Genomic DNA, 99,470 nt, shown 5'->3' on the forward strand with positions numbered 1-99,470 from the left:
TTCCGCTTTCGTGCCACAATACACGCCGGGGTGGCGGAACTGGCAGACGCACAGGACTTAAAATCCTGCGGTGAGTGATCACCGTACCGGTTCGATTCCGGTCCTCGGCATTGCATACATTGCGCCCATAGCTCAACTGGATAGAGTGTTTGACTACGGATCAAAAGGTTAGGGGTTCGACTCCTCTTGGGCGCGTTAATGAGTTAATAACGGGAAGTAGCTCAGCTTGGTAGAGCACTTGGTTTGGGACCAAGGGGTCGCAGGTTCGAATCCTGTCTTCCCGATAAAAAAGAAACACGGGGCCTTAGCTCAGCTGGGAGAGCGCCTGCTTTGCACGCAGGAGGTCAGCGGTTCGATCCCGCTAGGCTCCATATCGTTTGTATTAATAGCGATAAACTATTTTCGCGGCGTAGCTCAGCTGGCTAGAGCGTCCGGTTCATACCCGGGAGGTCGGGGGTTCGATCCCCTCTGCCGCGATTGTTTTTTTTAAGAGCCTGGACCTTTAGCTCAGTTGGTTAGAGCAGACGGCTCATAACCGTCCGGTCGTAGGTTCGAGTCCTACAAGGTCCATTAATGGCATTGTAGTCTTGTGGAGGATTACCCAAGTCCGGCTGAAGGGAACGGTCTTGAAAACCGTCAGGCGGGTAAAACCGTGCAAGGGTTCGAATCCCTTATCCTCCTTTTCTGATCTTTCTTGTGTTACTATGAAAGTATCGGCAATTCGTAAGCGAAAGCAAACGAAATAATATTATTATCGCGGGATGGAGCAGTCTGGTAGCTCGTCGGGCTCATAACCCGAAGGTCGTAGGTTCAAATCCTGCTCCCGCAATTCTAACAAGATTTTCTTGTTAGCTTAATAAAAACATATTCTGGTTTGGTAGTTCAGTTGGTTAGAATGCCTGCCTGTCACGCAGGAGGTCGCGGGTTCGAGTCCCGTCCAGACCGCCATGCGGGTGTAGTTTAGTGGTAAAACCACAGCCTTCCAAGCTGTTGTCGCGAGTTCGATTCTCGTCACCCGCTTGTTTTTATTAAGGGCCTATAGCTCAGCTGGTTAGAGCGCACGCCTGATAAGCGTGAGGTCGATGGTTCGAGTCCATTTAGGCCCATTTAAAATCAGAATAACTCATTTTTGGTTTTTGGGGAAGTACTCAAGTGGCTGAAGAGGCGCCCCTGCTAAGGGTGTAGGTCGGGAAACCGGCGCGAGGGTTCAAATCCCTCCTTCTCCGTTTTAGCATGGTCCGTTGGTCAAGCGGTTAAGACACCGCCCTTTCACGGCGGTAACACGGGTTCGATTCCCGTACGGATCATTACTATTTTTTGGAGGATTACCCAAGTTCGGCTGAAGGGAACGGTCTTGAAAACCGTCAGGCGGGTAAAACCGTGCAAGGGTTCGAATCCCTTATCCTCCTTTTCTGATCTTTCTTGTGTTACTATGAAAGTATCGGTCAATTCGCAAACGTATGTGAGCGAAATAATACTATTATCGCGGGATGGAGCAGTCTGGTAGCTCGTCGGGCTCATAACCCGAAGGTCGTAGGTTCAAATCCTGCTCCCGCAATTCTAGCAAGATATTTTTGCTAGCGTAATAAAAACGTATTTGGTTTGGTAGTTCAGCTGGTTAGAATGCCTGCCTGTCACGCAGGAGGTCGCGGGTTCGAGTCCCGTCCAGACCGTTTTTGGCTCGGTAGCTCAGTTGGTAGAGCAATGGATTGAAGCTCCATGTGTCGGCAGTTCGATTCTGTCCCGCGCCATTAATAGCTTGTTTGCGGGTGTAGTTTAGTGGTAAAACCACAGCCTTCCAAGCTGTTGTCGCGAGTTCGATTCTCGTCACCCGCTTTTGTTTTTATTATGGGCCTATAGCTCAGCTGGTTAGAGCGCACGCCTGATAAGCGTGAGGTCGATGGTTCGAGTCCATTTAGGCCCATTATTAGTAATAAAATATTTTTTATTGGTCCGTTGGTCAAGCGGTTAAGACACCGCCCTTTCACGGCGGTAACACGGGTTCGATTCCCGTACGGATCATGCACTTAAAGATACTGATTGGTATCTTTTTTTATTTACCCAAATTTCTTGGGAAACTTTCTATTAAAACGAGCAAATCGGGGAAAAATCTGCTATACTTGCTTACGTTGCAAGTTCCCGAAAGGATTCGTCTGTACGAAGATGCCTTGTAACCGATAATTTATTAGGGGGAATCACCATGTTAGAAAGAGAAAGACATTTATTTACTTCGGAATCAGTTTCAGAAGGACATCCGGATAAAGTTGCGGATCAAATCAGTGATGCAATTTTGGATGCATTATTGGAAAAAGATCCAATGGCCCGTGTTGCCTGTGAAACGTCTGTTACAACTGGTTTAGTTTTGGTTTTTGGCGAAATTTCAACGTCTGCGTATGTGGATATTCAAAAAATCGTGCGAAAAACAATCAAAGATATTGGCTATACCCGAGCAAAATTCGGCTTTGATGGAGACACGGTAGCTGTTCTGGTGGCAATCGATGAACAATCACCGGATATTGCACAAGGGGTAGATACAGCAATGGAAGCCCGGGAAGAAAAAAAGGATCTGTTAGATGAAATCGGAGCAGGAGACCAAGGATTGATGTTTGGGTTTGCGGTGGACGAAACACCGGAATTAATGCCATTACCGATTGCATTGAGTCACCGTTTAGTTCGTCGTTTGGCAGAGTTGCGTAAATCAAAGGAATTGCCTTATTTGCGGCCTGATGCAAAATCACAAGTCACCGTTGAATACAACGATCAAGAAGAGCCTGAGCGCATTGATACCGTGGTTATCAGTACCCAGCATGATGCAGCAGTGGCTAATGAAACGATTCATCGGGATGTCATTGAAAAAGTAATCAAAGAAGTGATACCTGCTGAATTATTAGATGATAAAACGAAATATTATATCAATCCTACTGGACGTTTTGTAATTGGCGGACCACAAGGAGATGCTGGTTTGACTGGTCGTAAGATCATCGTTGATACGTATGGCGGTTATGCACGTCATGGAGGCGGTGCTTTTTCTGGAAAAGATGCCACGAAAGTCGATCGTTCAGCAAGCTACGCTGCTCGCTATATTGCCAAAAATATTGTTGCGGCCAAATTGGCGAAAAAAGTTGAAGTTCAATTAGCCTATGCAATTGGAGTGGCTCAACCAGTGTCAATTTCCATTAATACGTTTGGCACGAGTCAGGTAGCAGAAGAAAAATTGATTGAAGCAGTGCGGAAGAATTTTGATTTACGTCCTGCTGGAATCATTGAAATGCTGGATTTGCGTCGTCCAATTTACCGACAAACGGCAGCATACGGACATTTTGGTCGTACAGATATCGATTTGCCATGGGAACACACGGATAAAGTGGACGCCTTACTGGCAAGTGTGAAGGACTAACGAGGCGACCTCTATTGACAAACGTCGATAGAGGTCCTTTTTTTATGGATCAAAAACAGTTGATTCATTCAAGGCATTCAGCGGAGCGTGGGAAAGAAGGCAACTGGATTTTTTGAAAGGAGACAAAGAATGGAGAAAAAAACAAATGTGACATTGGTAACGGTGGCGGTTTTTGTTGCGACTTTTATGACAGCTATTGAGGGAACGATTGTAACGACTGCAATGCCGACGATTGTTGGTTCCTTGCATGGGATTGAAATTATGAACTGGGTTTTTTCAATTTATTTATTAACGAATGCCATGTTGACTCCCATCTATGGGAAGCTGGCAGATAAAATAGGTCGTCGTCCGATTTTTATTTTTGGCACCCTGCTGTTTATCATTGGTTCTGCTTTATGCGGATTTTCCAATGATATGTTGACGTTGATCATTTCTCGTGGGATTCAGGGAATGGGAGCCGGGGCAATGATGCCGGTGGCCTTAACGATCATTGCCGATATGTATACGATGGAGAGACGGGCAAAAATATTAGGGTTAAATAGTACAGCTTGGGGAATTGCCAGCGTGGTGGGTCCTTTGGCTGGTGGATTGATTGTTGATACGATTGGCTGGCATTGGATTTTTTTCATCAATGTACCGATCGGGTTAGTGCTGATTGGAATGATCTGGTTTTATTTGGTGGAGCCAAAGCACAAGGTTCAGGCAAAAAAAATGGATGTCGCTGGCAGTTTTTGTTTGATGGTCGTGTTGTTGACCTTACTTCTAGCTTTCCAACTATTGAGTGATCACGGGGGAACGTGGTTGGTGGCGGGTTTATTCTTGCTTTCCATTGTAAGTTTGGGCTTCTTTTTAGTTGTCGAAAAAAACGCCGAAGATCCGGTAATTTCTTTGTCATTGTTTAAGAGTCATTTATTTATAGTGGTCAATAGTGTGGCAGCGTTGGTCAGCGGATTTTTGATGGGAATTGATGTCTACATTCCCATGTGGATGCAAGGCGTCCTGGGATTGAACGCCGGCATTGGTGGACTTGTACTGGCTCCTTTATCATTGCTGTGGTTGGTGGGCTCCTTTTTAGCTAGTCGCTGGATGACACGTTACTCCATCAAAAAAACGCTATTGTTTGGGCTGACCATCACTTTAATCGGTGCGATTTGGCAATTTTTGATTCCAATAGATAGCAGCTGGCTTTGGTTCTTTGGAATTTCTTCTATAATAGGGATTGGTCTTGGAGCAACAACAGTTACTTGTACGGTTAGTGCTCAAAGCAGTGTTTCTCATGAAATGCTGGGTGTTGCTACCTCCTTCAACACGTTGGTACGAACGATTGGTCAGACAATCATGGTTTCCGTTTTTGGTATTTTACTGAATACGATTTCCACCAATGAATTACAGCAAACCCAGCTTTCCACTGATCCGGATATTATGAATAAATTGGTCAATCCACAAACGGCAAAATTATTGTCGGAAGATTTGCTGCAACCGTTACGAAAGATTTTATACGATGGTTTGCATGGGGTTTTCGGTACGGGACTGCTGCTGGTAGTTCTTGCCTTTGTTTTGACTATTCTTGTGAAGGAAAAATCTGTTACAATAGAACAAAAAGGATAAGGTGATGGGAAATGGCCTTTTTACAAGTTAGTATTTATTCAAATGTTTTGGAAATGGAAGTTGGATTAAACGTAATTTTACCTCAACGAACAGAGAAAATGATTGGCACCAGTACGGAGGGCAACCTTGAAGATCTGCCGGTATTGTATTTGCTGCACGGTATGGGGGGCAATCAGAGTGTGTGGGGGCGGCGGACGTCTATCGAGCGCTATGTTGAAAATCTTGGATTGGCGGTCATCATGCCTTCAACAGATTTGGCTTGGTACACGAACACGCAATATGGAATGGATTATTGGACGTTTGTTGCTGATGAACTACCGGCGATTTGCCATGTGCTATTTCCTCAGCTTACATGGAAAAGAGCCAAAACTTTTGCGGCGGGATTGTCGATGGGGGGATATGGTGCAGTCAAATTAGGGTTGAAAAGACCACACCAATTTGCCGCCATTGCCTCCCTTTCTGGAGCAGTTGCTTTGGCAGAGGAACCGGAAAGTTTATTAAGCACTCGCAACAAAGCGTATTGGGAAGGGGTTTTTGGCCCGTTGGATCAATTAAAGGGTTCAGAAAATGATCCGATACAAATGTTGGTGGATTGTCCCGCTGAAGAGGCGCCAAAATTCTTTTTAGCTTGTGGAACAGAGGACTTTTTGTATACTTCCAATCAATATTTTGTCAAGCAAGCACGAGGCAAAGATTTGGATGTTACCTATGAGGAAGGTCCCGGTGAACACAACTGGATTTTTTGGGACCAATGGATCCAACGGGTCTTGACTTGGCTGCCGTTAGAAAATTAATTCTGTTTGTTACTAAAGAAGAGCCGACAAATCTGCTAGATTTGTCAGCTCTTTATTTTTTTTCGATACAAAAAAGAATCGGTGGTTGATTTTTTTGATTGATAAATTGATAACGTAAAACAGAGTAGTCTTCTTGAGGCAACTGCTGACAATACTCGTCAACCGCTGTCAGTTCCTCTTGTCCTCCAGCATGTCCGTAATAAGCAACGATAATCAGTCGACCATGAGGCAGTAAGAACCGCAGCAGTTGGTCAAAGGCTGATTTGGTGGTATCTGGTAGGGTGATGACTGACTTGTCGCTGTTTGGCAAATAGCCAAGATTAAAAATAGCGGCCTTGATGGGGGTGGCAAGGTATTTTTCTACATGCTGATGGCCGTCTAAAATCAATTCTGTTCGGGAAGTCAACTGGTTGTCAGCCAGCTTTTTTTTGGTTGCAATCACAGCTGCTTCTTGAATATCAAAAGCATAAACTTTTCCAGTTTCCCCCACCAGTTGGGCTAGAAAAAGGGTGTCATTGCCGTTGCCCATGGTGGCGTCTACTGCGTAATCCCCGGGCTGTAGAATTTCTTTTACTAATTGGTGACTAAAACGCAAGGCGCTTAACATGAAAGGACACCCTTTCTGACATCAAACTTACCTTGGAAGGAATCCCGCCGCAGCATTTCTTGATCGATGGCATTGAGAATTTCCCATTTTTTCAAGCTCCACATCGGACCAATCAACGAATCCCACGGTGCATCTCCAGTCAGTCGATGGATGATAATTTCTGGAGGAATCATTTCCAATTGATCACAAATGACCTGCACATAGTTTTCTCGCGTCATTAATTGTAAGCGACCTTCGTGGTAATCCCGCAGCATTCGAGTGTTACGCATCAGGTGAAGTAGGTGCAGTTTAATTCCTTGAATGTCAGAATCTAAAATCGTTCGGCGAACATTTTCCAGCATCATTTCCGAAGTTTCCCCGGGCAAGCCATTGATTAGATGGGTACAGACACGAATATTGTGAGCACGTAATTTTGCCACGCCATTTACATAAGTATCATAGTCGTGGGCGCGATTGATTGAGCGGCTGGTACTTTCGAAAGTTGTCTGCAAACCGAGCTCCACCCACAGATACAGCCGTTGATTTAATTCGGCTAAATACTCCACGACTTCTTCCGGCAAACAATCTGGACGTGTACCGACGGATAAGCCGACAACGCCCGGAAGATTGACCACTTGCTCAAACCGTTCACGAATCACTTCAATGGGAGCATGGGTATTGGTAAAATTTTGAAAATAGACAATGTATTGATCGACGTGCGGCCATTTTAAGTGCATCATGTCGATTTCTTTTTGAAATTGAAGGGGCAAGGGATCTTCCGGCGCAACAATCATATCTCCAGAACCGGAGACACTGCAAAAGGTACAGCCGCCATGAGCGACTGTTCCATCACGGTTGGGGCAATCAAACCCGCCGTCGATCGGCACCTTGAAAATTTTCCCGCCAAATTCCTGACGCAATGCGTAATTCCAAGAATGGTAACGTTTGTTTGGATCTTCTGTATAACTAAATGCTGACATGGTTGTCCTTCTTTCTCAGCGTTTTTTCTTAAAGGTTAAAATGACGCGGAATTTTTGGTACAGGGGATAGGTCAGAAAAAGCCAGCCTAGCCCAAGTGAATAGCCACCGATGATGTCACTAGGAAAATGAACCCCTAAATAGATGCGGCTGATCCCGATAGCCAAGATTATGAAACCTAAGAAGATGCGGGCGATCCAGCGGGCCGTTGTGCTAGTGAAAAGAGTAGGAACGAGAAAAATCAATGTACCGAATAAAACCATACTGCCGGTGGAGTGTCCGCTGGGAAAACTGTAGCTGTGTTCCGTGACCAAATGTAGCAACGTTGGACGTTCCCGAGTGAAAACCAATTTGATTAAAGGATTGAGAATTCCGGCGATTCCTAAGACACCGATTCCCAGCCACGCGGTTTCAGCGTAGTGTTTGCCGATGGCGAGAACAATCAGAAAAGCCAAAGTTAAAATGATTACGGTGCTGGGATTACCAAATTTAGTGATCCAGAGATAAAAATCATTCCAATGAGGATAGGGGCTGCGAACCAGATCTGTTAAGACTGAATCGAATCCTGATACCCATTGAGGATAAAATTTAACGACATAGCCTAAAAAAACGAAGAGTAGGAGAAAACAACTGCCGATAAATTGCGTATATACTTTATTTTTCATAGAGGACTCCTTTGATGAGAATGAGCTTATTATAGCATTGCTTTTCCCGACATAAAAGCGGGGGAAAGGAAACTTGTTGCTAGGGAAAAAGAAGGAGTACTAAAATCTCCTGCTTTTTTGTCATGAAATTGCAATAATCTTCCTTTTGTTAAATAACCGTTTTTTTCAGTGGTTCAGATAAAAAGCTGAAAATCACCCGTTTTCTTTTCAAAAGATAACGAAAAAAACGGAAGGTTACAGGCACTTTACAATTTACCAGAATGACCTTAAAAATCTTTTAATAAACCTTAAGAAACGGTATACTTAAACTAATAATACGAAATTTTTTTGGAGGAGTGACACAATGGAAAATATCTCAAGAAAAGAGCGGCGGAAAGCGGAACAAACAAGCGATATGTATCGCCACATGAAAAAAAGTGCAGCAATCGTAGGTACGACCCTGACAGCTTGTTCTGTTGTGACACCTTTTATGAGTCCGCTGCAAGCTGAGGCGACAGGAACGACAACAAACGCACAAATGGCAACCCGTAGTAATCCAAGTGCGTTCATTACAGAAATCGCTGCTCATGCACAACCAATTGCCAATGCAAATGATTTGTACGCTTCGGTGATGATTGCGCAGGCTATCATTGAAAGTGGTTGGGGAACCAGCACGTTATCACAAGCACCGAATTATAATCTGTTTGGAATCAAAGGCAGTTATAACGGCAACACAGTCTATATGAATACAATGGAATATTTAAATGGAAAATGGGTTACTATGAAGGAACCTTTCCGAAAATATCCTTCTTTTAAAGAATCTTTTGCTGATAATGCCTATACTTTGCGTAATGTTTATCTAGGCGGTGGTTATTACTATCGCGGTGCGTGGAAGAGCAATACTAAATCTTACCGGGATGCAACGGCATGGCTGACCGGACGATACGCAACTGCTCCTCACTATGCAAGCTCATTAAATAGTGTGATTGAAACGTATAATTTGACTCGATTTGATACACCAGCTAGCGGCAGTGCCGGGGGTGGTTCAAGTGCCGGTTCTAGCAATTCTGGTAATTCTGGTTCCTCCAGCTCTTCTGGTTCGTCAAGCAGTAACAATTCCAGCAGTTCAACGACCTATACAGTAAAATCTGGTGATTCAGTGTGGTTGATTGCTAATAAATACGGTATTACTATGAATCAATTGATTCAATGGAACAATATCAAGAACAACTTTATCTATCCAGGACAACGGCTAGTGGTGAAAAACGGTGGTTCTAGCAGTTCAAATACCGGCACAGGTTCTAGCAATTCTGGTTCTTCCAGTTCGTCAGGTGCATCAAACAACAACAATTCCAGCAGTTCAACGACCTATACAGTAAAATCTGGTGATTCAGTGTGGTTGATTGCTAATAAATACGGTATTACTATGAATCAATTGATTCAATGGAACAATATCAAGAACAACTTTATCTATCCAGGACAACGGCTAGTGGTGAAAAACGGTGGTTCTAGCAGTTCAAATACCGGCACAGGTTCTAGCAATTCCGGTTCTTCCAGTTCGTCAGGTACGTCAAACAGCAACAATTCCAGCAGTTCAACGACCTATACGGTAAAATCTGGTGATTCAGTGTGGTTGATTGCTAATAAATACGGTATTACTATGAATCAATTGATTCAATGGAACAATATCAAGAACAACTTTATCTATCCAGGGCAACGGCTAGTGGTGAAAAACGGTGGAACCAACAATTCCAGTACAACTACGGGTTCTAGCAGTTCAAGTTCATCCAGTTCCTCCGCCAGCTCCAGTGCTTCAACCGGCGGAACTTACACGGTGAAATCCGGCGATTCCGTCTGGTCGATTGCCAATAAACACGGCATTTCGATGGATCAATTCCGTCAATGGAACAATATCAAAAATGACTTCGTTTATCCGGGGCAAAAAGTAACCGTGAAAAAAGGGGCAACCGCCTCTGCTGCCAGCACGTCCGGCAGCACCTACAAAGTCAAAAGCGGCGACAGTCTATGGACGATTGCACAAAAATACCGATTGACCATCAATCAGCTAAAAAGTTTGAATCAACTGTCTTCCGATACGATTCTGATTGGACAGACTTTAAAGGTAAAATAATATTTGAATTTCCATGCAATCTTTGATAGTATAGCTATCAATAGCAACACGTTAAAAAGGAATAGTAAAAAGTCATTCGGTAAAGAGAGCACATGGTTGGTGGAAATGTGTACGAAACCTTTTGAACTCGCCTTTTAGTGACAACTGCTGAAAAAAGTAGGCAGCTGCGGCGGCGGTCGTTATCCCGCAAGAGGCTTGCATTCGCAAGTAAAAATAGGTGGTACCACGTAGATTACGTCCTATAAAAAGCAACGGCTTTTTATAGGACTTTTTTTATTATTCTTTAGGAGGCATCGGAATGAATTACGATCACAAAGCAATCGAAAAAAAATGGCAAAAGTTTTGGGCAAAAAACAATGTCTTCAATACCCACGATGACAGCAGCAAGCCAAAGTTCTACGCACTCGATATGTTTCCCTATCCGTCTGGACAAGGGCTGCATGTAGGGCATCCAGAAGGGTATACGGCAACAGATATTTTATCACGGATGAAACGCAGCCAAGGCTTCAGTGTACTGCATCCAATGGGGTGGGATGCCTTTGGTCTGCCAGCAGAACAATATGCGCTGGATACCGGCAATGATCCGGCTGAATTCACGAAAAAAAATATCGAGACCTTCCGTCGTCAAATCAATTCATTAGGCTTTAGCTATGACTGGAATCGAGAAATCAATACTACCGATCCGGAATACTATAAATGGACCCAATGGATCTTTACAAAATTGTACGAAAAAGGATTGGCTTATGAAGCAGAGGTCGCAGTCAACTGGGTGCCAGAATTGGGAACCGTTATTTCCAATGAAGAAGTTATCGATGGCAAAAGTGAACGTGGCGGCTACGATGTGGTTCGAAAACCGATGCGTCAATGGATGCTGAAAATCACCGCCTATGCAGATCGTTTGTTGGATGATCTTGAATTGGTGGATTGGCCTGAAAGCATCAAAGAAATGCAGCGCAATTGGATTGGTCGTTCGGTGGGAGCAAATGTAACCTTTAAAGTTGCCGGCAGTGAAACAGATTTCACTGTATTTACCACCCGTCCGGATACATTGTTTGGTGCAACTTATGCCGTATTGGCACCAGAACTTGAATTGGTGCAAAAAATCACGACAGCCGAACAACGGCCGGCGGTAGAAGCATATATCGCAGAAGCTGCAAAAAAATCTGAATTGAATCGAACGGATTTGGCGAAAGAAAAAACTGGGGTCTTTACCGGTGCCTATGCAGTTAATCCAGTCAATGGCAAAGAAATTCCTATCTGGATTGCCGATTACGTTTTGTCTTCTTACGGAACTGGTGCAATCATGGCGGTTCCTGCTCACGATGAACGGGATTATGAATTTGCGAAAACATTTGGCTTGGAAATTTTGCCTGTGTTGGCTGGTGGTGATGTGGCTCATGCGCCTTATACTGAAGATGGTCTGCACATCAATTCCGGCTTCTTGGATGGCATGAACAAAGAAGAAGCCATTGCGGCTATGACGACTTGGTTGGAAGAAAAAGGCGTTGGGAAAAAAGAAATCAGTTACCGGTTGCGGGACTGGTTGTTTTCACGTCAACGGTATTGGGGAGAACCAATCCCAATCATCCATTGGGAAGACGGCACCACAACGACGGTGCCTGAAGAAGAGCTGCCATTGCGTTTGCCGATTACTAAAAACATCAAACCAAGCGGAACGGGCGAATCACCGTTAGCAAATATTGAAGAATGGATTAATGTCGTCGATCCGGTTACTGGCAAAAAAGGTCGTCGAGAAACCAATACGATGCCGCAATGGGCAGGCAGCTCTTGGTATCACTTGCGTTACATCGATCCTCATAATAAAAAAGAATTGGCAAACTTTGAAAAATTGGAACGCTGGCTACCGGTGGATATTTATATCGGCGGTGCGGAACATGCTGTGCTTCATTTGCTTTATGCCCGTTTCTGGCATAAGTTCTTGTATGATATCGGTGTAGTTCCAACCAAAGAACCGTATCAAAAATTATACAATCAAGGAATGATCCTTGGCGGAAACAACGAGAAAATGTCGAAATCCCGTGGCAATGTGGTCAATCCTGACGATGTTGTTGAAAAATATGGGGCAGATACCCTGCGCCTGTATGAAATGTTTATGGGACCATTGGATGCTTCGATTGCTTGGAGCGAAAATGGACTGGAAGGCAGTCGGAAATTCTTGGATCGGGTGTGGCGTCTGGTTGTTGATGAAGAAGGCAAGATGCGGGATCGGATCACTACCTTTAATGATGGCAAGCTGACGAAGGTTTATAATCAAACGGTGAAAAAAGTAACCGAAGATTATGAAAATCTGCATTTTAACACAGCAATTTCTCAATTGATGGTTTTTGTTAATGAAGCCTATAAAGTCGATGCCTTGCCATATGAATACATCGAAGGCTTCGTGCAATTGCTGGCACCGATTGCTCCCCATATCAGTGAAGAACTTTGGGCAGTCTTGGGCAACGAAGGCGGCATTTCTCATGTTGCTTGGCCAACCTACGATGAATCGGCGTTGGTAGAAGCAGAAATCGAAGTCGTTTTCCAAGTAAACGGCAAAGTACGGGCGAAAGTCAATGTTCCGGCAGATGCGACAAAAGAAGAATTGGAAGAATTGGCAAAAGCTGATTCGCTGGTTCAAGAACATATTGCAGGAAAAACGATCCGTAAAGTTATCGTTGTCCCAAATAAATTGGTAAATATTGTTGCAAATTAAGAAAAAATAAGTATGTTTTGAGACACCTCCTGTATTTTGGGAGGTGTTTTTGTCTTTTGGCAAATTTCTTTAGTTGACTGTTGTAAGTAGCTACGCCAACCATTTGAAAATTTCTTAAAAAGAGCGTATAATCCGTACCCTATCCTTCAAACAGTAAAGGGGAATGTGTGTATGGTCAACCACAAAGAACAAGAGTATTTAACGGTCGTTTATGGGGAGCTGCTGGAGAAAAAAGAGGTATTGCAAACCTATCTGGCACAGTCTAAGGATGAGGCATTGACGGCGTTGCAGGGGATGCAAGGAGATGTCAGTTTGAATTTTGATAGTGTGCTGGACAATCTCGATACTTTTTCACAGTTGGAAATGAAAAATCGAGAAATCGATCAAATGAATTTCAAAATGCAAACTGCAGATGTTGAATTGGCGCAGGTCAATCGTTCCTTGAATGTGCCGTATTTTGGCAAAGTAGTGGTCGATTTTATGGAGGAAGCACCGGAAGATTTTTATATTGGCATCAATGGCTTTCGAAATTTGGCGGGAGATACACGAATCTACGACTGGCGCTCACCGATTGCAGAATTATTTTACAACAATGAGTTGGGACCTTCCAGCTATCAAGTCAATGGGCAAAAGATAGCGGTGGAAATTGCCGGTCGCCGGCAGCTGATTATCGAAAGAGATCGTCTGCTGAATTCCTTTGATACTTCTGTGGCGATTCAAGATGATGTTTTATTGGAAGCCTTGGAGAATGATACCACTGGATTTATGAAGGACATCACGGCAACCATTCAAAAAGAGCAGAACAAAATCATTCGCGATAACACTAGCCGTCATTTATTGGTGAATGGCATCGCCGGCAGCGGAAAAACCTCGACAATCATGCAACGTATTGCATATTTGCTCTATTCATTGCGGCAGCAAATCACCGCAGATGATCTCTTGATCCTGTCACCCAATACGCAATTTATCGACTATATCTCTAATGTTTTACCCGCCTTGGGTGAACGCAATCCGCTTAATTTGACTTTGCCGCTATTTTTGCAAGAATTCAGTTCTCAAGAATTGGAGGACGAAACAGAATATTTTGAACGCTTAAATGCACCTGTTTCAAAAATGACTGCGATTCTTCGCAGCAAAGCATTTGTAGATTATCTCAAACAAGCGGACGAGCTTTTAGCAAGGATTGATTTGTTTCAACCGATTGTTTATAAAGGAAAAGTTCTGATTTCAGTAGAAACATTGCAGGGATTTTATCGAAAAACACCTAATTATCCCAAAATGATCGATAAGTTGCAGGCCATGAAAAAACAGCTTCTTAGCTATTGGGATCAGCGAATCATTCAGCAAGCTCACAGTGAACGGATTCAAAATCAAGTGCTTTCCTTGTCTGAAGAATTGCAGCAGCACTATTTTGGTGAATTAATCAGTGACGAATCAGAAGCCAGTATTTTTCGTTACAGCAAGAAATTATTGCAACGAAAATATCGGAAGGTAGCAAAGGCGTTGCGGCAAAATGAATGGATCAATGAAGAAGGCATGGTTGCGGCAATCTATCAACGTTTTACCGGACAAGAAATGCCAAAATTTGGTGGAACGATCGATGAATCAGTGATTCGGCTATTGGTTCGTCACACGTTTATTGAAAAAAGTGACGTACCAATGCTGCGTTTTATTTTGATTGATGAAATCCAAGATTACACGTATGCTCAAATCACCTTGCTAGCGGCTTTGTTCCCGAAAACCCATTTCACGATGGTGGGGGACGAAAATCAGGCAATTTTTAATTCTCAAATTGCTTTTTCAGAGGTACAAGCTATATTTGCTGAAAAACAACAGTCGGTGAAACGCTATGATTTACTGAATAGTTATCGTTCAAGCGGTGCAATCACGAAGCTGTTTCGAAAGTTGGTTACCACGCCAATGGAAATTTTGCCGGTGCGACCAGACGGATTGCCGGTGACTTTTCGTTCTTTTGCGGTGGTCGAGGAATTTGTTCAACTAGTGAAAGAAATGTCTACTAAGCAACAACTGACTATATTGACTAAAACGCAACAGCAGGCTGTTCAATTAACAGAAACCTTGCGTAAGGCTGGCGATCAAAGCCAGGTGCTGTCTATCAGCTTGGCAAAGGGCTTAGAATTTGATCATGTGATTTTGTATGATGTTTCAGCGAAAAATTATTTTTCAGAACAGGATCAAAAACGTCTGTACACCGCCATTTCCCGTGGCATGCAACAAGTAGTCGTGACTTATCAAGATGAACTGACACCATTGATCCATTAAAAAAACGTTCCTGATTTCTGCGGATAATGCAGAGAATCAGGAACGTTTTTAATCTAAGCTCATTGAATTATCTGTTCAGCAATCAGATAATCCCCGTCATAGGGGACATCTTCTCCATTGATTTTTTGGTATTGATCTTGTCCTTTGCCGGCAAGAATAATGGAATCCTTTGGCTCTGCCAAGGCGATGGCTTGGGCAATGGCTTGCGGACGATCCATTTCAAAATAAATTACCAACTCTGGATTAGTCACCGCTTGATTGATTTCTTCTGCGATGGCTTGTGGGTCTTCAAAGGCAGGATCGTCTGCAGTCAAAATGGCGATGTCGGCTTGTTGGGATAAAATTTTCCCGAAATCTTGTCGCCGGGAAATAGCTTTTCCACCAGGACTGCCAAGAACAACGATGACTCGACCGTCAGGATGCTGCGTTTTCGCAAAATGCAGCAACGTTTTTAAACTAAGATAATTATGGGCGTAATCGACGTAGATGGTTGCGCCATTCTTTGCTTGTAATTGTTCCATACGTCCGGGAACTCGCGCTTGTGCCAGACCGAGCTGTCCGTCTTTTGCGGAGGCGCCTGCCAGTGCGGCTGCCAACAACGCACTGGCGGCATTTTCTTGATTGAATCCACCAGCCAGTAATAGCGAATAGTGACCGTTCAAGGCAAACGGATCTTGGTCAGATTGTAATGAAAAAGCCAATCCTTCTTCGGAAACCACCAGATAATCGGCATCTTTTCGTCCGTAGGTGGTCAATGGAATTTTGTTCAGCTCACAGGTTTCTTTTAATAAATCAAAATAATCGCTGTCTCGATTGATAATCATGTGTTTGGCATGAAGCAGTAATTGTCGTTTGCAATAAAAATAGTCGTCAAAAGTCGGGTGCTCGATGGGGCTGATATGATCTGGAGAGATATTTAGAAAAATCCCAACATCGAAAAACAATCCAAACACGCGATGTGTTTTGTAAGCTTGTGAAGAGACCTCCATCACGAGATGAGTCATACCATTGGTGACTGCTTGTGCCATCATACGATACAAATCCAAAGATTCAGGAGTGGATAAATGAGATTTAAAATAAGTCGTTCCATCTAATGTAGTATTCATAGTGGAAAGCAGGGCTGTTTTTTTGTCGGTGGTGACATCTAAAGCCGCCTTGGTAAAATAAGCAGCAGTAGTTTTTCCTTTGGTTCCAGTAAAAGCAATCAACGTCAATTTGTCTTGAGGATAATCGTAAAAGGCCATCGCCAAAATCGCCATTGCTTTGCGGACATCTGTTACGATGATACCAAGCGCTGAAACAGCATAGGGTTCTTCTGCCACGTAGACTTCCAACCCATTTTCAATAGCGGAAATCAGGTAGTCCGCTTTAAAATTCAATCCTTTACAGAAAAAAAGTGTTTGGGAATCAACGGAACGGGAATCATAGGAAAGTGCAGAAAATTCCTTTTTGCTGTCAATTGTCAGATGCCAGCCCTCCGCTGAAACAAACTCTTTAAGCAGATTTTCTTTGAGTAACAAAGTGCGAATCGTTTCAAGGGAAAAGGTCATTGTGAAGCTCCTTTTTCAATTTTTAGTTTATTATAGCACAATTTTGAAAGTGGACTGAAAAAAATCAGGAGCCAGGAGAGCAGACTTTTCTTATTCCAAAAAAATAAACCGCCAATTTTTTTGGCGGTTTATTTTTGAAGAAGGATAAAAATTTAGTCGTTGACAGGAATCAGTTGAAACTTGGAAAAAGAAAATAATCCTTTATCGGTGATCTTCAATTCGGGAATCACCGATAGTGTCAAAAAGGAAAGGGTCAAGAAAGGATTGAAGGCACGGCTGGCACCTAGTTTTCGTGCCTGTTCCGTCAGTTGGATCAACTGCTGATTGACTGCCATGAAGGGTTCTTGAGACATCAACCCACCGATAGGCAACGGCAGACACGCCAATTCTTTATCTTGATGAACAACGACCATACCGCCGCCTTTTTTGATCAATTGATTAGCAGCAAAGCGCATTTCTTCGTCAGAAGTTCCCACTACCACGATGTTGTGGGAATCATGGGCCACCGTAGTAGCTAAGGCACCTGCCTTCAACTGAAAACCTTTCACGATGCCTAATCCGATATTTCCAGTGGCATGATGGCGTTCGATAACAGCGATTTTCAGCTGATCTTTTTTAATCGAAGGCTGGAACAAGCCCTTTACTGTTTGAACATCTTCTATTAAATCATTCGTCAACAAGCTGTTGGGGATGATCTCAATCACATGGGCTTTAGAAGCAGTCAGCGGTAAATCAAACGAGTGAGTATCTAACGGCTGTACACTGATTTTTGGTAATTCTTTTTCAAAAGCCAATGGAGCTGAAAAGCAGGATTCGTTTAAGTGACCAGATTGAACGACCGGGACCCCTTTGGCAAAGACGGTATGGATAGGTAAAGTTTTTAAATCATCTGTCAAAAAGAAGTCAGCTTGATACCCTGGAGCAATTGCTCCTAGAGTTGTTAAACCAAAACATTCGGCGGCATTTAATGAAGCCATTTGAATGGCTTGCAACGGTTCCATGCCTGCTTGGATCGCTTGCCGAACGATGTGATCGATGGACCCTTCTGCTACCAAATCATCAATCAATTTATCATCCGTCACAAATAAGCAACGGCGGGAATTTTCTGGTGTGATTGCCGGTAAAAGGGCGTCAAGATTTTTTGCGACGGTTCCTTCTCGAACCATCAGATACATGCCCAGTGCCAAGCGTTCTTTGGCTTCGGCGGCAGTGGTTGCCTCGTGGTCAGTTCGAATTCCTGCAGCGGGATACACATTCAGAGCTTCACCAGTGATGCCGGCAGCGTGGCCGTCGATTTTCTTTTTTTGTTGGTGCATGCGACTGATTTTATCTAAAATATCCGTTTCCGCAGTAGCAACGGCTTGGTAATTCATCACTTCCGCCAGTCCTAGAACATTAGGATCTTCAAGAAAAGGTGCCAAGGCTTTTCCATCTAAGACGGCGCCGCTGGTTTCAAATGGGGTTACCGGTACGCACGAAGGCAGCATGACAAAAATAGTCATGGGCGATTGCTTGCCATCTTCCAGCATAAACTGAAGTCCTTTGCTACCGGCAACATTTCCGATTTCATGGGGATCAGTTACCACCGTGGTCACACCATGAAGCAAGGAGATTTTGGCAAATTCTTGGGGAGATAAAAGCGAACTTTCAATATGTACGTGACCATCAATAAAGCCGGGAACCAAATACTGATTTTTACCGTCAATAGTGGTGAGTCCTTCATAATGACCGATTCCAACGATCTTTCCATCGCAAACTGCGACATCACCAACTGTGATTTCTTTGGTAAATACATTGACAATTTGAACCTGTTTGATGACCAGATCGGCAGGTTGTTTTTTACCAGCAGCTAAAATATGTTTTTTTAATAATGTTTCCACTTTTGCTCCTCCTTTATAGGTTTAGATGGGTAATACCTTGTTTTATTTTCAGCTCGCTTTAAAAAATAGAGAAAATCAAGGGCGTAAAATAAATTGTTACAAGTATACCATGAATTCGGATTTAGCCAATACTTTTGAGAAAATTCTCTAGAATTTTCATGAAAAACGAAAAAAAGACGGACGTTTTGAAAGTAGAAAAGATTTTTTTTCTAATTCACAGCTGAAAAAAGGAATTCCAATGAATTTCGTTAAATTTACCAAAAGTAATTGCTACATTGATAGTTTCCCTTTAAAATAGAGAATATGCCTTGATACATAGAAAGTTGGAGATTGTGGACAAATGGAAAACAAAACACGACCAGCAGAATTAACAAATGAAGAACGGATGGCCCGTGGTTCTGCATGGATGACCATCGGCAACATCGGCTCGCGTTTATTGGGAGCGATTTATATTTTACCTTGGTATGCTTGGATGGGAGAAAATGCCAAAGCTGCCAACGCCCTGTTTAATATGGGCTACAATATCTACGCTTTGTTTTTAATGATCTCGACGGCCGGCATCCCGGCTGCGATTGCTAAACAGACCGCACATTATAATTCATTGAATGAGTACAGTACCAGCCGTAAATTATTTATTCGTGCGTTACAGGTGATGGGAATTTTCGGCATTATTTCTGCCGGTATCATGTATTTGCTGGCTCCTTTTTTAGCGGAGGCATCTGGTGGTGGCGCAGAGTTGGTGCCAACGATGCGTTCCTTGAGTGTCGCAATTTTGGTCTTTCCTTGTATGAGTGTCATTCGAGGGTATTTCCAAGGTTTTAAAGACATGCGGCCCTTTGCGATTTCACAAATCGTCGAACAAATTGCCCGTGTGGCGTATATGTTGTTGGCGACTTTCATCATCATGAAAACATTGAATGGGGAATATACTGAAGCGGTGACGCAATCAACTTTTGCTGCGTTTATCGGGGTACTGGCAAGTTTTGCCGTATTGGGTTATTTTCTCAAAAAAGAAAAAGTTCGTATGGATACGTTGGTGGAGTATAGCGGACAGGAAGCAACGATTCATACAAAAGAATTGCTGATCGAAACTGTAAAAGAAGCCATTCCATTTATTATCATTGGTTCCGGAATCACATTGTTTAAATTAGTCGATCAATTTACTTTTATTCGCAGCATGCAACGATTTACCGAATATTCCAGTGACCAGTTGAAGGATCTTTTTTCAATTTTTAGTGCCAATCCAGATAAACTGACGATGGTGGTAATCGGTTTGGCAACGTCAATTTCTTCTACTGGGTTGCCCTTGATCACCGAAGCACGAACCGTGGGAGATCACCGGGGCCTGGCAAAACTAATCAGCAACAATCTGCAACTGTTCTCTTTCGTGATGTTGCCGGCTAGTTTTGGGATGATGCTGTTGGCCTATCCTTTAAATACGTTGTTTTATGAACCAGATGCTCTGGGCGCTAAAGTGTTGATTCAAGCCTGTATCGCTGGTTTATTCTTGGGCTTGTTCATGATGACTGCCAGCATGTTGCAGGGAATGTACGAAAATGGCGCAGCTATCAAATATTTTGCCTTGGGTTTAGTGGTTAAACTAATTTTGCAATACCCAATGATTCGTTTATTTGAAGTATACGGACCGATGATCGCGACCATGTTTGGTTTTGGTTTGACCTGTTACTTGAATATGCGGAAAATGCACAAGATTTCCCGCTTTAATTTTACACTGACCTTTCGGCGAACCGTTCTCATTTTTCTGATGACACTGATAATGTTGGTTTTGGCTGTTATCACTCGACAAATCAGTGATTTATTCTTAAATACTGAGAGCAAATTTCAATCCTTTATCATGGTCTTGCTGGTGGCTGGTGTCGGCGGCGGCAGTTACGTATATATGGCGCTGAAAATTCGTTTGGCAGATAAATTGCTGGGAGCAACAGCGAAGAAAATGCGAGGGAAATTGCACATAAAATAGCACAATGGCGGTATTGACTTTGGTTGATGCCGCATTTTTAATGGAGGGAACGACCATGCGTTTGGATAAATTTTTAGCGGACATGCAGATTGGCAGCCGCAAAGAAGTCAAAAAATATATCAAAGGTCGATTGGTTCGGGTTAATGGACAAGTAGTCACCTCAGATAAAACTCAAGTGACTGAAGAAGATCAAATTTTGTTTGATGGACAACCGGTGATCTACCAGAAATATTTTTATTACTTACTCCATAAGCCTCAGGGAGTGGTTTCAGCTACGACAGATCGACGAGACCCGACTGTATTGTCTTTGTTGAAGGAGGATGCCCGGGAAGATTTGTTCCCGGTGGGACGTTTGGATAAGGACACGGAAGGCTTACTGTTGATTACTAATGATGGCGAGCTTGCCCATCGGCTGCTTTCGCCAAAAAAACATGTAGAAAAAGAATATTTCGCAAAAATCGACGGCATCATGACAAAAGAGGATGTGGCTGCTTTTGCGCAGGGAGTAACCATCGATGGTGGAGAAGAAACGATGCCGGCAGAGTTAACGCTTTTAACGCGGGATGAAACCACGCAAACCTCCGAGATTCGCTTGATTCTACATGAAGGAAAATTCCATCAAGTTAAACGGATGGTCAAAGCGGTTGGAAAGAAAGTGACCTATTTGAAACGTCTTCGAATGGGTAGTCTGGTCTTGGAGGATAGTTTGAAACTAGGGACATATCGACCATTGACGGCAGATGAAATTGCTCAGCTACAAGTAACCAATGAAGAAAAAAGCTTAAGAAATAATCAAACAACTTAAAAAATAGTTTGTTCTTTTGTAATATATCCTAGATTTTGAAACTTTTTCGTAATAAAAAATGGTTTTGTTGCAATCTGATGAAGGGAGCGACAAGAAAACGTAACGGCATTGTTACCCATTTCATAAAAATCCATGCTAAATTATGCAAGGTAAAAAAAATATGAAAAGGGGTCTTTTATTGAAAATCAGAAAGACAATCGCTTTAGCCGCATTAGTAATGAGCATGGGAATTTCTTCCACCGCTTTTGCTTCAGAAACCACTGATCAACTCGCAGCAACCCAAAAAACATTGACTGCTAGTCAAAAAACAGTTGCTGCTTTACAACAACAATTAAAAGAATTAGCTTCAGAAAAAACAGAGATTGCTGCAGAAAAAGCAACGGCAGAAACCACGGCAGAAAAAACTGCTGCAGAATTGAATGACCTGCAGGCAGAACTTCAAGAAGTCACGACGGCTGAAAAAGAAAAACAAGCGCTTATGGAATCTATGGTGTACCATCCCGCTGTCCAATCGTCGACCGTCAACTATTCCTCACGAGTGATGGATGTCTACCGTGAATTGAATGAACTGACTGAAAAGAAAAAAACGGTCACTGCAGAACAATCCGATGTACATATTTCCTTCGCTACACTACAAGGAAAAATCGCCGCTTTCACTGATCAAACCACAGAGTTGGAGAATCAAGAGGCAGAAATAAACGCCCAGATTCAAACAACCAACGAAACGATCAAGAAACAGCAAACGGCGGTAACGAAATTGCAAAAAGCTCAAAAAGCAGAAGAAGAAAAAGCTAAGACTGCTGCTACCGGCTTTGCTTCGCCGTTAGCAACGAAACTATCTGTCAGCAGTGGTTTTGGCGGTAGAGAAGATCCTACAGGCGCTTCCGGCACTCAACATGATGGAATCGACTTTACCGGCTCTTACGGTCAAAATGTGATGGCAGCACGAGATGGTGTGGTGGAAATGGCAGGCACTGATCCTAGCGCCGGCAATTATGTGATCATCAAACATGATAACGGCTACTATTCTTATTACATGCATTTAAGTAAAATCAATGCGACAGTTGGTCAAAGTATCAAAGTTGGGCAATCCGTAGGTCAAATGGGCTCTACCGGAAATTCAACCGGTGTTCATTTGCATTTTGGTTTAAGCACATCTGTCTGGAGCGGTTTTGTTGATCCTTCTTCCTTTTTAGGACTTTGATGGAATACAGAAGAAACTAGTCAAAAAGCGTTGTTTAGGAATTTTCCTGAACAACGCTTTTTTTTCGAAATCTTCCTTCACCACAATCCCGGTTCAGCGGTGATCTGCAAGTGTTCCTTAGTAAAAGGATGAGTCAAAAACAGCTCATACGCATGCAGCTGCAGCCGCTCATCAGCTTTTCCATAGAGAGGATCACCGAGAATCGGATGACCGATACTTTTTAAATGGATGCGGATTTGATGAGTGCGCCCAGTTTCTAGCACACAAAAAATTCGACTTTGTTTTGCTGTTGCCTGCTGGCTTGAAACATGGGTGATAGCTGTTTGACCATTACGTTCGTCGATGACTCGCTTGCGGCGATCATGACGGTCCCGCCCGATTTTTTTGGTAATCGTCAAATCATGGTCGATTTTTCCTGAAACAACGGCTTGATAGCGGCGGTAGATTTTTTTTTGCTCCAACAGCCGACCGAGAATTGGCAAAACTAGCGGATTTTTTGCAAAAAGAATGGCACCGCTGGTCTCTTTGTCTAAACGATGAACCACATAAGGTCGCTGTTCTTTATCAGCCAAATAGGCAGCCAAATCATTGAGCAATGTTCCGGTTTCTTGCGGCTGATTCGGATGGGTCTTGAGACCGGCCCCTTTGTTGACGACAATCAGATGTTCGTCTTCGTACAAAACATGGATTGCTTTTTTGTCCCCTAATACAACCTCTTGGTAGCTGTAGTCTTCTTCAGCCAATTCTACGGTTATCCGATCTCCTGCTTGTAACATCTGTTGAAAAGTTGCAATGTTTCCATTAACCCAAACGGTTTTACGTACTCGTAAGAAATGGCGGACCTTGCGGGGAACCAGCCATTCGGTTTCCAGTAGTTGGCGCAAAGTTTGTTCTTCCTGATTTTTTGGTAAAATTATCTCGTATCTCATGTCTATCTCCTTGTTGTTTTCCAGATTAGTATAGCATTTTTTAAAGATATTTAAGAAAAAAAAAACTTTTTCCCGAGAATTAAATGATATGATTACTAGCATATGGGTGAAAATCGGCAGACTCCGACTTAGGTCGCATTTCAGGAAGAAGTCGCTGTGATACACTCAAGACAAACGAAACAAGGAGTCTAACTTAATGGATTTTCAGAAAATACTAGCAAAATTCAAAGCAGGGCTGGCAGCGTTCTGGCGCTGGCTCAAACCTTATCTGGTTCAGTTCCATCATTGGCGCAAGCGCATATGGAAAAAATACCATGTCAATAAAGTTATTATTTTGTTGGGACTTGTCGTGGTTTTGGTCACAAGTGTGTATTTGTTTTATTTAGCCAAGCAGGTCAACGTGGATCGTTTAGAATCAGATTTGAAGGAATCCACGATTGTGTATGACAAAGACGGCGATGAAGCTGGAAAGCTCTATGCACAAAAAGGAACCTACATTGATTTGGAGCAGATTTCACCTTTTATTCAGGATGCCGTTATCTCTACCGAGGACCGTAATTTTTATCAACATCATGGCTTTGACATCAAGGGAATTGCTCGGGCAGCAGTACGGACGGTTATCAACCGCAATACGTCAGGTGGTGGGGGAAGTACCATCACGCAGCAGTTGGCAAAAAATGCTTATCTGACTTTGGATCAAACCTTCAGCCGAAAAGCCAAAGAATTGTTTTTAGCCATTGAAATTGAAAAAAAATACAGTAAAGAAGATATTTTGGCGATGTACTTAAACAACTCTTATTTCGGTAATGGGGTTTGGGGTGTGCAGGATGCCGCAAGAAAATATTTCGGAGTAAATGCCAATGAAGTTACTTTGGGAGAAGCAGCAACCCTTGTAGGTATGCTAAAGGGTCCTTCCATCTACAATCCTATTGAATATCCGGAAAATGCCAACAAACGGCGGGATACAGTGCTGGCAGTCATGAAGGAAAATGAAAAAATTACGGCAGCCCAAGAACAAGAGGCTTCCGCAGTGGATATTGCAGAATTTGTCAATGATACCTATTCACAATCAGAATCCGGCTACAAGTATCCTTATTATTTCGATGCGATTATTGATGAAGCAGTGGAAAAATATGATATTAATGAAACAGATATTATGAATAAAGGCTATAAAATCTACACAGCGCTGGATCAAAATTATCAAGCGCAAATGGAAGCAACTTACAAGGATGATTCTGTTTTTCCAGCAAATGCAGCAGATGGGGCGATGGTTCAATCTGGTTCGGTAGCCTTAGATCCTAACTCTGGCGGTGTTCGGGCACTAGTAGGACGCCGAGGAGAACATGTTTTTCGGGGCTTTAATTTTGCAACACAAATGAAACGTTCGCCAGGTTCGACAATCAAACCCTTGAGCGTATTTGCACCGGCTTTAGAAGCGGGCTACAAACCCGACAGCATTTTAAAAGATGAAGCGTTGTCTTTTTATGATGTGAACAATTATGATGGTACGTATTCTGGTGAAGTTCCAATGTACCAAGCCGTTGCTTGGAGCTTGAATGCACCGGCGGTTTGGCTACTGCACGAAATCGGAATGGAAAAAGGCTACAACAAGGCAGCGGAATTTGGCTTGACTCTTTCTGAAAAAGATAAATACTGGGGCGGAGTGGCTTTGGGTGGATTGGAAAAAGGAGAATCTCCGCTAACAATGGCTAGTGCATACGGTGCATTTGCCAATGACGGGAAACGGTACGATCCGCATCTGATCACGAAAATTGTGGATTCCCAAGGTACAGTGATTGTAGATAATAGCGATCCGAAAGCCGAACAAGTTGTTTCAAAAGAAACTGCAAAAGAAATGACCAGTATGTTGTTGGGGACTTTTTCAAACGGGACCGCAATGCAGGCACAGCCTTATGGATATACTGTGGCGGGAAAAACAGGAACCACAGAAACCAATTTTGATTCCTCCAAGGCAAACGATCAATGGATTGTCGGATACACGCCGGATGTAGTCATTTCCACTTGGTTAGGGTATGAAAAAACCAGTAAAGATCATTATTTAAGTGGAACTAGTGGAGATGTTGTAGGACAGGTTTTTCGTTCCATGGCACAAAATATTTTACCTTACACAGCAGAAAGCAGCTTTACGGTCGCCGATGCTTATCAAACCGGCGGCAAAGTTGTAGCGGCTGACGAAGTGGATTCTGACGAAGAAAGTGATTGGGATAAATCAGTGGATGATTTCACTGAAAAAGCCAAAAATGGTCTGGTAGAATTTGGTGGCCGGGTCAAAGAAGGAGCCAAAGATCTTTTCAAGGGAATCTGGGGAAAAATTTCTGGTAACTAGACGCTTTATGTTACAATAGAGAAAATAAGATAAAGCGAGGGACAAGCATGGCAAATATTTATGATACAGCAAACCAATTAGAAAAAGAAATTCGTGAATCTGAACATTTTGGCGAACTAAGAGCTTCTTTTGACCGTTTGAAAGAAAATGAAGAAGCCTTTGCACTATTTAAAGAATTTCAAACCCTGCAACAAGAATTACAAACGAAAATGATGGCAGGAGAAGAAGTGTCAGAAGAAGACGCCCAAAGAGCGCAAGCAATGGCAGAACGTGTACAAAAAGAAGAATTGATCAATCAATTGATGCAAAAAGAACAAGCCTTCAGTACCGTAGTCAATGATTTGAATCGGATTATCATGGGTCCTGTTCGGGAATTATACGGCAACTAAGCAATTTAGAAGAAAAATATCCGAGGTGCATTTCCTATTTTGGGAATGTACCTTTTCTTTTTTTGAAATGCGAACAAGTTTTCGTATTTTGCTGACGAATAGCCGTAAAAATGGTATGATATTGAAAAAGAAATACGGGAGGAAACGTGCGTGGTACGCTTTATTCATGCGGCAGATTTACATATGGACCGAGCATTTGAAGGCTTGGCAAATCTTTCAAAACAGGCGGTCAAAGCTTTTACAAAACTTAATCAGCAAGTGCTGACGAATTTAGTGTCGGCAGCGTTAGCCAATGAAGTGGATTTTCTGCTGCTGGCAGGGGATACCTTCCATCAGAATAAGCCTTCACTTAAAACCCAGCATTTCTTTTTTGAGGAGATGCAGCGTTTGGCAGAAGCGCAAATTCCGGTGTACATGATTTTTGGCAACCACGATTATTATGATCCGCAAAGGTATTGGTTTGAGTTTCCCAAAAATGTCACGTTATTCACTAGCGAAACAGTCACCACCTTCAAAGGAAAAACGAAAGCCGGAGAAACATACGCCATCAGCGGTTTTAGCTATACTCAACCGTGGATCAAAGCGGAAAAAGCTACCGAGTTTCCCAATCGTAGTAAGGTAGATGTTCATATCGGTCTGTATCACGGGGACAGCCAAGGGGAACGTTATGCCCCGTTTCTGTTAAGCCAAATGAAGGCGAAAAATTATGATTACTGGGCATTGGGTCACATCCATGTTCCCACTGTATTGAATGAACAACCACCGATTGTATATCCGGGAACCACACAGGGGCATACAAAAAAGGAAACGACAACCGGTAGTCAATTGGTAGAGATTACCGCAGGCAAAAGCCGTCGACAAATGGTGCAAGTCGCTGAAATAAGCTGGCAGCAAGTGGCTATTCCGATTGAGACGAATCATCCGCAAGCGGTGTTGCAACAGCTTATTGCGCAGTTGCAACCCATTGATTATCAAGCCCTTCTTTCCCTCAAACTGACGACTAAGTCAGCCAAAGGGAATTTTCTAACAGAAAATCAGCTTCTCGAACTGATGGATTACATGAATGAGCTTTTTGCCAGACGCAACCAGTTGACTTGGGTCTATGAGATTCAGCAGCAGGAAGAAAAAAATCGACTGACGTTGCCGGCAAGTACGGAGCTGGTAACTGCTTTACTTACGAATTACCAAGAAACAACCACCTTTGAAATGATTCACGAAGAATTATTGACCCATCAACTGGCGGCAACGGTATTGAATCCTGCTCAGTATCAGGAAGAGATTTTGACTGCTGTTGCAAAAGAACTGAAAGACGATTTTTATTGGGAGGAAAGTAAATGAAACTGTTGCGGGCAGAAATCACCGGCTTTGGCAAATACCGGCAGGCAACGTTTGATTTTGTTTCCGGTAATCAATTATTTTTTGGGGCCAATGAAGCGGGAAAATCTACTTTATATCAATTTATTCAAGCTATGCTTTTCGGTTTTCCAACAAAACGCGGCAATAAGAAAGATTATACTCCAAAAGACGGTGCAAGTTTTGGTGGGAAATTATGGCTCTCCTTTCCTGAAGGTAAGGTCTGTGTCGAACGCTATAAGCAGATCAATCGTGGACGAGCGAAGGTGACACTGGGAGAACAGACCGGAGATGACCGTCTATTAGCTTCCTTGATTGCTCCTTTGAATCAGCAATTATTCCAAGAAGTATTTACCTTTCAACAGGAGCAGTTGTCTCAACTGGAAAAACTTCAAGAAAGAGAACTGCATGATGCCTTGATTTCTTTAGGCATTTCCGGAAGCAAACAGCTTTTAGAAAAACGGCAGGAATACCTGAATGATGCCCAAAAATTATTTAAACACAAAGGGCAAAAACTACCGTTGAATCAAAAATTAGCGGAATGGCAGGAATTGCGGCAAAAGATTCACGAAAAAGAGCAACAGGAATCAGACGTACAAAATTATTACGGCGCATTAGCAACTGCGGCTAAACAGCAAACAGCTCTTGAAGAAAAAATCGAGAAGACCGAAGAACAATTAACTGCATTAAAGCAGCAGCAATTGTATTGGTCTCAGTATGAAGAGTTGCAACGTTTGAAAAAGAAATTGCGTCCCGGAGCTCCGGTTGACGAAAAAGCATTGGCAACTTTTTACCAAACCTATCAGCAATTAAATCAGCAAATAATCGAGACACAAGCGGCCCTAGACAAGGCACTTTCACAAACGCAAAATTCTGACCGGTACACCTTTTATCTCACCAATGAAGGAAAGATCACGGCTCTGCTTCAAGAAAAAGTCGCGGCCGCACGTCTGACAGATGAGTTTCAACAAAAACTGCAACAGCAAAGCCAAGCCATTGAGCGATTGGATGAATGGGAGCGGACATATCCGTGGGACCCAAGTCATTTGCCGGTACCATTGACTGCGTCTTTTTTTGAAAAGGTAAAAGAAAGCGAACAGCTGGAGCGGCAAATTCAAGAGCTGATACTGAAAAAAGAATGGTTGGCAGAAGAAAAACCAACTGTTCAAACCAAACCTGCTGTGGCGCAGTCTGTTTGGGGGTGGGGTTGCGCAGCGGCCGCAGGATTACTTTTTATCAGCAGCTTTTTTATCGGCAATCAACTCCTTTTGATTCTGCTAGCTGTTTTGTTCGCTGGATTGGGCTTGTTCTTTTTCAGAAAGCAACCCTCTGCGGATGAGCAAACAGTCAAAAAGGAGAAGTCAGAGCAGCTTTTTTTGATTCAAGAAAAAATCACAGCACTTAAAACGCAACAGGGGACACTTCTTCAAGCAATCGAAGAAAGTGTACCCAACTATCGTCAGTGGTCAGAGGAGCAAAAGAGTGGCTTAGTTTGGTACCAACAAGACGTGACGGGGTATTTAGAAACCACTAAAGCCTTGGAAGAAATTGATCAACAACTGGCTTCCCTTGATCAAAATTATCAAGGAATGCTGGGGCGTTTTCACTTTCTTGAAGATTGGCTGCCCTTGGCAAAGGGAGATATTCTTCAGCGAATGGCACAGCTTCAACAATTTGCTGATGAGATGAATGAACTGAAGTTACAGCAGACGCATCAATCCAGCGTTTTATTGACTCGACAGCTAGAGGAGAAGAAGGAACAGCAAAGTCAGTTGATTGCTAAAAATCAGCCCTTGCTTACTCAGGCAGGAATCAATCAGCCCTCCGAGATTCCATGGTGGTTGGAACGCATGCGGGAACAGGCGAAAGCTTGGCAAAGAAAAAAAGAATTGGAAGAACTCTTGCGTAAAGTATATCCAGAAGAACTTTCGGCTGAAGAATTGGACGGGCGTTTCACTCAGCTAAGTCAGCAGCTAAACGAAGGGCGCCATCACTTGCGCAGTGCTTCTCAGGAAAGTCAGCGATTGCAACTGATTATTCAACAATTGCAAGTGGATGGGACGTTGGATGAATTGTATCAAGAAAGCAGTAAGTTGACTGCTGAAATCCAATCCTTGGCTCTTTCATGGGGGATTAAAAAACAAGTTGCAGCTTTTTTGAGTGATTTAACAACAGAGCTTTCAGAGCAGCAGCTACCCCAGTTATTAGCAAAAGCCAGTCATTATTTTTCTCTATTGACCAATGATCAGTACCAACAAATAACCATCTCATCTGGAAACTTGGCAGTGAAAAATACTACTAGCGGGCAACATTTGTCTATCTATGAATTATCGACAGGAACCAAGGATCAAGTAATCATGGCGGTTCGTTTCGGCTATTTAGCACTGCAACAAAATCATCCCCTTTGTCCGGTAATGATCGATGATGGCTGGCTGCACTATGACAGTCAACGAAAACGACAATTTGCACAGCTTTTAAAGGAATTTTCAAAAAAATATCAAGTGATTTGTTTGTCTTCTGATGCAGAAATGGTAAGCTTGTATCAGGAATACCAGCAACCAGTGATGGAAATGAGGGAAAGAAAATGAAGAAAATTAAAGAATTAACAGTCGATGAAGAATTTCAGGCCTTTGTTTTGATCAAAAATGCCGACGTTCGTCTCGCAAAAAATGGGAAAAAATTTATTGCCTTTACCTTTCAGGATACTTCTGGGACGATTGATGGCAAATTTTGGGATGCATCTGAAGAGGAAATCACTCGTTTTGAACCGGGGAAAGTTGTCGCTCTCCAAGGCAAACGAGAATTATATAATGGCAATCCACAGGTGAAAATCATGCATCTGCGTTTGGCAAAACCAGAAGAACCCAATGAGCCTTCACAATTCATGGAGCGGGCGCCATTAAAAAAAGAAGCAATGGAAGAAGAAATCAATCAAACCCTGTTTGAGATCACCAATCCCCATTGGAACCGAATCGTGCGCTTTTTATTGAACAAATATCAAAAAGAATTTTTTGAATTTCCAGCGGCAAAACGCAATCACCATGCCTTTGCCAGCGGTTTGGCTTATCATACGGTTTCGATGCTGCGACTAGGTAAAGCAATTGTGAAAGAATACCCGGAATTGAATGCATCGTTATTGTATGCCGGAATTATTTTGCATGATTTAGGAAAGGTCATCGAACTATCGGGGCCGATGTCCACAGAATATACGTTGGTGGGAAACCTTGTGGGACATTTAGTTTTGGTGGATGAAGAAATCACTAAGGCATGCATCGCGTTGAAATTTGATGAACAGGAAGAAGACATCGTGATTTTACGTCACATGGTATTGGCACACCACGGCTTGTTAGAATATGGTTCTCCCGTTCGTCCACGGATTATGGAAGCGGAGATTCTTCATCAAATCGACTTGTTGGATGCATCGATGCAGATGATGCTGACGTCTGTTCGGCAAACGACACCCGGAGAATATACCGATCGAATCTTTGGAATGGATAACCGCAGTTTTTATGTACCAAAGGATATTTAAGAAATAAGAAAATCAACTGGGGGCTCTTAGGAGTCCAGCAGTTGATTTTTTTTGTGCCAAATGAAAAAGTACAACCCGATCAGCAGGAAGAAAACACTCAAAGCAATCAGTCCTACTCGCCGTTGTTGATGCAAATCAATTTCACGAAAGACAAAAGTTCCGTGGATTTTTCTGACGGAATAGGTTTTGTTGACTTTTGTCGTCGTTGTACCAGTTATATTTAGCGTCAGCTGATACGTTCCATCGGTCAACTCAGGATTTTCAACAGCGATTTGAAACGGGCCAAAAGGAGCACCAGAAATCGCTTGTGTGTGGGAGATTTTTTGATTTGTTCCGATTTTTTTTAAAGATACCTGCAATTGATTCTGACTTGCAAGAGATTGACTGGCATTTTTCAAGGAAAGCAATAATTGATTACTTTCTTGCTGTACCTTGGTCAACTGCCAGCTGGGTTCTGGTGCTTTGCCCACCGTAACCTTTAAGCCTAAAATATATGCAAATTTATTGCTGATTCCGGCAGAAGAATCTGAGGAAGATTGCTCCTTGATTTGAAAGGCAGCAAGATAGGTTCCATTTGTGGCATTTTTGGGAATCGTTAAAGTGAAAACTGCAAAATTGGTTTCTTTCGCTGCAAGGTCAATGGATTGTTTTGAACTCACCCATGAAGACAAAGCAGATTTACTGTCAGACAAGGTTTTTTGATAGATAATTGCACCTTGATTATCGGTTTCGCCGTCTACTGGGGTCAGCAGGATTTTTTTTGCTTGTGAAGATTGATTTTTCAGCTTTATTGTCAGTTCCTGAGTAGAACCTTGATCTACGGCGAGGTCAAAATAGGACGCTGTACTCACTTGATTTTCTGGCAAAACTGCCGAGACACCAAAATCAGCACCTTCCGCAAAAGCTGTCTGGGGAAAAAGAAACAATAAAAATAAAAATGGGACAATTCTTTTTATAATGACAAGCACTTCCTTTCCCGTGTCACTTAGTTATTATACGGAGGAATGACCAGAAAATCTAGGAATGAATGCGGTCTTTCTTTTATTCGGTGGGATTAATGTAAAAAAATAATCTATTTCTCGTTATTTTATAATCAACTTTAATTAAAAGAGAAAAGGGACAGCAAAAAAACTTTTATGAAAGCTCTTAAGAAAAAATTAACCTATAAAAAATCATTTAGTTATTTTAATCAAATAATCTAAAAAAATTTTTGAAAATTGAATGTGCATTGACACGTCACCAAAAAAAATAAATTTCCTTCATTTTTGATAAAATATGCGTTGATATTTAATATGAAAGCGGCTATAATCACCTACGAAAAGGGATAAGGAGGGATTCGAATCAGAAAAGATCGAAAACTTTTTTTACTGTTATCTCTCTTATTCTTTGTTCTTGTTTTACAACCGAAACTAGTTTGGGCAGATGTGCCAAATTTAACTGTTACACCATTGACTTTGGATCAGCAGAATATCAGCGGAAAAATTCAACTTCGTGCAAACAGTAAAAAGCACAAGTTGAGTTTTTCTGTCACCAACTTTTCAACACAGCCAATGCAGGTGCAGATTAGCGGTGCATCGGCTGCTACGAATGAGGAAGGTAAACTGTTTTACCAAATGGGCGGTCATACAGCCTTTGGGACAGCACCTTTTTTGACAGAGGAACTCATTCCTACGCACTCTCTAAATTTGCCGGCAAGTGGAAGCCAAACAATTGATCTGGATTTGACAATGCCTACAACCGATTTTTCTGGACAGGTAATGGGCGCCGTCGCCATTTCTGTGAAGGAGGAGACAACTTTTGTTCCGCTGATTTTTCAAGGAAGCGTGATGACGGAAAAACAGCCCATCGAATTGTCAGGTGTGACGGGCAGCGTTGTGTCGGATATGCCGGCAATCAGCGTTGAAATCGGCAATCCCAACACTGCTTTGTTGAGTCCTGTTTCAATGGATTTGACGCTGATTCATAAGCAATTTTTCGGTTTGAGAAAAACAACGTATCTTTTGCGGCAACAAGCAATCAGTTTTGCACCGAATCAAGTAATGACGCCAATAATCAGTTTGCAGGGAAAACCGCTTTTAGCGGGAAGCTATCGTGTGACTGGAACAATGACAGTTGATGGTAAGGTTCAAACGATTGACCAAAGCCTAACACTCGACAAAAAAACTGCTGAAAAAATCAATCAGCAAGCTGGTAATGTCCAGCGGGATTATGTTGGTTGGCTATTATTCGCAGTCGCCGTGCTGCTTTTGTTGATTGGACTCGTTCTTTACTCGCTCAAGAAACAAACAACCAAAAATAAAAAAAGAACTTTAGGGGGAAATTAAAATGAAAAAAATTTTTGCAGCAATTACCGTATCAGGATTAGCTTTGTTGACATTCGCTAGTGGGGGAACAGCATTGGCGGCAACAGGAAATGGTGCTGGAACATCGGAAAACAATATCTCAGCAGGAACTGATGGGGAAGGGTATGTGTCTGACGATACTTCTTCTGCAAAAGCTAACTCAACTGCTGAATTTACGGTTGAAGATGGTTTTCTTACTTTAGATGCTGTTCCAGATTTGAATTTTGAGAAAACGGAACGTGAAGTTTTGAAAACAGATAAGGTTTTGCATCTAGATACTGAAAATCCTTTTGTTGTTTCTGAAGCAAACACTTATGATGGGACAACTAGCTCAGAAAAGGGTAAAATTGTTGTGAGCGATTATCGAACAACGCATGATGAATGGACATTAACTGCTAAACTAGGAGAATTCACTGGTTCAAAAGATTCTTCTATCACATCTGCAACTTTAAACTTAGTTTTGCCAACTACTAGTGCTTCAATTGCTGCTGGTGGAGATTATACTACAGTGACTGCTGACAACGTTGAAAGCGATGGTGCTAAAGAATACTCAGTAGCTTCTGGAGAAAATGGAACAAGTTTAACTTTAGGGACGGGGTCAAAATTAGAAAAAGGCACATACCATGCTGAACTAAACTGGCAATTAGTTAACTCAATCGCTACTCCTGATGGTGCTGGCATCGAATAATAAAATCTAATCAAAAAATCGCACCACGAATTTAATAGGACAGGGCTATCCCTGACAACAAATGAAATGGAGGTTCCTGATGCATAAACGACTGAAATTCATCCTGTTGGGGATGGCTCTTCTTATTTTCTCCTTTTTTCCTATGAAAGCATCCGCTGCCACTGGGGCGGGCTTTACGATAGAAGGTGTTTTCCCAGAAAATCAACAAGCAGATTCGACATTTTTTGATTTACTGGTGAAACCAGACACCCAACAAGACGTAACAATGAATATTATTTCTGAAAGTGACAAAGATATTAAAGTAAAAATCTCGCCAAATCCGTCTTTCACCAATCAATTAGGGGTGATCGATTACAGTCAGGCAGATTTTCCTAAAGATAGTTCAGCGAAATACACAATTCCTGAATTAATCAGCAAACCTCAGACAATCACCTTAAAGGCGGGGGAAACCAATCCGGTAACTTTCCAACTAAAGGTACCAAAAGAAAAATTTGAGGGGATGATTTTAGGTGCCTTTTTTGCCGAGCAGGAGGCTGACGAAGAGGAAGAAAAACAAACGGGCATTACCAATCGCTATCAGCTTTCTTTCGGTATTGCTTTGCGAGAGAGCTTAGATTATATAACTCCTGAATTAAAATTGAACCAAGTAAAACCTGCCGTTTATCAAAGCTTACCCGCTGTTTTTGCCAATTTGCAAAATATCAAAGGGCAGGCGTTCGGGAACATGAGCGTGGATGCGAAGATTTACAAGTCTGGCAGCAAAGAAGTCTTCATGGAAGCAAAAGCCGATAAGCAGGAAATGGCACCAAATTCCAATTATGATTTTCCTATCAGTTGGGGAAAAAATAATTTGGAAGCCGGTGACTATCATCTTTCGCTGGTGGCAAAATCAGGAAAGAAAACTTGGAAATTTGAAAAGGATTTTTCAATTGTTTCCTCGGATGCCAACGAAATCAATAAAGAAGCAAGTGCTTTGCCAGAGCCAAATTATTTATGGTTGTATATTTTGATTGCTGTGCTGCTGTTGATTTTACTATTATTGTTGGCCTTTTTATTGGGAAGAAGAAAACGGAAAGAGGAAGAAAAAGAGAATTCGCAAACTAATCAAGGTGATTGAGAATGAAAAAAAGCGGATTTTATTTTTTACTGGTTGCTCTTTTAGCATTGGGACAAGGTTTGTTTCTTGTACCGGACATTGCCAAAGCAACGTCAAAAACCTCAACAGCAGAATTTACTGTTGTTCCTACAAGAAACGGTGACGGGCTTTCTTTACCAGAAAGTCCGTCACAAACCTATGTAAGTACCCAGAAAACAAAAGCAAAAAAATTACCAAAAACGGCAGAAGCGAAAACTTTTTTAGCGGTAGTTATTGGTAGCGAATGTTTGCTTTTAGCAGGAATTATCTTATACTTTGAAAGAAACCGGAGACACGAATCAGCTACAAGGAAGGAAAGTGAATTTTTGTGAAAAATAAAAAAATTGTTGCCTTTATGGCACTCTTTCTGCTGATTTCATCGAGTGTCAATGGAATAGCCGCGTTTGGTGAAGAAACGACGACTGCGACAAGCACAACAGAAGCAACGAGTAGCACAAAAGAGGAGACTTCAGAGGAAACAACTGGTGAGACTTCTTCCACGGAACAAGTAATGCAGACAAGCACTTCTGAGTCGAAATCAGCCACGCCAACTGTTGAATCAACCACTGCTTCCCCAAAAGAACAAGATAGTACCCCACAAAAAAGCGCGCGGATACTTGCAGATACTCCGGCCGTCGTCAATGATCCAACCGATTTAACGCTTTTTCAGGAAAAATTATTGGAAAAATATCCTCTAGGAATTGCGACCGATTTTACCGTTTTTGCTGCTGGAGGGTTAACATTTGGAGCTTCTGGAAAAAACTATGATGGAACATTTGGTGGAAAAACAATCAACATGGAGACACAATGGGGCGGTACTTATTTTCAAGATGCTGTTCCTGATAATGATGATTATCCGATTACTTATGAAGACACGTTGAGTGAAAACAATGAAGAAAAAATAGTTAATAAAAAAGTAACCTTGCTGGGAGAAAGTGTATTGGCAAGCAATGCCGCCATTACAACAGGTGTTTTGGACGACAGCAATAATTTTCATGCCAGTGGTGACAAGCATCGTTATTATTATTTGATAGAAAACAAATTGGATGGGGTAAATCGTCTGTTTGATCAAGTCAACGCAACCGATACCGCAGAGCAAGCCACACCGGTAAAATTATCAAACATAGCTGATTTTAAAGATAATTTTGGTACGTTATCCGCCACAGAAAGTTACTTTGATCAAGCGAAATTACAGTTAGCTACAGTAAGTAATTATTATAGTAACTTGACAAGCAAAACAGCCCTTGTCAAAAATGAAGCAGTAACAGACGAGGCTAAGCTAGTCAAAAAAGATGGTGGCTGGACGGGGGCTAATTCATTAAGGTTGGATATTCCGTTAAGCAAAGATGGGTTAGATACTACAGGAACGGTGGTAGTTAATCTTGATTATAATGAGTACAAAAATTATTATCATCATCTTATTATCAATATTGAATTACCAGAAGGAGAGAATCCCCAAAATTATGTGACTGATTCTGGAGAAGATTCCAGTGTAGCCAATAAAAATTTACCCTTCGTTATATTTAACTGGGAAAATTGGAAAACCTTTGAATGGTCTGACAGCTACGGTGCAGAATTGACATTTACAATAAATGGCGAATCGGCTGATGCTGTGAGTGAAAATGATGGTCCTTTTTATCAAACTATGGGTAGTCACATTCTGCACAATTATCCTGATATTGCTAGTGGCACAGAAGCTTCTATTTCTGGTAGGTCAGGATCTTCCAATCCTTTTGCTGGCACGATTCTTGTTCCTTACGGTGATATTAGTTTTCCAAACTCGAATTCCGGTACAAGTTTCTGGGGAGGCTTGATTTCGGGTGGAGATATAAGACTTGATACGACGATTACAAAAGCAAAGGCTTTTGGGAGTTTTTTTGACTCTGAAAATCTGCCTGATACGACGGAACTTCTTAATGGGTTGAAATTTACGGAAAAAACAGTTTATGCAAATATTGGAGAGACACCCAAAGCAACTCTGAAAGTAACTGGTCCAGGGAAGGCTTATACCATTGATTTTAAACTTGAAAACTTAAGTGATGAGACGATGATAAAGGAGTGGTCACAAACTTTTGAATCTATTCTTGGTGGGGCATTACCTAAGAACGTTGGATTTCCAGAAAATCTTTCTTTAACAAAGGGAAAGTATCAACTTACTGCAACGATCAATAGTTGGATTGACAAAACGACTGGAAAAGAAATTACTTCTAGTCCACAGATAATCGCTGATTCTATGGAAATCGTGGTACAAGACAGTGGGTTTCTGACCTTGGATGCTGTCCCGAATTTAGTTTTTGGAGAAAAATATGAGGAAATCTCCAGTAAAGACAAAGTTAAAATATTGAATTCTGGTGAATTAACAAAGAAGGCTTTTGGTCAACGAACAGAACCAGATAGCTACTTAAAACTTTCTCTTACGGATTCAGTCATTTCGAATTATGAAAAGGAAGCCTATGATGGAAATTCCAAAGGGTTGATTCGAGTGACGGATACGCGTCCGGATGGAGATTATTCTTTGAAAGTATCTCTTGGCAGCTTTAAAAACATGGATGATAAAAAGATAATTACCACCGATGTACCGGTCGTTCTAGAGTTGACTATCATAAATAATGGTGGTGTTTCACCTTATACAAATACGATTAGAGTTTTAGGGAATAATTATCAGCTAGGTACGAATGAAGGATTCAATTTTTTTGGAGAAAACCTAACTGAGACCCCTCGGAAATTTGCAATCAAAAATCCAATAGAACTAAGCAACAAAGAAATTGAGGCAACGGTTACTGACAACTCCGCCCTCTACATCGGCGGCGGTTCTTCCCTAGAAGCCGGCACCTACCAAGCTACCTTAACCTGGACCTTATCCAATGCACCAAGCTAAAAGATAATTTTGGTAAGAAATAAGTAGGTCCCTCGAAAATTCAAAGTACAAAAAAGCTCCCATTGATTTGATAGAATTCAAATCAATGGGAGCTTTTAAATTGGCTTATTCAGAATCAGCAGTTGAACTTTCAGTTGTGGATTCTGCTGCTGAGCTATCTGCTGTAGAAGAGGCTGCGCTGCTTTCTTCTGTGCTTTCAGCAGTTGAGCTGCTTGTATCTGCTGCGTCAATGTAAGAAGACAAGATATCTTTGAAGGAATCATCTTTGATTTTCACATTTGCATCTTTCAAGGTTTGACCGATGATTTTTGAAGTAAAGGCAGAATCGCTTAGTTTTGTTTGTTCTGCGATTTCTTTGATTTCATCTTTATAAGGTTCCATGTCGTTGCCTTTGTCTTTGTTTTTCACCATTTTCACTACATAATAGCTGGTTTGGTAAGTAGTAGCATCTGTAGCAGTGATCACGTCAGAAACTTCGCCATCCTTTAATTCAAAAGCTGCTGTTTTGACTTCAGCTGGTGGTGTTGTTGATTGTGAATCGAATTTGATGGTGCCACCGTCTTCACTGGTTGCAGTGTCCGTAGAATTTTCTTTTGCCAATTTCGCAAAGTCGGCATCTTTTTCTTTCGCTTTTTCTAAAACGTCTTTGGCTTCATCTTCACTGGCTAAAGCGATGATTTGTGCTTCAACTTCTGGATGGAAAGATTCCCAAGCTGCTTTTTTGTCAGCATCTGTCAATTTGATATTCGCTTTTAAGCCAGCTTCCAACACAAGATTTTGACGCAAGTATTCTTTAAATGTCTTTGTGGTATAGCCTGCAGCTTCTAATTGTTGTTCGAAAGCGTCGCCCATACTGTCTTTTTGTTTGTTGTATTCTTTGTCAACCGCTTTATCACTTACTTTGTCGCCATATTTATCATCAAAGGCTTTGTAAATGATCATATTACGTACAAGGTTTTGGTTGGCAGATTCATTTTTCGCTTCCTCATAAAAATCTGCTACCGTGATTTTGCTGCCCTTCATTGAAGCAATTTCTTCGTTGCCTTTACTTGAACATGCGGCTAAAGCAAAAACGCTCATCGCGCCAACAGCAGCCAATAGTATTTTTTTCTTCATTCGTTTAGCACTCCTGTAATCTACTTAAATTTTTCACAAGTATAACTATAACACACTCTAATTTGAAGTGGTAGAATTCCAATGATGTTTCCGAGAAAATTCACACTTTCATCACTTTTTATCGCCTGATTCAGATGGTTCCGACAGGGTTTCTGTGAATTGGGTGACATGCCCATTCAGCTTGGCTACCTGCTGTTGAATCTGCTTGATTCGCGGTTCAGCTTGGAATTTGTATGCTTCGATATCTTTTTGCAGCGCATTTTGTAAAACCGGTAAAGTTTCCATTGCCGTTCGTTTGGTTTCAACTACAGCCCGTTGGAAATGTTGCAGGCTTTCGTTTAATTCAAGAGTGGAATCGGTGGCTTCTTCCAATTCTTTTGCCAGCTTTTTGCGGGTTTCATTCCCGCTGCGGGGAGCCAACAGTAAACCACCTACTGCGCCGACAGAAGAGCCGAATAAAAGCCCTTTAATAAAATTTTTCAGCATTTATTTCACCTGCTTTTTGATTTTTTCGGCAATAGCCGTCATTTCTTCCGGTGTGTATTGATCCATGTGATTGCCAAAATGCATCGAGAAATCATCTTCTTTGCTGTAACGGGGAATCAAATGAAAGTGGGAATGGAAAACCGACTGATAGGCCAGTTCCTTGTTGTTGTTGACAATGTTCATTCCTTTGATTTCCGGAAAGGCTTTTTCAATTGCTTTGGCGATTTTTGGAATACGGCTAAAAACCTCTGCTGCCAAGGGTTCATCATAGTCAAAAATATCTGTCACGTGTTTTTTTGGAACGACCAACGTATGGCCTTCCGTTACTTGGGAAAGGTCCAAAAAGGCATACACTTTGTCGTCTTCATATACTTTGTAGCTGGGAATTTCTTGATTGATTATTTTACAAAAAATACAGTCTGTCATAGGAAGTCATCCTTTCAAAATTTTTCCTTAGCCCTACTTTACCATAACTTTTAAGGATTGTAAGAAAACAAGCAGGAAAAACACAAAAATTCCCGGCTATTTTTGGTATAATGAGAACAGTAATAATCGGAGGAAAAAATGAATGACACTTGAAGTGAGAAATTTAACGGGAGGCTACAGTCAGCTGCCGGTTTTAAAAGATATCGATTTTACCATCAATGATGGGGAATTAGTGGGCTTGATTGGTTTGAATGGTGCTGGGAAAAGTACGACCATTAAAGAAATTATCGGCTTATTGCAACCGCAAAAAGGTACAATCACCTTAAATGGACTGATGTTAAAAAAAGAGCCGGAAGCTTATCGGAAACAAATTGGTTATATTCCGGAAACCCCTTCGTTATATGAAGAATTGACGTTGCGGGAACACATTGAAATTACGGCGATGGCTTATGATATTCCCCAAGAAGAAGCCTTTCGTCGGGCGGAAAGTTTGTTGAAGACGTTTCGTTTAGAAAATAAGTTGGATTGGTTTCCGGCTAATTTTTCTAAAGGAATGAAGCAAAAGGTGATGGTTTTATGTGCTTTTTTGATTGAACCTAGTCTGTATATCATTGATGAACCTTTTTTAGGTTTAGACCCGTTGGCAATCCATGCGTTATTGGAACTGATGGATCAAATGAAAAAAGCGGGGGCATCGATTTTGATGTCTACACATATTTTGGCGACCGCTGAAAAATATTGTGACCGGTTTGTTGTGCTGCACAATGGGAAAATTCGTGCGCAAGGAACGATTGAGGAATTGCGAAATGAATTTCAACTTTATGATGCATCACTGGACGAAATCTATATTGCATTGACCAAAGAGCAGGTGGCTGCCGATGTCTGATTTATTTCAAAAACGGCTGCAGTTGCACCAAAAACAAATGATGAAGTATCTGCGGTATGTCTTTAACGATCATTTTGTCTTAGTCTGTACCTTTTTATTGGGAGGATTAGGGTTATATTATTCTGATTTATTGAAAACTTTGCCAAAACAGTCAGAAGTTTTTGGCTTACTGGTCTTACTTGTCTGGCTGATTGTTTTGCATTTTGGTAAGTTTGTCAGTTTAACGAAAGCCGCTGATCTGGTGTTTTTATTGCCAAAGGAAAAACAGATGCGAGGATACCTGCAACAAGGTTTGCGCTATTCCTGCTTTTTACCCTTTGTGGTGATTGGATTGATTGCCGGAATTACGATGCCCCTTGCTGTGGTAGCGACGGGCGCATCCTTTGGAGAATTTTTTTTGATTCTACCAACACTCTGGCTGTTGAAAATTGCTCATTTGTACTGGCAACGGTACAGTTTATTTTTTGAAAGCAAAACGCATCGCTATTATTGGCCGTGGTTGCTGCTTAGTGGTGCTTTGTTGGCGACGAGTCTCTATCTCTCACCAATCATTGGTCTGCTGGGTAGTCTGCTTGTGGCCGGGGGATATCACTATTTCTTGTGGCAGCAGCCGACCTTGACCTTACATTGGGAAAAAATGATTCAATCAGAAACCAATCGTTTGCATCGTATCTATCAGTTTATTAATTTATTTACGGATGTGCCAGAAATCACTGCAAGTGTCAAACGGCGGAAGTATCTGGACGGTTTGTTGAAAAAAATCACTGCAAAACAGGAAAATACGTATCTTTATCTGTATGCCCGCCGAATGGTTCGCGGCTCCGAATACAGCGGTTTATACATGCGTTTGGTCTTGATCGGTGGATTGTTGCTATATTTCATTCACGATCGATGGTTTAGTTTGGGAATTGGAGGCCTCTTTTTGTATCTGATTGGTTTTCAATTAATGCCTTTGTACACGCAATTTCGTTATATGGTTTTGACCCATCTGTATCCAGTTTCTGCCAAACAGCAGAGTATCGCTTTGCAGCGGTTGTTACTGGTACTTTTGATTTTTGCCGCTGTTGTTTTTGCTGGTGTCGCTGCTTTTCGTCTGTCGACATGGGGCGATCGCGGAATCGTTATTTTAGGCTATGGACTTGTTGTAGGGGGCTTTATTTATTTGTATTTGCCGTCACGCTTGAAAAAAATGAATGAAAAGTAGAAAAACTTCGCAAGAAACTTGATTTATCCAGCGTTTCTTTGAAAAAACGAACGTATATCCGCTTGACGAGTGCCTGTTGAGCCGCTAGAATAAATGGTACTGTGGAGAATGTTGAAAGGAAGACTCGGATGGAAATTCAGTTGGACCATGAATGGCGTATGCGCCCAATCAAAGGGGATACCGGCAAAGCATATGTCGGTTTGCGAAAAAAAGAAAAAGTCTTTATCAAACGAAATACCACCCCGATGCTGGCTGCTCTATCCAGAGAAGGCATTACTCCCAAATTAGTTTGGACAAAACGAACAGGGAACGGGGACACGCTGACTGCTCAAGAGTGGTTGGAAGGGCATATCCTTGATCCGGAAGAAATCGGGCAGCGAAACGATGTAATGGATGTCTTGTATCAGTTACATCATTCAAAATCATTGAAGCAAATGCTAGAACGAATCGATAGCCGGGTAATTACCCCAAAGATGATGTTGGAAAATTATGAAGCGGATCTACCGTCGGCGATTTTACAAAATCGTTTTTTAAAATTGGTCATCGAATATCTGCAAAAAAATATTCCAACCTTTTATCCTGAACGAAAAGCCGTGGTGCATGGAGATGTCAATTATCGAAATTGGTTGGTGTGTCAGCACTATTTGTATCTTGTAGACTGGGATTCGATTATGTTTGCGGACCCTGCGGTGGATATCGGTACGATTTTAGGACATTATTTGCCGATTTCGTCATGGAGCCATTGGTTGATCAGTTATGGGGTACAAGCGACTTCAGATAATTTAGAGCGGGTGTATTGGTACGCGTTGATGTCGATTTTACAGGAAATAAAAAAATATTATCATCGTGGCGAATACAAAACGATGAATGAAGAAATTTTGCAATTAAAACGAGTATTTAGCGGATAGCTGAAGGGAAGCCTTCAGCTTTTCTATTGGAGAAAGCGAGGAAATTATGAGAGTAAGAAAACGTAACGGAGCAGAGGAAATGCTGGCAGCACATCCAGAAATCGTGGTTGCTGAACCGACTGCATGGAAAGGCAAGTGGCAGGAACGCTTTGGCAACGATCACCCGATCCATATTGAGATTGGTATGGGAAAAGGACGGTTCATCACGGAAATGGCACGAACCAATCCTCAAATTAATTATATCGGTGTAGAAATGCAAGTCAGCGTGGTTTCCTTTGCGTTGGATAAGGTCCTTGAAAAGGAACTAGCGAATGTACAGCTCTTGCATGTTGATGGTTCGGCCTTGACAGATTATTTTGCAGATAGTGAAGTCGATCAGATCTATTTGAATTTTTCTGATCCTTGGCCAAAAACCCGCCACGAAAAACGCCGTTTGACTTCTGCCGGCTTTTTGGCAGTGGACGAAAAAATTCTCCGTCCTAAAGGAGAAATCCATTTTAAAACAGATAACCAAGGCTTATTTGAATACTCCTTAGCCAGCTTTTCAAAATATGGTATGACTCTGCAACAAGTCTGGCTTGATTTGCATCACAGTACCTATGAAGGAAATATTATGACCGAATACGAAGAAAAATTTTCCTCACGAGGGCAACGAATCTATCGGGTGGAGGCTCGGTTTGCGGATAAGCGGAAACACTTGCCAGAATAAATTTGGCTATACTACTTGCTAAGCTTTTTTTGAAATAAATAAAGATGGAAACGACCCGCTTTTTTAGTGGGTCGTTTCTTTTTTTGCTCAAAAACTCCTGTCGCTCTGTGAAAAGATGATGATTTTTTGAGAACCTTTCCATTTATACTAAAGGTACAAAAAACAAAGGAGAGATTATCATGAAAAAGAAAATTATTGGCACATTGTTACTTTCAACAGTAGTACTTAGCGGTTTGGCAGCTACACCAGCATTTGCTGCAGAACCAGCGACAACAAAAGGTGATATCACATTTACTGAACCAACAGGGAGTGTTGATCCAGTTGATCCAACCGACCCGACAAAGCCAGTTGATCCGGTTGATCCTGAAAATCCAGGAACCGGTCAAGCGGGACCATTGACCTTGGATGTTGTTCCTAATCTGCCATTTGGCTCACATGAGATTGAAAGTGGAACAAAAAGTTATTCTGTTGATGCGACACAAAATGATACCCCCTACATTCAAGTTTCGGATCGTCGCGGTGTTGGTACTGATGGACAAGCTCAAGGATGGAATGTGACTGTTTCAGTATCAGATTTTAAAAATGGTGAGCAAAAACTAGAGGGTGCAGAACTGAATTTTGGTACATCTGTTATTAAAACTGTTCCTACAAATGCAGCTACAAGTCCTACAAATAAAGCTGTTTCCAAATTAGACAGTACTGATTCTGCCTCTGCGATTTTTACAGCTTCTAAGGACCAAGGTCTTGGAACCTGGCTTTCTGTTTATGACCCAGCAAATATCACACTAACGGTTCCAGAAGCTGCTACAGGAACATTTACGGCTGATCTGACTTGGGATTTGACAGCAGGACCAGCACTGTAAAAGTAATAATTTGAAAATGTGGGGAGCATAATCCGCTCCCCTTTTGAAAGGATAGTGGTCAATAGTGAATCAAAGAAAACGATTGCTCTTTGTATTTTTTACTGTTTTAGGGATGTTTTTCGGGTTTCCGATAATCAGTCACGCCGCCGATGCTTCGGGGGATTTTGGTGTGAAACCAGTTTTTCCAGAGAATCAATTAGACAAAGCAATCGGTTATTTTGATTTGTTGGTGACTCCTAAACAAGAGCAGACAGTAGCAATTGAGCTGACTAATTCTGCGGAGAAAGCACGAACTTTTGAAGTTTCGATCAATCCAGCCGTTACAAGTGATGGTGGTACTATCGATTATGGGCAAGAAAAACCTCGATTGGATGAGAGTCTTCCGTTTGATGTACGGGAAGTCGTTACCATTGAGAAAAAAGAATATGAAGTGGCAGGAAAAGCCACAATAACTGTACCAATCAAAATAAAGATTCCTGCGGATGAATTTAAAGGACGGGTACTTGCGGGAATCCACGTGATTCCTAAGGAGGAAAATGAAGAAAAATCCTCTGATGAAAATGGCGTACAAATAAAAAATCGTATTGCTTATAATCTTGCTATCGTATTGCAGGAGAGTAAGGAAAAAATAGAACCGGATTTGAAACTCTTGTCTGGCGATTTAGTGGCTGTCAATGCCAGCCCAACCGTCCAATTGTTTTTCCAAAATCCCCAACCGACGATTATCAGTAGCTTGATTTTTACTAGTAAAATTTATTATGAAGATCAACTGTATATTGAAAATACCTCCAATGAATTTTTAGTGGCTCCAAGCTCAAACTTTCATTTGAATCTGGATTTAGCGGGTGATCGGGCAAAACCAGGAAAATATCGCGCAGATATCGTGGCAAAATCTGGGGAATATGAATGGCATTTCACACAAAACTTTACCATTAAAAAATCAGAAGCCGAAGAAGTCAACAAGAATTCTGTCTTTGCAGTGAAAGAAAAGAGTTTCCCATGGCTTTACATTCTGTTGATCGTTCTCGCAGTGCTTTTGTTTATTTTACTATTTATTGTTTGGAAAAAACGGAAGGGAAAAGAATCAGAGGAATGAGGTGATTGTAGTGAAAAAATGGCTTTTATTGGGGGGATTGAGCGTTGGTTTATTGTTTAGCGGGTGGCAGCCGGCCTATGCAAGCGAAGATGCTGCCAGTAATGCGTCCATTGTTTTTTATGACCGCACACCGACACCTAATCCACCGACTAATGGGGGAGGACAAGCAACAAATCCTCCCATCAAGAAACCGGTAAATCAAACATTACCAAAAACCAATGAAAAACCAATTAGCTTTCTTTACATGATTATCGGGAGCGAATTGATTCTTCTTGTATGGATTCTTATCTGGAAACGGCGAAAGGAGGAAGAAGAGGATGAACAAATTACTTCAAGAGATTAATCTTTTTAAACTTCTTCTTCTGATGGCGCTTCTTACTGTGGGAACTATTGGATTAGGCAGACAAGCCGAAGCGGTGGGTGCAACACCACCAACTATTGTTTATGAACCAGATACGTATGAAAATATCACGCCAACAAATGGTACAAATTCCAATATTTTTGGGCAACCAAAGATTGATGGCGGCAAGGTCGTTCAATTGACTGGAGCCGATCAATTACCCAAATTAAATGTTACCTACACAAACGATGGCTCCAATGATCCTTGGAAGGGCGGCAAGATTGGGTTTCATTGGGAGAGTCATGTGGAATTGACGAACTATTTAGATGTCATAAATATTCCTGCGCAAGGGTTTGCCTTTGTGGCGATCATCAATTTACCTAAATATGTTTTAAGTGCGGATGTTTTAAAGGCAATCGACTGGGACAATGCATATTTAAAAATTAATGGTGCTAGTATCAAACTAACAGAAGGTGGTCTAATGTCCGCCGGCAATCATACACTACGGTTTGGTATGGGTTCATGGGACAATGGAAATATTGTAGGTTCAATTTTCAATATCATCACTCAACCCGGCTTCAATGCTGGGAATATTCCGATTGTTTTTGATATTACCGTTGATGTTGCAAAGATGACTGCAAGCGGCGACAAATATGACATCAGCCCAAACAAAGTACTAACAAAAGGCAAACTGCAACCTTCTACTACAAAACTCGCCGATTTTTCTGTAGATTTTTATGATTCGAATAACGTGGTTCAAGATCGTATGTTCAATTCAATTATTGCTCCGGCAGGCGGACGTTTTTATCCTAAACTAACGAATGGTGCACTGAATCCGGCAGCATACGCAAAAACCTCCGCTTTCCAATTACCAACTTGGAACAGCTACATCTCTCCATGGGATACGACGAATAAGTACAATAGTTTTGCTGATAAAACTGAGTATGTTGACAGCAACAACCTGAATCTTCCTGGAACAACCAACAACCGAACCTTGACAATGGGACTCTCAGAAGGAAGTTTTGCTCAACAACCAACAAATCGTTTTAATCGAGTGGTGAATTTTTTTACTGGAAAGAATGAAACGACTGGGGCAACATTGACCCATACGCCGACACAAACACTCGGATTGAATCAGCAAACAAGTATTTTATATACAGGAAAAGATGCCGGGGGAACTGCGTTGTCACCTGTCACCTTAAAGGTACTTGAAAAATATGCTGTAGATGGCACAGTCAAGCCAACAAACTTGGAACCAGATAGCCAATGGGGAAAATTACTTACTAGTACCCCCTATCAAGTGAACGCGGTCTGGCGAGCGAGCGATTTAACAGCAGGGGCCATTCATTACCGGCTGTACAATAAAACAACACAAAAATTAGTGGGGACTTTTGAAGACAAATTATTTCAAACGATTTCAACAAATAATGGTGGTGATAATTCAGCAACCACAACACTGCCGGCGCTTGCTTCCGGTCAATATTATTTTGACTACAAATTGATTGACGATACCCTTTCAAAAGCTTATCCAAATCTTGCCTATAAATGGCAGTCAGAACAAACGGGTATCTCTAATTTGAAAGCCATCACGGTGGCTGGTTTTCCAGCGATTTCTAAAGAAAGTTATTTGAAAAATCTTAGTCGAACGCCAGAGACTGGAAAACCTTTGATTGCTTTGGCTGGGGACATTGTTCAAGAAAATAGTACGTTTACCTTAGATAAAATGGGGGATTCTTTAGCAGATAAAAAAGTAAGCGTTGCGCTTCCGGAAAATGTTACCTATGAAAAGGGAAGTTTGTCGCTGAATGGGACGGTGATTCCTGATGATGATATCCAAAATGGAATCAGTATACCTACACAATATTTAGCAAAAGCTGGAGATAAAGTGACGATCACCTATAAATATAAAATAAATCCGATTACTGCAACGACAAATGCCATCGATCTGCCGACCAAACCGGCTGTATTATCAGGAAATATTGCGTTATCTGACGGAACAAAATTACCCTTTACTGAAGTCAAGACAGATACCAATCTGATCCAGATTCCTAAGCAAAAATTAGCTTTGGTAGATGCCCCCGCCGATTTTACCTTTGGCAGTGATCTTCTATTGCCAACACAAACAGCATATTACAAAGCAAAAGGTGATTTTTCATTTGCCGTACGGGACACCCGTTTACCAAGTTCAGATGCTTCGTGGCAGATTACTGGGAAACTATCTACTCCTTTCAAAAATACAGAAGGAAGAGAATTAAGTCAGGTTAATTTGTATTTCAATCATGAGGGAAAAAATATTCTTATCCCGAAAGATCAGAGTACACCAATCTATCAAAATGATGGTTCAAAAAAGGGAGATATTCCCGTTGACTTTCTTCCTAACGATGGTTTACTCTTAGAGGTGAACAGCGGCACAGATGCACAAGTAGACAAAACCTATCAAGGAACCATTACCTGGGAATTGTCAACAGGTCCTACCGAATAAAAATGTGGGACATTAGATAGTTACTTCAACTCAAATAGCCTATTTTGAGTTGAAGTTCTTTTTCTATTTTGACGAATTCAGAAAGTTTTGAAAAAGCTGAAAAAATAGAGAAGGTACTTTTCTAAATCTGCTTGCATCAGCTGTATGAATTCACTGATGTTAGGAGGAGAAGGACTTGGAACTGTTCAGTTTGCTTGAAAAAAACGAGCAGCGTCAAATCAAAATTTTTCAGCTTTTATTAGAACGGAGCGAACTGTCGGTCAATGAAATACTCGTGAAGCTATCGGTGGACCGGGCGACTTTCAAAGAAGATATTGTTCTGTTAGAGCAACATTTGAAAGCGTTTGATGAATTGTCCTTTACTCAACGGGAAGGAAAAATAGCCTTACGTCGTTTGGGGAATCTATCCACTTCTGATGTGTATTATTCCTACTTAAAGGAATCCATCAAATATCAAATCTTGATGTATCTATTAGAAAATGGCAGTTTTGAACGGCAGAAATTTTTAACACAGTTGAATATTAGTACTGCCACCTTGACCCGTCGTATCAAAGAGTTGAATCTGCTGCTGGTTGAATTTCATTTACAGATAAAAAATGGTCATTTATATGGTTCGGAAATCCAAATTCGTTATTTTTATTTTCAACTGTTGTGGTTTGGTCGACCTTATTTAGTAAATCTAAAAGAATTTTCTGAGGCTGCTGCAGAGGGCTTTTTAGTATTGATGAAAAATGAATTTAGTTTTCCTTTTACGGAAGATGGAGAAATCAAATTTCAAATTTGGTTATATATTATGAAAAAAAGGCTGCGGGCTAGCAAAAAAAGTATGCCGGATTATTCTGAATTGCCGAGTGAGCTATTGCAGACAAGCGGTTTCCTGCTCTCGTTGCAGAAATTTCTGTCTCGTTATTTCTTTCAATCTGCTTTTGGTTGGAATCAAAATGAAACCTTGATCTTCTATTTGTTTATGATCTGCAACTTTACCCTAGATACCCATAATGATTATGTGCGAAAATTTTTGATACAGGAAAAACATAAGGACAAATTAGTCGACAAACTCAATGAAACATTCAAAGAAACCCTGCAAGAGCATTTTTCTTTCTACTCTTTTTCAGAAGATTTTTCGGAAAAAATTGCTCTAACAGTGATGCAAAATCATTTTCGTTTGGTTTATTTCCGAGGATGGATCAGTGTCTTTGGACATCAAGGATTGCAGCAGCGCCTTTCAGAAATTGAGGAAAAACAATTGCTGGCACTTTGTCAAAGTTTGACGCAGCAGTCGTTAGGTATTTTAGATATCTCTGAAAGTGACAAAAAAAATTCTCAGTTTGAACTTTTTGGGCGCTATGCCTCCATTTTGCAGTTAATTTTTAAAGAGGTTGAACTGCGTTTACAAGTTGCATGTGATTTTCCTTATGAACGGGTGATGGCAGATATTGTCATCGAAATGATTCGGGAACGAATGCCGCAAGCAGTCAAATTAGATTTGGTTAACTATCAAAAGAATCAGCAATACGATGTTATTTTGACAAGTCAGGTCAAAGACTACCCATTACAAAAAAATGCTCGAATTTTTGTGATGCTGAGCAATGAATACGATTTTGATTTTCCTTATCTGGGTGAATTTTTAAAAGAGTGTTACCTGCAAAAAATAAATTCGGGGATGAAGTCATGAAAACAGAGCTTTTCTGTGAAACAACTAATTTTTTGAATTTTGTCAAAATAAATTAAAATTCGTTGTAAAATTGAATAAAATACGATTTATTTGGCGGATTCGCCTTGTGATTTCTCTGAGAAAACTGCTAAGATGGAGAGTGGAGGGGATATCATGAGAACAAAAGGATTTGTTTTAGGAATGAGCCTGCTTACCTTGGGCTTGCTTGCGGGCTGCTCAACAGGAGATACGCCGAATCAGTCTAGTCAATCAAGTACAGAACAAGCACAAACAACAGCGCAATCAACAGCGCAATCAAAAACTACCAGCACCAGCATGACTGAAACGACTCAGTCTAGCAGTGGGCAAGGAATTAGCGGTCTGAAGGTATCGGTTGATGAAGCAATCAAAATTTTTCAAGAGACTTATTCTGATGCAGATATTACTTCACTAGAACTAGATACTTCTTTTGGCAACTACTTTTATAAAGTCGAAGGAGTCAATGACGAAAAGGAAGTTGAAATTCGCATTGATGGTGCAACGAAAAAAGTAGAAAAAGAACGAGAAGAAATGTTGGATGCAGACGATCGAAACGGGGTAAAACGGGAAGAGAAATTAAATCTTGCCAATTTATTGAGTATTGAAAAAGCGGCTGAAATCGCAGAAACAACGGTGGGCGCTGGAGAAGCGACGGATTGGGATCTGGACAAAGAATTGAACATCACCTACTGGGAAGTGACCGTGGTGGATGGAAATCAAGAGACCAATGTAAAATTAAACGCTCAATCAGGAGAAGTCATAGAAACCGAAATCGATGATTAAGCGGTAAATACTAGAGGTGAAAGCTGGAGAAATCCGGCTTTTTTATTTTTGGATAAAAGTATATTTTATATCCTTTTAAAGTATAGACATTTTAATCTTTTCGCTGTATGATAAAGAAAAGTAAGAAAAAATTTCGTAAGCGTTTCAATGACAACGGTATCACATGACCAAAGAAACAACTTGATTCTGCGAATGAAATTGGAGGAGTAGAAAAATGAATCTAGAATTTCCTAAAAATTTCTGGTGGGGTGCCGCAACTTCCGGTCCTCAGTCAGAAGGACGTTTTAACAAACAACATGCCAACATGTTTGATTACTGGTATGAAATTGCCCCAGAAGAATTTTATCAGCAAGTAGGACCAGACACTGCATCGAATTTCTACAATAGTTTTCGTGAAGATATTCGTTTAATGAAAGAAATCGGCTTAAATTCAATCCGCACCTCTATTCAATGGAGTCGATTGATTGATGATCTGGAAACTGGAAGTGTTAATGAAGACGGGGTACGTTTTTATAATGATGTTATCAATGAATTCATTAAAAACGGTATTCGTCCAGTGATCAATCTGCATCACTTTGATTTACCCGTTGAATTGTATCACCAATATGGTGGCTGGGAATCAAAACATGTCGTGGATCTTTTTGTAAAATTTGCGGAAAAATGTTTTGAATTATTCAGCGATCGTGTGGTGGATTGGTTCACGTTTAATGAACCGATGGTGATTGTTGAAGGAGAATACCTGCATCAATTCCATTATCCAAATATAGTGGACGGTAAAAAAGCTGTGCAAGTAGCCTACAATATTCAATTAGCATCCAGCAAAACGATTGCTCGTTTTCGAAAGCTGAATCAAAATCCAAATGGACGGATCGGGATTATTTTGAATCTGACTCCTCCATATCCAGCAACCGACGGACCTGCGGATCAAGCCGCTTCAGAATTTGCTGATTTATGGTTGAATCAACTCTTTATGAATGCTTCTACACTGGGAGAATTTCCCGAAAAATTAGTGGCTGTGTTGGCAAAAGACAAGGTTTTATGGGAAGCTTCTGCCGAAGAATTGGCGATCATCAAAGAAAATACCATCGATTATTTAGGTGTCAACTACTATCATCCTCACCGGGTACAAGCACCGGCAGTTTCACCAAATAGCTTGACTGTGGATTGGCTGCCGGAAAAATATTTTGATGAATATGAAATGCCAGGACGACGGATGAATGTTGATAAAGGCTGGGAAATCTACCCTAAAGCCTTGTATGATATCGGCATCAATATTCGCGATAATTATGGAAATATCGATTGGTTCGTTTCGGAAAACGGTATGGGTGTTTCCCGAGAAGAACGCTACTTGAACGCAGATGGATTGATTGAAGACGATTATCGTATTCAATTTATCCAAGAACATCTATATTGGTTGAATCAAGCAATGGTGGAAGGCTCGAATTGTTTCGGCTATCACTTATGGACCCCCATCGATTGCTGGTCGTGGAAAAATGCGTACCGCAATCGGTATGGCTTTATTTCAAATGAGATTCACACCCAAGTAAAAACCATCAAAAAATCCGGGTATTGGATCAAAAATGTCGCAGAGACAAATCAGGTCTTTTTGGAAGATACAATCATTGAAAATTAGTTGAGGTGGAAAACATGGCAAAGAAAACAATTATGCTGGTTTGTTCGGCAGGCATGAGTACCAGTTTATTAGTGACAAAAATGCAAAAAGCCGCAGAAAAAAAAGGGATGGAAGCAGATATTTTCGCCGTTGCTGCTTCAGATGCAGACAATCATTTGGCAACAAAACCGGTGGATGTTTTACTACTGGGTCCACAAGTACGCTTCATGAAAACCCAATTTGCTGAAAAATTAGCGCCAAAAGGAATTCCCTTTGATGTCATCAATATGGCAGATTATGGTATGATGGACGGTAAAAAGGTCTTGGCACAAGCAGAAAAATTAATTGAAGGGAAGTAAGACACATGGATGAAAAAAATCTAGAAGCCATCATGGGCTTGATTATGTACGGCGGCAATGCAAAAAGCGATGCGATGGAAGCGATCCAAGCTGCCAAAACCGGCAATTTTGAGGAAGCGGAAGAAAAAATCAAAGACGCAGAAAAATCTTTGGTCGAAGCACATCATTCCCAAACCAATATGTTGACGCAAGAAGCGCAAGGCAATCACATGGAAGTCACACTGCTGACAGTCCATAGTCAAGACCATTTGATGACTGCCATTGCTTTTACCGACTTGGCGAAGGAAATCATTGCTCTCTATAAAAAAATGGCAACGAAATAAGCAAAGTGAACTCAGAGCGACGGTTCTGAGTTCTTTTCTTTTACAAGGAATAAGATAGACTTTTTCACCTGAAATAAGTTATTATTTAGAGGAGAAACTGTGTGTTCACAAAAGAGGTGAGTAGTTGTGAAAAAATATATCCATATTTCAGGAGATTTACGAAATAAAATTTTGGCTGGAGAATACCAATCCAATGATAAATTACCTTCAGAAAAAGAACTGGGGCTTTTTTATGAAGCAAGCAAGATGACGGTCAAGCAGGCGTTGGATATTTTGGTATCAGAGGGCTTAATCATTAAACGTCGAGGCTCGGGAACGTTTGTCAAAGATTTATCGAAGAATGAAATCGATCGAATTGCAATCGTCAATCAATTTCGCGGAAAGACCGCAGAAAATCCGGACAAAAAAGTAACTAGTAAAGTCCTCGATTTTTCAGTCATTAAAGCTTCACCGTTGATTCAAAGTAAATTGAACATTTCAGAGGGAGATTTTGTTTATCACATTTATCGAGTACGGTACTTGGATGGCAGTCCAGCAGTAATCGAGGAAACTCACATGCCTATCGATGTGATTCCCGGATTAAAGAAAGAAACACTGGAAGCCTCAATTTATGAATACATTGAAGAAGAATTGCATCTTAAAATTCAAAGTGGTCATAGAACTATTACCGTTCGCAAAGCGACAGATTTTGAAGCAGAACAGCTTTTCTTAGAAAAAGGAGATCCGGTGGGGGTTGCGGAGCAAATCGGATACTTGGCTACCGGAGCTGCGTTTGAATATTCGATTTCGGTCCATCGCTACGATCGATTTATTACAGAAATGATTTTAACACGAAATTAAAATAGTCTTTATCAGATGCCCTCTAATAATAAAGAGGGTATTTTTTATAATAAAGAAAAATATTTTGTTATATTATCTTGAATGTAAAAATGTAAATCCATAAGAAAACAGAAGGTAGCTCGACTATTCTGCAAATTCGTTGTGTAGGCTAGTTAACGACAGTTATAGAAATATACTTTTTCAAATAAAGTATAGACTTATTTGAAGAGTCGTGCTAAGATAGGTTTTGTAATCGATTACTAAAAAGGAATGAGGAATGATTTTTATGATGGATAAAATCAGTGAAAAGATTATGCCCCTTGCGAATTGGCTGGGACAAAATCGGTATCTGACGGTTTTACGTGACGCATTTATGTTAGCGTTTCCGTTAACAATGTTTGGATCAATTGTTGTCGTTATTAATAACTTGCCATTTTTCAGCGATGACACAAAAGGAACCTTGGGAACATTGTTTGGTAGTGGACAAAATGCCACAATGAGTATCATGACCGTGTTTGTAACATTTGGTATTGGCTATTATTTATCTAAATCTTATGATGTAGAAGGTATTTTTGGTGGAGCTGTCTCCTTTGCCAGCTTTTTGATTTTAACACCATTCTTTACCGTAACTGAAGGCGGCGAAACAGTCAGCAATGTGCTGAGCTTGGATCGCCTAGGTGCAAAAGGGATGTTTATCGGTATGATCGCAGCCTTTTTAGCAGGAGAAATTTATTGTCGTGTGACAAAACGCGGCTGGCAAATCAAAATGCCTGATGGTGTACCACCAGCAGTAACCAAATCATTTGCTGCATTGATTCCAGCAATCATTACGTTAAGTGTGTTCTTATTCATCAATGCAATCGTAACTGGTGTGTTTGATGTCAACTTGCATGATGTGATTTATGACGTGATTCAAAAACCTTTAACTGGTTTAGGCAGCAGTTTGCCGGCAACCTTGATTGCTTTGTTCTTTGTTCAATTCTTATGGTTCTTTGGTTTACATGGACAAATCATTGTCAATTCAGTGATGGACCCTATTTGGAACACGTTGATGTTGGACAATTTGGATGCTTATAAAGCAGGAGAAAAATTACCTCATATCATTACGAAACCATTTATGGAAACCTTCACGGTAGGTCTTGGCGGTTCTGGTATGACCTTGGCCGTTGTTGTTATCCTGGTTTTCTTCATGAAGAAAAAACAATACAAAGATATTGGTCGTTTGGCTTTAGGACCTGGTCTATTCAATGTGAACGAACCCGTAATCTTTGGTCTGCCAATCGTTTTGAACGCAACAATTTTGATTCCTTGGGTGCTTGCACCATTAGTTGTTACAACGTTGAACTACTTAGTGATGGCCGCCGGAATTGTTCCAGCGCCAACCGGTGTGTCTGTGCCATGGACGGTACCGATTATCGCTAGCGGAATTTTAGCTACGAATTCTTGGTTGGGAGGACTACTGCAAGTTATCGACTTTGTGATCGTGGCAGTAATCTGGTTCCCATTCATGAAGGCTTTGGATCGTCAACCAAATCCAGAAAATTAAAGAAAAACTGGTCGCTCCGAAAAGGCGACCAGTTTTTTTGTCGATTTAATTTTCCTGATCGGACTGAAAGGCTAAAATGTCTCCCGGTTGGCAATCCAAAGCCTCGCAAATTTTTTCTAAGGTGGAGAAGCGAATCGCCTTGGCTTTTCCGTTTTTTAAAATCGAAAGATTAGCCATTGTGATTCCGACTTTTTCGGTCAATTCGGTAACAGACATTTTGCGTTTTGCCAGCATGACATCAATGTTTACGATTATTGCCATTTTCTCACCTCAAATTGTCAATTCATTTTCTGTTTTTATCAAAAGAACATTTTCCAGCAGTTTTTGTAAAATCGCCACAAAGACGGCCGCGATAAAGGGAACGGCAATCACTCCTAAGCCGACAAAAATCAGTCCTGGAGCATCTTCCACATCTGCCATTACATAGAGAAACGGCAAAAAGGTCAGATAACTGCCTCCCATGCCAAACAATCCCTGTTTTAAACGGGTGACGGCCAGTAGCGTTTCTTGGGAGAAAGCTTGATTGTGATCCACCTGCCGCAGTACGCGAAAGGCTTGAAAAACAGCAAAATAGAAACAGAGCTCCGAGAGATAAAGTCCACCAATAAAGGCCCAGTTCTCATAAGTGATTCGCGGATATTCCTGCTGCATCGCGTGAGGGAATTTTGGAAAGATAAACAAACTAAAAAGTAAAACCAACAAACTGATAAAAAGTAAAGATGCTTTTAGAAATAAGGTTTTTGTTTTCATCATTTACTACTCACTTTCTTAAAGAATAAAAAAAGTGTAGCATGATATTTATCGAATATCAATAAAAATTATTCGTTTAACAGTTTGTTTTTTTCTAAAGAAAAAATATCTGCATTTTTTCAGAAGACATTGCGAGAAACATTGGAAATTGCAAATTTTCTTTTGTATTATGAAAGAAGAGTTGAAGGAAGAGGACTGCTTGGTGTATAAAGAGATGCTTCAATGAAACAAGATTTCCAATTATTGGCAAGTGTCGTAAAGAAATTTTTGTAGAAATAAAGCGGCCATTGTTGGTTGTCTTATTTTCTAAAGTCATCTGCTGATTGTGTTTTGTACATGGACCGATTATAGTTAAATACATCAGATGATTAATGAAAGGAGTAGTATCATGGAAAATCAGACATTGGTGGAACGGACCACCGATAAAATTTTAGACTACATCACGAAAAATGAGTTGGAAATTGGCATGAAGCTACCGAATGAGTACGAATTGTCCCAACAGCTGGACGTTGGCCGCAGTACCTTGCGGGAAGCAGTACGAGCGCTAACTTCTCGTAATGTGCTGGAAGTTCGCCAAGGAGCAGGAACATTTATCAGTGATAAACGGGGAATCGCCAATGATCCGCTAGGTTTTTCGCTGGTGAAGGACCAAGACAAAATGATTCAGGATTTGTTTGAATTGCGGTATTTGCTGGAGCCGAAAATGGCAGCGTTGGCAGCTAAATACGCAACACAGGAACAAATCGATAAACTGAATCGTCTGCGGGTGGAAATTGAGGATTCTTTTTATAAAAATGATTCTCGTCACGTCACACTGGACATTGATTTTCACACGACGATTGCGGCGGCAAGCGGCAACGTAGCACTGTTTCATATTATTCCAATCATTAATGAATCCATTGGGCTGTTCAATAAAAATTACAATATCAAGCATTTGAAGATCGAAACGATCGACATGCACAAGGATATCACCGAAGCAATTGAAAATCGCGATGAGATTGCAGCGCTGGATGCCATGACTATCCACATGGCGAATAACCGTAAAGAACTGAAAGCCATCGTCCATCAAAAAAAATGAGACCGATTACAACAAAAATATTGACAAGTCATCTGATGTATTTTAGAATGAATACATCAGATGACTTGTCTTTGTAAAAAGAAATCTCGTGAAGATTCGCTTGTTGGTGACAACGCAGTCCTCTTGCACTTATTTCATTCTTTTTTTTGCAAAACAAGTTGTAAGCGCTGTAGAAAAATTCTCAACTAGGAGAACTTTTCGGAAAATGGATGTTGTTTAGGTCAAAAGGAGGAAAAGTAAATGGGAACAAGTTTCATGGATAAATTAGCAAATGTTTTAGGTAGTGTCGCAATGAAAATCAATAACCTACGCTATATCAAAGTCATCAAGAATGCTTTTGCAGCCTTGATTCCAGTAATCATCACTGGGGCGTTTGGTACGTTGTTTTCAGCGATGGTTTTTGACAATGAAAATGGATTGGCACAGATCAACGGATTAGGTTTCTTAGCGGAATTGAAACCGATTTCTTCAGCCATCAGTTATGTCACCTTAAGCTTTTTGACGATCTACGCAGTATTTTTGATTGGGATCGAATTAGCCAAGTTAAACAATGTCAAAGGAATTTTTCCAGGAATCATCGCAGTCATGTCTTATCTGTCGGTGAATCCAACGGTCTTTGAATTTTTAAGTGATGACAAAGCAGTTATTGCAGAAAATGTTTTGGCAAAACAATACACGGATACAAAAGGATTATTCCTAGGAATGTTTGTTGCCATTATTTCTATTGAACTGTACTGCTGGTTAGGTCGCCAAGAAAAATTGCAGTTAAAAATGCCGGATACGGTACCAACCAACGTAGCATCTAGTTTTTCTGCTTTGTTTCCAACTATTTTAACCGTTACCATTATTGCAACAGCCGGATTTGCTATCAAAGCAATCACTGGCTTGTATGCTTATGATATTATTTACAACGTTGTGCAACGTCCACTGGAAGGTGTTGTTCAAGGCTTACCAGGTATTCTATTGTTGATGTTTATTTCCCAAGTTTTCTGGGTTATCGGGATTCACGGAAATCAAATGATCAAACCAATTCGCGAACCTTTGTTGTTGGCTGCAATTGCGGTTAATACAGAAGCGTTTGAAGCTGGAAAAGAAATTCCTAACATTATTACAATGCCGTTTTGGGATATGTATATGAGTATGGGTGGATCTGGTGTTACAATTGGTTTGTTGATTGCCATTTTATTGGTGGGCAAACGAGAAGATATGCGCCAAATCACAAAATTATCTTTAGCACCCGGAATCTTTAATATTAATGAACCAGTGATTTTCGGTATGCCAATCATGTTGAACCCAATTCTTGCGATTCCTTTTATCTTGACACCGTTGGTTACCGGTACAATCGGCTATGTTGCAACCACTCTTGGGTTTGCGGCAAAAGCAGTTGTGATGGTTCCATGGCCAATGCCACCAATCGTTAATGCGTATTTAGCAACAGCCGGAGACATCGGCGCAGTTATCACTCAAATCGTTTGTATCGCGGTCTCCATTTTGATCTACTTGCCATTTGTAAAAGTAATGAACCGGACCCGCAATGAAGTGGCTTAATAAAACGACAAGAACCCTTTGTTTAAGAAAAGTTGATTTATGAAAAGGAGAAAATAATGAAAACCCAAATTCCTAAAGATTTTATTATCGGTGCTGCATCGTCAGCATGGCAAACAGAAGGCTGGAAAGGAAAAAAAGAAGGACAAGATTCCTTTTTAGATAGTTGGTACAAAGAAGAATCCTTCGTTTGGCATAATGGATATGGTCCAGCAGTTGCCACGAATTTTATGGAACAGTACCAAGAAGATGTCGATTTAATGAAAGAAATCCATTTGACTCATTATCGGACATCCATCAACTGGTCGCGTTTTTTCACCGATTATGACAATTTAGTAGTGGACGAAGACTATGCGCAACATATCAGTGATGTGGTGGATGCGTTGATTGAAGCGGGAGTAGAACCGATGCTTTGCTTAGAGCATTATGAAGTGCCGACCTATCTGATGGAAAAATACGACGGCTGGTCTTCCAAAAAAGTGGTTGAATTATATACAGAATACGCAAAAATCGCGTTTGAACGTTATGGTGACCGGGTAAAACACTGGTTTACTTTCAATGAACCAATCGTTGTGCAAACACGTTGCTATTTGGATGCCGTTCGCTGGCCTCATGAGCAAAACACGAAAAAATGGATGCTTTGGAACTATCATAAAGTTTTAGCAACAGCCAAAGCGATTGCTGCCTACCATGAAGGAAATTATGGCGGTCGAATCGGTTGTGTCTTGAATCCGGAAATGGTTTATCCTCGTTCAAATTCAGCAGAAGATTTAAAAGCAGCTGCAATGTATGATTTATTCTTTAACCGTGTGTATTTTGATCCGATGGTAAAAGGGGAATATCCACAAGAATTATTGGCGCTTTGCGAACAATACGATATTTCTTTTGATGCTACACCAGAAGAATTAGCCATCATCAAAGCCAATACGGTAGATTTTTTAGGAGTGAACCAATATTATCCAAAACGGGTTAAGGCTCCCCGATACCAATGGAACGAACAAACACCGTTTCATCCGGAAATGTTTTACGAAGTCTTTGATTTGCCAGGAAAACAAATGAACAATTCCCGCGGTTGGGAAATTTATCCAAAAATCATGTACGATATGGCAATGTACCTGAAAAATAATTATGGCAATATTCCTTGGCTGGTTACTGAAAACGGCATGGGACGTGAAAATGAAGAAGCCTATCAAGATGATCAAGGTGTCGTTAATGACAGCTATCGGGTTGATTTCATTGGTCAACACTTACGTTACTTGCTCCAAGCAGTTGCTGAGGGTGCCAATTGTGAAGGCTACATGCTTTGGGCCTTTACTGATTGTGTTTCACCGATGAATGCCTTCAAGAATCGCTATGGCTTGGTACGAATCGAATTAAATGAAGAACGGACACGTTCATTGAAAAAATCGGCTTACTGGTATCGTTCTCTGATAGATGAACGGGTATTGGAAACGCCAGACGAACAATTCAATAGATAGTCATGAAGGGCGGGGCTGGATCGATGATCGGTGCCCTGCCCTTTTTTAGGTGAATGTTGCGAGAAAAGGATGCGAGAAGATGAAAAATTTATTTTTGGGGATCGACGTTGGGACGACCGCCATCAAATTTGGTGTGATTGAACAGGGAAAACTGCTGTTTAAAACCAGTGTACCTGTAACAACTTATTATGAAGACAAGCAAAAATATCAAAAGGCAGAAGAAATTCTGGCAGGTATTGCTGACGGGGTTCGGGTAATTCCTCACTCATTACGAAAAGAATTGCAGTATATCGGCTTTAGCACAGCTATGCACAGTTGCTTGCCTGTCGTTGAAGAGACCTATGATCGCATATTTATCTGGTCAGACAATCAGGGGGAGGAAACGATTGAAGCCTTTCGAGAAACACCGGAAGCCAAACGTTTTTATCAAAAGACTGGAACGCCGATTCATGCAATGTCACCATTTGCGAAAATTTTGCATTTTCAAGAAACAGGAGAGTATCCACCTGAAACAGTTTATTACGGTTTAAAGGAATTAGTGCTGCAACAATTTGTCGGAGAATTTTTGATCGATCGTTCGACCGCATCGGCAACGGGACTTTTTCACAGCCAAGAGTTGGTCTGGGACCAAGAAATTCTCCATTATTTGGGAATCACTGAGAAGCAATTAGCAAAAGTCGTTGAACCCACAGAGACGTTTCCGATTTTGAGCTCTCTTGCCAAAGAATTAGCGCTGCCAAAAAACATCAAGGTGCTTGCCGGCGCCAGTGATGGTTGTCTCGCTGCGTATGCCAGTTATTTGACTACTGGGATTCCCGACAGTTTGACGATCGGTACCAGCGCCGCAATCCGAAGAATCACGCAAACACCTTACGTTGATAGTGAAAAGCAAAATTTTTGTTATTACCTAAATGAGGAATTTTATGTGGTCGGCGCGCCTTCAAATAACGGTGGGTGTGTGCTGGAGTGGGCAAAAAATCAATTGTTTGCTGATGAAAAACTTCTGGAACAATTGACGATGATCCAAGAATCGCCGATTGGTGGAAATGGGATACGATTCCATCCCTATATTAATGGCGAACGAGCGCCTTATTGGCGGAACGACCAAACTGCAGAATTGAAATATCTGTCCATTCATCACACGAAAGCGGATATTTTACGGGGAATCATTGAGGGAACACTGATGAATCTCAAACTTCTAGCCAAAACAGTCGGTATCGGAACAAAGCTTTCCATCAGCGGCGGATTTTTCAAGACGGAGATTTTACAACAGCTCACCGCGGAAATTTTAGCGGCAGATTGCTGGCTAGCCGATGCAAACGAGCCGATTTTTGGGCTGTATTATTTGCTCTACCCAGAAGAAGTCAAACCTGCTAAAATGAAAAAAATCAGTGGTGATGAGGCAGCAAAACAGCAGTACGAGCAGATTTATCCCACATATTTTGAGTGAATTGATGAAAGGCGACTGCCGATTATCAAGTCCGAATGCCTTTTTTTGCGTAAAGTAAGGGACGAGAGGTGAGAAATGATGATCCATGCATTTAATCAGGTCATGAATTATATTGATGAACAGTTGACAGATACGATCAATGATGAAGAAATTGCGAAACGAGCCGCTGTTTCTGCCTATCAGTTTCGCCGTATGTTTGCTTATCTGGCTGGCATGCCGCTAAATGAGTACATCAAAAATCGACGTCTATCACTGGCGAATCAAGCGTTGGTGACTGGAAGTTCCGTGACAGAGGTTGCTTTTACGTTCGGGTACCAATCGGTGGAAGGTTTTTCCCGCGCCTTTAAAGAATGGAGCGGGTTTTCACCGTCTGCTGTAGCGAAAAATGCGATTCAAAAATCATTTCCTAAATTTACCTTTGCTCTCACAATAAAAGGAGGAACATCAATGGAATTTAAAATTGAACAAAAAGACGCTTTTCATTTGGTTGGGGTCAGTAAACGCGTGCCTATCCAATTTGAAGGAGAAAATCCGGCAATTGCTGAGTTGGCACAAAGTATCACGCCCCAACAACGGGAAGAGATGCACAGCTTAGGAGATTTGTATCCACAACAGGTCCTGCAAGTATCCTATGATTTTGACGAAGGCTGGTTGCAGGAAAAAGGCGAGTTAACACAATTTATCGGCTTTGCTACTTCGAAAGAAAATCCTTATGAAGATTTGGAACAGTTGGCTGTTCCTTCATTGACATGGGCTATTTTTCCAAATCAAGGACCTTTTCCAGAAACCCTGCAAGGAACCTGGGCCGCAATCTACAGTGAATGGTTGCCGTCTTCAGGCTATGAGTTGATCGAAGCACCGGGAATTTCTTTTACCCGGTATGGTGACCCGCGGGAAAATACCTACAGTGAAATTTGGGTGGCGGTCAAAAAAACGGCGGAGTAAGCTGCTGATTTCGAAAAAAGTAACCCACTTTTTTTACACGAGTGATGAGCAGAAGAGAGGATTCTAAATAATTTCTTAACTAAGAAGAAGTTGCTGGTCTTTTCTCTCTGCTTCGACTATAATCATCTCTAATTGATGAAAAAGGAAGTGTAGAAATTGGATTGGCAGACGCTTTTTGCGCTTGTGGAGGGGAACTGTGAGAAAGTCGTTCCTATCGAAGTAGCAAGCGAACTTTGTTATGTCTATCAAACACGAAAAAAGGGGTTCCCTTTTCGAAATGTTGTGTATTGTCAAAAAACGGCATTTGCAGCAAATGAACTGCAAGAGATCATAGATTTCTTAAAAGCTCATGGCTACCAACCGCAAGTAGAACAATATTTGGCAGAAGCTGGAAAAGTTGGTATGAAGTAGACGAGGGTTTGACTTTCTGATTTTTTAAACTAGTCGAAAAAATTTTCCATATAAATACAAAAAAAGCAGCGCGAGCTGCTTTTTTGCGTTGTATCTGGTGTTTATTCTGCTTGGTAAGTGACATCGATATTGCCATCAACTGCTTTTGAATAAGGGCAGATGTGAGATGTTTCTTCCATATATTTTTCGATGTCTTCTTTTGAAAGGCCATCGATATGTCCAATAATATTTACTGCGATATGCAGGCTGGTTGTATCGCTCATGTCACCAAGCAAGCTTACTTCTGCCCGAACACTGCGGGATTTGTCGCCTAAGCCGTCACGTTCCAATGGGAAGGACATAGCGCCGTTGAAGCAAGCAGAGAAGCCAGCAGCGAACAATTCTTCAGGATTGGTGTATCCTTCTTTTTTAGTCATTGTTGTTTTAACGTTCAGGTAACCTGTAACGGATTTGCTTTCGCCTTCGCGTCCGCCTTCATTGACCACTGTTGCTACTGATAATTTTTTAACCATTTAAATCATCCTCTCTTATTTGATTACAGAATTATTATACGGGAAAACCGCCCTTACTTGAAATTATATGCCTAGCAAGACCATTGAAGAAAAGACCTCCAACAAGCTGGAGGTCTCATTTTTATTCCATCTGTTCATTTTTAGTGCTACACCGAATAACGAACTCTTCCGCTGAGAAGCATAAACAGGATGAAGGAAAGGGAAAGCAGCAGCATAATCGTTCCTAGTGACAACAGTAATGTATCCAATTTTTTCTCAGGAAAAATTTTGTGGAGTAGCTGGTACAGCAATAGACCCGCAATCCCGCCACCGGTATTCATAATTACATCGGTAATATCAGTTGCCCCCAAGGCCAGCAAGTACTGCAAGCCCTCGATGCTCACGCTGAACAGCAAAAGAAAAAGGCTGTTGGCAAAAAAATGTTTTTTGAACGCAATTCCCAAAAAAACGCCAAAGGGAAGAAAAATCACTCCGTTATAGATGGCTTCTTTAAAATCTACTTGTCCATTGATAATCGTTGACTGACCAAAAGGAATCAAGTTGATGTTGCGTTTCAGGATATCCGATTCCTGAAGAAGACTTTCAAAAGAAAGAGAGAATTTAAATAATAAAATCCAAATCAAAACAAGCAGATAACCTACGACGAAAATTTTGCTCCAGGTAGTTGTTTTCATAAGAAAACCTCCAATCATTCCAAGGGTTGTATACGACTGTACTGGAAGGCAGAAGGCAAGTCAACGAATGAAAAAAATTATAAGAAAAAAACAAAGTCTGTGGAAAGCGATGGAAGTCAGAACCTCCAGTTGAAAAACGAGAAATTCTGCAGAATCTGGTATACTGGAATCAGAAAAGAGGAATGAAGAAAAATGATGATTCGGCAAGCGACCACGGAGGATTATCCGGAAATTTATGCATTGGTAAAGCAAGCGTTTAAAACCGCACAAGTTTCTGATGGGAAGGAACAAGATTTCGTTACAGAATTGCGACAACGGGATACATTTCTTCCAGAGTTGGAATTTGTCGCAGAAGAAAATGGAGAATTGATCGGGCATGTCATGCTGACAGAGCAGTCAGTTGACCAAGGAGATGTCAGTGGGTTATTGTTAGCGCCTTTGTGTGTGGCTTTTGCCTATCGCAACCAAGGCATTGGTGGAAAATTATTGGCAACAGCACTGGATCAAGCGGTCCAATTAGAAAAGCAGGCAGTTTTTCTAGTAGGAAATTCTGAATACTATGCACGACACGGTTTTCAACAGGTAAAAATGTTCGGTTTAGAAAACCACAGCGAAGTTCCCGACCAATTTGTTTTGGGGAGAGAACTGATACCGGGTAGCTTAAAAAATGTTACGGGCGGACTGGCACTTCACTAAAGGAGAAGGAAGAGACAAATCAATTGACGAAAGTCTCTAAAACGTACGATAATACCTTCACTACTTATTTAAATTGGAGGAAAAAAGTCATGCCGAAAACACGGATCGAAGCCTTTACGGATGCAGTGATTGCCATTGTAATGACGATTTTAGTTTTGGAACTGCATACCCCGGAAGGTGACACTTGGGCTGCTTTTGAAGGAACATGGCATCAATTCGTGATTTATCTGATGAGTTTCATTTCACTGGCGATTTACTGGAATAACCATCACCACATGTTTCATATCGTTCGTCGCGTGGATGGTTGGGTCTTGTGGGCGAATAATTTATTGATTTTGATGATGACCTTGTTCCCTTTTGCCACAGCTTGGGTAGGAGATCACCCCACCTCGTTGGCACCGCAATTATTGTATGGACTGATTCTTTTGGGAACGGATCTTGCCTATTTGGTCGTTGGGTTAACCTTGGTTCGGGTCAATGGCAAAGATTCACCAGTGGGACGATTATTTGCGAACTATTCAAAAATGTATATCACGCTGGGATTGAATGTCGTGGCTCTTTTAGCTGGTTGGTTGATTCATCCTGTCAGTGTACTGGTGGTAAATGGCGTGATGCTGTTGCTGTGGTTTATCCCTGAAAAAAAAGTTGAAAAAATCCATTGAGTGAAAGTATTTTTAACCTATTTAGGAGGCGAAGAAAATGGAATTATTTGGAGGACAGGCAGTATTTTTAGCGGATTATAAAAAGGCAGCAAAAAATCCAAAAGCAGAAAAAGAAATCGTGGCGGAAGTCATGGAACAGCTAAATGATCAGTTGGCAAAAAGCAAACCTTCCCTTTATTTTCGATTATCTCCAGCGGCGTCATTGACCGGAAAAGAAGTTGTCTTTCCTTTTACGAAGGAATTATACTCGGAAGATCAAGAAGCAACGATTTCCACCCGCCTTTGCTATGGCAATGCAGAGTATCGTGCAGAAATTGACACGGATGAACAACTGTAAGATAAGGGATCAATTTTGACATTTGTTTCCTATGATGGTACACTTTGTAGCGCTTAGGAAAGGCTGAGAGTGATGATTTTCAACTATTATTTAAAATTTATTAGAGACACAGCTTCTGACAAATGAACTAGATGAAGCATTGTTAGAAGCGATACTATTGAGCATAGGCTCATTCTTCATCGAAACCGTCTAATAGACAGGCTTTTTTGGCATGGCTAAAAGATGGTCTCGATGGCATAGTTGGCTGTAGACGATGTTGTCTACAGCCTTTTTAATTTATAAAGGAAGTGAAAAAAATGCTGCAATTAACAAATATCACCCAACAATTTGGGGACAAAGTATTGTATGAACAATTAAATTTACAGATTAACCGTGGCGAACACGTGGGCTTGATTGGACAAAACGGTGCAGGAAAAAGTACCTTGATCAAAATCATCACCGGTGAGATTTTGCCAGATGATGGACGAGTAGACTATCCGAAAAACAGTAAGATCGGTTATTTGGATCAGTATGTTCGGGTGGATGAGGAATTGACAATCTTTGCCTTTTTAAAAACCGCTTTTCAAGAAGATCTGGATAAGGAACAAAAAATTACAGCCTTATACACGGAATATGCAGAAACATTGCAGGATCAATTATTGGAAAAAGCCGGACGTCTGCAAACGGAATTGGATCAAGGAGAATTTTATCAAATGGAAACCTTGATCCAAGAAATGGCGACCGGATTAGGGCTCGATGTGCTTGGACTGGATACTTTGCTGAAAAATCTTAGTGGGGGTCAACGTTCAAAAGTAATTTTGGCAAAATTATTGCTGGAAAAGCCTGAGATGCTGGTTTTGGATGAACCCACCAACCATTTGGATGATACCCATGTTCAATGGTTGACGCAATTTTTACAGGAATTCACTGGCACATTTTTAGTGATTTCCCATGATCGGCAATTTTTGAATGAAATCACGACCCACATTGCCGATATTGAGTTTGGAAAATTAACGAAATATACGGGTAATTTGACCCAAGCATTGAAGCAAAAAGAAGTCAATCGAGAATCTTATTTGCGGCAATACGCCGTCCAAAAAAGGCAGATTGAAAAAACAGAAGCCTACATTCGAAAATACAAAGCCGGTTCCCGTTCTACGATAGCAAAAAGTCGGCAAAAACAACTGGATAAAGTGGAGCGCTTGACTCCACCGACAGGGACGGCAAAACCGCATATCGTCTTTCCATATCGGGAGATTGTCACGACCTTTGCACTGGAAACAGATCAATTAGTGATCGGCTATGATCGCCCATTGTTGTCACCAATCAATTTGACGATTCGCTATGGAGAAAAAGTTGCGATTCGTGGTTTCAACGGGATCGGGAAATCAACCTTGTTAAAAACATTGATGGGGGAACGAACGCCTTTATCCGGAACTTTTCATTTTCCTGAAAATACGACGCTCAATTATTTTTCTCAGGAACTTCTTTGGGAAAACCCCTTGGAAACTCCGCTGCATTATTTAAGCGACCTGTTTCCAAAAGCGACAGTAAAGGAATTGCGGCGGCAATTATCGCGGGCGGGCTTAGCCAATCAGTTGGCACAGGAACCGTTGCGTTTATTGAGTGGTGGCGAACAGGCCAAGGTCAAATTTGCGCAAATGACGATGAAGGAAAGTAATTTTTTGATTTTGGATGAACCGACGAATCATATCGATCAAGAAACGAAGGAAAATCTGCAACAAAGTTTTCAAAACTTTGCGGGAACCGTAATTGTTGTTTCGCATGAGCAGGGATTTTATGAACCTTTTGTGGATCGTGTGATTAATCTGGGAGAAGAATAGGAGGAAATGAAGGGATGGATATTTTTGAAGAAGTTAATTTGACGGTCGTGGAACTACCGATTGAAATCGAAAATGATGTACCCGTTTATCGCGGTTTTTTACGGGAGTTACCTCTGATCAATGGAGAAGGAACTTCCCGACAGGCGATGTATCGGCAATTGGCAGAAGGCTATCAAGCCTATCTAGAGGCTAAAAAAATGCAAGAAGCAGAAAATCCAACGGAAGAAATGACCTCCTCTTTGCTTTCTTATGACCAACTTTTAAAATATTACGATGGAGAGACCTTTGACGGGTTTCAATTACCACCAAAAGAATAAACAACGAACAGGGATTTTTTCCTGTTCTTTTTTTGTGTGTATTTCAAAAAATATTTGTTATTTTAATCAGAATAGTCAAAAAATTCACAAAACATTTTGCGGTTTATGCTTTTGTCTGAGGGTGGTATCTGCTACAATGGTTTTTAAAATATTTTTAAAAAGGAGCAGAAGTGTATGACGATTTATAACTTTTCAGCCGGCCCAGCCGTATTACCCAAAGAAGTGCTGGCAAAAGCGCAATCCGAATTTCTAGATTATCAAATGAGCGGGATGTCTGTGATGGAGTTGAGTCATCGTTCCTCCTTATTTGATCAGATTATTAAAACTGCCGAAAAAAATTTACGGGAATTGATGGCGATTCCTGCTAATTATCGTGTTTTATTTTTACAAGGGGGCGCTAGTCTGCAATTTACAATGGTACCGTTAAATCTTGCGCAAGGAAAAAAAGCCCTGTATGTCAATACCGGTGTGTGGTCAAAAAAAGCAATCGCTGCCGCAAAAGCAATTGAAAAGGTTGATGTGGAAGTCATCGCTTCCAGCGAAGATCGAAATTTCAGCTACATTCCTGAAATAACAATCGATCAAATCGATCAGCGTGCAGCCTATTTGCATATTACCACCAACAATACGATTGCCGGAACAGCTTATCAAACAATTCCAAATGCTGGAAAAGTTCCAATTGTAGCAGATATGTCTTCAAATATTTTGGCGAATGACTACAATGTAGAAGATTTTGGACTGATTTATGCGGGAGCGCAAAAAAATATTGGCCCAGCCGGTTTGACCGTGGTGATCGTTCGGGAAGATTTGTTGGAGCAAAAGGTGTTTGCCCCCATGCTGGATTACAAATTACAGGCAGATAACGCCTCGTTGTATAATACACCACCAACCTATAGTATCTATATTGCCAAGCTAGTTTTTGAGTGGTTGAAGGAAAAAGGGGGCGTACTAGCAATTTTAGAAGCAGATCGTAAAAAAGCAGCCCTTCTTTATGAAGCCATTGAACACTCAGCCCTCTTTTCTAGTCCAGTTGAAAAAGAGAGCCGTTCGATCACAAATATTCCTTTTGTGACGGGGAACACTGATTTGGATCAACAGTTTGTTCGATTTGCAGAAGAAGCTGGTTTGATCAATTTGAAAGGACACCGTTCCGTTGGGGGAATGCGGGCAAGTTTATACAATGCTTTTCCTGAAGCAGGTGTATTGAAGTTGATTGAGTGCATGAAAGAATTTGAAGGGAGACAAGCCAATGTTCCAGATTAAAACATTTAATGCGATTGCCCCAGAAGGTATGAGCCGTTTTGACGAAAATTATTTGATTAACGAAAGTGAAAATCCGGATGGAATTATTTTACGCAGTCAAAAACTTCACGACTATGCCTTTCCTGAGTCGGTAGTGAGCGTTGCAAGAGCCGGAGCCGGCACCAATAACATTCCTGTTGATCGTTGCACACAGCAAGGAATCGTGGTATTTAATACACCCGGTGCCAATGCCAACGCAGTCAAGGAATTGGTGATTGCCAGCTTACTGCTTTCCGTGCGCCCTATTTTGCAAGGGGCTCAGTGGGTCCAAACGTTATCCGGTCCAAATGTTGAAGAACAGGCCGAAGCACAAAAAAGTCAGTTTGCCGGTACGGAATTGGAAGGAAAGCGATTAGGAATCATTGGCTTGGGGGCAATCGGTGCGATGGTTGCCAACGATGCCTATCGTTTAGGAATGGAAGTCATGGGCTACGATCCTTACGTTTCGGTTGATACAGCATGGAGCATTTCCAGACGGGTCAAACGGGCGGCAGATTTGTCCGAGATTTTCAAAAATTGTGATTTTATCACGCTTCATGTACCTTTGATGGAAAATACCCATCATCTGATCAGCACGGCAGAACTGGCACAAATGAAGCCTACTGCTAAACTGTTTAATTTTTCTAGAGGAGAAATCGTGGATACCACGGCTGTTTTGACAGCGTTGGATGCAGGTGAGCTTGCCGGTTTTACGACAGATTTTGCCGATGAAAAATTATTGAATCATAAAAAAGTTTTGGTACTGCCCCATTTAGGTGCCTCAACAGAAGAAGCCGAGGTCAACTGTGCCAAAATGGCAGCTCGAACATTGAAACGATTTTTAGAAACCGGAACAATCAAACGCTCAGTGAATTTTCCTTCAGTGGAAATGGCGTTTCAATCTCCCTATCGGATAACGGTGATCAATCGCAATGTACCGAATATGCTTGGTCAAATTTCTTCGACGATTGCTGAAATGGGTATCAATATTGATAACATGGTCAACCGTGGACAGGAAGATTATGCCTATACCCTGATCGATATTCAAGAAACGAATCCAGAAAAAGCAGAAAAGGTTGCTGGAAAATTACGGGAAAATCCGGATATTTTGCGGGTTCGTGTTATTAAACAACCGGAAGGAGGATACTGATGGTTCAAATTCGCCCCTTTCGCGGCGTTCGTCCGCCTGCTGAATTAGCAGAAAAAGTTGCGGCATTGCCATATGACGTGGTCAACAGTCAAGAGGCAGAGCAATTAGCTGCCGAGAATCCCTACAGTTTTTTTCATATCGACAAAGCTGAAATTGATTTGCCGGAAACCATTGACCCCTATGACGAGCAAGTTTATCAAAAAGCAGCCGAAAATTTTGCCGACTTTCGAAGAAAAAACTGGTTGATAAAAGAAGAACAGCCTGTCTTTTATCTTTATCAATTAACCATGGGGACCCGTAGTCAAACAGGATTGGTGGTCTGCACGTCAATTGAAGATTATTTGGCAAAAAAAATCAAAAAACATGAATATACCCGACCAGAAAAAGAACTGGACCGCATTCGTCATATTGAAGCCTGTGACGCCAATACCAGTCCGATTTTTTTAAGCTACCGCAAAGAAACCGCTATTCAATCGATCATTGATCAGTGGCAAGCTGCTCATGCGCCTCTTTATGACTTTACTAGCTTCCATGAGGTAACTCATACAGTTTGGTTAATGGATGATCAGAAAACCATCGACGAATTGGTGGGGCTGTTTGCAGATGTGCCAGCACTTTATATCGCTGATGGGCATCATCGGACAGAGTCGGCAGTTAAAGTTGGAAAAGAAAAAAAGGGCAGCAGCCTAGAAAGTGATATTTTTTTATCGATTATTTTTCCGGATGATCAACTGGCAATCTGGGAGTACAATCGGGTATTGAAGGTAACCATCCCAGATGATTTTCTTTCACAGCTTCAAGAAAATTTTGTCGTTGAAAAAAGCGAAAAAGTAAAACCGGAGAAACCGGGAGAATTTCAACTATTTTGGGAGAGTGAATGGTATCGTCTAGCCATCAAGCCTGAAAAAATCCCAGCTTCCGTAGTCGAAAGTTTAGATGTTTCTTTGTTGCAAACCTACGTCTTTGAAAATATTTTTGGGATTCAGGATGTTCGTACCGATCCCCGCATCGATTTTATTGGAGGCATTCGTGGCAGTGAGGAATTGGAACGCTTAGTTAAACAGGAGGAGTGGAATTTGGCTTTTTCTCTTTATCCCACTGCGATGAAAGATTTATTGGCTGTGGCAGATGCCAATGAAATTATGCCGCCAAAGTCCACATGGTTCGAACCAAAATTATTAAGCGGCTTGTTTTTACATGAATTGGAGACGCGATGAATAGAATCGTTTGAAACAAAAACCAGTTTAGCTGGTTTTTGTTTTGTCGATAATTTGCTATCCTTAGAAATAAACGAGAAGGAGATTACGATGGCGATATATTTGGAGATGCCAAATTTGAATAAGGATTTTCCGTTTCGAACGTTGGTCAACGACGGGAATATTCTAACGACTCCTCATTGGCACAGAGAAATTGAATTAATCTATGTCACTAAAGGAAAAATTTCTTTAGGGGTGGATGATGTACCCTATAAATTATCGCAGGGAGAAATCGCGTTTATCAGTAGCGGGGTGATCCACTATGTTTTGGCTTCTCCTGGAAGCGAGCGGCAGGTTTACCAATTTGATTTGTCTTACTTTACTGCTTTAAATAAAGAAAATATTGATGTAATGGAAATATTTTCAAAATTGCAACCGGTGAGCACGGATTGGTCCAAACAAACAGAAACCGAAATTCAAAAGTTGTTGGAATCAATCGATAAAGAGATGAGCACTTCTGAACCGGGCTATCAATTTGCAGTAAAAGCCGCTATTTATCGCTTGATCACCATTTTGATAAGAGAAATCCCTAAAAAAGAAAGAAAGGCAAAGAAAATAAATCCAACAAATAATGAAGAGGTGTTGGAGCGGCTGGATGGTATTTTTCGTTACGTGGAGAAATACTATAAGGAGCCGATTTCACTGCAAAAAATCGCAGATATTTCTGGATATAGCACCTTTTATTTCACCAAATTTTTTAAAAAAAATACAGGGAAAACTTTTTTGACGTTTCTAAATGATTATCGAATTGATAAAGCAAAATGGTTGCTAATCAACAGTGATTATCCAGTTTCTGAAATTATTTCCGAAACCGGTTTTGAAAGTGATAAAACATTTTATCGTCTATTTAAAAAGACAATGAAAATGCCGCCGTTGGATTATCGAAACAAGATGAAATTATAAAGATCAAGGGACAAGCTTCAGTTGGATAAAAGAAGCTTGTTTTTTTAGCGCAATATTTGAGAATAAAAAAGCAATTCTTGGGGAGTGAAAGCGATCCCCGATGTTTTATAATGCCAATGTAATCGATAGCAAAGAAAATAATTTGAGGAACAAAGAGGAGTGTTTTTATATGAGAAATCGGTTTTTATGGGGAGGCGCAATCTCTGCTGCCCAAAGTGAAGGCGCTTATTTAGAAAAGGGACGGTTACCGTCAAATTTTGATTTTTTACCGTTGGACGATCGCCGTTTAAAAGCAGTATATAAGAATGATTCAGAATCATTGTTGCATTCAACAACGAAAGATATTTATCCAAGCAGATTTGGAAACGGTTTTTTTCAGCATTACGAAGATGATATCGAACTACTGAAGGAACTAGGTGTTAATAGTTTTCGTTTTTCTATCTCTTGGTCAAGAATTTTTCCAACTGGGGAAGAGGAAGAACCCAACGAAGAAGGCTTACAGTTTTACGACGATCTGCTGACGAAATTAGAAGAAGCAAAGATTGAACCCATCGTGACATTGAGTCATTTTGAAATCCCAATCACTCTTGTGGAAAAATATAATGGGTGGGAAAATCGAGAGGTTATTAGGCTCTTTTTAAATTATGCGAAGGCAGTCATGACAAGATTTTCGAAACGAGTGAAATATTGGATTCCTTTTAATGAAATGAATATGGTCTTGCATATTCCTTACATTGGCGGTGGAGTACTGTTTGAAGAAAAGAAGGATAATCTGTCCATTCAGTTTCAAGCGGGGCATCATCAATTGTTGGCCAATGCGCTGACTGTCCAATTAGGGAAGAAAATCAATCCTGAAATGGAATTTGGTGCGATGCTGGCAGCTGGAAAGACCTATGCTTATACTTGCAATCCCAAAGATGTATTTGCGGCGTTGAAACAAGATCGGGAGAACCTCATGTTTTCTGACGTTCAGGTCTTCGGCGAATATCCCCACTTTTTCAAAAATTATCTAAAGGAAAAAAATATTTCCTTAGTAACTACGGATCAAGACAATGAAATTTTGAAAGAGAATACCGTCGATTTTGTTTCATTCAGCTATTATTCAAGTGCTTGTACTGCAGAAAATGAAGCGGGAATCGATCGAACGGCGACAAATGGCTATACGACCTTGCGAAATCCATATTTACCAAAAAGTCAGAGCGTTTGGCAAATCGATCCATTAGGGTTGCGAATCACCCTAAATCAGCTTTATGAACGTTACAAAAAACCGCTGTTTATTGTTGAAAACGGTTTGGGTGTTCAAGATGAGTTTAAGAATGGAAAAATTTCAGATTCCTATCGTATTGATTATTTAAAGGAGCATCTTAAAAATATGCTTTTAGCTATTGAGGAAGATGGCGTTGATCTGATGGGGTATTTAATTTGGGGCATCATTGATTTGCCAAGCGTTAGTGAAGGAAAAATAAGTAAACGCTACGGCGTTATCTATGTGGATCAAAATGATGTGAATGAAGGAACCCATAATCGATATAAGAAAGATAGTTTTAATTTTTATCAAAAAGTCATTGCATCAAATGGCACCTATGTCTTTGAATAGATCTTAGAAAGAAAGAGAGAGAAAACATGAGAAATTACGAAGAATTATCTAAAGCAATCATAAAAGAACTTGGAGGCAAAGAAAATATTAATTTCGCCGTCCACTGTGCGACTCGTCTGCGCTTCAATTTGAAAGATCCTAAAGCAGTCAATGAACAACAACTTGAAAAAGTTCAAGGCGTTGTTGGTATCAATCCGACACCAACTCAATTTCAAGTAATTATTGGCAGCCATGTAGCAGACGTTTTTGATGAAGTTGTGAAACAAGGCGTTATCAATGGAGACACAGAAGGAAAAGAAGTTGAGGTAAAAAATGACAAGCAGGCGAGTGTTTTTGATAAAATCATCGACACGATCACCGGCTGTATGACCCCAATGATTCCAGCATTGACAGCTGCTGGGATGATCAAGGTTATCTTGTCACTTTCAACGACCTTTCACTGGTTGTCAAATGAATCTGCTACTTACCGTGTATTAGATTTCATTGGCGATGGTGCATTTTATTTCATGCCGATTTTGTTAGCGGTTTTTGCAGCAAATAAATTTAAAGTCAATACGTCTATTGCTATTATTGTTGTCGGTGTTTTTCTACATCCAAACTTTACTAGTTGGGTCACATCCGGTGATCCCATTTCCTTTATCGGCTTACCGATTCAAGGCGTCAGCTATGCAGCATCAGTTATTCCAGCTTTATTGACTGTTTGGATGATGTCATACATTGAAAAATTAGTTGATCGAATTACTCCAAAAGCACTTAAAATTATTTTGAATCCAACCTTGGTTTTATTGATAACGGCTCCATTAGCATTGATTGTTATCGGTCCTTTAGGAAATTATGCAGGTCAAGGATTAGCTTGGGTCATTAACTTACTTGAAGGAAAATTAGGATTTATTATGGTTGCTCTATTGGCTGCAGCAATGCCATTCATCGTAATGACAGGAATGCACCATGCCTTGACACCAATCTTTGTTGCTTCATTTGCAGCTACTGGTACAGAGTCCCTAATCTTGGTTGCGCAAGTTTGTGCGAACCTCGCACAAGGGGGAGCAACATTAGCCGTTGCTTTGAAATCAAAAGACAGAAATGTAAAATCGTTGGCAACGGCAGCTGGAGTCTCAGCCATCATGGGGATCACAGAACCGGCATTGTATGGGGTGACCATGAAATATAAAAAACCACTGATTGCGGCTTGTATCAGTGCCGGCATTGCCGGTTGTTTCGCTGGATTGATGCATGTCACATTGTATGTGCCGCAAAATAGTTTAATGGCAATCCTTGGCTTTTCTGGTGACAAAGGAACTGCAAATGTGATAGCAGGTGTAACAATGATGCTGGCTTCCGTCGTTCTCTCTTTTATTCTGACTTGGTTCTTACAAAAGGAAAATCCAGCAGTTACAGAAGAAGATTCCACTGCAAATCTAGTTAAAGCCTAATTAAAATTGTAGGACGGGAATCCGTTCTACAATTTTTCATCATAAAGAATAGTGAGGGAACAGGATGAAGATTTTTTTAAATGATTATGCTAAAGAAACATTAGAAAAAGCAGAAAGCTTATTCTTCAACGGAAATGGCTTTCTAGGAGTCAGAGGAAATTTAGAAGAAGATTATTATGATCATTTTTCTACGAATCGTGAAACCTATATCAATGGTTTTTATGAAACAAAAGCAATTCATTACCCAGAAAAAATGTACGGCTTTACTCCGATTGGGGAATCAATGGTCAGTGTAATCGATGGTCAAACGACGCTAATCACGATTGGTGGGGAACGATTTACTATCGAATCAGGAAAAATCAGCCACTCGAAACGCTATATTGACTTGGAGAAAGGAATAACGGTTCGAGAACTGCAATGGGAATCACCAAAAGGAAAAATAACGAAAATCACCATTTCCCGCTTGGCGTCTTTTTCCTTTAAAAATCTTTTTTCAATGCAATTTGAATTTGAAAAGATCAATCATGACTTGCCAATCGAAATTGAGACTCATTTGAACTTTAATCCAATTCGAACCGTTGATAAAAATGACCCTAGAATTAGTCATGACACCCACCAATTAGTAATTAATCACATTGATTTGCCTCACAATTTTTGTACCTTTTCCACAGAAAAATCAAAACTGACGGGTGAATTGCGCTGGAAAATCGAAGGAGAATCGGTGAGTGGAAAAATTGAAAAAGAGCGTATTATTCTTTCCACGACGCTTCAAGGAACAACCTACACAAAGACGTTAAGTTATACTGCTCGGGGATACAGGCATGAAGGGTTAGACCTTTCCTTTTCTGAATTAGCGCAGGAACAGGAGAACTATCTAACCGAATTTTGGCAAGATGCAAAGGTAGAGATCGTCAGCGATGATGGATTGGAAGAAAGTGTCAATTATAGTACATTTGCTTTGTTGCAGTCTGCTGGAATTGACGGGCAAAGCAGCGTGGCAGCAAAAGGATTAAGTGGCAGCGGCTATGAAGGCCATTATTTTTGGGATACGGAAATGTACATTTTCCCAGTCTTTCTTCATCTGCAGCCAACCATCGCAAAGAAAATTTTGGAATTTAGATACCACCTGCTAGAAAAAGCAAAAGAAAATCGGTCCTTATTTGGTTATCAAACCGGGGCTCTTTATCCGTGGCGAACGATTTCCGGCAGTGAGTCCTCTGCCTTTTTTGAAGCAGGCTCAGCGCAGCATCACATCAACGCAGACATTGCCTACGCCTTCATCTCCTATTATCAGTATACCCGTGATCTGAAGTTTATGTTTGAACAAGGATTTGAGGTATTACTTGAAACAGCTCGAGTATTTAAAGAAATCGGTTATCTTAAAAAGGGTGTGTTCCACATCGATAAAGTAACCGGACCAGATGAATACACGGTATTGGTCAATGACAATTATTATACGAATAAAATTGTTGCCCACCAGTTTAAATGGATCGGTCGTTTTGCTGATTTATTTGCTGAAGAAGACGCTGAGCGTTGGCAAAAGTTGTGTGGGCAATTAGGTTTAACAGATGATGAACTTGAAGCCTATCGGTGTTATGGAGAGTCTATGGCATTGCCTTTTAATGAAGAATTAGAAATCATTGCTCAAGACAGAGACTTTTTAAATAAGGAATTTTGGCCATTATCAAAAGAAGAAACACATTACCCATTGCTATTGAATTATCATCCTCTTATGATCTATCGGTATCAAATAAGCAAACAAGCAGATACCGTTTTAGCCTTGATGTTGTTTGAAAAAGAATTTGAGAAAACGACGATTGAAAAAAGTATCGCTTATTATGATCGCGTAACTACCCATGATTCTTCTCTTTCCTACTCCGCATTTTCGATTGTTTACAGTCGGCTAGGCAATCTTGAAAAAGCCTATGAGTACTTTTTAGAAAATGCGCGCATCGATTTGGATAATACACATAACAACACAAAAGATGGCATTCATACAGCGTCTATGGGGGGAACTTTCATGACCATCGTCTATGGTTTCTGTCATTTAACTATTGAAGAGGACCAGTTAAAAGTCACCCCTAATCTGCCAGAAAAAATCAAAGAAATTCATTTTTCAACCTATTTTAAAGGGGAAAAATATCAGGTATCGGTTACCCATACAAGTGCCACCATTGAAAAAGCGGGAGAATGAAACGTATTCTATAGAAAAAACTCGAAGGAAAAGCTTTTAGTCAGTGATTCCTTCGAGTTTTTAATTATTTGCGGGGTAAAAAGCGGTTGTCCCGGTAAAACCGAGCAATCATAATTGATTCGTAAATCGCTAAAAAAAGGAATAGGACGGTAATCAGCAGGACAGATTTGTAGCCAAACCAGTGGAAAAAAGCGACAGAGACGATTCCGCCACCGATAAAGGCAAGCACCACTCTTAGAAAATGCATGAAATTGTCCCAATCGTGAGTATCTTTGGTTTTTAGATAGTCATAAAGATTAGTAGCCACACCCTTTAAATTACCGGTCGTGAACAAGTTCGTATAAGCACGACCATCAATTTTATCAAAAGCAATCCATTGAATCGCCGCAGTAAAAGCAATCAGAATGGTCACAAGGGCAGGGGAATGATTGATCCCGGAAAAGCTGACCAAAAAGAAAATCAAAGCTTCATAATATAAAACAAATAATCGCCAAAAATGCAGTTCTTTTTTTCGAAAATAATCGATCAAAAACTTAGTCAACAAAATGCCCAAAAAGAAAAAAGATGTTGAAAGGATTTTCTTACCAACGTTGGACCAATCGCCGTCAAAGGCCTGAATAATCGCCAAAACGATATTGCCGGTTTGTGCTGAAGCAAATGCGCCATAATGGATGTATGTGTAGGCGTCCATTGCACCTCCGATAAAAGTGAGGAGCAGTCCAACAAAGCGGTCCTCATGAAAAGATTGTTTCACAGTAGTCACCAACTTATTTATATACTGAAGCTATGTTACCACATATTTTCTGAAAATAATGCAGAAAAAAGAATTTGTCACTAAAAAAGGCAAACCACAGTGGGCTTGCCAGTAAAAATTTTTTACAGTATTAGGTTGGTTCATTTAGTGCATTGACGATAGCGGCATTGAAGGCCTCTAAATCTCCGGGATTACGGCTGGTGATTAAATTGTGATCAATGACTACAGGTTGATCTCTGACAGTAGCACCGGCATACATCAAATCAGGTAAAATGGATTCGTAGCCGGTCAACGTAAGATTAGGGAGCAGTTCAGTTTGAATAAAAATCTGTGGCCCATGACAGATAGCAAACACTGGTCGATGAGATTCTAAAAAATCTTTGGTCAGTTGAACATAGCGTTCATCGGTTCGTAGTTGATCTGGAGAAAAACCACCGGGAATCAGTAATGCGTCAAAATCTTGCCAAGAAATGCCGTCAATAGAAGTGTCTACCGGAAATTTTGTGCCTTTTTTACCAGTCACTGTGTCTTTTTCACTGATAATCACCATATCATGTCCGGCATTTTCAAGGGCTTCCTTTGGTGAAGTTACCTCAATGTCTTCAACTAAATCGGTCATAATTACTGCTACTTTGCTCATTTTTTCGCCTCCTCTGATATTATCTTTAATGGTAGAGAAGGGCTGAGAAAATTGCAATAAATTTGATTGCAGGTGCTAAAAAGAAGACGTTTTTGTTTCCTACTCTTCAATTAACAGGGCTTGGATGCCTTTGCCGGCTAGAATTCGTGCTGCGTTATAAGGATTCAATCCTTTACGGAAAGTGATATACACTTTTTGATTGGTAGGGACTTCTGCTAAACGTTCCCGTAACACGCTGAGGGGAATATTTTTTGTCGCCGGAACGGTTCCTGAAAGTGGCTTGTCGGCTTCACGAACATCAAGGAAAAAGGCGGTTTCGAAATCTTCTTTTGGGATGTCTTCCCGTTTAATCGTGACGATAGTGCTGTTCAACTGATTGATAGCAACATAACCAGCCGTATTCAGCGGATCACGAGTAGTTGAGTAAGGAGGAGAATAAGGCAACTCCAAATCCGGCAAATCAAATACCGTCAGGTTGCCGGTAATCGCAACGGAAAGTTCACCAATCCGTTTATCCACACCATTTTCGCCAACTGCTTGTCCACCTAAAATTTTTCCGGTAGTTTCTTCAAAAATCAGTTTTAGATTCAATCGTTTGGCATCAGGATAAAAATACGCATGATCAAATGGCGTAATGAAAATCGTTTTGTAATTCGTGATTCCAGCAGCTTTCAGCGTATGTTCAGTGTAGCCGACAAAACTAGCTGTCAAATCGAAAATTTTGGCAACTCCCGCTCCAATAAAGCCGCGGTAAGTCAATGGATTTCCGTTGATGATATCGGCTAGCAGATGCCCTTGACGATTTGCTCCACTGGAAAGCATGCTAGGGGTAGATAAACCGGTGATCCAGCTTGTTGTCTCGATCACATCCCCGATTGCATAAATATCAGGTACATTGGTAGCTAAGTGCTCATCCACAAGAATATGTTGATCTTCTGCTAATTGGATTCCTGCTGCGGCAGCTAATTCATTGTTTGGTTTGACACCAGCCGCAAAAATCAGCAGATCCGTTTCTAGTGTAGAACCGTCTGCCAAAACTAAGAGTTTACCTTCTTGCTGAATTTCAGTAACCGTTTCCTCCAATAATAGATGGACACCATTTTTTTCCAGATGTTGATGGATAATTTCAGCAATCTCCGAATCATAAGGAAACGCAACTTCTGGTAACTGGTCAATGACTGTCACATCAATCTTGCGGTGACGCAAATTTTCAGCAATTTCTAAACCGGCAACCCCTGCCCCGATAATCGTGGCTTTTTGCGGTTGTTTGGCAATCAGGAAGTCTTTGATTTCGGCTGCATCAGTCACATTGCGTAAAACAAACCCATTTTTGGCTGTTTCAATTCCTTTGATAGGAGGTAAAACAGCGCGCGAGCCGGATGAAATCACCAGCACATCATAGGGTGCTTGGTAACTTTCCTGTGTTTCAAGATTTTTGATTGTCACTTCTTTATTCGTAGGATCAATCGCAGTTACCTCATGACGAATGCGGACATCGATATTATTTTTATTTTTCAAAATCGCTGGGGTGCGCTCAATAAGAGAATCCAAATCAGTAATCACATCTCCCAAATAATAGGGTAACGCGCAACTGGCATAAGAAATATTTTCTCCCCGTTCGATCATTAAAATTTCAGCATTTTCATCCAAACGCCGCAAGCGGGTCGCAAAAGACGGACCACCAGCGACTGCACCGATAACAACAACTTTCATTTTATTTCCTCCTTTATGTTCCGTGGTATAAATGGAACAAACATCCTTTTGCAAGCGAATCACTCTGCTTTAGCTTATAGTACAATGGCAACATGGTGACGGCAACTATTTATACTTCTCGTTTGAAAAAAGCTGGTATTTTAGAAAATAATTTCGTGGTATGATAATCAAAAAAAGGTGGGATGGAAGATGGCAAAGTATGAACGGCATTTGATTGGTGAATTTAAAGAGGTATTGAAAAGTTGCGAAAAAGCAATCATGGAGGGAAGTATGTCTGCCAGTTATGAAGACGGCAGTGATTTTTCTGCTGGTACGATCAACGTCGCAGTGCGGGTTTATGAACGGTACAGTGCTTTTGGCGGCAATCGTGTTAGTTTGAATCTGACACTGGTAGGTGAAGAAGATCGGATTTTTCTAACGGCGATTACCTCTGGCGGCAGTGAAGCCTTGATTTTCAAAGTGAATACCTTTGGGGAAGAAGCCTTTTTGGAAACTTTGACGAAAAAAATTGATGAGCAATACCCCCTTCAAAATTAATTCTTACAACAAAAGCTGGTGCTGTCCGTCTGGAAACGCCAGTTTTTTTATTTGCTATAAAATGAAAGAAGGCTCAGAAATAACCAAATTTTCTAAGGAAAACCGTTAAATAGGTTTTTCGTATGCAGGCTATCAAAGACTAGAAAAGGGAGGGATTTCGTTAGAAAATAAGCAGTGTTTTTAAAAGAGCACATTAAAAATAGATTTTAATAATTATATTTCTCACAGAGATTTTTTCTTGAATTTCCTAATAAATAAGAATAAACTATCCTTTGTGAATTTTCAGAAAATTTTTCAGTTTTTTTAGCAAAGGAGTCTTGTATGAATCAAGAAAAAACATTCATGGGGCAGCCAAGAGGGTTAGCCACTTTGTTCTTTACAGAAATGTGGGAACGATTTAGTTATTATGGTATGCGGGCGATTCTTTTATACTTTATGTATGATACCGTTACGAATGGTGGATTGGGCTTATCAAAACCTACTGCCGTAGCAATTATGTCGATTTATGGTTCACTGGTCTATATGTCCAGCATCGTTGGTGGTTGGATTTCTGACCGCCTGTTGGGTTCCCACAAAACCGTTTTTTATGGCGGGGTATTCATCATGATCGGACATATCGTGTTGGCGACACCACTTGGTTTGCCGGCATTGTTTCTTTCAATGATATTAATTGTGATTGGAACAGGGATGTTAAAATCAAATGCTTCCGGAATGGTAGGGCATTTGTATGCACCGGAAGATTTGCGGCGAGACGCCGGTTTCTCTATTTTTTATATGGGAATCAATATCGGTGGGCTGTTAGCACCAATCATTGTCGGAATGCTTGGTCAAAATGTCAATTACCACTTAGGTTTTTCGATTGCGGCAATCGGGATGTTTATCGGTTTGGTCCAATATGTTATTCAAGGAAAAACGACCTTGGCACATATCGGTCAGGCACCGACACATCCGTTAGTTGGTGCTGAGAAAAAGAAATTTTTCCGCGGCATCACATTAAGTCTGATTTTTGTGATCGTCTTGTTTGGCGGAGCCGCTGTTTTGAATCAACTGACTGTCAATTTCTTTATCAATAGTATCAGTGTTTTAGGAATTTTATTGCCAGTGTATTACTTTACCAAAATGTTGCGATCAAAAGATGTTACACCGGATGAAAAGAAAAAAGTATTGGCTTATATTCCACTTTTTCTTGCCGGTATCGTTTTTTGGTCATTGGAGGAGCAGGGTTCTTCAATTTTAGCCTTGTTTGCAGCAGAACGAACACAATCCACTTTATTTGGATTGACGATTCCTGCCAGCTTGTACCAATCATTGAATCCGTTATTTGTCGTGATTTTGACACCGGTCTTTGTGGGTTTATGGACTAAATTAGGACCCCGTCAGCCTAAGACAGAAGTGAAATTCGCTATTGGTTTAGTTTTAGCAGGCTTGTCCTTTATCTTATTGATGTTTCCAAGTCTGTTGTTTGGTGTCGGACAAAAAGTCAGTCCGATTTGGTTAGTGGCAAGCTTTTTCATCATGATTGCCGGAGAAATGTGTTTGTCACCGGTGGGCTTATCGGTCACCACCAAATTGGCACCGAAAGCGTTTGAAGCCCAAACCTTAGCAATTTGGTTATTGGCAGATGCATCTTCTCAAGCCATCAATGCCCAGATCGCACGTTTCTATACACCTTCCACAGAAGGCATGTATTTTGCTGTTGTCGGCGGAATCGCAGTCGTTGTAGGGATTTTACTTTACAGCGCAAAAAAACCGATCCGTCGTTTGATCGGAAATATTCATTAATAAAAAGAAGCATCTTTAAAATTTTGATAGGGTCCTCTTAGAGTAGACAGTGGAAATAAAAAAACTGTTTACTTTAAGAGGACCCTATTTTTTAGTTGGATACATTTAAACCCAAATACGTTTTTATTTTCTGTTCAATAAAGTTTATATGATTCTCAATCTTATTTTGTTCTTCATGCAAATATTCTAATTGATTAAATAATAGTTTCAGTCTATCGGGGATGGTTTCTTCGCCCTGGTATCTAAGTTGGGCATACTCTTGCATATTTTTTATACTCATACCTGTTTTCTTTAAACGAATAACGAATTCAATCCAAATCACATCGTTATCAGTATAGTATCTTCTGTTGTTTTCTCCTCTATTAGAAAAAATCAGCCCTTCTTTTTCATAAAAACGAAGGGTATCAATTGAAAGACCGCAAAGTTTAGAAAATTCTCCAATAGAATATTCCATGAAAACACTCCAATTCCATATCTTTTTTAGATTTTATTGAACAATACGCTGAATCACATATATTGTCAATCTAAAAAAACAAAAATTATATTGACATGGAGTACACTCCAGCATTTAGTCTAATCTCATCCATAATTTTGTGGAAAAGAAGGAGGAATAATATGACTGATAAAAAGAGATATGATATTGGGTTGAAAAACCTTGAACGGGTTGATAGCCATTCGGAGAAAGCTGTGATTGAGTCATTAGCTGGTTTATCTGAAGATGTTGGTAGATATATCGTTGAGTTTGCTTTTGGCGATATTTACGACAGACCGGTGTTGGATTTACAACAGCGGGAGATGATTACTATTACTAGCTTACTTACCCAAGGTGATACGGCACCACAAATGAAAGTTCATGTTAACGGATCACTTAACGTGGGGCTTTCGGAAGAACAAATTATTGAGACTTTTATTCAGTGTATACCATATGTTGGCTTTCCCAAAGTTTTAAATGCTGTATCTGTTGCATTACAAGTTTTTAAGGAGAGGGGAGACGAGTAGTTAAATTAATTTCATAAATAGTAGTCCTAGATATGAAGCAATCCCCAAAAGTTAGATTTTCTGGTCTAACTTTTGGGGATTGCTTCATACTTTTAATAGCCCGCTTTTATTTTTTGTTTATTTGACAGAGACGACTTGGTTTCTTTTATTCGTCTTCTTTTACTACCTTATTGTTTAAATCTGTCCGTACCACCAATACATCACACGCCGCATTGCGAATTACGTATTCTGAAACGGAACCGATGAATAATCGTTCCACAGCATTCAAGCCGGTGGCACCGAGTAAAATTAAATCAACATGGTGTTCTTTTGGCAACTGTTTGGCAATAATCGGTTTTGGCGAACCGTATTCGATGACTGTGTCAATATCGGTACAATCTTGTCCTTTAGCGAAATTAACGTAATCATCCAGTGTTTTCTTAGCCATTTCTGTTGCTTGTTCTGCCAGCATACCGTCAAAGGATGAGACGGTTTGGAAGGCACGCGTGTCGATAACGTGGGCGATCACTAATTTTGCCTGGTTACGTTTGGCGACGTTTACCGCTTTTTTAAATGCCAGTTCTGCTTCACTAGAGCCATCAACGGCAACCATAATCGTCTTATATTGTTGTAACATACAAATCACTCTCCTTGCCCTTTTCTTTATTGTAGAACACTTCGAAAAAAAGGGAAAGGATTTAGGCAAGGACTACTTCATCTTTTTCGCAAGAGCAATGCCAAACACTGCCGCCAAAAGCAGCATCACTAACAAAAACATCAGCGTAACAAATGTATGATTGAAAAAGGCGATAAAAACCCCTAACAATCCTAAAAAGCCGTATGCCAGACCAAAACTTTGAAAAAAGCTTTGATTTTCTTCCTTTTCTTCGATTAAAGCAAAGAAGACCTCCTGCTTTTTCAATAAAAAATAGCTGACGGCAAATAAAACCAAAGAAACAACGAGAACCAATCCAGTGATCATTAAAAACGCTCCTTACATTTTTTTCTAACTAAAGTATAAGGAAAGGGAGTCATAATAGCAAACGCTTCTCGGAAAAGTTCTTTTAGAACATAAAAAAACAACCTGTCAAAAGACAGGTTGCACATTCTAAAAGAAGAATGGGGTAATATCCGTCGATGCCGTTATTTGTCCCGTAGTATTGATCCCGCAAATTCTAGCAGGTGGGTTCCATGGTCTAAGTCTCGAACTACCAAAAGAAAAGGCTTGTTACCAACTTTGACACAGGACGGATCCCAAGATATCAATAAAAATGTTCGGTCAACACACAAAAGGGATAACTCGTACATCACAGAATTCCCATCTCAATAATAGCACGTGACAGAAAAAGTAGCAACAAGAATGATTGCGTTTTTGAAACCGCTATCTCACTCGGCTATTTCTCGATTTTTGGTGTCTTGCCGCCTTGCTTTTTCCAGTCTTGGATTCGTTGATACTGTTGTCCTAACGCTTGTTCATATTTTCCGGTTCCTTTTGGATGATAGTAGGAAGCATGTTTGATTTTATCCGGCAAATATTGCTGGTCTACCCACGCATGTTCAAAGTTGTGGGGGTACTGATAGCCGACACCGCGATTCAATGCAGCAGCGCCTTTGTAATGGCTGTCTCGCAGATGATCCGGCACATCACCGGTTTTCCCGCTGCGGATATCAGCAATTGCATCATCCAGCGCCATCATCGCAGAATTAGATTTCGGCGAAAGACACAAATCCACCACAGAATTTGCTAAAGGAATACGGGCTTCCGGCAAACCTAAGCGTTCTGCTGCCAGTACAGCATCCACCGTTCGAGCGGCTGCGGGAGGATTCGCCAAGCCAATGTCTTCATAGCCAATCACCATCAATCGACGGCAAATAATTGCTAAATCTCCGGCTTCCACTAATCTTCCTAAATAATGTAAGGCTGCATCCACGTCACTGCCGCGAATTGATTTTTGAAAGGCAGAGATTACATCATAGTGGGCATCGCCATCCTTGTCATGGGTCAGCGCTTTTCGTTGGATGCACTCTTCGATAATTGACAGGGTAAGGTGAGTCACGCCGTCCTCATTTAGGGTGGAACGAACCGCCAATTCCAGACCATTCAAGGCACTGCGCAAATCTCCGTTGGTGGCTCGAGAAAGGTGCAGTCGGGCATTCTCATCGATGACAACTTGTTTATACCCTAATCCCCGTTCTTTGTCAGCTAACGCAGAGTCGATGGCGTGCAAAATATCGTCTTCATCCAACGGCTTTACTTCAAAAATTTGGGTTCGACTGCGGATGGCAGGACTGATGGTGATGTAGGGATTTTCGGTGGTGGCACCAATCAAAATGATTCTGCCGCTTTCCAAGTGGGGCAGCAAAAAATCTTGTTTTGTTTTATCCAGACGATGGACTTCATCCAATAATAAAATAACGGTACCGCTCATTTTGGCTTCTTCGGCAACAATCTGCAAATCTTTTTTTGTATCGGTTGCGGCATTCAGCATTCGAAAGGCATATTTTGTAGAGCCGGCGATCGCACTGGCGATACTGGTTTTTCCAGTGCCCGGTGGACCGTAAAGAATCATTGAGGACAACATTTTTGCTTCGACCATTCGCCGAATGATTTTTCCTGGTCCAACTAAATGCTGTTGTCCGACCACTTCATCTAAATTTCGTGGCCGCATACGATAGGCAAGTGGTTTTTGCATGTTTTTTCTCCTCGTTTAATGGATTAAAAATTCCTATTGTTTTTTGTTTTCATTATACTAAGCATAGCACAATTGCCAAAAAAAGAGTGCTTATTTCTTAACATTAGGCGCCAGACGTAGCAACTGCCGCTACAATTGTGTAAAATAGATGGGGTGAGGAAAATGAAAAAAACGATTGAACTGTTTAATACAAACTCAACGCCGGAAATCGCCCGCTATTTGCTAGGGATGTATTTGGAACATAATACGCCACAAGGAAAAATCGGCGGCTACATCGTTGATTGTGAAGCCTATCTTGGACCAGACGATCAAGCTGCCCATAGTTTTGGCATGCGTCGAACACCGCGAGTTCGAGCGATGTATGAAAAGCCCGGCACGATTTATTTATATACGATGCACACCCATTTAATTTTGAACATGATTACACAACCGGAAGGAACACCTCAAGGAGTGATGATCCGAGGATTAGAACCAGCCGAAGGGTTGCTCCAAATGAGTGAGAATCGAGGCGGACGGCAAGGGGCAGAGCTTGCTAACGGTCCCGGAAAATTAGTGGCGGCATTAGGAATCACGCCCGATTTTTATGGACGTTCTATTTTTACCAGTGACTTACATCTTTTACCAGAAAAGAAAAAAGAACCAAAAGAGATTTTGGCGTTGCCTCGGATCGGAATTCCCAATAAAGGAGTTTGGACGGAGATGCCGCTGCGTTTTGCCGTCAAGGGCAATCCGTTTATCTCACAACAAAAGAAAGCACAAATCGAAACGGATTGGGGATGGAAAAATGGCTAAACTGACTATGTTGGATTATTTAAACGAACAGTTGACGAAACACTTGAATGACTATGAGGTGGCACTGGATTGGGATATGAAAAACCATACCATTGAGTTAGTAATTCGGCTTTTTGCGGAAAACCCTGCTCATTTGACGATTGATGATGCAGAAGGCGTGGCATCAGAAGAAGCAATCATTGAATTTGAAGACGGTATTTTACTATATGATCCAAAAAAATCAATTGTTGATGAGGAAGAGTATTTGACGGTGATTCCTTATGAAGGGAAAAAAGGTGCGTCAAAGGCTCAATTAAAAGGACTGGTTGCCTATTTGAAGGATGTATTGGATCAAGGACAAAGTGATTTGTTGGACTTTTTAACGGACGAAGACCAGGAGGTTTTTGAATTGGTTTGGGAGCAGGAAAAATTTCTTGAAGCAATCGAAAAATACCCACAGGAGCAAGCCCTATACGTTCCTTATCCTAGCTATTAACAAAAAAATGAGAAGCAGACTAAATACGAACAAGGGAGCAAACCGATGAAATGGAATGAAGTAAAAGTGGAAACTGCCAGTGAGGCGGTAGAGGCAGTTGCCAACTGTCTAATGGAAGCTGGTGCCAGCGGAGTAGCCATTGAAGATGCCTTAGACGTCGCAAATTTTCAAAGCGATCCATACGGTGAAATTCTTGATCCGGCTACCTACACGAGTTTAGAGGAAGGGGCATTGGTAAAGGCATATTTTCCAGAGACCACTTTTTTACCGGAGATTCTGCCCACTATCAAGGAAACCATCCGTCAACTCCCAAATTATGGGTTGGCTATTGGTAAAAATAAGGTGACGGTCAGCGAAGTTTCAGATACAGACTGGGCGACTGCCTGGAAAAAATATTATCATCCAGTGAGAATCAGCCGGTATCTGACGATTGTGCCTAGTTGGGAAACGTATCAACCGGTTCATAAGGATGAAAAAATTATCACTCTTGATCCGGGAATGGCATTTGGAACAGGAACCCACCCAACGACCCGCTTGACGTTGCAAGCGTTGGAAGTTGCACTGCGAGGCGGAGAAACCGTCTTGGATGTGGGAACTGGTTCGGGGGTATTAAGTATCGCCAGTAAACATTTCGGGGCAAAAACGGTTCAAGCTTTTGATTTGGATGAAGTAGCTGTCCGTTCTGCGAAGGAAAATATGGCATTAAATCCGATTGCAGCAGATGTCACTGTGTCCGCCAATAACTTGTTGGCAGGAATCACTGTGTCGGCAGATGTGATTGTCGCCAATATTTTAGCCGATATTATTTTACTGTTGATCCCAGATGCTTATCGGTTATTGAAACCAGAGGGAACCTTGATTGTTTCTGGAATTATCGAAGAGAAGAAGCAATTAGTGATTGATAAAATGACGGAAGCCGGCTTTTTTGTCGATCAAATCTTTTCTCAAAAAGATTGGTATGCAATTCTCTTGAAGAAGACCGAGGAATAGCCATGCAACGATATATTTTAGATGAAACGTACCCAATGGCTACCATCGAATTGACTGGGGAACCCTACCATCATATCGTTCGGGTGATGCGGATGCAGGCAGGCGATCAAGTGTATCTGGTTTTTCGCAATCAAGTGACAATCGTTGCTGAAATCAGCGAGATCACCGAGAATTCGGTTTTTCTTGAGGAAAAACGCAAAGAAGAACAGCAAAAAGAATTGCCCATTGCAATCACCATCGCCAGCGGATTTCCGAAGGGAGATAAGTTGGAATGGATCGTTCAAAAAGGAACAGAATTGGGTGCAGCCGGATTTATCGGTTTTCCCGCAGAAGCCTCTGTGGTGAAATGGGATCAAAAAAAACGTGAAAAAAAACAGCAGCGTTTAGAAAAGATTGCCCAAGAAGCCGCCGAGCAGTCGCAACGACAAGTTCTGCCAAGCGTTGAGCTGATGGATCGGTCCTCTTTTTTTGCTACACTTGGAGAGTATGATGTGCTCATGATTGCCTATGAAGAAGCCGCAAAAGAAGGCGAGCTAGCCCATTTGGCACAAGTGCTGCAAAAAATGAAAACCGGACAACGATTGTTAGCGGTATTCGGACCGGAAGGCGGAATTTTGCCGAAAGAAATTGAAAAATTAACGGCAGCCGGCGGGATTCTTTGTGGGTTAGGTCCGAGAATTTTACGAACCGAAACAGCGCCATTGTATTTATTGAGTGCAGCCAGTTATCAATTGGAACTATTATCAAGGGAGTGAAAAAAATGCTTTTACGGGAACGAATCAGCTTGCGGATTCTTGATGCTGCAATGACCGACTGGGATTTTAAAGACTATCTTTTACAGCTTTCGGAAGAAAAAATCAAAGAAATCGTTGTTTTGCCAAGTTATTTGCGACGTGCCAAACAATTGCTGTCCTTTACGGATATAAAAATCGGTACCGTGATTGATTACCCGCTTGGTGTCGGGACGACCGGCAAAAAAGCCTTTGAAGTGGGGCAAGCTTTTCGGGATGGTGCAGATTTTTTGGAATTGACCATCAGCCCCGTCATTTTATTGGGAGCAGAAGCGGAAGAATTGTCTGACGCGTTGCGGGCACTTGCCGTAGCATGGGGTGAAATTCGCCTGCACTTGGATACGACAGGAATGAAAGAATTGACGAAGATCGAATGTGCACAACGAATCAAGGAATTAGGCTGGCGGTATGTGGTCCTTGGCGAAGCTTCCACGATAGAAGAAGCGGTGCATAATGCTACAATTTTTGAATACGATGGCGGCAAACAACTGATTCTTCAAATCAATGTAGAAAAAGCAGATCCGGCGATAATCACAGAATTAGTTCAACAAGGAATCGATTATTTCGGGGTTCGCCAAGTGGATTTAGCAGATTTGTCTTTAGCCATTCAAAAAGCAGAGGAACATTGAAAAATGAAGTAAAACTATTGTATAATGACGATAATAATTTGCGCAGTACCGCTGATTAGTGGTACTTTTATTTTTCTTGTCAAAAGGGGGCTTACAGGATGTCAAAAGAAGTAATTATGTCAGGACCAGGTGTGATTAAATTGGTCGGACATTATATGAGTGACGAACATGTGGCATTTGTAAAAAAAGCGTTGGATTATGCAACCGAGGCCCACAAAGACCAGTTTCGAAAATCTGGTGAGCCGTATATTATCCATCCCATTCAAGTTGCTGGGATTTTAGCTGAATTGCGCATGGACCCGCACACTGTTGCCACGGGTTTTTTGCATGATGTTGTGGAAGATACGGAGGTCACCTTAGCGGATCTTAGGGAAGAATTCGGCGGCGACGTGGCCATGCTGGTAGATGGCGTGACAAAATTAGGAAAAATCAAATACAAATCCCATGAAGAGCAATTAGCAGAAAACCACCGGAAAATGCTGTTGGCAATGGCACAGGATCTGCGGGTAATCATGGTTAAATTGGCAGATCGTCTTCACAATATGCGGACATTGAAACATCTGCGAGAAGACAAGCAACGCCGTATCGCCAAAGAAACGTTGGAAATCTATGCTCCTCTTGCCCATCGTTTAGGGATCAGTCGCGTGAAGTGGGAACTGGAAGACACGGCATTGCGTTATTTGAATCCGCAACAATATTACCGTATCGTTCATTTGATGCAGTCTAAACGGGAAGAGCGAGAAGCTTATATCTCAACGGCAGTAGAAGAAATTCGTTTAGCTACTGAAGAATTGGATATTTTTGCGGAAATCTATGGACGCCCCAAACATATTTATTCTATCTACCGCAAAATGAAGGATCAAAAAAAGCAATTCAATGAAATTTATGATTTGCTGGCAATCCGAGTGCTGGTGGATTCTATCAAAGATTGTTATGCGGTTTTGGGAACGATCCATACCAAATGGAAACCCATGCCTGGTCGCTTTAAAGATTATATCGCCATGCCTAAAGCCAATATGTACCAATCCCTGCACACTACTGTAATTGGCCCCTATGGCAATCCTGTGGAAATTCAAATTCGGACCCATGAAATGCATGAAATCGCCGAATTCGGGGTTGCAGCACACTGGGCTTATAAAGAAGGTAAGACGGAAAAAGTCAAACCAGATAAAATGACCCAGCAAGTAGGTTGGTTCAAAGAAATTTTAGAATTGCAGGACGATAGCTATGATGCCTCCGAATTTATGGAAGGCGTTAAAGGGGATATTTTCAGCGACAAAGTGTATGTTTTTACCCCAAAAGGCGATGTTACCGAACTGCCGCAAGGATCCGGACCGCTAGATTTTGCTTATAGTATCCATACCGATGTAGGAAATAAAACAACCGGTGCTAAAATAAACGGCAAAATGGTACAGCTGGATTACAAATTAAAAAATGGCGATATCGTTGAGATTATGACCTCACCAAATTCGTTTGGACCTAGCCGTGACTGGTTGAAGCTGGTGGCCACCAGCAAAGCAAAAAATAAAATCAAACGGTTCTTTAAATCCCAAGACCGGGAAGAAAATATCAACAAAGGCCATGATTCTGTTTATAAATGTTTGCAGGAGATGGATTTTGTTCCAAAAGATATTTTGACGAAGAACAAATTGACGGAGGTACTGGAACGGTTTAATTATCAAACAGAAGATGATTTGTACGCAGCAGTAGGTTTTGGCGAAGTCAGTCCAACGACTGTTGCAAATCGTTTAACAGAAGAAGAACGCCGAGAGAAACAATTAGAAAAACAAAAGCAGCAAGTGAAAGAATTGATGAACCAACCGAAAAAAGAAGAAAAAATGAAGGTTCGTCATGAAGGTGGAATTGTGATCGAAGGGGTGGACAACCTGTTGATCCGCATCAGCCGTTGCTGTAATCCGATTCCCGGAGATAAAATTGTTGGATATATTACCAAAGGACGTGGGATTTCCATCCACCGCAGTGATTGTCCAAATGTTCAATCAGAGGATGCTGAAAAACGGTTGATTGAAGTGGAATGGGAAGATACTTCCAATTCATCGAAGGAATACGATGCTGATTTGGAAATCTACGGCTACGATCGTTCCGGTTTGTTGAACGATGTGCTGCAAACGGTCAATTCCATGACAAAAAAACTGCAAAGTGTCGAAGCTAAAACCAATAAAGACAAAATGGCAACGATTCGTTTGACGGTTGGAATTCAAAATGTCAAACACTTAAAAACAATCGTCGATAAAATCAAACAAGTACCGGAAGTTTACAGTGTCCGACGGATGAAGGGGTAGAGAAACGTGCGAGCAGTTATTCAACGGGTCAACCAAGCCAGTGTAAGTATTGAAGAGAAGGTGGTTGGCGAAATCAAAAAGGGATTCGTTATTTTGTTGGGCATTCACGAAACGGATACCGAAGCGGATGTAGATTATCTCGTGCGTAAAATTTCCTTGCTGCGGGTCTTTGAAGATGGGGAAGGGAAAATGAACCGGAATCTTGCTGCAGTTCAAGGAAGTGTCTTGAGTATCTCCCAATTTACGCTGTTTGCTGAAACGAAAAAAGGCAACCGCCCCAGCTTTATTCAGGCAGCACGACCAGAACAGGCAATCCCGTTATACGAACGCTTCAATCAAGGAATCGCCGCTGCGGGTATCCCAATTTCTACCGGGGTATTCGGTGGCGACATGCAAGTCGCATTGGTCAATGACGGTCCGGTGACGATCATCATTGACACAAAGGAATAGAAAAAACGATGGAACTTCATTTGAGGTTCCATTTTCTGTTTTTGGGAGTAGACGATGGGAACCTTTTCGCGGTACTATGAACAAAGGGAAAATTAGTATAAAAATGAAAAAAAGAAATGTGGGAAAAACGATGGACTATCCTTTATTACCGAAACAAATGCCGCAGCGAATCAAAGCGGTATGGCGTAAAAGCAATTATGTAACAATGGGAATTTTTTTCTTCGTGGGGATTGCAGGAGCTGCAGCTTTGGTCTGGTTTGATCAATTAAAAGGCGTTGGCGGATGGATTCTCCTTGGTTATTTTGTTATCCTTGCACTGATTTTTGCGTTATTGATGGCGCTGATTCCTTATCGTTATACATTTCATCGCTACGAGATCACCACAGAGGACATTGCCTTTCAAAATGGATTTATTTTCCGTTCAATCACCTATGTTCCTATGAATCGAATCCAACATGTGGAGACTGAACAGGGGCCTTTTTTGAGACAGGAAAATCTAATGGAAATTGTAATTCATACGGCGGCAACCAGCCATCATATCGCTGGTTTGGACGTGGAAGAGGCAATGGCTTTGCGGCAGCAAATCATTGAGTTAGTAAAGGCGGCGAAAGAGGATGTCTGAGAAAAAAAGATTTCATCCGCTGGTATTGCTGATTTTTTTGTTGCAGGGAATCCGGACGTGGTTCTTTTTACTGGTTTTGCTGGTCATCAACGGCGGTATTTCTACTCTTTATGGAAAATTGGCGGCAGCAGCAATGGTGGTGTTGATCGTTGGGTCGGCTGTGGCAAATTATTTTTCTCAAGCCTATCAAATCTCCTCGGAAAAAATCATAATTTATCAGGGAATTTTTCGGAAACACGAAATTGATATTCCCTATGATCGAATCCAAACCGTCAAGCAACGGCAATGGTTCTTTTTCCAGCCCTTTCATGTAGTTCAACTGCTGATCGAAACCGCGGGAGGAGAAGCCGGCAAAGCGGAAGCTTCCTTACCGGCAGTTAATGAATCCTTGGTTCACGTAATCGAAGGCTATCGTATTCGAGAAAAAGCAGGAGATGATTCCGTTTCGGAAGGGGAAAAACCAACAAGTGTTAATGCAGAACCGGCACCTTCTTACGTCTATCAAATCACCAATGGACAAATCTTTTTGTTCGGTTTAACTGATTTGAGTATTTTAGCAGCGGCGGCAACCTTGATTGTTTTTCTGGATGATTTTATTCCCGATGATTGGATCAATCAAGCTGTATCCACCTCCGAAAGTTTATTGCGGGCTGGCTGGATTTTACTGTTGGCAGTGGCACTGATTCTTTTATTGTTGTTGGCGGCGGTTTCTATTGCCAAGAATTTTTTGCAGTATTACAACTTTAAAGTCAGCAGACAGGGAAAGACTCTGACGATTGAAAGCGGCTTATTGGAGCGGCGGATTCAAAAAATTCCTTTGCAAAAAATCCAAGGAATCAAAATCCGGCAGCAAATTTTACGGCGATTATTTGGTATTTCCTCGGTGGAATTGTTGTTGGCCGGTGGTCAGGAAGAGGAAAACAATGTCAGTAAAAAACTTTATTTCTTACCGATTGTTTCTGATGCACAACTGTATGACAGTCTTGATTTCTTATTGCCGGAATGGGCTTTTAACCCACCAAAGATTCAATATGTTTCCCGTAGAAAAATAGGGTACTTTTGGCGCTGGATTTTATTGGTGGCAGTGCCGGCGATTGGAATCGGCAGCTACTTTAATCGCTGGTTTGCGGTAGGAGGAACAGTGCTTGCAATATTTTTATTGTTGATTGCTTGGCTGGAAGCCTACTATCAAGGGTACGCGCTGCAAACCGATACCCGCTTGTGTGTGCAGACCTTTACTGGTTTTTCAAAAACCCAAACCTTTGTGGAACGAAGAAAAATCCAAGCCTTTTCCGAACGAACCACTCGTTGGCTGTATCGGAAAAAAATCGGGCATGTCAGTTTCTGGTTGAAAACGGGAACCGCACCGGAAAAAGTTTCCCTAAGTTTTCTTGATAAGTCAGCAATTGATGAAATGAAACAACTCTTTTTGAAGGAAAAATCGATTAATCGTTACTAAAAAATCTGAAAAACCGGCGATTGTCGGTTTTTTTTGTACTCTTTTCAATCGAATTTCTTTTTTTTCGTATATAATAATGGAATCAATCAAGCATATTGAAGAAAATTATCCTCTTAGAAAAAGCGGATGGCAATAGAAGAAGGAGAGCAGGATGAATAAATTATTTTACGAAATATTTCCAATTGAGGAAACAAACTATCTCGTGGCCTCCACCGAAAAAGGCGTAGCCTATCTTGGACTGGAAGAAGATATCGCAGAATTGGCTCAATTTTTCAAAGGCTATCAAGCAATTCCAGAAGCGGGGCACAGCCAAGCAGCAATTCAGCAATTAACGGAGTATTTTGCTGGAGAGCGCCAAAATTTTGATTTGATCTACGACTTTGTCGGTACATCTTTTCAACAAAAAGTGTGGCGGGAATTAGTACAGGTCCCTTTTGGAAAAGTGGAAACCTACAGCGAGTTGGCAAAAAAAGTCGGCAATGAAAAAGGAGTGCGGGCAGTGGCGAATGCAGTGGGTCGCAATCCGCTGATGGTGGTTGTTCCTTGTCATCGAATCGTTGGAAAAAACGGCACCTTCACTGGGTATCGTGGCGGAATTCCCCTGAAAAAACGTCTGTTAGCCCATGAAGGAGTAACGACAATCAAAGAGTAGCTCGAGAGAATACAAGACAGAATTCTCCAATTGTATTATAATGAATGCATTAAGTAAGCGCTTTTATTTTAATAAACTATTTGATTGGAGGCTACACCATGGCAACTGTCAAAACATTTTCAAGACCAAGTATTTCACCGAAAAATCCATTATTCTCAAGTTTTAAGACAATGATCGAATCGGCTTTTTACGGCAATAATGTGCAAACAATCAGTGAGTTGCAAGAAGCGTATCAGCTTGCAAGCCAAGCGCCGGGGACGGTCGTTACCGATATGCCGGTTCTGCACACGAAAGAATTGGGTTTGCCAACAGATGCAAAAGTGTTAGTGGCAAATGATGGAAAGATCGTTGGACGAACAGCGGCGGCTCGCCGCATCATCGGTCAACCGGGAATTGATGCGACCTATTATCAGGGAATTTTACGAGAAGCGCTGTATCAAGGTACGCATCGGAAATTTTATGCCAGTAACGTGGTGGTAGGCTTGGATCCTGAGTTTATGGTTCAAAGTCACTTGATGGTCCCTGAAGGCTTTGAAATGAATTTCTACTCTTATTTGTTGAACTTTCAAATCGCTACCCAGGAAATCATGGATGTCTACCAAAATTCTTATGTTTATCCTGAAAACGATCTTTATCTTTACGCAGATCCTTACTGGACCCATCCAGATTTTCCAAACGGGTTGGCGCTATTTGATCCTGAACATAATGTAGCGGCGATTTTAGGGTTGCGCTATTTTGGCGAATTAAAAAAAGCGACCTTGACAATGGCATGGGCAACGGCCCACCGCAATGGCTTTGTCGCTTGTCATGGTGGGATGAAACAGTACCATTTGGAAGACAAACAATATACGATGGCGGCGTTTGGTTTATCAGGATCAGGGAAATCGACCATTACTCTTGCCAAACATGGGGACAAATACAAGGTAGATGTGCTGCATGATGATGCGTTTGTCATTAGTAAAGAGGGCGGCACTACCACGGCGCTGGAGCCGGCTTATTTTGATAAAACCCAAGATTATCCGTTGACCAATGAGGCAGTCGATTATTTCTTGACTTGTCAAAACGTTGGAGTGACAGTCGATGAAGAAAATAAAAAAGTCATCGTGACCCAAGATATTCGTAATGGTAATGGACGAACGGTAAAATCCCGCTACGTGACGCCAAATCGGGTGGATCATTTGTCGGAAAAAATCGACGCAATCTTTTGGATTATGAAGGATGACAGTTTACCGCCTGTTGTGAAGATCGACGATCCAGTATTGGCTGCTGTTTTTGGATTGACCTTGGCGACAAAACGCTCAACGGCAGAAAATATCGTTGGCAAAGTCAACTTGGATCAATTGGTAATCGAACCGTTTGCCAATCCTTTCCGCTGTTATCCATTGGGGCAGGATTATGCAGATTTTCGTGATTTGTTTGCGAAAAAAGATACTGCCTGCTATATTTTGAATACCGGATTTTTTGGTACGAAAAAAGTCACACCGCAGGTTACATTGGGAGCAATTGAAAAAATTGTGGAAGGCACTGCAGATTTTCGTGATTTTGGTCCAATGACGGCGATGTGTTATTTACCGATCGAAGGTTATGAGGTAGACTTGGAAAACAAGGACTATATTAGTCAATTGAAAAAACGAATGGAAAGCCGCTTAGACTTTATTTTGGCGCAAAAAGAAGCCAATGAAGGCTATAATGCCTTGCCGGAAGAAACGTCATTGTTGATTCAACATTTGATCATGGAGCTGGAAACATTGCAGCAAAATTAATCGATTGTCGTGGCAAGGATAGGGCAACTGGAGGAAGAAGAAATGGATGAAAAATTAGAATGGCGCAAAGAGCCTTGGTATAAAGCAAAGAAAAAACCAGAGCTTTTGACCTTGCCCCCACAAAATTATTTTATGATCGATGGCATCGGTGATCCCAATAAAGAAGATTTTCAACAACGAGTAGCCGCACTTTATCCAGTTGCTTATACGATTCGCATGAGTCAAAAAAATGCTTGGCAGATTCCTGATTTTCAGCTTTTCACTGTGTATCCTTTGGAAGGTCACTGGACGATCCAAGAAAAATATTATGGAGAAACCCAGTTGGTGAAAGATCATTTTGCTTACACGATGATGATTAAACAACCGGCATTCGTGACGCCAGAAATTGCAGCAGAAGCGTTAGCACGGGCAAAAACGAAAATCCCGGAGGAATTATTTCCGCTGATTCGTTTTGAAACGATTCCTGAAAAAGAAGTGGCACAAATCCTTCATCTCGGCAGTTATGATGATGAACCTGCAACTTTCGCTCAATTGGAAGAATTTATTGCGGCATCTGGTCATCGACGACTTTCAAAGGACCACAAAGAAATCTATTTGAGCGACCCGCGAAAAACCGCACCAGAAAAACTAAAAACAATTTTGCGGGTAGACGTTACAAAATAAGTTTCTCCTTTTGAAAAGTGTGTCTGGTTCGCTTCTTTTGGCGAAGCATGATAAGCTTAAATCATAAAGGAAAGGAGGCGCTTTCGCTATGCCAAAAGATTTAGATGATAAGTTGGAAAGATTAGCCAAACAAGCTAAAAAAGAAGACCCGTTTGATAAAATTGATGAGATGGAGAAAGAGCTGAATTTAGACGAAGAAACAGAGGATAAGTCGATGTTGGAAGATGTCTTAGAGGACACGCCTGCTGCCGCTGCAGATCAATTACGCCCGAAACAATAAATAATGGCTCTTTGTCAAATAGTGTTGTTTTGAATTAAATCTGGAAAAGAGAGCATTCCGGTGTTCTCTTTTTTTGTTATTTAAATGATTATACAGAGATTCTGCTGAATAAGAATTCTCTTGCGCAGGTGGCGGAAAGTACGAAAACCAAAAGCAATCCGTTTGATCACTTTGATTAAATTATTTTTCCCTTCAAGCTTGCCGTTGGAATAAGGGG

At 41.1% G+C, this 99,470-nt stretch carries 90 protein-coding genes, 20 tRNA genes, 1 other RNA gene, 1 riboswitch and 1 other annotated feature; of the genes, 88 read left to right on the forward strand and 23 right to left on the reverse strand.

What is annotated here, in order from left to right; translation table 11 throughout:
* Positions 1-24: 24 nt before the first annotated feature.
* The 23 genes from BAU16_RS04580 to BAU16_RS04690 all read left to right on the forward strand — a co-directional run bounded on the left by BAU16_RS04580 (position 25) and on the right by BAU16_RS04690 (position 5,799).
* Positions 25-110: transfer RNA gene (locus BAU16_RS04580), tRNA-Leu, on the forward strand.
* A gap of 11 nt (positions 111-121) precedes the next feature.
* Positions 122-195 (forward strand) — tRNA-Arg (locus tag BAU16_RS04585).
* 15 nt (positions 196-210) lie between these two features.
* Positions 211-284: transfer RNA gene (locus BAU16_RS04590), tRNA-Pro, on the forward strand.
* Positions 285-298: 14 nt separating this feature from the next.
* Positions 299-371, forward strand: a tRNA-Ala gene (locus BAU16_RS04595).
* A 32-nt stretch (positions 372-403) separates the two neighbouring features.
* Positions 404-477, forward strand: a tRNA-Met gene (locus BAU16_RS04600).
* Between the two features lie 19 nt (positions 478-496).
* Positions 497-570 (forward strand) — tRNA-Ile (locus BAU16_RS04605).
* 21 nt (positions 571-591) lie between these two features.
* Positions 592-681, forward strand: a tRNA-Ser gene (locus tag BAU16_RS04610).
* A 74-nt stretch (positions 682-755) separates the two neighbouring features.
* A tRNA-Met gene (locus BAU16_RS04615) sits at positions 756-829 on the forward strand.
* A 42-nt stretch (positions 830-871) separates the two neighbouring features.
* A tRNA-Asp gene (locus BAU16_RS04620) sits at positions 872-948 on the forward strand.
* 1 nt (position 949) lies between these two features.
* Positions 950-1,020, forward strand: a tRNA-Gly gene (locus BAU16_RS04625).
* 12 nt (positions 1,021-1,032) lie between these two features.
* Positions 1,033-1,106: transfer RNA gene (locus BAU16_RS04630), tRNA-Ile, on the forward strand.
* Positions 1,107-1,138: 32 nt separating this feature from the next.
* A tRNA-Ser gene (locus BAU16_RS04635) sits at positions 1,139-1,226 on the forward strand.
* A gap of 9 nt (positions 1,227-1,235) precedes the next feature.
* Positions 1,236-1,307, forward strand: a tRNA-Glu gene (locus BAU16_RS04640).
* A 12-nt stretch (positions 1,308-1,319) separates the two neighbouring features.
* Positions 1,320-1,409 (forward strand) — tRNA-Ser (locus tag BAU16_RS04645).
* A 75-nt stretch (positions 1,410-1,484) separates the two neighbouring features.
* Positions 1,485-1,558, forward strand: a tRNA-Met gene (locus BAU16_RS04650).
* Between the two features lie 41 nt (positions 1,559-1,599).
* A tRNA-Asp gene (locus BAU16_RS04655) sits at positions 1,600-1,673 on the forward strand.
* A 5-nt stretch (positions 1,674-1,678) separates the two neighbouring features.
* Positions 1,679-1,751: transfer RNA gene (locus tag BAU16_RS04660), tRNA-Phe, on the forward strand.
* 14 nt (positions 1,752-1,765) lie between these two features.
* A tRNA-Gly gene (locus BAU16_RS04665) sits at positions 1,766-1,836 on the forward strand.
* A 14-nt stretch (positions 1,837-1,850) separates the two neighbouring features.
* Positions 1,851-1,924: transfer RNA gene (locus BAU16_RS04670), tRNA-Ile, on the forward strand.
* A 26-nt stretch (positions 1,925-1,950) separates the two neighbouring features.
* A tRNA-Glu gene (locus tag BAU16_RS04675) sits at positions 1,951-2,022 on the forward strand.
* Positions 2,023-2,124: 102 nt separating this feature from the next.
* Positions 2,125-2,203, forward strand: a riboswitch (SMK box riboswitch).
* A complete protein-coding gene (gene metK / locus BAU16_RS04680) occupies positions 2,201-3,397 on the forward strand; it encodes a methionine adenosyltransferase (protein ID WP_048603720.1) in 1,197 nt (398 codons plus the stop codon). Its footprint overlaps the riboswitch before it by 3 nt.
* A 129-nt stretch (positions 3,398-3,526) precedes the next feature.
* A complete protein-coding gene (locus tag BAU16_RS04685) occupies positions 3,527-5,005 on the forward strand; it encodes an MDR family MFS transporter (RefSeq protein ID WP_161526572.1) in 1,479 nt (492 codons plus the stop codon).
* A gap of 11 nt (positions 5,006-5,016) precedes the next feature.
* Positions 5,017-5,799, forward strand: a complete 783-nt coding sequence (locus tag BAU16_RS04690) for an alpha/beta hydrolase (protein WP_161526573.1) — start codon at positions 5,017-5,019, stop codon at positions 5,797-5,799.
* A gap of 52 nt (positions 5,800-5,851) precedes the next feature.
* Here the strand turns inward: BAU16_RS04690 and BAU16_RS04695 are convergent, their stop codons facing one another.
* Genes BAU16_RS04695 through BAU16_RS04705 form a run of 3 tightly spaced genes read right to left on the reverse strand, consistent with a single transcriptional unit; the run spans position 5,852 to position 8,028 of the window.
* Positions 5,852-6,406: a tRNA (mnm(5)s(2)U34)-methyltransferase gene (locus tag BAU16_RS04695; RefSeq protein WP_161526574.1), complete on the reverse strand. Its 555-nt coding sequence runs from the start codon at positions 6,404-6,406 to the stop codon at positions 5,852-5,854.
* A complete protein-coding gene (locus tag BAU16_RS04700; RefSeq protein WP_161526575.1) occupies positions 6,400-7,365 on the reverse strand; it encodes a TIGR01212 family radical SAM protein in 966 nt (321 codons plus the stop codon). The genes BAU16_RS04695 and BAU16_RS04700 overlap by 7 nt, the downstream gene beginning before the upstream one ends.
* Before the next feature lie 15 nt (positions 7,366-7,380).
* A complete protein-coding gene (locus tag BAU16_RS04705) occupies positions 7,381-8,028 on the reverse strand; it encodes a phosphatase PAP2 family protein (RefSeq protein ID WP_161526576.1) in 648 nt (215 codons plus the stop codon).
* A gap of 343 nt (positions 8,029-8,371) precedes the next feature.
* Here BAU16_RS04705 and BAU16_RS04710 point away from each other — a divergent pair, with 343 nt between their 5' ends.
* From BAU16_RS04710 to BAU16_RS04720, 3 genes are all read left to right on the forward strand, one after another.
* Positions 8,372-10,138: a muramidase family protein gene (locus BAU16_RS04710; protein WP_161526577.1), complete on the forward strand. Its 1,767-nt coding sequence runs from the start codon at positions 8,372-8,374 to the stop codon at positions 10,136-10,138.
* Between the two features lie 42 nt (positions 10,139-10,180).
* Positions 10,181-10,383: a binding site (T-box leader), on the forward strand.
* A 53-nt stretch (positions 10,384-10,436) separates the two neighbouring features.
* Positions 10,437-12,851, forward strand: coding sequence for a leucine--tRNA ligase (leuS, locus tag BAU16_RS04715; protein WP_048603730.1), 2,415 nt, complete (start codon positions 10,437-10,439; stop codon positions 12,849-12,851).
* Between the two features lie 171 nt (positions 12,852-13,022).
* Complete coding sequence (locus BAU16_RS04720; protein WP_161526578.1) at positions 13,023-15,134, forward strand: HelD family protein; 2,112 nt, start codon at positions 13,023-13,025, stop codon at positions 15,132-15,134.
* Between the two features lie 59 nt (positions 15,135-15,193).
* Here BAU16_RS04720 and BAU16_RS04725 read toward each other — a convergent pair whose 3' ends face one another.
* Together BAU16_RS04725 and ade are read right to left on the reverse strand one after the other, a co-directional pair.
* A complete protein-coding gene (locus BAU16_RS04725; RefSeq protein ID WP_161526579.1) occupies positions 15,194-16,684 on the reverse strand; it encodes a UDP-N-acetylmuramoyl-L-alanyl-D-glutamate--L-lysine ligase in 1,491 nt (496 codons plus the stop codon).
* Positions 16,685-16,836: 152 nt separating this feature from the next.
* On the reverse strand, positions 16,837-18,564 hold the full coding sequence (gene ade, locus BAU16_RS04730) for an adenine deaminase (RefSeq protein WP_048603733.1): 1,728 nt from the start codon (positions 18,562-18,564) through the stop codon (positions 16,837-16,839).
* Between the two features lie 340 nt (positions 18,565-18,904).
* On the opposite strand from ade, the gene BAU16_RS04735 reads away from it, so the two are divergent.
* The 3 genes from BAU16_RS04735 to BAU16_RS04745 all read left to right on the forward strand — a co-directional run bounded on the left by BAU16_RS04735 (position 18,905) and on the right by BAU16_RS04745 (position 22,554).
* Positions 18,905-20,545, forward strand: a complete 1,641-nt coding sequence (locus tag BAU16_RS04735; RefSeq protein ID WP_161526580.1) for a putative polysaccharide biosynthesis protein — start codon at positions 18,905-18,907, stop codon at positions 20,543-20,545.
* A 55-nt stretch (positions 20,546-20,600) separates the two neighbouring features.
* Positions 20,601-21,350 carry a pseudouridine synthase gene (locus BAU16_RS04740; RefSeq protein ID WP_161526581.1) on the forward strand — a complete coding sequence of 250 codons (750 nt, stop codon included), beginning with the start codon at positions 20,601-20,603 and terminating at the stop codon, positions 21,348-21,350.
* 178 nt (positions 21,351-21,528) lie between these two features.
* Entirely contained in the window at positions 21,529-22,554 is a 1,026-nt protein-coding gene (locus BAU16_RS04745) for a M23 family metallopeptidase (protein ID WP_053082150.1), read from the forward strand.
* A 77-nt stretch (positions 22,555-22,631) separates the two neighbouring features.
* On the opposite strand, the gene BAU16_RS04750 is transcribed toward BAU16_RS04745, so the two are convergent.
* Complete coding sequence (locus BAU16_RS04750) at positions 22,632-23,483, reverse strand: RluA family pseudouridine synthase (protein WP_161526582.1); 852 nt, start codon at positions 23,481-23,483, stop codon at positions 22,632-22,634.
* Positions 23,484-23,679: 196 nt separating this feature from the next.
* Here BAU16_RS04750 and BAU16_RS04755 point away from each other — a divergent pair, with 196 nt between their 5' ends.
* From BAU16_RS04755 to BAU16_RS04775, 5 genes are all read left to right on the forward strand, one after another.
* Positions 23,680-25,830, forward strand: a complete 2,151-nt coding sequence (locus BAU16_RS04755) for a PBP1A family penicillin-binding protein (protein ID WP_048603737.1) — start codon at positions 23,680-23,682, stop codon at positions 25,828-25,830.
* A 47-nt stretch (positions 25,831-25,877) separates the two neighbouring features.
* Positions 25,878-26,219, forward strand: coding sequence for a YlbF family regulator (locus BAU16_RS04760; RefSeq protein ID WP_048603738.1), 342 nt, complete (start codon positions 25,878-25,880; stop codon positions 26,217-26,219).
* Between the two features lie 150 nt (positions 26,220-26,369).
* Positions 26,370-27,557, forward strand: a complete 1,188-nt coding sequence (locus BAU16_RS04765; protein WP_237579208.1) for a metallophosphoesterase family protein — start codon at positions 26,370-26,372, stop codon at positions 27,555-27,557.
* Positions 27,554-30,160 carry an ATP-binding protein gene (locus BAU16_RS04770; RefSeq protein ID WP_161526583.1) on the forward strand — a complete coding sequence of 869 codons (2,607 nt, stop codon included), beginning with the start codon at positions 27,554-27,556 and terminating at the stop codon, positions 30,158-30,160. Before BAU16_RS04765 ends, BAU16_RS04770 begins: the two co-directional genes overlap by 4 nt.
* The gene (locus tag BAU16_RS04775; protein ID WP_048603740.1) at positions 30,157-31,101 is read left to right on the forward strand and encodes a 3'-5' exoribonuclease YhaM family protein; all 945 of its coding nucleotides are present in this window, start codon (positions 30,157-30,159) and stop codon (positions 31,099-31,101) included. Before BAU16_RS04770 ends, BAU16_RS04775 begins: the two co-directional genes overlap by 4 nt.
* A 26-nt stretch (positions 31,102-31,127) precedes the next feature.
* Here BAU16_RS04775 and BAU16_RS04780 read toward each other — a convergent pair whose 3' ends face one another.
* A complete protein-coding gene (locus BAU16_RS04780; protein ID WP_048603741.1) occupies positions 31,128-32,069 on the reverse strand; it encodes a WxL protein peptidoglycan domain-containing protein in 942 nt (313 codons plus the stop codon).
* Between the two features lie 456 nt (positions 32,070-32,525).
* Between BAU16_RS04780 and BAU16_RS04785 the strand changes: the two genes are divergently transcribed.
* The 5 genes from BAU16_RS04785 to BAU16_RS04805 all read left to right on the forward strand — a co-directional run bounded on the left by BAU16_RS04785 (position 32,526) and on the right by BAU16_RS04805 (position 38,144).
* Positions 32,526-33,425 (forward strand): WxL protein host-binding domain-containing protein, encoded by a 900-nt coding sequence (locus tag BAU16_RS04785; RefSeq protein ID WP_161526584.1) that lies wholly within the window; start codon positions 32,526-32,528, stop codon positions 33,423-33,425.
* Between the two features lies 1 nt (position 33,426).
* Entirely contained in the window at positions 33,427-34,131 is a 705-nt protein-coding gene (locus BAU16_RS04790) for a WxL domain-containing protein (RefSeq protein ID WP_048603743.1), read from the forward strand.
* Between the two features lie 79 nt (positions 34,132-34,210).
* Positions 34,211-35,248, forward strand: coding sequence for a DUF916 and DUF3324 domain-containing protein (locus tag BAU16_RS04795; RefSeq protein WP_161526585.1), 1,038 nt, complete (start codon positions 34,211-34,213; stop codon positions 35,246-35,248).
* 2 nt (positions 35,249-35,250) lie between these two features.
* The gene (locus BAU16_RS04800) at positions 35,251-35,598 is read left to right on the forward strand and encodes an LPXTG cell wall anchor domain-containing protein (RefSeq protein ID WP_161526586.1); all 348 of its coding nucleotides are present in this window, start codon (positions 35,251-35,253) and stop codon (positions 35,596-35,598) included.
* On the forward strand, positions 35,595-38,144 hold the full coding sequence (locus tag BAU16_RS04805) for a WxL domain-containing protein (RefSeq protein WP_161526587.1): 2,550 nt from the start codon (positions 35,595-35,597) through the stop codon (positions 38,142-38,144). The genes BAU16_RS04800 and BAU16_RS04805 overlap by 4 nt, the downstream gene beginning before the upstream one ends.
* A gap of 105 nt (positions 38,145-38,249) precedes the next feature.
* Here the strand turns inward: BAU16_RS04805 and BAU16_RS04810 are convergent, their stop codons facing one another.
* The 3 genes from BAU16_RS04810 to BAU16_RS04820 form a co-directional block, all read right to left on the reverse strand.
* Positions 38,250-39,260 carry a peptidylprolyl isomerase gene (locus BAU16_RS04810; RefSeq protein ID WP_048603747.1) on the reverse strand — a complete coding sequence of 337 codons (1,011 nt, stop codon included), beginning with the start codon at positions 39,258-39,260 and terminating at the stop codon, positions 38,250-38,252.
* 111 nt (positions 39,261-39,371) lie between these two features.
* On the reverse strand, positions 39,372-39,746 hold the full coding sequence (locus tag BAU16_RS04815; RefSeq protein ID WP_048603748.1) for a YtxH domain-containing protein: 375 nt from the start codon (positions 39,744-39,746) through the stop codon (positions 39,372-39,374).
* Positions 39,747-40,172: an HIT family protein gene (locus tag BAU16_RS04820; RefSeq protein WP_137605529.1), complete on the reverse strand. Its 426-nt coding sequence runs from the start codon at positions 40,170-40,172 to the stop codon at positions 39,747-39,749.
* Between the two features lie 142 nt (positions 40,173-40,314).
* Between BAU16_RS04820 and BAU16_RS04825 the strand changes: the two genes are divergently transcribed.
* The 15 genes from BAU16_RS04825 to celB all read left to right on the forward strand — a co-directional run bounded on the left by BAU16_RS04825 (position 40,315) and on the right by celB (position 55,795).
* A complete protein-coding gene (locus BAU16_RS04825) occupies positions 40,315-41,058 on the forward strand; it encodes an ABC transporter ATP-binding protein (RefSeq protein ID WP_048603750.1) in 744 nt (247 codons plus the stop codon).
* Positions 41,051-42,262, forward strand: coding sequence for an ABC transporter permease (locus BAU16_RS04830; RefSeq protein ID WP_161526588.1), 1,212 nt, complete (start codon positions 41,051-41,053; stop codon positions 42,260-42,262). The genes BAU16_RS04825 and BAU16_RS04830 overlap by 8 nt, the downstream gene beginning before the upstream one ends.
* 128 nt (positions 42,263-42,390) lie before the next feature.
* Positions 42,391-43,170 carry a phosphotransferase family protein gene (locus tag BAU16_RS04835; RefSeq protein ID WP_048603752.1) on the forward strand — a complete coding sequence of 260 codons (780 nt, stop codon included), beginning with the start codon at positions 42,391-42,393 and terminating at the stop codon, positions 43,168-43,170.
* 46 nt (positions 43,171-43,216) lie between these two features.
* Positions 43,217-43,879: a tRNA (guanosine(46)-N7)-methyltransferase TrmB gene (gene trmB / locus BAU16_RS04840; protein WP_048603753.1), complete on the forward strand. Its 663-nt coding sequence runs from the start codon at positions 43,217-43,219 to the stop codon at positions 43,877-43,879.
* A gap of 179 nt (positions 43,880-44,058) precedes the next feature.
* On the forward strand, positions 44,059-44,742 hold the full coding sequence (locus BAU16_RS04845) for a WxL domain-containing protein (RefSeq protein ID WP_048603754.1): 684 nt from the start codon (positions 44,059-44,061) through the stop codon (positions 44,740-44,742).
* Positions 44,743-44,806: 64 nt separating this feature from the next.
* Positions 44,807-45,838 carry a DUF916 and DUF3324 domain-containing protein gene (locus BAU16_RS04850; protein WP_161526589.1) on the forward strand — a complete coding sequence of 344 codons (1,032 nt, stop codon included), beginning with the start codon at positions 44,807-44,809 and terminating at the stop codon, positions 45,836-45,838.
* Between the two features lie 10 nt (positions 45,839-45,848).
* Complete coding sequence (locus tag BAU16_RS04855; RefSeq protein WP_161526590.1) at positions 45,849-46,181, forward strand: LPXTG cell wall anchor domain-containing protein; 333 nt, start codon at positions 45,849-45,851, stop codon at positions 46,179-46,181.
* Positions 46,156-48,660, forward strand: a complete 2,505-nt coding sequence (locus BAU16_RS04860; RefSeq protein ID WP_161526591.1) for a hypothetical protein — start codon at positions 46,156-46,158, stop codon at positions 48,658-48,660. The genes BAU16_RS04855 and BAU16_RS04860 overlap by 26 nt, the downstream gene beginning before the upstream one ends.
* A 175-nt stretch (positions 48,661-48,835) precedes the next feature.
* Positions 48,836-50,335, forward strand: a complete 1,500-nt coding sequence (locus tag BAU16_RS04865; RefSeq protein ID WP_048603757.1) for a helix-turn-helix domain-containing protein — start codon at positions 48,836-48,838, stop codon at positions 50,333-50,335.
* Positions 50,336-50,488: 153 nt separating this feature from the next.
* Positions 50,489-51,136 carry a PepSY domain-containing protein gene (locus BAU16_RS04870; protein ID WP_137605526.1) on the forward strand — a complete coding sequence of 216 codons (648 nt, stop codon included), beginning with the start codon at positions 50,489-50,491 and terminating at the stop codon, positions 51,134-51,136.
* A 214-nt stretch (positions 51,137-51,350) separates the two neighbouring features.
* A complete protein-coding gene (locus BAU16_RS04875; protein ID WP_137605525.1) occupies positions 51,351-52,769 on the forward strand; it encodes a glycoside hydrolase family 1 protein in 1,419 nt (472 codons plus the stop codon).
* A 14-nt stretch (positions 52,770-52,783) separates the two neighbouring features.
* Entirely contained in the window at positions 52,784-53,107 is a 324-nt protein-coding gene (locus BAU16_RS04880; protein WP_137605524.1) for a PTS sugar transporter subunit IIB, read from the forward strand.
* Between the two features lie 5 nt (positions 53,108-53,112).
* Positions 53,113-53,430, forward strand: a complete 318-nt coding sequence (locus BAU16_RS04885) for a PTS lactose/cellobiose transporter subunit IIA (protein ID WP_137605523.1) — start codon at positions 53,113-53,115, stop codon at positions 53,428-53,430.
* A gap of 126 nt (positions 53,431-53,556) precedes the next feature.
* Positions 53,557-54,270 carry a GntR family transcriptional regulator gene (locus BAU16_RS04890; protein WP_048603762.1) on the forward strand — a complete coding sequence of 238 codons (714 nt, stop codon included), beginning with the start codon at positions 53,557-53,559 and terminating at the stop codon, positions 54,268-54,270.
* Positions 54,271-54,538: 268 nt separating this feature from the next.
* Positions 54,539-55,795, forward strand: a complete 1,257-nt coding sequence (gene celB, locus BAU16_RS04895) for a PTS cellobiose transporter subunit IIC (RefSeq protein WP_371851515.1) — start codon at positions 54,539-54,541, stop codon at positions 55,793-55,795.
* 45 nt (positions 55,796-55,840) lie between these two features.
* On the opposite strand, the gene BAU16_RS04900 is transcribed toward celB, so the two are convergent.
* Positions 55,841-56,056 (reverse strand): helix-turn-helix domain-containing protein, encoded by a 216-nt coding sequence (locus BAU16_RS04900; RefSeq protein ID WP_048603764.1) that lies wholly within the window; start codon positions 56,054-56,056, stop codon positions 55,841-55,843.
* A 9-nt stretch (positions 56,057-56,065) separates the two neighbouring features.
* A complete protein-coding gene (locus BAU16_RS04905) occupies positions 56,066-56,548 on the reverse strand; it encodes a DUF2975 domain-containing protein (RefSeq protein ID WP_137605522.1) in 483 nt (160 codons plus the stop codon).
* 382 nt (positions 56,549-56,930) lie between these two features.
* On the opposite strand from BAU16_RS04905, the gene BAU16_RS04910 reads away from it, so the two are divergent.
* From BAU16_RS04910 to BAU16_RS04935, 6 genes are all read left to right on the forward strand, one after another.
* Positions 56,931-57,623 (forward strand): FadR/GntR family transcriptional regulator, encoded by a 693-nt coding sequence (locus tag BAU16_RS04910; RefSeq protein ID WP_082147256.1) that lies wholly within the window; start codon positions 56,931-56,933, stop codon positions 57,621-57,623.
* 240 nt (positions 57,624-57,863) lie between these two features.
* Positions 57,864-59,171, forward strand: coding sequence for a PTS sugar transporter subunit IIC (locus tag BAU16_RS04915; protein WP_048603767.1), 1,308 nt, complete (start codon positions 57,864-57,866; stop codon positions 59,169-59,171).
* A gap of 56 nt (positions 59,172-59,227) precedes the next feature.
* A complete protein-coding gene (locus tag BAU16_RS04920; protein ID WP_137605521.1) occupies positions 59,228-60,646 on the forward strand; it encodes a glycoside hydrolase family 1 protein in 1,419 nt (472 codons plus the stop codon).
* A gap of 79 nt (positions 60,647-60,725) precedes the next feature.
* A complete protein-coding gene (locus tag BAU16_RS04925) occupies positions 60,726-62,096 on the forward strand; it encodes a gluconokinase (RefSeq protein WP_137605520.1) in 1,371 nt (456 codons plus the stop codon).
* A gap of 78 nt (positions 62,097-62,174) precedes the next feature.
* On the forward strand, positions 62,175-63,041 hold the full coding sequence (locus BAU16_RS04930; RefSeq protein ID WP_161526616.1) for an AraC family transcriptional regulator: 867 nt from the start codon (positions 62,175-62,177) through the stop codon (positions 63,039-63,041).
* Between the two features lie 156 nt (positions 63,042-63,197).
* Positions 63,198-63,452 carry a hypothetical protein gene (locus tag BAU16_RS04935; protein WP_048603770.1) on the forward strand — a complete coding sequence of 85 codons (255 nt, stop codon included), beginning with the start codon at positions 63,198-63,200 and terminating at the stop codon, positions 63,450-63,452.
* A 101-nt stretch (positions 63,453-63,553) separates the two neighbouring features.
* On the opposite strand, the gene BAU16_RS04940 is transcribed toward BAU16_RS04935, so the two are convergent.
* A complete protein-coding gene (locus BAU16_RS04940) occupies positions 63,554-63,964 on the reverse strand; it encodes an Ohr family peroxiredoxin (protein WP_048603771.1) in 411 nt (136 codons plus the stop codon).
* Positions 63,965-64,110: 146 nt separating this feature from the next.
* Entirely contained in the window at positions 64,111-64,638 is a 528-nt protein-coding gene (locus BAU16_RS04945; RefSeq protein ID WP_048603772.1) for a VanZ family protein, read from the reverse strand.
* Positions 64,639-64,830: 192 nt separating this feature from the next.
* Between BAU16_RS04945 and BAU16_RS04950 the strand changes: the two genes are divergently transcribed.
* The 12 genes from BAU16_RS04950 to BAU16_RS05005 all read left to right on the forward strand — a co-directional run bounded on the left by BAU16_RS04950 (position 64,831) and on the right by BAU16_RS05005 (position 78,287).
* Positions 64,831-65,334, forward strand: a complete 504-nt coding sequence (locus BAU16_RS04950; protein ID WP_161526593.1) for a GNAT family N-acetyltransferase — start codon at positions 64,831-64,833, stop codon at positions 65,332-65,334.
* An 89-nt stretch (positions 65,335-65,423) separates the two neighbouring features.
* Positions 65,424-65,996: a TMEM175 family protein gene (locus BAU16_RS04955; RefSeq protein WP_048603774.1), complete on the forward strand. Its 573-nt coding sequence runs from the start codon at positions 65,424-65,426 to the stop codon at positions 65,994-65,996.
* A 37-nt stretch (positions 65,997-66,033) separates the two neighbouring features.
* A complete protein-coding gene (locus BAU16_RS04960) occupies positions 66,034-66,333 on the forward strand; it encodes a hypothetical protein (protein WP_161526594.1) in 300 nt (99 codons plus the stop codon).
* Positions 66,334-66,629: 296 nt separating this feature from the next.
* Positions 66,630-68,156 carry an ABC-F family ATP-binding cassette domain-containing protein gene (locus BAU16_RS04965; protein WP_048603776.1) on the forward strand — a complete coding sequence of 509 codons (1,527 nt, stop codon included), beginning with the start codon at positions 66,630-66,632 and terminating at the stop codon, positions 68,154-68,156.
* A gap of 14 nt (positions 68,157-68,170) precedes the next feature.
* On the forward strand, positions 68,171-68,473 hold the full coding sequence (locus BAU16_RS04970) for a hypothetical protein (RefSeq protein WP_048603777.1): 303 nt from the start codon (positions 68,171-68,173) through the stop codon (positions 68,471-68,473).
* Between the two features lie 174 nt (positions 68,474-68,647).
* On the forward strand, positions 68,648-69,736 hold the full coding sequence (gene serC / locus BAU16_RS04975) for a 3-phosphoserine/phosphohydroxythreonine transaminase (protein WP_161526595.1): 1,089 nt from the start codon (positions 68,648-68,650) through the stop codon (positions 69,734-69,736).
* Positions 69,723-70,904: a phosphoglycerate dehydrogenase gene (locus BAU16_RS04980; RefSeq protein WP_161526596.1), complete on the forward strand. Its 1,182-nt coding sequence runs from the start codon at positions 69,723-69,725 to the stop codon at positions 70,902-70,904. Before serC ends, BAU16_RS04980 begins: the two co-directional genes overlap by 14 nt.
* Positions 70,904-72,121 carry a DUF1015 domain-containing protein gene (locus BAU16_RS04985; protein WP_161526597.1) on the forward strand — a complete coding sequence of 406 codons (1,218 nt, stop codon included), beginning with the start codon at positions 70,904-70,906 and terminating at the stop codon, positions 72,119-72,121. The genes BAU16_RS04980 and BAU16_RS04985 overlap by 1 nt, the downstream gene beginning before the upstream one ends.
* Before the next feature lie 90 nt (positions 72,122-72,211).
* Positions 72,212-73,063 carry a helix-turn-helix domain-containing protein gene (locus BAU16_RS04990; RefSeq protein ID WP_161526598.1) on the forward strand — a complete coding sequence of 284 codons (852 nt, stop codon included), beginning with the start codon at positions 72,212-72,214 and terminating at the stop codon, positions 73,061-73,063.
* 169 nt (positions 73,064-73,232) lie between these two features.
* Positions 73,233-74,660 (forward strand): glycoside hydrolase family 1 protein, encoded by a 1,428-nt coding sequence (locus tag BAU16_RS04995; protein WP_161526599.1) that lies wholly within the window; start codon positions 73,233-73,235, stop codon positions 74,658-74,660.
* A gap of 26 nt (positions 74,661-74,686) precedes the next feature.
* On the forward strand, positions 74,687-76,093 hold the full coding sequence (locus BAU16_RS05000) for a PTS transporter subunit EIIC (RefSeq protein ID WP_161526600.1): 1,407 nt from the start codon (positions 74,687-74,689) through the stop codon (positions 76,091-76,093).
* A gap of 64 nt (positions 76,094-76,157) precedes the next feature.
* Positions 76,158-78,287, forward strand: a complete 2,130-nt coding sequence (locus BAU16_RS05005) for a glycoside hydrolase family 65 protein (RefSeq protein ID WP_161526601.1) — start codon at positions 76,158-76,160, stop codon at positions 78,285-78,287.
* Between the two features lie 64 nt (positions 78,288-78,351).
* Here BAU16_RS05005 and BAU16_RS05010 read toward each other — a convergent pair whose 3' ends face one another.
* The 3 genes from BAU16_RS05010 to BAU16_RS05020 form a co-directional block, all read right to left on the reverse strand.
* Entirely contained in the window at positions 78,352-79,041 is a 690-nt protein-coding gene (locus BAU16_RS05010; RefSeq protein WP_048603785.1) for a YoaK family protein, read from the reverse strand.
* 130 nt (positions 79,042-79,171) lie between these two features.
* Complete coding sequence (locus BAU16_RS05015; protein ID WP_048603786.1) at positions 79,172-79,681, reverse strand: type 1 glutamine amidotransferase domain-containing protein; 510 nt, start codon at positions 79,679-79,681, stop codon at positions 79,172-79,174.
* Positions 79,682-79,780: 99 nt separating this feature from the next.
* A complete protein-coding gene (locus BAU16_RS05020) occupies positions 79,781-81,394 on the reverse strand; it encodes an FAD-dependent oxidoreductase (protein ID WP_161526602.1) in 1,614 nt (537 codons plus the stop codon).
* A 189-nt stretch (positions 81,395-81,583) separates the two neighbouring features.
* On the opposite strand from BAU16_RS05020, the gene BAU16_RS05025 reads away from it, so the two are divergent.
* Together BAU16_RS05025 and BAU16_RS05030 are read left to right on the forward strand one after the other, a co-directional pair.
* Complete coding sequence (locus BAU16_RS05025; RefSeq protein ID WP_048603788.1) at positions 81,584-81,931, forward strand: DUF6054 family protein; 348 nt, start codon at positions 81,584-81,586, stop codon at positions 81,929-81,931.
* 321 nt (positions 81,932-82,252) lie between these two features.
* Positions 82,253-83,713 (forward strand): peptide MFS transporter, encoded by a 1,461-nt coding sequence (locus BAU16_RS05030; protein WP_137605511.1) that lies wholly within the window; start codon positions 82,253-82,255, stop codon positions 83,711-83,713.
* A gap of 91 nt (positions 83,714-83,804) precedes the next feature.
* Here BAU16_RS05030 and BAU16_RS05035 read toward each other — a convergent pair whose 3' ends face one another.
* Positions 83,805-84,167 carry a MerR family transcriptional regulator gene (locus tag BAU16_RS05035; protein ID WP_161526603.1) on the reverse strand — a complete coding sequence of 121 codons (363 nt, stop codon included), beginning with the start codon at positions 84,165-84,167 and terminating at the stop codon, positions 83,805-83,807.
* A gap of 161 nt (positions 84,168-84,328) precedes the next feature.
* Here BAU16_RS05035 and BAU16_RS05040 point away from each other — a divergent pair, with 161 nt between their 5' ends.
* A complete protein-coding gene (locus BAU16_RS05040) occupies positions 84,329-84,712 on the forward strand; it encodes a carboxymuconolactone decarboxylase family protein (RefSeq protein ID WP_161526604.1) in 384 nt (127 codons plus the stop codon).
* 145 nt (positions 84,713-84,857) lie between these two features.
* Here the strand turns inward: BAU16_RS05040 and BAU16_RS05045 are convergent, their stop codons facing one another.
* The 4 genes from BAU16_RS05045 to BAU16_RS05060 form a co-directional block, all read right to left on the reverse strand.
* Positions 84,858-85,328 carry a universal stress protein gene (locus BAU16_RS05045; protein ID WP_048603791.1) on the reverse strand — a complete coding sequence of 157 codons (471 nt, stop codon included), beginning with the start codon at positions 85,326-85,328 and terminating at the stop codon, positions 84,858-84,860.
* Between the two features lie 72 nt (positions 85,329-85,400).
* Complete coding sequence (locus BAU16_RS05050) at positions 85,401-85,673, reverse strand: hypothetical protein (RefSeq protein WP_048603792.1); 273 nt, start codon at positions 85,671-85,673, stop codon at positions 85,401-85,403.
* 142 nt (positions 85,674-85,815) lie between these two features.
* Positions 85,816-86,010, reverse strand: a non-coding RNA gene (gene ssrS, locus BAU16_RS05055) — 6S RNA.
* Positions 86,011-86,085: 75 nt separating this feature from the next.
* Positions 86,086-87,384, reverse strand: coding sequence for a replication-associated recombination protein A (locus BAU16_RS05060; protein ID WP_161526605.1), 1,299 nt, complete (start codon positions 87,382-87,384; stop codon positions 86,086-86,088).
* Between the two features lie 162 nt (positions 87,385-87,546).
* Here BAU16_RS05060 and BAU16_RS05065 point away from each other — a divergent pair, with 162 nt between their 5' ends.
* From BAU16_RS05065 to BAU16_RS05125, 13 genes are all read left to right on the forward strand, one after another.
* Entirely contained in the window at positions 87,547-88,176 is a 630-nt protein-coding gene (locus tag BAU16_RS05065; protein WP_161526606.1) for a DNA-3-methyladenine glycosylase, read from the forward strand.
* Positions 88,169-88,651: a DUF3013 family protein gene (locus tag BAU16_RS05070; protein ID WP_161526607.1), complete on the forward strand. Its 483-nt coding sequence runs from the start codon at positions 88,169-88,171 to the stop codon at positions 88,649-88,651. Before BAU16_RS05065 ends, BAU16_RS05070 begins: the two co-directional genes overlap by 8 nt.
* A gap of 45 nt (positions 88,652-88,696) precedes the next feature.
* A complete protein-coding gene (gene prmA / locus BAU16_RS05075) occupies positions 88,697-89,641 on the forward strand; it encodes a 50S ribosomal protein L11 methyltransferase (protein WP_161526608.1) in 945 nt (314 codons plus the stop codon).
* Positions 89,642-89,643: 2 nt separating this feature from the next.
* Positions 89,644-90,396, forward strand: coding sequence for a 16S rRNA (uracil(1498)-N(3))-methyltransferase (locus tag BAU16_RS05080; RefSeq protein ID WP_161526609.1), 753 nt, complete (start codon positions 89,644-89,646; stop codon positions 90,394-90,396).
* A gap of 5 nt (positions 90,397-90,401) precedes the next feature.
* Positions 90,402-91,061, forward strand: coding sequence for a deoxyribose-phosphate aldolase (locus BAU16_RS05085; RefSeq protein ID WP_161526610.1), 660 nt, complete (start codon positions 90,402-90,404; stop codon positions 91,059-91,061).
* Between the two features lie 98 nt (positions 91,062-91,159).
* Positions 91,160-93,364: a RelA/SpoT family protein gene (locus tag BAU16_RS05090; RefSeq protein ID WP_161526611.1), complete on the forward strand. Its 2,205-nt coding sequence runs from the start codon at positions 91,160-91,162 to the stop codon at positions 93,362-93,364.
* A 6-nt stretch (positions 93,365-93,370) separates the two neighbouring features.
* Positions 93,371-93,814: a D-aminoacyl-tRNA deacylase gene (gene dtd, locus BAU16_RS05095; protein WP_161526612.1), complete on the forward strand. Its 444-nt coding sequence runs from the start codon at positions 93,371-93,373 to the stop codon at positions 93,812-93,814.
* Between the two features lie 130 nt (positions 93,815-93,944).
* Entirely contained in the window at positions 93,945-94,436 is a 492-nt protein-coding gene (locus BAU16_RS05100) for a PH domain-containing protein (RefSeq protein ID WP_048604178.1), read from the forward strand.
* Positions 94,429-95,895, forward strand: coding sequence for a PH domain-containing protein (locus BAU16_RS05105; RefSeq protein ID WP_161526613.1), 1,467 nt, complete (start codon positions 94,429-94,431; stop codon positions 95,893-95,895). The genes BAU16_RS05100 and BAU16_RS05105 overlap by 8 nt, the downstream gene beginning before the upstream one ends.
* 151 nt (positions 95,896-96,046) lie before the next feature.
* Positions 96,047-96,547 (forward strand): methylated-DNA--[protein]-cysteine S-methyltransferase, encoded by a 501-nt coding sequence (locus BAU16_RS05110; protein ID WP_137605503.1) that lies wholly within the window; start codon positions 96,047-96,049, stop codon positions 96,545-96,547.
* Between the two features lie 98 nt (positions 96,548-96,645).
* Entirely contained in the window at positions 96,646-98,310 is a 1,665-nt protein-coding gene (locus tag BAU16_RS05115) for a phosphoenolpyruvate carboxykinase (ATP) (RefSeq protein ID WP_137605502.1), read from the forward strand.
* A gap of 42 nt (positions 98,311-98,352) precedes the next feature.
* On the forward strand, positions 98,353-98,973 hold the full coding sequence (locus BAU16_RS05120; RefSeq protein ID WP_137605501.1) for a GyrI-like domain-containing protein: 621 nt from the start codon (positions 98,353-98,355) through the stop codon (positions 98,971-98,973).
* Positions 98,974-99,061: 88 nt separating this feature from the next.
* Positions 99,062-99,253 carry a hypothetical protein gene (locus BAU16_RS05125; protein ID WP_137605500.1) on the forward strand — a complete coding sequence of 64 codons (192 nt, stop codon included), beginning with the start codon at positions 99,062-99,064 and terminating at the stop codon, positions 99,251-99,253.
* Between the two features lie 80 nt (positions 99,254-99,333).
* Here BAU16_RS05125 and BAU16_RS05130 read toward each other — a convergent pair.
* On the reverse strand, positions 99,334-99,470 hold a 137-nt coding region (locus BAU16_RS05130), incomplete at its 5' end, for a transposase (protein WP_161526614.1).

The organism is Enterococcus sp. JM9B (genome assembly GCF_009933265.1).
In the GTDB taxonomy this organism is placed as follows: Bacteria; Bacillota; Bacilli; order Lactobacillales; family Enterococcaceae; genus Enterococcus_C; species Enterococcus_C songbeiensis.

Bases quoted from the DNA above. Each gene is read 5' to 3' on its own strand.
- BAU16_RS05085 (WP_161526610.1), top strand. From the start codon at position 90,402: ATGCTTTTACGGGAACGAATCAGCTTGCGGATTCTTGATGCTGCAATG.
- BAU16_RS04810 (WP_048603747.1), bottom strand. From the start codon at position 39,260: ATGAAGAAAAAAATACTATTGGCTGCTGTTGGCGCGATGAGCGTTTTT.
- BAU16_RS05125 (WP_137605500.1), top strand. From the start codon at position 99,062: ATGCCAAAAGATTTAGATGATAAGTTGGAAAGATTAGCCAAACAAGCT.
- BAU16_RS04915 (WP_048603767.1), top strand. From the start codon at position 57,864: ATGGGAACAAGTTTCATGGATAAATTAGCAAATGTTTTAGGTAGTGTC.
- BAU16_RS04740 (WP_161526581.1), top strand. From the start codon at position 20,601: ATGCGTTTGGATAAATTTTTAGCGGACATGCAGATTGGCAGCCGCAAA.
- BAU16_RS04845 (WP_048603754.1), top strand. From the start codon at position 44,059: ATGAAAAAGAAAATTATTGGCACATTGTTACTTTCAACAGTAGTACTT.
- BAU16_RS04815 (WP_048603748.1), bottom strand. From the start codon at position 39,746: ATGCTGAAAAATTTTATTAAAGGGCTTTTATTCGGCTCTTCTGTCGGC.
- prmA (WP_161526608.1), top strand. From the start codon at position 88,697: ATGAAATGGAATGAAGTAAAAGTGGAAACTGCCAGTGAGGCGGTAGAG.
- BAU16_RS04965 (WP_048603776.1), top strand. From the start codon at position 66,630: ATGCTGCAATTAACAAATATCACCCAACAATTTGGGGACAAAGTATTG.
- BAU16_RS05040 (WP_161526604.1), top strand. From the start codon at position 84,329: ATGACTGATAAAAAGAGATATGATATTGGGTTGAAAAACCTTGAACGG.
- BAU16_RS04690 (WP_161526573.1), top strand. From the start codon at position 5,017: ATGGCCTTTTTACAAGTTAGTATTTATTCAAATGTTTTGGAAATGGAA.
- BAU16_RS05070 (WP_161526607.1), top strand. From the start codon at position 88,169: ATGGCTAAACTGACTATGTTGGATTATTTAAACGAACAGTTGACGAAA.
- BAU16_RS04800 (WP_161526586.1), top strand. From the start codon at position 35,251: ATGAAAAAAAGCGGATTTTATTTTTTACTGGTTGCTCTTTTAGCATTG.
- BAU16_RS04685 (WP_161526572.1), top strand. From the start codon at position 3,527: ATGGAGAAAAAAACAAATGTGACATTGGTAACGGTGGCGGTTTTTGTT.
- BAU16_RS04775 (WP_048603740.1), top strand. From the start codon at position 30,157: ATGAAGAAAATTAAAGAATTAACAGTCGATGAAGAATTTCAGGCCTTT.
- BAU16_RS04755 (WP_048603737.1), top strand. From the start codon at position 23,680: ATGGATTTTCAGAAAATACTAGCAAAATTCAAAGCAGGGCTGGCAGCG.
- BAU16_RS04760 (WP_048603738.1), top strand. From the start codon at position 25,878: ATGGCAAATATTTATGATACAGCAAACCAATTAGAAAAAGAAATTCGT.
- BAU16_RS05025 (WP_048603788.1), top strand. From the start codon at position 81,584: ATGGCAAAGTATGAACGGCATTTGATTGGTGAATTTAAAGAGGTATTG.
- celB (WP_371851515.1), top strand. From the start codon at position 54,539: ATGGATAAAATCAGTGAAAAGATTATGCCCCTTGCGAATTGGCTGGGA.
- BAU16_RS04710 (WP_161526577.1), top strand. From the start codon at position 8,372: ATGGAAAATATCTCAAGAAAAGAGCGGCGGAAAGCGGAACAAACAAGC.
- BAU16_RS04885 (WP_137605523.1), top strand. From the start codon at position 53,113: ATGGATGAAAAAAATCTAGAAGCCATCATGGGCTTGATTATGTACGGC.
- BAU16_RS04980 (WP_161526596.1), top strand. From the start codon at position 69,723: ATGTTCCAGATTAAAACATTTAATGCGATTGCCCCAGAAGGTATGAGC.
- BAU16_RS04995 (WP_161526599.1), top strand. From the start codon at position 73,233: ATGAGAAATCGGTTTTTATGGGGAGGCGCAATCTCTGCTGCCCAAAGT.
- BAU16_RS04930 (WP_161526616.1), top strand. From the start codon at position 62,175: ATGATCCATGCATTTAATCAGGTCATGAATTATATTGATGAACAGTTG.
- BAU16_RS04695 (WP_161526574.1), bottom strand. From the start codon at position 6,406: ATGTTAAGCGCCTTGCGTTTTAGTCACCAATTAGTAAAAGAAATTCTA.
- BAU16_RS04835 (WP_048603752.1), top strand. From the start codon at position 42,391: ATGGAAATTCAGTTGGACCATGAATGGCGTATGCGCCCAATCAAAGGG.
- trmB (WP_048603753.1), top strand. From the start codon at position 43,217: ATGAGAGTAAGAAAACGTAACGGAGCAGAGGAAATGCTGGCAGCACAT.
- BAU16_RS05060 (WP_161526605.1), bottom strand. From the start codon at position 87,384: ATGCAAAAACCACTTGCCTATCGTATGCGGCCACGAAATTTAGATGAA.
- BAU16_RS04950 (WP_161526593.1), top strand. From the start codon at position 64,831: ATGATGATTCGGCAAGCGACCACGGAGGATTATCCGGAAATTTATGCA.
- metK (WP_048603720.1), top strand. From the start codon at position 2,201: ATGTTAGAAAGAGAAAGACATTTATTTACTTCGGAATCAGTTTCAGAA.
- BAU16_RS05065 (WP_161526606.1), top strand. From the start codon at position 87,547: ATGAAAAAAACGATTGAACTGTTTAATACAAACTCAACGCCGGAAATC.
- BAU16_RS05000 (WP_161526600.1), top strand. From the start codon at position 74,687: ATGAGAAATTACGAAGAATTATCTAAAGCAATCATAAAAGAACTTGGA.
- BAU16_RS04905 (WP_137605522.1), bottom strand. From the start codon at position 56,548: ATGATGAAAACAAAAACCTTATTTCTAAAAGCATCTTTACTTTTTATC.
- BAU16_RS05030 (WP_137605511.1), top strand. From the start codon at position 82,253: ATGAATCAAGAAAAAACATTCATGGGGCAGCCAAGAGGGTTAGCCACT.
- BAU16_RS04770 (WP_161526583.1), top strand. From the start codon at position 27,554: ATGAAACTGTTGCGGGCAGAAATCACCGGCTTTGGCAAATACCGGCAG.
- BAU16_RS04880 (WP_137605524.1), top strand. From the start codon at position 52,784: ATGGCAAAGAAAACAATTATGCTGGTTTGTTCGGCAGGCATGAGTACC.
- BAU16_RS04985 (WP_161526597.1), top strand. From the start codon at position 70,904: ATGGTTCAAATTCGCCCCTTTCGCGGCGTTCGTCCGCCTGCTGAATTA.
- BAU16_RS05100 (WP_048604178.1), top strand. From the start codon at position 93,945: ATGGACTATCCTTTATTACCGAAACAAATGCCGCAGCGAATCAAAGCG.
- BAU16_RS05015 (WP_048603786.1), bottom strand. From the start codon at position 79,681: ATGAGCAAAGTAGCAGTAATTATGACCGATTTAGTTGAAGACATTGAG.
- BAU16_RS04955 (WP_048603774.1), top strand. From the start codon at position 65,424: ATGCCGAAAACACGGATCGAAGCCTTTACGGATGCAGTGATTGCCATT.
- BAU16_RS04960 (WP_161526594.1), top strand. From the start codon at position 66,034: ATGGAATTATTTGGAGGACAGGCAGTATTTTTAGCGGATTATAAAAAG.
- BAU16_RS04900 (WP_048603764.1), bottom strand. From the start codon at position 56,056: ATGGCAATAATCGTAAACATTGATGTCATGCTGGCAAAACGCAAAATG.
- BAU16_RS05110 (WP_137605503.1), top strand. From the start codon at position 96,047: ATGAATAAATTATTTTACGAAATATTTCCAATTGAGGAAACAAACTAT.
- BAU16_RS05115 (WP_137605502.1), top strand. From the start codon at position 96,646: ATGGCAACTGTCAAAACATTTTCAAGACCAAGTATTTCACCGAAAAAT.
- BAU16_RS04990 (WP_161526598.1), top strand. From the start codon at position 72,212: ATGGCGATATATTTGGAGATGCCAAATTTGAATAAGGATTTTCCGTTT.
- BAU16_RS05050 (WP_048603792.1), bottom strand. From the start codon at position 85,673: ATGATCACTGGATTGGTTCTCGTTGTTTCTTTGGTTTTATTTGCCGTC.
- BAU16_RS04830 (WP_161526588.1), top strand. From the start codon at position 41,051: ATGTCTGATTTATTTCAAAAACGGCTGCAGTTGCACCAAAAACAAATG.
- BAU16_RS05105 (WP_161526613.1), top strand. From the start codon at position 94,429: ATGTCTGAGAAAAAAAGATTTCATCCGCTGGTATTGCTGATTTTTTTG.
- BAU16_RS04705 (WP_161526576.1), bottom strand. From the start codon at position 8,028: ATGAAAAATAAAGTATATACGCAATTTATCGGCAGTTGTTTTCTCCTA.
- BAU16_RS05045 (WP_048603791.1), bottom strand. From the start codon at position 85,328: ATGTTACAACAATATAAGACGATTATGGTTGCCGTTGATGGCTCTAGT.
- BAU16_RS04940 (WP_048603771.1), bottom strand. From the start codon at position 63,964: ATGGTTAAAAAATTATCAGTAGCAACAGTGGTCAATGAAGGCGGACGC.
- BAU16_RS04790 (WP_048603743.1), top strand. From the start codon at position 33,427: ATGAAAAAAATTTTTGCAGCAATTACCGTATCAGGATTAGCTTTGTTG.
- leuS (WP_048603730.1), top strand. From the start codon at position 10,437: ATGAATTACGATCACAAAGCAATCGAAAAAAAATGGCAAAAGTTTTGG.
- BAU16_RS04925 (WP_137605520.1), top strand. From the start codon at position 60,726: ATGAAAAATTTATTTTTGGGGATCGACGTTGGGACGACCGCCATCAAA.
- BAU16_RS04725 (WP_161526579.1), bottom strand. From the start codon at position 16,684: ATGACCTTTTCCCTTGAAACGATTCGCACTTTGTTACTCAAAGAAAAT.
- BAU16_RS04825 (WP_048603750.1), top strand. From the start codon at position 40,315: ATGACACTTGAAGTGAGAAATTTAACGGGAGGCTACAGTCAGCTGCCG.
- BAU16_RS04875 (WP_137605525.1), top strand. From the start codon at position 51,351: ATGAATCTAGAATTTCCTAAAAATTTCTGGTGGGGTGCCGCAACTTCC.
- BAU16_RS05005 (WP_161526601.1), top strand. From the start codon at position 76,158: ATGAAGATTTTTTTAAATGATTATGCTAAAGAAACATTAGAAAAAGCA.
- BAU16_RS04945 (WP_048603772.1), bottom strand. From the start codon at position 64,638: ATGAAAACAACTACCTGGAGCAAAATTTTCGTCGTAGGTTATCTGCTT.
- BAU16_RS05020 (WP_161526602.1), bottom strand. From the start codon at position 81,394: ATGAAAGTTGTTGTTATCGGTGCAGTCGCTGGTGGTCCGTCTTTTGCG.
- BAU16_RS05090 (WP_161526611.1), top strand. From the start codon at position 91,160: ATGTCAAAAGAAGTAATTATGTCAGGACCAGGTGTGATTAAATTGGTC.
- serC (WP_161526595.1), top strand. From the start codon at position 68,648: ATGACGATTTATAACTTTTCAGCCGGCCCAGCCGTATTACCCAAAGAA.
- BAU16_RS05035 (WP_161526603.1), bottom strand. From the start codon at position 84,167: ATGGAATATTCTATTGGAGAATTTTCTAAACTTTGCGGTCTTTCAATT.
- BAU16_RS04860 (WP_161526591.1), top strand. From the start codon at position 46,156: ATGAACAAATTACTTCAAGAGATTAATCTTTTTAAACTTCTTCTTCTG.
- BAU16_RS04870 (WP_137605526.1), top strand. From the start codon at position 50,489: ATGAGAACAAAAGGATTTGTTTTAGGAATGAGCCTGCTTACCTTGGGC.
- BAU16_RS04700 (WP_161526575.1), bottom strand. From the start codon at position 7,365: ATGTCAGCATTTAGTTATACAGAAGATCCAAACAAACGTTACCATTCT.
- BAU16_RS04970 (WP_048603777.1), top strand. From the start codon at position 68,171: ATGGATATTTTTGAAGAAGTTAATTTGACGGTCGTGGAACTACCGATT.
- BAU16_RS05120 (WP_137605501.1), top strand. From the start codon at position 98,353: ATGGATGAAAAATTAGAATGGCGCAAAGAGCCTTGGTATAAAGCAAAG.
- BAU16_RS04750 (WP_161526582.1), bottom strand. From the start codon at position 23,483: ATGAGATACGAGATAATTTTACCAAAAAATCAGGAAGAACAAACTTTG.
- BAU16_RS04795 (WP_161526585.1), top strand. From the start codon at position 34,211: ATGCATAAACGACTGAAATTCATCCTGTTGGGGATGGCTCTTCTTATT.
- BAU16_RS05080 (WP_161526609.1), top strand. From the start codon at position 89,644: ATGCAACGATATATTTTAGATGAAACGTACCCAATGGCTACCATCGAA.
- BAU16_RS04820 (WP_137605529.1), bottom strand. From the start codon at position 40,172: ATGACAGACTGTATTTTTTGTAAAATAATCAATCAAGAAATTCCCAGC.
- BAU16_RS04735 (WP_161526580.1), top strand. From the start codon at position 18,905: ATGGAAAACAAAACACGACCAGCAGAATTAACAAATGAAGAACGGATG.
- BAU16_RS04920 (WP_137605521.1), top strand. From the start codon at position 59,228: ATGAAAACCCAAATTCCTAAAGATTTTATTATCGGTGCTGCATCGTCA.
- BAU16_RS04720 (WP_161526578.1), top strand. From the start codon at position 13,023: ATGGTCAACCACAAAGAACAAGAGTATTTAACGGTCGTTTATGGGGAG.